We start from the raw sequence: 112,213 nt of genomic DNA on the forward strand, positions 1-112,213 counted from the left end.
GCTCTTGTCGGTGCCGATGAACACGGCGTCCGGCGTGAACTTGTCCCAGTAGTCGGGGCGGGTGTTGGCTGCGTCGTCGTGCCAGCTGTCGACGAAGGCGTTGACCTGCTGGCGGAATTCGCTGTCCGGGTCGACGGCCAGAGCGCTGTGCATCATGAGGACGGTGGCGGCGGCGATCAGCAAGCGTTTCATTCGGTTGTCTCCCGGGTCAATGTTGGCGAAATAGTATAATCGTTGGATTGTGCACAGCATCCAGTAAAGAAAATGGCCTCACCCAACGAAAACGCCAGCATGGCACTGTTCTGCGACTTCGAAAACGTCGCACTGGGCGTCCGCGACGCCAACTACGAGAAATTCGACATCAAGCCGGTGCTGGAACGCCTGCTGCTGAAGGGCAGCATCGTGGTCAAGAAGGCTTACTGCGACTGGGACCGCTACAAGGGCTTCAAGGGCCCGATGCATGAGGCGAATTTCGAACTGATTGAAATCCCGCACGTGCGCCTGTCCGGCAAGAATTCGGCCGACATCCGCATGGTGGTCGATGCGCTGGACCTGTGCTACACCAAGGCCCACGTCAACACCTTCGTCATCATTTCGGGCGACTCCGACTTTTCGCCGCTGGTGTCCAAGCTGCGCGAGAACGCCAAGCGCGTGATCGGCGTGGGCGTGAAGGATTCCACCTCGGACCTGCTGGTGGCCAACTGCGACGAGTTCATTTTCTACGACGACCTGGTGCGCGAATCGCGCCGCCAGCGCCAGGCGAGCCGCGATGCGAGCGAGCAAAAGCCGAAGCGCACGCCGGAAGAAGAGAAGCGCCGCCGCGAAGAGATGGACAAGCGCCGCAACCAGTGCGTGGAAATCGCCTACACCACGTTCGATGCGCTGGCTGCCGAACGTGGCGAAGGCAAGATCTGGGCTTCCGTGCTGAAGGAGGCGATCAAGCGCCGCAAGCCGGATTTCAGCGAGTCGTATTACGGTTTCCGCACCTTCGGCAACCTGCTGGAAGAAATGAAGGCGCGCGGCCTGCTGGAATTCGGCCGCGACGAGAAGTCCGGCGCCTACGTGTACCGTAGCAGCCAGCCGGTCGTGCTGCCGGTTGAAGCGCAGGTCGAGCAGGACGCTGGAATTGTGGCGGACGCCGTTGCAGCGGAGGCGCAGGAACTCCATGAGGAAGCTTCTGCTGCCCCCGGCGAGCCGGCAGGCGACGCGCGCCGCGAACGCGAAGGCCGCGACGGCCGCCGCAACCGCGGTAACCGTGGTGGTCGCGGCCGTCGCGGCGAGGGCGATGCGGCTGCAGGAACTGCGGCCGCCCCGGTCGAGGTTCCAGCCGATGCCGAAGTCGCTGCCGTGGCTGCGCTGGAGGAGGTGGCTCCAGTGGTGGAAGTGGCGACCGAAGCCCCGGCGGAAGCGCCTGCTGAAACCCCGGCCAAGCGCACCCGCGCTGCTGCCAAGAAGCCGGCGGCCAAGAAGGCCAGCTCGCGCGGCAGCAAGGTAGCGCAGGCGGCTGCCGATGCGGCGGAAGCGGTGCAGCAGGCCGAGGCAGTGTTGGCTGCGGTTGCGGCTGATGCGGTGGTAGCCGAAGCAGCGGCACTGGAAGCGCCGCCAGCGGAAGCCGCGGCGGAAGCCAAGCAGACGGCGCAGAAGCGCGTCAGGAAGCCCGGCACGCACAAGCCGTCCGCGCGCAGCAAGCTGCCGAAGAAGCCGAAAACAGAAGCTTAACGTTCACGATTCGCCGCGCACCGCGCGGCGAAGTTTTTTCTGCCATACTCGCAAGCACTATGCCCTTCATCTCCGAACTGACCCTTTACCCGATCAAGTCCTGCGCGGGCCTGTCGTTGAAGCACGCGACCCTGACCCGCGCCGGCCTGATGACCGAGCAGATCTACGATCGCGAGTGGATGCTGGTCGACGCCGGCGGCGTGGCGCTGACCCAGCGCGACCATCCGCGCATGGCGCTGATCGTGCCGCGCCTGAAAGCTGAAGCCATGGAGTTGCGCGCGCCCGGCATGCTGCAGCTGGAAATCCCGCTTGGCCTGCCCGACCCGGACCGCGCGCCGACGCTGCAGGTACAAGTCTGGGACGACAGCGTGCTGGCCTACGATTGCGATGAAACGACCGCCACCTGGTTCAGCAAGTTCCTCGGCATCGAATGCCGCCTGGCGCGCTTCCACGCCAACGCAAAGCGCCTGACCAGCGGCAAATGGACTAACGGCGACCAGCACCCGACCCTGTTCTCCGACGGCTACCCGATCCTGGTGATCGGCACCGGTTCCCTGCAGGACCTCAATGAAAAACTGCAGCAGCAAGGCCGCCAGCCCTTGCCGATGAACCGCTTCCGTCCCAACCTGGTGGTGGGAGACCTGGACGCCTTCGAAGAAGACTACACCGAGGAATTCCGCATCGGTGAGGCCGTCCTGAAGCCGGTCAAGCCCTGCGCGCGCTGCCCGATGCCGTCGGTCGACCAGGCCACCGGCGAATTCGGCCCGGACCCGCTGGACATCCTGCAAAGCTACCGCGCCAAGCCGGAAGTCGATGGCGGCATCTGCTTCGGCATGAATGCAATCGTAGCAACAGGTGATGGCATAAAACTATCGGTTGGCGACCCAATCGAGGTTACACTGTCGTTTTAGTAGTGAATATCGGCAGGGCGATGGAGATCACGCAGAAAATCACGGGCAAGCAGCCCACATTGGCGGAACTGGCGGCAGAAAACCAGTCTCTGCGCGCCCGTCTTGCCTACCTGATCGAGCAGGCCGAACGCAATCACTCGATCATGACGCGCCACCAGGCATTCGACCTGGAGATTGTCGGCGCGGCCAGCTTCCCCGAGCTGATTGGCACCATTTTCCGCACCCTGCCGGTGATTTCCGACCTCGATGCTGTGACCCTGTCGCTGGTCGACGTGGATGACGATATCCGCACCGTGATGGAAAAGCTGGGCGTCGATTTCGCCGACTTTCCCAACCTGGTGTTCGTGCCGGACACGGAGAGCCTGACCTTCGAGATCGAACCGGGCCAGGCGCCCAAGCCCTGCCTTGGCATGTTCGACGCACGGAAGCACGGGCCGCAGTTCCCGCAGCCTGGCATGCGCCTGCAAAGCGTGGGCGTGGTACCGCTGCTGCGCAACAAGCGGCTGATTGGCTCGCTGAACCTGGGCAGCGCCGACCCGACGCGTTTCTCGCCCAGCCTGGGCACCGATTTCATCGAGCATATGGCCTCCATCATCGCCATCTGCCTGGAGAACGTGATCTCCAACGAAATGCTGAAGTACATGGGGCTGACCGATGCGCTGACCGGCGTGTTCAACCGCCGCTACGTCGATCGCCGCCTGCTCGAAGAAATTGCGCGCGCACGCCGGCAGTCCTATCCGGTGTCGTTCATGTACATCGACATCGACCATTTCAAGCGCGTCAACGATACAGTCGGCCACGGCGGCGGCGATGAAGTGCTGCGCGAAGTGGCCAACCGCATCAAGGCGGAGCTGCGGCTGTCGGACGCGCTGGCGCGCTTTGGCGGCGAGGAATTCGTGGTGCTGCTGATCGATGCTGACCTGGAGAGCGCGACCTATGTGGGCGAACGCATCCGCGCCGGCATCGCGGCCAGCATGATCGAGCTGTCGCACGGCGTGAAGGTGTCGATCACGGCTTCGGTCGGCGTGTCCAGCCTGGCGCAGGTGCCTGATGACGTGTCGCCGGAAGAGCAGGCGACGCAACTGATCGAACAGGCCGACGAAGCCCTGTACCAGGCCAAGGAAGGCGGCCGCAACCGAGTGATCCGCTACGCTGCGTAGAACCGGCAACCCGGTGTCTGACCCGCAGGGTCAGACACTGACTTACCGGTTTTCAAGCCAGCAGGTCGTTTTCCGCACGCGCCACTTCCTCGGCCGTGCCGCGCAGTACCACCACGTCGCCGGCTTCCAGCGTGGTGCCAGCATCTGCATCCAGCCGCACTGTTCCGCGACGGATGGCGGAAATTTCGGCGCCGGTGCCATCCAGCCCCAGGTCCTTCACGCATTTGCCGATGCAGGAAGCCTGCTCGCCCAGCGGCACCGAGTGCAGGCGCACCATTTCCGACTCTTCGCCGCTGTCGCTGGCGCCGTGGAAATAGCCGCGCAGCGAGGCGTAGCGCTCTTCGCGGGCGCGCTGCACGCGGTGCACCACGCGCCGCAGCGGCACGCCCAGCATCACCAGCGCGTGCGATGCCAGCATCAGCGAGCCTTCCATCAGTTCCGGCACCACTTCGGCGGCGCCAGCTTCCTTCAGGCGGTCCAGGTCCGAATCGTCGTGCGAGCGCACGATCACCGGCAGCTCCGGCGCCAGTTCGTGCACCAGGTGCAGCACCCGCAGCGCCGAAGGCGTCGAGGCGTAAGTGATCACCACCGCCGAAGCGCGCTTGATGCCGGCTGCCACCAGCGACTCGCGCCGCGCCGCGTCGCCGTAGGACACGTTGGCGCCGGCGGCTTGCGCCTCCTGCACCCGCAGCGGGTCCAGGTCCAGCGCCTGGTAAGGAATCTTCTCTTCGGTCAGCAAGGTCGCCAGCGACTGGCCCGAGCGGCCGAAGCCGGCCACGATCACGTGCTTCTGCGCCGACATCGTGCGCGCTGCGATATTGGTCAGGTTCAGCGACTGCATCATCCACTCGTTGGCGGAGAACTTCAGCACGATCTTGTCCGACTGCGCGATCAGGAAAGGCGCCAGCAGCATCGACAGCACCATCGAGGCCAGCACCACCTGCACCACGAAGGGGTCGACCAGCTTCATGCCGCCCACGACGTTGAGCAGGACGAAGCCGAATTCGCCCGCCTGCGCCAGCGCCAGGCCGGTACGCATGGCAGTCGAGGTGGAGGCGCCGAACAGGCGCGCCAGGCCCGCGATCAGGGCAAACTTCAGCAGCACGGGCCCGGTGAGCAGCACCAGTACCAGCCACCAGTTTTCCAGCACCACGCGCGCGTTCAGCAGCATGCCGACGGTGATGAAGAACAGGCCCAGCAGCACGTCGCGGAAGGGCTTGATGTCTTCCTCCACCTGGTGCTTGTACTCGGTCTCGGAGATCAGCATGCCAGCCACGAAGGCGCCCAGCGCCATCGACAGGCCGGCCTGTTCCGTGATCCAGGCCGCGCCCAGCGTCACCAGCAGCAGGTTGAGCATGAACAGCTCCTGCGAGCGGCGCAGCACGACAATGGTGAACCACTTGCGCATCACTTTCTGGCCGACAAACAGCAGCAGGAGCAGCACCACGGCCGCCTTCAGCCCGGCCAGGCCCAGGGTCTTGGGCAAGTCGGCCGGATTCTGCGCCAGGGCCGGGATCAGGATCAGCAGCGGCACCACCGCCAGGTCCTGGAACAGCAGGATGCCGATGATCTTGCGTCCGTGCTCGCTCTCCAGCTCCAGGCGTTCCGTGAGCAATTTGACTACAATGGCGGTCGACGACATCGCCAGCGCGCCGCCCAGTGCGAACGAAGCTTGCCAGCCCAGCTGGATCGAGGGCGGCAGCAGGAAGTGGATGAGCCAGCCGAACAGCATGGTGGCGGCAATGGTGAGGCCGACCTGCGCCATGCCCAGCCCGAACACGATCGAGCGCATGGCCATCAGCTTGGGCAGGGAAAACTCGAGCCCGATCGAGAACATCAGGAACACCACCCCGAACTCGCCCAGCAACTCCGTCGCGTGGCTTTGCTCGGCCAGCCCCATGGCATGGGGGCCCAGCAGGATGCCGACAGCCAGGTAGCCCAGCATCGGCGGCAGGTGCATCATGCGGAAGGCAACCACGCCAAGGACGGCGCTGCCGAGGAGGAGGAGGGTCAGTTCAAGGGGGGAGAACATCCGTTGTTTGTTTTGTCTGGCAAGTTTTTTGCTTATCTAATTCGGCTATACTTCGGGCATGAGTTTAACCCATGAAAAAACAATGCTGAAATCTTTTGATGCCAAGACCGCAACACGTGCCCTGGAACTGGCGCGCGAGGCCCTGCAGATCGAAACGGACGCACTGGCAGCGCTGAATGCGCGCCTGGCCACCGACGAAACTGTGGGCCGGGCGGTGTCCTTGTTGCTTCAATGCAAAGGGCGCGTCGTGGTGTCCGGCATCGGCAAGTCCGGCCACATCGGCCGCAAGATTGCGGCGACGCTGGCCTCGACCGGCACCCCGGCCTTGTTCGTGCACCCGGCCGAAGCGGCGCACGGCGACCTGGGCATGGTGACGCCGGAAGACGTGGTGATCGCCATTTCGTATTCCGGCGAAGCAGCCGAACTGATGGCCATCCTGCCCGTGGTCAAGCGCATGGGCGGCCACGTGATCGCCATGACCGGCAAGCCGGCGTCGAGCCTGGCCAGGCTGGCCGACGTGCACCTGGACGTATCGGTGGCCAAGGAGGCATGCCCGATGAACCTGGCGCCGACCGCTTCCACCACCGTCACGCTGGCGCTGGGCGATGCGATCGCGGTGGCGCTGCTGGACCTGCGCGGCTTCAAGGAAGAGGATTTTGCCCGTTCCCACCCTGGCGGCGCCCTCGGCCGCCGCTTGCTGACGCATGTGCGCGACATCATGCGCAAGGATGGCGCCATCCCGGCCGTGGGCCTGGAAACGCGGCTGCCCGATGCTCTGCTGGAAATCACCCAGAAGGGCATGGGCATGACCGCCATCGTCGACGCGGCCAACAAGCCGGTCGGGGTCTTCACCGACGGCGACCTGCGCCGCATGATCGAAAAAGTCCAGGACTTCAGCAAGGTCGTCATCAAGGACGTGATGCACCTGAACCCGCGCACCATCGGCCCCGACCAGCTGGCGGTGGACGCCGTGGCGGTGATGGAAGAATTCCGCATCAACCAGATGCTGGTGGTGGATGCCGACGGCACGCTGGTTGGCGCTCTGCACATCCACGACCTGACCCGCGCCAAGGTGATCTGATGACGCTCGAACGCGAAGACCTGCTTGCCCGTGCAGCCAGGGTGCGCCTGTTCATCTTTGACGTGGACGGTGTGCTGACCGACGGCAGCCTGACGTATGGCGCCGACGGTGAAATGGTCAAGACTTTCAATGTGCACGACGGCCTGGGCATCAAGCTGCTGCAGGAAGCGGGCATCAAGACCGCGATCATCAGCGCCCGGCGCACGCCGATCGTGCTGGCACGCGCCAAGGACCTGGGCATCGATTACGTGCACCAGGGCGGCCACGACAAGCTGACCCCGTTCAAGGCCTTGCTGGCCGACCTGGGACTGGCGGAAGAGCAGGTTGCCTTCATCGGCGACGACGTGGTGGACCTGCCGCTGTTGAGCCGTGTGGGCTTTGCGGTCAGCGTGCCGAATGGCCGCAAGGAGGCGCACGATCGCTCCCACTACATTACCGAAGCTGCGGGCGGCCGCGGCGCGGTGCGCGAGGCCTGCGAATTCGTGCTGCGCGCCAGCGGCAGCTATGACCGCGTGATGGCCCAGTTCCTGGTGTAAGGGCAAGCGATGCGTAACCAGAGGACCGCCCACCGCTTCCGCCTGTCGATCGGCATGATCTTCGTGCTGCTGGCGGCGCTTGGCAGCTTCTACCTGCTCGAGCTGCTGAACCGCGCGGACGAACAGATGCAGGCCGACAAGCGCATGAACGAGCCGGATTACATCATCCATAACTTCTCCTTCGTGCGCATGACCAAGGATGGCAAGCCAAGCTATATCATTGCCGGCGACAAGCTGACCCACCGCCCGGTCGACGATTCGTCCGAGATCGACAATCCGCGCGTGCACAGCCTGGCCGGCGAGAAGCCGCCGATGGAGATCGTGGCGAATACGGCGCGCGTGGACGACACCAACAGCCGCGTCACCCTGAACGGCAGCGTGACGATCGACCGCGCGGCATCGCCGCAATCGCAACTGCTGCACCTGGAATCGGACAAGCTGGTGATCTTCCCGGACGAAGACCGCATGGAAACCGATCATCCGGTGAAACTGCGGCTGGGGGATACGACTGCTGCGGCCAACAGCATGCGCGCCAATAATGCGACGCGCGAAATGCACCTGGCCGGCAACGGCACGCTGCAGATTCCGCCCAAGGCCGCGGACCAATAACTGAGGAATGAACATGAAACGACTACTCTTGTCGGCAGCCTTGCTGCTGGGAGTCGCCGCTCCGGCGCTGGCCGAGAAAGCCGACTCCTACAAGCCGACCAACATCAGCTACGGCTCGATGGACATCGACGACGTCAAGCAGGTTACCATCCTGCTGGGCGGCGTCAAGCTGACCCGCGGCACCCTGACCATGACGGCCGAGCGCGCCTACGTCAAGCAGACGCCGGAGGGCTTCCAGCAAGTGACGCTGTTTGGCGACGGCAAGAAAGCCACCTTCCGCCAGAAGCGCGACGGCGCCGGCGACCAGTGGGTGGAAGGCGATGCCGACCGCATCGAATACGAGGAACAGGTTGAACTGGTGAAGATGTTCAACAAGGCCACCATCCGCCGCCTGGAAGGCGGCAAGCAGAACGACGAAGTGCAGGGTGAGTTCATTTCTTACGACAGCCGCAAGGAATTTTTCAGCGTGCGCAATTCGGCCAGCGGGGAGAGCAAGCCCGGCGGCGGTCGCGGCACCATGGTGATCCAGCCGACCCGTACCGAACCCCCAGCGACGCCGACGGAGAAGAAGTAAGCATGCAAGCAAATAACTGCGCCAGCACGCTGGTCGTGCGCGGCCTCCAGAAAACCTATGGCAAGCGACAGGTGGTGCACGACGTTTCGCTGCAAGTCGATTGCGGTGAAGTGGTCGGCCTGCTCGGTCCCAACGGTGCCGGCAAGACTACCTCTTTCTACATGATCGTCGGCCTGGTGGCTTCCGATGCAGGCACCATCGATATCGGCGGCACCGACGTGTCGAGCCTGCCGATCCACAAGCGCGCCACGCTGGGCCTGTCCTACCTGCCGCAGGAAGCTTCGGTGTTCCGCAAGCTGACGGTGGAAGAAAACATTCGTGCCGTACTGGAACTGCAGAAGGTGGACGGCAAGCCTCTGCCCAAGGCGGAAATCAAGCAGCGCCTGGAATCGCTGCTGGCCGACTTGCAAATCGAGAAGCTGCGCGAGAACCCGGCCCTGTCGCTGTCGGGTGGCGAGCGCCGCCGCGTGGAAATTGCGCGCGCCCTGGCCACCAACCCGCGCTTCGTGTTGCTCGACGAACCGTTTGCCGGCGTGGATCCGATCGCCGTGATCGAAATCCAACGTATTGTGCGTTTCCTGAAGGAGCGCAATATCGGTGTGCTGATCACCGACCATAATGTGCGTGAGACCCTCGGCATTTGCGACCGCGCCTACATCATCAACCAGGGCGCCGTGCTGGCCTCGGGCCGCCCGGACGACATCATTGCCAACGAATCCGTTCGCCGCGTCTACCTCGGCGAACACTTCCGCATGTAAACGAAGGCCATGAAACAAACACTGCAACTGCGAACCTCGCAACACCTGGCGCTGACGCCGCAGCTGCAACAATCCATCCGCCTGCTGCAGCTGTCCACGCTGGAGCTGCACCAGGAGTTGGAACAGCTGCTTGGCGACAATCCCATGCTGGAGCGCCTTGACGACCCGCTCGACCACTCGGTACGGCTGCTGGCCGATGGCGCCATCAGCCAGGGCAACGGCAATGGCACCGAAGCTCCCGCCACGCCTTCGGCTGAAGGCCCGCAAGGCGAGGGCGGCGAAGCCCCGGCCGCTGCCGGCGAAAGCGATACCTATGAAGGCGGCGACCATGAAGCCGGCAACGGCAGCGACGACGCCGACTGGAGCGCCAGCGCCGGCAGCAAATCCGCCGACGACGAAGACAGCCGCCCGCAACTGGAAGCTTCCGGCTGCACGCTGCGCGAACACCTGCTCGAGCAGATGCGCGTCACCGTGCAGGAGCCGCGCGACCGCGCGCTGATGGAACTGATCATCGATGCGCTGGACGAGAACGGCTACCTGGAAGAGCCGCTGGAAGAAATCCACGAGCGCCTGCCGCCCGAGCTGGAAATCGAACTGGACGACCTGCGCTGCAGCCTGGTGCTGCTGCAAAGCTTCGATCCGCCCGGCGTCGCCGCACGCAATGCCTCCGAATGCCTGGCGCTGCAGATCAGGCGCATGCCCGGCGTGCCGCTGGTGACGCGCCGCATGGCGCTGACCATCGTCGAGAAGCACCTGACCTGGTTCGCCCAGCGCGAGTTCACCAAGCTGAAGAAAGCGCTCGACTGCGACGATGAAGACTTGCGCGAAGCACAGTGCGTGATCCGCCAGTGCAACCCGCATCCGGGCGCCGAATTTGCGTCAGGCGAGTCAGACTACGTGGTGCCGGACGTGATCGTGAAAAAGGGCCGCGGCGGCTGGATCGTCACCCTGAACAACGACGTGGTGCCGCGCCTGCGCGTGAACGCGCTGTATGCCAACCTGCTCAAGCAAGGCAAGAGCGAGTCGCAGATGAATGGCCAGCTGCAGGAGGCCAAGTGGTTGATCAAGAATATGCGCCAGCGCTTCGACACGATCCTGCGCGTCGCGGAAGCGATAGTAGAAAGACAAAAGAACTTTTTCAGTCATGGCGCAGTGGCCATGAGACCCCTTGTGTTGCGTGAAATTGCTGATACACTGGGACTACACGAGAGCACTATTTCTCGCGTAACAACTCAAAAATATATGCTCACCCCGCATGGCATGTTTGAGTTGAAATATTTCTTTGGTAGCCACGTCGCGACCGAAGCCGGGGGGGAGGCTTCCTCGACTGCGATACGGGCACTGATCGTGCAATTGACAGGAGCAGAAGACCCGAAAAATCCTTTATCCGACAGTAAGATTGCGGACATGCTGGGTGAACAAGGCATGGTGATTGCGCGACGGACTGTTGCCAAATATCGAGAAGCGTTGAAGATCCCTCCAGTTAGCCTCCGCAAATCGTTGTAGTGCAGTGCATGGGTTCCTCTGTGCGTTTCGGCGTGCACGAACTCGAGAGCGACATCATCTTTAGGAGTGTGTATGAATCTCACCATCAGTGGACATCATGTCGAAGTGACCCCAGCCATTCGCGAGTACGTGCAGAACAAGCTGGAACGAGTCAAGCGCCATTTCGATCAAGTAATCGATATTGCTGTCATCCTGACTGTAGATAACCTCACCGAGAAAGAGAAACGCCAGAAAGCCGAAATCAACCTGCGCATGTCTGGCAAAACTGTTTACGTCGAAAGCCTGTCGCAAGACCTTTACGCCGCCATCGATACCCTGATTGATAAACTGGATCGCCAGGTCATGAAATACAAGGACCGTGTGCAGAACCACAGTCATGCGGCCATCAAGCATTTCCCGGATACGTATGAGGCACCACCCACCGCCATGTAAAGGACTGGCCGTGCAGCACACCAAAGGGCGCAATTGGCGCCCTTTTTTGCGACCAGTGTGCGTTAGAATATTTGCATGAGCGAACACGTACACACCCAACTCTCCAACGGTACCGGCTTCATCACGCTGGACCGCCCCAAGACCCTCAATTCACTGTCCCTCGACATGGTGCGCGCGATGACGCAGGCGCTGCTGGCATGGCGCGACGATGCGTCGGTGGCGGCGGTCGTGGTGCGCAGCAGCAGCGAACGCGCGCTGTGCGCAGGCGGCGATATCCGCTTCTTCCACGACGTCGGCCGCGGCAATACGCAAGGCGGCAGCGCGCTGCTGGAGGACTTCTTCACCGAAGAATATGCGCTGAACCATTTAATCCATTTCTACCCCAAGCCTTATGTGGCGCTGATGGATGGCGTGGTGATGGGCGGCGGCATGGGCATCGCGCAGGGCGGGCCGGAGTGCGGCGTGCGCATCGTCACGGGCCGTACCAGGATGGCGATGCCCGAGGTGAACATCGGCCTGTTTCCCGACGTGGGCGGCAGTCACTTCCTGTCGCATGCGCCGGGCCAGCTTGGCATGTGGCTCGGCCTCACCGGGCTGACGGTCGGCGCCGCGGATGCGCTCTACCTCGACCTGGCTGACTACTTCGTGCCGGAAACTGAACTGGCCGGACTGGCCAAGCTGTTCGAGTCGACGCCCGGCAAATCGTTGCGCGATGCTGTCGCGGTCTTTGCCGGCCCGCACAACGCCTTCGCCGGCGACAGCGAACTGGAAGCGCAGCGTGCCCTGATCGATCAGCATTTCTCGGCGGGCTCGGTACCCGCCATCATGGATTCGCTGCGAGGCGACAGCACGCCTTTCGCGCAGAAATCGCTGAAGGCAATGGAATTGCGCTCGCCGCTGATGATGAGCGTGACCCACGAGCTGCTGAAGCGCGGCGCGTCGCTGGGCGTGTCCGACTGCTTGCGCATGGAGCGCAACCTGGTGCGCCGCAACTTCGAACACGGCGAGATTTTCGAGGGCGTACGCGCCCTGGTGATCGACAAGGACAACCAGCCGCAGTGGAATCCCGCAACGCTGGCCGAAGTGACGCCCGCCATGGTGGAGCGCTTCTTCGAACCATGCTGGCCGGCCTGGGCGCACCCCTTGCGCCACCTCGCATGAGGGATCTGGACCGGATCGACCGGGGCATCCTGAATATCCTGCAAGAAGATGCCAGCACGCCGTTGCGCGAGATCGCGGAGCGCTTGCATTCGTCGGTCGCGACCTGCCAGCGCCGCATCGAAAGGCTGCGCAACGACGGCGTGCTGGTCAAGGCTGTCGCGCTGGTTGACCGCGCGCTTGCCGGGCGGCCCCTGACGGTATTCGTGTCGGTCGAACTGGAGAAGCAGAATACCGACATCCTCAAGCAGTTCGAGCACCGCATGCGTTCCGAGCCCGAGGTGATGTCCTGCTACGAAGTGGCCGGCGAGTTCGACTTCCACCTGATCGTCACGGTGGAGTCGATGGAAGAGTACAGCGCCTTCACACGGCGCGTTTTCACCTCGCACCACAACGTCATCAACGTCAAGAGCCTGTTCGCGATGAACTGCTCCAAGTTCGAGACCAAGCTGACGCTGTAGTCACGGCTCGCAGCTGTAGCGCAAGCTGTCGTCCAGCGCGAGCGGCAGCACCAGCGTATGGAACTTGCGGGCGTTGGCATCGGCGCACAGCTTGGCGCGCGCTGCGGGATCGCTGCTGTATGGCGCAGCATACTCCGCATTGAATACCGGCTTGCCGCTGGCGATGAAAGCCTGGTAGCCCTCGCATTCGGCGAACTCATGGCATTGTTCGTTGACGGCGAAATCGAAATCGCCTACCAGGTCCTTCAACTGATCCGTATCGTTTTTCAATGCAATGGACATTCCCCGGTGGTGCGCTTCGCTTGCCAGGAATCGGTTGTAATCGAGCTGCGTGGCGGCGGTAAGGGCGAAGCCGCTGTTGTTCGCATAGCCGTCCACGTTGTCTGCTTCAACGCCATTGCATCCCTTGGAGACTGCCAGGTCCAACCGCGCAAGCATGATCTTCCGCACAGTTGCCGAGCGCGTGTCGAGCCATCGCTCCCCTGCCCAACCTTGCAGGTCCTTGCCCATGTCGGCTGGCGCAAAGCCGGAAAAGTCGGGACGCCAGTTTTCGGAGCTGCCGGCTGAAAAATAGCAGACCACTTTCTTGCCGCTCGCCTTCAATGCCTGGACGGTAGCAGGCGCTGTATCGAACAGATCGATGTCGTACACGGTTGCCGGATAGGCGGTATTGACCGTCCCTTTCAACTGCCACTGCCAGGTATCGCCCAACGCAGGTTTCCAGTAGGCGGCTGGTGCGCTTGCAGGCGGCGGCGTATCCGAACTGCTTCCGCCGCCGCATCCGCTCATCGTCGCCAGCGCCAGGCAGAAGATACTGATCGGAAGCAGCCGCCGGGTGTGTTGTCGCATCAATTCATCCTTGAAAATATTGGCCGGCAATAGTTTCACGGACGGCTTACGGCATGCTTACTCCCTGGCGCTCATGTGCTTAGGTCAGTGTCGTCCCAGTCATCTCCTGGCGCCAATGCCCAGGTGAACGAATGGCGGCGCTCATGAACGGCTCCGCCGTGCGCTATCGGATCGAAGTCTTTGGGCACGGTCATGCTCCCCATTTGCGCGCTCCTGACAGCGTTATGCGCGCAGTAGAATTTGTATTCCATGAAAATGACCTCGCCGGCCGCGCGTAATGAAGCGCTCGCCGCGAAGTCGGCGATATTGCCATCCCAGTCGGGCAGGAAATCAAATAACATCGCCTCGATGACTTCGTCGGATATTTGACTGGCGTCCAGCGTCGGCACCTGTGCAAAACCCAAGATCCAGGCCAGCGCCCACATATTCTCCAGCCTCCAGCCGACAGTTTGGCCATGTACTGCTTGGGATTCGTGGCGCGGCAGATCGATCAAAGCAAGTTCGCTCTCCGTCATTGCGGCACGCAGGTCGTTTCGCTCGATATAGCCCTGCAGTTGGGCGGTTTCGGCCAAGCGTACAGGCATTGCCGCCCAGGCAAATACGGCTTGCAGTGCCATCAAGCGCCTGCATAGCGTTTGCGCATCACGCAAAGTGATGTCCAGGTCGGGAAGTGGCAAGGAATTCGCGGGCTGAAAGCCGAGCGCCATCAGTTCGCTGAAAACGCGTTGCTTCAGTTTCAGTGCGATGCTGTTACCTGCACCGGACGGCGCCGTGATGGGAGTGTATTTCGGCCATTTGGCCTGAGGATCCAATGCAGACAAATCCTCACCATACAGCACCCTTCCGTTTGAATCCCGCATGGACGAGGGAGTGAACCAGACTGCATCGAGCGCTTCTGCGATCACCGACAGGATCTCGTATCTTTCGTCATCGGCTTCTGCGTCGGGCTCGCAGCTTGTGCCAAGCGCGAAACCGAATTTCTCGGTCAGGGCGAGTACCCTTGCCTGTGCAGGAGCGTGCGGGAAGCGTGCGAAATAGCCGCGCATTCCGCCCATCTGGTCCTGCCACGCTTGTCCGCTGTAATAATCCGGATCGTGGGTGATACTCAGGCGTTTCTTCTTCAGCCATCCGCCGGTCGTCACTTCGATTTCGCTCCACGCGTCGTCGGTGCCCGTGACTTTGAACTTTGCATTCAATTTCTTCAGGACTTCGATTACTAGCCCAGGGTTTATTTCCTGAGCGAATAGCGAAACAGGTTCAGTTGCCATCGTTTGAGTTTCCTTTGTGTCGCCGACCTTTACTCCAGTCGGTCGCGAGCGATGTTGTTGCGTATGGCATAGGCGGCCGCCATCGTGGAAAGGCAGGGCAGCCAAACCCATAGGAGTTCAGATTTAATTACAGTCAAGCCGGCGGGGCCCAGGAAGCGCCCCATGGTCAATGGCGATACGCGGATAAACTGGACCGGGAAGAAATGCCGCTGATCGGAGAATGGCCACCAGATGGCTGCACCGAGGCCGCCGGTTGTCAGCATGTCGAGCAAGGGATGCGAAACGCAGGCAACCGACACGAACGCCATCGTCACCCATCGTTTCGCGTGCAGCCACGGTGCGGCCAGTGCAGCCAGCATTCCCAATGCAAGTGCAAACGCGATCGAATGCGATGCCCCGCGGTGGCCAAGCTGGTTCGCGTATTCGATGCCGAGCTTGAAAGCGATGACGTCCATGTCAGGCACGATTGCCGCAACCATGCCTGCGAACAGCAGCCGGCGTGAAATGCGGTCCGGGCCAAGTACGACACCGAGTGCCAGCGGAATCGCTGGGTGGGTAAGGATGGTGGGCATGGTGCAGAGGAAATTAAAGCGGCACCTGGCAGAACAGGTTCACCAAAAACGAAACGTCGAGGTATTTGCGGCCAGTCTTCTGGACTAGTGTCGGGATTCGCTCTCTGACTGCCAAATAGAAGGAGGCATCCATTACTCTTTGGGACAGTCGACCGGAGGCAACGGGCCGAATACGACCTCGGAGTCAGCCGGGCCGGAAGTCTGCAGGATGTAGACGACGTTGGCTGCGCTGTCCACATACATCATGTGGGCGCGACCGCCTGGCAGCATGCCAGGTGAATTCAGCGTCATGTGTCGCGTGTCGCGCAACTTCTCCGGCAGCTTCGGTACCGTAGGCCACTTTTCGCGGGTGCCGGAAGGCGACACGAAGCCGGCGTAGTGCGCAGCCGTGCAGCGCCAGATTGGTTCCGGCTCGGGAGGTGCAGCGCCCAGCGCCGCTGCAAGCAGTAATGAGATCGCCATATGCAAATGATAGATCAAAAAGCAGGCGTTGATTTGTTTTTAATTGTTACCGGCGGCTGAGCTGCGGCCGGGCGGGAGGCGCGCCGCTTTCCATGCGGATGCGCAGTTCTCCGTCTTCCTTGACCAGGAGAACTGCGTATGAATGGGACGTGGTCTCGAGGCCAGCCTGGTCGCTCCGCGCGACACCGCCGGTGACCATTACCGACTGGTCACCGAGTTTTTCGAATGCCAGGCCTTGCCAACGGAACGTGACAGGCGGCTTCCAGCTTTTCGCGTATTCGTTGGAAAGCTTGTCAAAGCCAATTTCTTCTTTCCATTCTCCGCCAATGAAAATGGTGCCGCGCCGGGAATAGCGGTTGGCCAGCGCCTTGCGATCGCCGGCGGTGAGGTCTTCTGCATAGGTGTCCATGAAGAAGTGCGCGAGATCGAGGATATCGGTTGCCGCAGGATCCGCGCAGGCGATCTTTGGCAGTGGGCCGAAGATCACGATGGAATCCAGCGTGCCCGCGGACTGCTCGACGTAAGCGCTGCCGGCTTTGACATCAACGTACATGACATGCGACTTGCCGCCCGCATAGGCGCCCGCTGTGTTGAGCAGCATGGACCTCTTCTTACGCAAGCGCTCCGGCAAGGCCTTCAGCACCGGCCATTTGGCCGCGGTTCCGGATGGCGAAACGAAGGCGCCATAGTGCTGCGCCGTGCAGCGCCAGGCCGGATCGGGATCGACGGGCGCAGAACCGGCAGCCGCTGCGGCCAGCAAGACGAGCAAGCTCATTTTTCCTTCAATTCCCTCATGCGTTGCGGGATCAGATCCATCTTGCCTTCAACGTTGAACTCATCGCAGCTGTCCGCGACTCTTTGCTCTTGGTCACCCTCTTTGGTGAAGTAAAGCTTCTCGCAATCGCAACGCAGGCGAGCCTTGAGCTGCTTGCCCTGCTTGAGTTCCGCAGTCCAGCACGAGTCGGCACAGCCGCAGGATTGGTAGGTCAGGACTTCGCCTGCACGTGGCCAGTCCAGATTGTATTTGTGATGCTGTCCAGCTGCCTGCACTGCAGGAGTCAGGGCCAGCATCGCAAGCAGGATGAGGATAGGAGTTGATTTCTTCATATCGGCGAATGTTAGCATATCGCCAAGTGAGAAAATTTCTCACCGCTATAGAGGTAATCGGGAAATCGTTTCGCCTGGACTGCCTATGATGATCGCTCGTTGTTTGAAAGGAGAGCATCATGATTGACCACGTATCCATTGCCACCCGCGACCTGCCACGTGCAGTGGAATTCTACAAAGCCTGCCTGGAGCCGCTTGGCTACAGCGTGCAGCACGAAGACGAAGGCCAGGCCATCTTCGGCGCCGACGGCCACTGGGCCTTTGCAATCTACCCGGCGCAAGGCGATGCGCCGCTGGTGGGCCAGCGCGGGCACATTGCCATCAAAGCGCCGTCGCAGCTGGCAACGCACGCCTTCCATGCCAACGCCATGGCGCAAGGCGCCGCTTCTTTGCGCAAGCCGGGCCTGCGTCCCGACGTCAACGAGCGCTATTTTGGGACGATGATCACCGATCCTGACCAGCATACGATCGAAGTGGTGCACTGGCTGGATTAATTTGGTGCACGCGGCCGGCCGGCGGCTGGCCCGCATCTTGCTGTAACGCTTGGGTCATCAAACTTCACCCAAGCGCTCATGACCAACATACGCTCAGCCCACCCGGCCGATGCTGCTGCCATCGCTGCAATCTACAACCACTACGTTTCATCCACCACCATTACTTTCGAAGAGGCCGAAGTCGGTGTCGACGACATGGCCGGCCGAATCACGAAAGTGATTTCATCGAAGCTGCCCTGGCTGGTGCTGGAGCAGGACGGCAAGATCCTGGGCTACGCCTACGCCAGCAAATGGAAGGAGCGCTCCGCTTATCGCTTCTCGGTCGAAAGCTCCATCTACCTGCACCAGGAAGTGCGTGGCAAAGGCTTTGCGCGCAAGTTGTACCAGCATTTGTTCAACCTGCTGCGCCAGAGCGGCGTGCATCTCGTGATCGGCGGCGTGGCGCTGCCGAATGAAGCCAGCGTTGGCCTGCATGAAAAGATGGGCTTCCAGCCTTCGGCGCGTTCAAGGAAGTCGGCCGCAAGTTTGGCCGGTGGATCGACGTCAGCTACTGGCAGCTACGCCTGGAGTGATCAGGATTGCTCGCGGTGGCGCAGCACAACGGTTTCAGTCGGCGCGAAGTGACGCGCCAGGCGTTCGGCCATATAGACTGAGCGGTGCTGGCCGCCGGTGCAGCCGACGGCTACCGTCAGGTAGGAGCGGTTGTCGCGCTTGAAGTGCGGCAGCCATTTGGTAACGAAGCCCTTGATGTCCAGGAACATCTCCTCCGCGCTCTCCTGCGCATCGAGGAAGGCGATCACCGGTGCGTCGCGGCCGTTCAACGGACGCAAGGTGAGGTCGTAATACGGGTTGGGAATCGCGCGCACGTCGAACACGAAATCGGCGTCGAGCGGCACGCCGAGCTTGAAGGCGAACGATTCAAAGAACAGCGTCAATGGCGCGTTCTCGCTGTGCACCAGGTCCTTGACCCAGGCGCGCAGTTTGTTGGCACTCATTTCCGACGTATCGATCACGTGGCCAAGCTGCTGGATCGCGGACAGGCGTTCGCGTTCTTCGGCGATGCATTCGATCAGCGTGCGGCGTGCTGCAGGATTTTCGCCAGGGGCCAGCTCGTGCGACAGCGGGTGGCTGCGGCGCGTTTCGGAGAAGCGCGCCACCAGCGAGTGGGTATTCGCGGTGAGGAAGATCACCTTGACCTCGTGGCCGTCTTCTTTCAGCTTGCGGTATTCGCCGGGCAGGCTGGCAAGGCTGGAAGCGCTGCGTGCGTCGACCGCGACGGCCAAAGCATCCGTTCCCTCGATTGCGAGGCGATTGATCAGGTCCGGCAGCAGGGCAGGCGGCAGGTTGTCGACGCAGTAGTAGCCGATGTCTTCAAGAACATTCAGCGCAACGGATTTGCCGGAGCCGGAGATGCCGGTGAGTAGGATGATTCGCATGTGACCGATAGTACCATTAGTCCGAATCAGTCGCCGGACATGGCCTGTCGTTGGTGAAGCAGGGGTTTCGCCGAGCGGGCTCGGCGCCTGCGGAACGGGCCCGCTATGCATAGCGGGCTTCCTTAGCAACATGAGTCATGGGTGGGGCTAGTCCCCACTCATGGCCTGGCGTTGCCGCTCCATGAATTCCTGCAGCGTGTCGATGCCGCGCAGTTGCAGGATGGTGTTGCGAACCGCAGCCTCCAGCAGCACCGCGATGTTGCGGCCGGCTGCAACGGGAATCACGACCTTGCGGATCGGAAGTCCCAGCACGTCTTCGGTCGGGAACTGGAACGGCAGGCGTTCCACCTCTTCTTCCAGCGCCGAACGGCGCACCAGGTGCACGATCAGCTTCAGACGCATCTTGCGGCGCACGGCAGTCTCGCCGAAGATCGCCTTGATATCCAGCAGGCCCAGGCCGCGCACTTCCAGCAGGTTTTGCAGCAGCGGCGGGCAGCGGCCTTCGATCATGTTGGGAGCGATGCGCGCGAATTCCACCGCATCGTCGGCCACCAGGCCGTGCGAACGTGAAATCAATTCAAGTCCCAGCTCGGATTTGCCGAGGCCGGAGTCGCCGGTAATCAGCACGCCCACGCCCAGCACGTCCATGAACACGCCGTGCATGATGATGCGCTGCGCCAGCTTTTTCGACAGGTAGACGCGCAGAAAGTCAATCACCTGCGCTGCAGGCAGCGGCGTGGAGAACAGCGGGATATTCTTTTCGTCGCAGATCGCCAGGATGTCAGGCGGGGTCTCGAGCCCTTGCGCGATGATCAGCGCCGGCGGGCCGCCTGCGATCAGTTCACCGATCACATGGGCGCGCGTCAGCGATTTGAGGCGCTGGTAGTAATTGATTTCCTGGTGGCCGAACACCTGGATGCGTCCAGGGTGAATCGTATTCAAGTGGCCAACCTGGTCGGCCGCCGAAGCGACGTCGCCGGAGATCAGGCGCTCGCCGCCTGGAAAGCCGGCGAACCAGCCCAGTTGCAGGGTTTCGCGATTGTCGTCGTACAGTCTCTGGATCGTCAGCGGCGTTTGCAGCATGTTCAACCTGCCGCTTGCAGGCTAGGCTGCCAGTTGACGATGCGGCTGTAGACCGATTTCGGGTCCGGGTCTTCCGTCAGTGCCTGGCGGAAGGCGTCGTCCGAGAACATTTCTGCGATCTCGGAGAGGATTTCGAGGTGCTGCTGCGTCACGTGGTCGGGGATGAGCAGGAAGAACAGCAGGTTCACAGGTTTGCCGTCCGGCGATTCAAAAGGAATCGGTTCGGCCAGGCGGACAAAGGCGGCCAATGGCGCCTTCAGGCTCTTGGAACCCTTGATGCGCCCGTGTGGGACAGCGACGCCGTGGCCGAGGCCGGTGGAGCCCAGGCGCTCGCGCGCGAACAGGTTGTCCGATACGGTGGAGCGAGCGATGCCGCAGTTGTTCTCGAAGATCAGGCCGGCTTGCTCGAAAGCGCGCTTTTTGCTGGAGACTTCCAGGTCGAGCTGGACGTTCTCTAGCGAAAGGATTTTGCTCAGGTTATTCATGACGCGACATTGATGTGCTTTGCGAGCGCATTATAGGCCTCTTTCTCAGCCGTGTAACTCGAATTTCACGCAATGTTTCTGCGTGGAAAAATCCCTTACTGGCGGGCGTTGCGCAAATTGGACGGCCGCTGTGCACTACTAAAGTTGGTGCGCCATGGGTTGATATCAAGGCCGCCTCGGCGGGTATACCGTGCATACACCGTCAAGTGTTGCGGCTTGCACTGGCGCAGGATGTCCGTGAAGATGCGCTCGACGCACTGCTCGTGGAACTCATTATGCTCGCGGAAGCCGATCAGGTATTTGAGCAAGCTTTCCTGGTCGATCTGCGGCCCGTAGTAGCTGATCTGCACGCTGCCCCAGTCGGGCTGGCCGGTGACCAGGCAATTTGACTTCAGCAAATGCGAGACGAGGGTCTCCTCTACTGGCAGCTCGTCGAAGTTGGCTTTCAAAGTTTCCGGCTGAGGGGAGTAGTTGTCGACGTCGATGTCGAGGCGGTCCAGCAACTGGCCTTCCAGCTCGCCCATTTCCAGTTTTTGGAAGTCCTCTTGCATGGTCAGGGTGACATGCACGCTGCCGCCGGCGGCGGCGGAAAGGTCTTGCTGCAGCAGCATTTTCAGCGCGTCGGGGCCGGCCAGCCTGGTCTGGTTGAAGGAATTGAGGTAAAGCTTGAAAGATTTAGATTCGATCAAGTTTGGCGAATCGGCAGGGATGGTGAAGCGGGCCACCGCCACTTGCGGCTTGCCGCGCATGTTCAGCCAGGACAGCTCGTAGCCGTTCCAGATGTCCACTCCGAAGAAGGGCAGGGTGCCTGTCAGGCCCAACTCGTCGCGCTTGCCCTGGCGCGGGATGGGGAACAGCAGTTCCGGCGCGTAGTCGGTGCGGTAGGCGGAGGTTTTGCCGAGGGGGGAGTGTTCTGGGAGGTTGGACATGGCGGACTTTTCTTGAAACGGTCTGCCAGTTTACCAAAAACCGGTAAATCCGGGTCTGACCCGCAGGGTCAGACCCCGTACGGTCTCGAAGTCGCGGGGTGGGTTCGAGGTCTTTGACTTTCGACGACGATCAACGGCGCACAACCAACACCAACAGCGGTAGCGCAGACAGGGTCTGACCCTGCGGGTCAGACCCTGGTTTACCGGTTTCAGAGGAACAGCTTGTACACCGGATTCTGCGACTCATCCCAATAGCGATACCCCAAGGTAGCCAGGAACTGCGCAAACTTGTCCATATCCTGCGGCGGCACCTGCAAGCCAATCAGAATCCGCCCCACGTCGCCGCCCTGCGAGCGGTAATGGCACAAGGAGATATTCCATTCCGGCGCCATCGAATCGAGGAAGCGCATCAGCGCCCCCGGCCGCTCAGGGAATTCAAAGCGATACAGCAGTTCATCCTTGGCCAGCACGCTCTTGCCGCCGACCAGGTGGCGCAGGTGCGACTTGGCCAGTTCGTCATGGGTCAAATCCAGCGTCTTGAAGTTGTTCTCTTCAAAGCGCCGCGCAATCGACGACGACTCGCTGCGATCGGCAATCTGCACGCCGACGAACACGTGCGCCTGCTCCTGGTCGCTTATCCGGTAATTGAACTCCGTCACATTGCGCGGGCCCACCAGGCTGCAGAAGCGCTTGAACGAGCCGCGCTGCTCCGGCATGGTGACGGCAAACACGGCTTCGCGCGACTCACCGAGTTCGGCGCGTTCCGCCACGAAACGCAAGCGGTCGAAGTTCATGTTGGCGCCGCTACAGATGGTCACCAGCGTCTCGCCCTGCACCGGATACTTGCCCATTTCCGAGCGCTCGACATAAGCCTTGGCGCCGGCTACGGCCAGCGCGCCGGAAGGCTCCAGGATCGAGCGCGTATCGGTGAACACGTCCTTGATCGCCGCGCAGATCGCATCGGTATCGACCACGATCACTTCGTCGACAAACTGCTGCGCGAGGCGGAAGGTTTCCTCGCCCACCAAGCGCACGGCGGTGCCGTCGGCGAACAGGCCAACGTCGGACAAGGTGATGCGCTCGCCGGCCTTGATGGAGCGGCCCATCGCATCCGAATCCATGGTTTGCACGCCGATGACCTTGATATCCGGGCGCAGCTGCTTCACATAGGCGGCTACACCGGCAATCAGGCCGCCGCCGCCGATCGGCACGAAGATCGCGTGGATAGGGCCGGAATGCTGGCGCAGGATTTCCATGGCAATGGTGCCCTGGCCGGCGATCACTTCCGGATCGTCGAATGGGTGCACGAAGGTCAGCTTCTGCTCTTTCTCGAGTTGCAGGGCGTGGTTGTAGGCATCCGTATAGGACTCGCCATGCAGCACCACTTCCACGCTGGCGCCGCCGCGGCGGCGCACGGATTCGACTTTCAGCAGCGGGGTGGTGGCAGGCATGACGATGAGGGCGCGGCAACCGAGTTTGGCTGCGGACAGGGCGACGCCCTGCGCGTGATTGCCGGCGGAGGCGCAAATGACGCCGCGCTTCAATTGCGCGTCGCTTAGATTCGCCATCTTGTTGTAAGCGCCGCGTACCTTGAAGCTAAAGACGTCCTGCATGTCCTCGCGCTTGAAGTAAATCTGGTTGCCAATTCGTTGCGAGAGAATCGGAGCCAGTTCGAGCGGGGTTTCATGGGCCACGTCGTAGACGCGGGAGGTCAGGATTTTCTTCAGGTAGTCGATAGTCATAATTTGCAAAGGATTTGAGTGGTGCAAGGACTGTCAACGGCGGGTAACCGAAGGGGTGGCACGCCTGCCATGCGGGTATGCAATGGCGCGGGCTGTCTGGTGTGCCGGGTGTTCTGGTCGGTTCATTATAATGGAAGCCTATGATCGAATCTGCAATCCAATGGCTGCTGGGTGTGTTGGCGGCGCCCGAAGTGGGACTGACCTCGGTCTTCATCATCAGTTTTGTCTCTGCCACGCTGGTGCCGCTGGGGTCCGAACCCGCTGTCTTTGCCGTCTGCAAAGCCAATCCCGACATGTTCTGGCCAGCCATTGCGGTCGCGACCGTGGGCAATACCCTGGGCGGCGTGGTCGACTACTGGATCGGTTATTACGCCAAGAAAGCCTTTACCAAGGAACGTTCCAGCCGCTGGTTCGGCTGGCTGGCGCACTACGGAGCCAAGACCATGCTGCTGTCCTGGGTGCCCGGCATCGGTGATCCGCTGTGCACGCTGGGCGGCTGGCTGAAGCTGCCGTTCTGGCCCGCGACCATGTATATGGCGATCGGCAAGCTGGCGCGCTACATCACGATGACTTCGCTGCTGTTGTATGTGCCGGACGGTGCCTGGCGCTCGATCGCGCATGCATTAGGCGGTTGACCTCAATCCGATCCCAGGCCGCGCAGCAGCAGCAGCAGGGCGGCGGCCAGCTCGCTCTCGTACTCATACCGTAACGGTTCCAGTTCTGGAGCGGCCAGCACTTCGCACAAGGCCGGCGCCGGGTGGCTGAGTGGCCAGAGCCCGATCATGAGTGGGATGGCCAGGCGCATGAAGGTGATATAAGCAGCGGCTGGCAACGCCGGTGCCCTCGCGTTCAACAGGTCCGCTACCGCAGCCGTCATGGCGATGGTGCGCAGCTTGAATTCCTTCAGCCTTTCTTGCGATACATTGCGCTCGATGATCGAAGGCAGAATGCTGAGCAGGCGGCACATCAGAGGATAAGCGGCGCTGGCGGCGGCGAACGCCTGTGCAAGCTGCTGTCCGGTTGCGGGCTGCACGGCGGCGAGCCGCTCATCCAATTCCTGCTGCCAGCGTCCAGTCTCCTCTTCCAGTAATGCCAGCAGCAAGGCTTCGCGATTCTCGAAATACCGGTAGACATTCGATTTGGTCATTTCGGCGCGCCGCGCCAGCTCATTCAAGCCAAGCTCGCTGACTTCCATGCCGTTGCGCAGGGCAGCCTTGGCGGTTTCCAGCAAATGGAGGCGGCGCTCCTCTTTCTGTTCGGGGCGGCGGGCGCGCTGAAATGTCTCTGGTGCTGTCATAAATTAATCAGACGTTCTGGTGAGTGGCGCAACTTTATCATCGCAAAGCTGCTTGACAAGAGACCAGTGGTCTTCTAAATTGGAGGCCAGTGGTTTCTTATGTCGAATGTCTCACACGGAGTACAAGATGGCTACCCCTTTAATGGTTCGTTCGGAAATTCTCGGGCAGGATCTGAGCGGCAAGACTTAGGTTGTCACCGGCGCCAATTCCGGCATCGGCCTGGTGACCACCCAGCAATTGGCCAAGCAAGGCGTGACCGTCGTCATGAGCGTACGCCGGGTCGAGGAAGGGAAGCGTGTCGCTGCTGAAATCCGGCAAGCGCTGCCTTCGGCAAAGCTGGCCGTGTACCGGCTGGCGCTGGACGATCTTGCTTCCTTGCGCGCCTTTGCGGTCGAGGTCAACCGCGAGCATCCAAAGCTGCAGGGACTGGTCAACAATGCGGGGGTCATGAAAACGCCATTCGGCCGCACCAACGACGGTTTTGAAACGCAATTTGGCGTCAACCACCTGGGCCATTTCCTGCTTACCGAGCTGCTGCTAAATGCGTTGAAGGCCGGCGCGCCTTCGCGAGTGGTCAACCTGTCGAGCTATTTCCATGAGTTTGCCATGGGGCGCAAGGGCGAAATCCACTTCGAGGACCTGAACTACGAGCAGCGGCCATTCGATACCTGGGAAGCGTACGCGCATCGAAGCTTGCCAACTTGCTGCACGCCCGCGAGCTCAGCCGCCGGCTGGCCGGCAGCGGCGTGGTTGCCGCCAGCGTCAATCCCGGTTTTGTGCGTACCAACCTGCTCAAGGTTCCGCTGCCGATGTAGCTGCAGCGCCTGCTGGTGATCCCGGTGCTGAGGCTGGCTGGAATGATCGAGCCTTGGGAAGGCGCGCAAACTACCCTGCACGCCTTGCTCGCGCCTGAAGTGGAAGGCCAATCGGGCGCATACTACAGCCAGATCGCTGGCTATCAGGACAAGGCGTCGCGTAAGGGTGGCTGGCCGCTGCGCTCGCCCAATCCGGTGGCACATGACGACGACGTGGCCCAGCGCTTATGGGACGTCAGCGAAGCACTGGTGCAGGCAAAGTAAGCGCTGGCCTGCCGCGCGAGCGGGATCGTAAGATTCCGCATAGCAGCAGTGTTGCGAAATTCCAGACTGATGGGCGGGCATCGCGGAAAATTAAGGGTGGAATTTTTGTTGAAATGCGAAATTATATTTTGATAATTGACGTTAACGGAACCCTTCGGCCTTCTAAGGCTGTTCCCATCTTGTGCGCCGCAATAAGATAGAATGGCCTGTCCCAGCGTCAGCCCCCCGTCCACGCAATATGAACGCACCAGCACAAATCCAGGCACTGCTCGCCGAATCGCCAGATGGTCACGCCCACACCCGCTTGCGGGAAATTCCGTACAACTACACCTCGTTCTCTGATCGCGAAATTGTGATCCGCCTGCTGGGCGAAGAGTCCTGGGCGTTGCTGGACGAACTGAGGGCCTCTCGCCAGACCGGCCGTTCCGCGCGCATGCTGTACGAAGTGCTGGGCGATATCTGGGTCGTACGCCGCAACCCTTACCTGCAGGACGACCTGCTGGATAACCCGAAGCGCCGCCAGGCCCTGATCGACGCGCTGCATCACCGCCTGTCGGAAGTGGACAAGCGCCGCAACACCGTCGATGCGGCTGCCGATGCCGATTCGCAGAAGCGCAGCGGCAACGTGGAAAAGCTGCTGCGTGCCGCCAGCAAGGCAGTCGCCGATTTCGGCGAAGAGTTCCGCCAGATGTACGACCTGCGCAAGCGCACGCTGAAGGTGCTGGGCAAGTACACCGAGAAGCACAACATCTGCTTCGACGGCATGAAGCGCATCAGCCACGTGACCGACGCCACCGACTGGCGCGTCGAATACCCGTTCGTGGTGCTGACCCCGGACAGCGAAGATGAAATGGCCGGCCTGGTGAAAGGCTGTATCGAACTTGGCCTGACCATCATCCCGCGCGGCGGCGGCACCGGCTACACCGGCGGCGCCATTCCGCTGACGCCGCTGTCGGCCGTGATCAACACCGAAAAACTGCTCAAGCTGGGCGCCGTTGAAATGAAGGTGCTGCCGGGCCTGGACCGCGAATACGCGACCGTGCACTCGGAAGCGGGCGTCATCACCAACAAGGTCAGCGAAGCGGCCGAGAAGGCGGGCTTCGTGTTCGCCGTCGATCCGACTTCGGCCCACGCCTCCTGCATCGGTGGCAATATTGCGATGAATGCGGGCGGCAAGAAGGCCGTGCTGTGGGGTACCGCGCTGGATAACCTGGCATCGTGGCGCATGGTCGATCCGAACGGCGACTGGCTGGAAGTCACGCGTCTGGACCACAACCTGTCCAAGATCCACGACACGCCGCTCGCGCGCTTCAAGCTGGAATGGACGCATCCGAATTCGCGCGGCGAAGCCAAGGGCGAACCGTTCAAGACCGAGATCCTGGAGATCGAAGGCCGCAAGTTCCGCAAGGAAGGCCTGGGCAAGGACGTCACCGACAAGTTCCTGGCCGGCCTGCCGGGCGTGCAGAAAGAGGGTACGGATGGCCTGATCACGTCTGCGCGCTGGATCCTGCACAAGATGCCGAAGTTCACGCGCACGGTTTGCCTGGAGTTCTTCGGCCAGGCGCGCGATGCGATTCCTTCGATCGTGGAGATCAAGGATTACCTGGACGGCCTGCCGGCGCAGGGAGAACAGTTCAAGACCATCCGCCTCGCCGGCCTGGAGCACCTGGACGAGCGTTACCTGCGCGCCGTCGGCTACGCGACCAAGTCCAAGCGCGGCGTGTTGCCGAAAATGGCCCTGTTCGGCGACATCGTCGGCGACGATGAAGACGCCGTGGCGCTGGCCGCATCCGAAGTGGTACGCCTGGCGAACACCCGCGTCGGCGAAGGCTTCGTGGCAGTGAGCCCTGAAGCACGCAAGAAATTCTGGCTGGACCGCGCCCGCACTGCGGCTATTGCGAAGCACACCAACGCCTTCAAGATCAATGAAGACGTGGTGATCCCGCTGAACCGCATGGGCGAGTACACCGACGGCATCGAGCGCATCAACATCGAACTGTCGATCAAGAACAAGCTGCAACTGGCGGAAGAGCTGCGCGAATACCTCGCTGCCGACAAGCTCCCGATCGGCAAGAGCGACGACGCCACCGACGACAAGGTCGGCTACGCGGAAATGCTGGGCGACCGCCAGGCGCAGGCGCTGGCCCTGGTGGACCAGGTGCATGCACGCTGGACCTTCATCCTGGCCAACCTGGACAAGCCGCTGGCCGAAGTGCGCGGCGACCTGCTGGCGCTGGGCCTGGAGCACCTGGCCGGCGCGCTGGACGACCGCCTGCAGCACCAGCCGCAAGCGACCCTGTTCGACGTAGCGCAGGACCGCACCGTGCGCATCAGCTGGAAGCAGGAGATTCGCGCGCAACTGCGCCAGATCTTCAACGGCGGCGCGTATAAGCAGATCCTCGACGAAGCCCAGGCGATCCACAAGCGCGTGCTGCATGGCCGCGTCTTCGTGGCGCTGCACATGCACGCTGGCGACGGCAACGTGCACACCAACCTGCCGGTCAACTCGGACCATTACGAAATGCTGCAGGACGCGCACAAGGCCGTGGCGCGCATCATGAAGCTGGCCCGTTCGCTGAATGGCGTGATCTCGGGCGAGCACGGCATCGGCATCACCAAGCTGGAATTCCTGACCGACGATGAAATCGGCGAATTCCGCGAGTACAAGAAACGCGTCGACCCGGAAGGCCGCTTCAACAAGGGCAAGCTGCTCAACCTGCCGGGCATGGAAGCCACGCTGGAAAACGCCTACACGCCGTCGTTCGGCCTGATGGGCCACGAATCGCTGATCATGCAGCAAAGCGATATCGGCGACATCGCCAACAGCGTGAAGGACTGCCTGCGCTGCGGCAAGTGCAAGCCGGTGTGCTCGACCCACGTGCCGCGCGCCAACCTGCTGTATTCGCCGCGCGACAAGATCCTCGCCACCTCGTCGCTGATCGAAGCTTTCCTGTACGAAGAACAGACCCGCCGCGGCATTTCGATCCGCCATTGGGAAGAATTCGAAGACGTCAGCGACCACTGCACCGTGTGCCACAAGTGCGCCACGCCGTGCCCGGTGAATATAGACTTCGGCGACGTGTCGATGAATATGCGTAACCTGCTGCGCAAGATGAACAAGCGATCGTTCAATCCGGGCAAGAAAGCGACCATGTTCTTCCTGAACGCGACCGATCCGGCGACCATCAACGCCACCCGCCAGACCATGATCGGCTGGGGCTACAAGGCGCAGCGCCTGGGCCACGAAGTGTTCAAGGCCGTGGCGCGCAAGCAGACCAAGGCACCGCCGCCAACCGTCGGCAAGCCGGCCGTGCGCGAGCAGGTGATCCACTTCGTGAACAAGAAGATGCCGGGCAACCTGCCGAAAAAGACGGCGCGTGCGCTGCTCGACATCGAAGACAACAAGATGATCCCGATCATCCGCGATCCGAAGAAGACCAATGCCAACACGGAAGCGGTGTTCTACTTCCCGGGTTGCGGCTCGGAGCGGCTGTTCTCGCAGGTGGGCCTGGCAACGCAGGCCATGTTGTGGGAGGTGGGCGTGCAGACCGTGCTGCCACCGGGATACCTGTGCTGCGGCTATCCGCAGCGCGGCGCGGGCGATTTCGACAAGGCCGAAAAGATGATGACGGATAACCGCGTCCTCTTCCACCGCATGGCGAATACGCTGAACTACCTGGACATCAAGACGGTGGTGGTGTCTTGCGGCACCTGCTATGACCAGCTGGCGACCTATGAGTTCGAGAAGATTTTCCCGGGCTGCCGCATCATGGACATCCACGAATTCCTGCTGGAGAAGGGCGTCAAGCTGGAAGGCGTGGAGGGTACCCGCTACATGTACCACGATCCTTGCCACACGCCGATGAAGCAGCAGGACCCGATCAAGACCGTGAATGCGCTGGTGTCGACCATCGACAACGTGAAGATCGAGAAGAACGACCGCTGCTGCGGTGAGTCCGGCTCGCTGGCGAATGCGCGTCCGGATATTTCGACCCAGGTCCGCTTCCGCAAGGAGCAGGAAATGGTGTCGGGCGCAGACAAGCTGCGTGCCGACGGCTTCCAGGGCGACGTCAAGATCCTCACTTCCTGCCCATCGTGCATGCAGGGCCTGAGCCGCTATAACGACGATTCGGGCACCACCGCAGATTACATCGTGATCGAAATCGCCAAGCACAAGCTGGGCGACAACTGGCTGGTGGATTACGTGGCGCGCGCCAATGACGGCGGCATCGAGAGGGTGCTGGTATGACGACGACTGCGAACTGCGACCTGTGCAAGCTGTTGGCCGGCTTCGATGCGGCGCCCGCCGGCGCGGCGAGCCCGCTGGTCTGGCGCGACGAGCGCCTGGCTGTGGTGCTGGTCGACGAGCCGGGCTATCCCGGCTACACCCGCGTGGTGTGGCACGACCATGTGCGCGAGATGACCGACCTGTCGCCGGAAGACCGCGACCACGTCATGTGGGCCGTGTGGGCGGTAGAGCAGGCGCAACGCACGACCATGGCGCCGCACAAGGTCAATGTGGCCAGCTTCGGCAATATGACGCCGCACGTGCACTGGCACGTGATCCCGCGCTACACTGACGATGCGCACTTCCCGAACCCGACCTGGGGCGCGAAGCAGCGCGAAGCCGATCCGGCCGCCGTGGCAGCGCGTGCGGCCTTGCTGCCGGCCCTGCGTGCGGCGATTATCCTGAACCTGAAATGAGCAATCCTACCGGCCTGACTGTCCACAGCAAATCGCGCTATCTTGAAGTCTCCTTCGACGATGGCGCAAGCTTCAATATTCCTTTTGAACTGCTGCGCGTGTATTCACCGTCGGCGGAAGTGAAGGGGCACGGGCCGGGCCAGGAAGTGCTGCAAGTCGGCAAGCGGGAGGTCGCCATGACCAACCTCGAGCCGGTCGGCAATTACGCCGTCAAGCCGACCTTTGACGACGGCCACAATTCCGGCTTGTATACCTGGGATTACCTGTACGACCTCGGCGCCCGCATGGAGCACCACTGGACTGACTACCTGAAGCGCCTGGAGGCGGCCGGCTTCCCCGGCGACTCCGGCCGCGAGCCCGGCACAGTTCTCCCCGGCGCTGCCGCAAAAGCCCACGGTTGCGGCCATCATCACTGAGTCAGTCGCAGTCCAGCTCCGGGTGCTGGCGCATGAACTCCTCATACTCCTTCACGTGGTTCAGCCAAACATATTTGTACATGGCGCGGTTTTTCGCTGGCAATGAACGCAGGAATTTTGGGGAAAATGACGTCACTTCAGGAATGTCATCTGGGTGGCCCGGGCAACACCTGAGCATTTCTGCGTGCATCCTGTCCATTTCCTCTTTGGTCGCTTGGTCCAGTTCAGGGAAGTCTACGTCAGCGGGAAGTCTGTATCGTTTCATAGTTGAGCTCCAAGAGTTGTAGCGGAGTGACGAAATCGATTTGTGCAAAACCTGCCTCGCCGAGCATCATGTGCAGATGTGGCAGGCGTTCTGCTTCCAGGCGCTGCCATTGCCATGTCATAAACAAGCTGGAACCGAATTGAGATGCACACGCGATTTGAGCGCCAAGCTTCGCCTCATTGGAACTTAGGCCGCCGCCGGCTATCAAAAGTTCCGCTTTTTCGCGAAATATTTTGTTGTCCGGTAGGACGAGCACGGATTCGGCTTTCGTCAGGCGGGCGGAGGCCAGTTCGGGTGGGCCAGCAATGATTGCCTGGAGGGCGATCTCGGATGTGCAGAGATTCCGGGTGTGCGGCAGGGCGCGGAACCAGCGCCGCGTCAGGGACTGGCAGGTGCGTGCATAGGCGCTGCGGGCTGGCGGGTCGGCCAGGGCGCAGAGGACGGAAGTGTCGAGGTAGATCTTGCTGGGCATTGGGCCAGCTTACGCTTGGCCCGAATGCCTGCTTTCGGATACATCAAGGAATGGCGGCATGTTGCCGCCATTGAAAGTGTGCTTAGTTGACCATCATTTTGCGACGCTGGAACTCTTCATAGCGCTGCTGCTCGCGTTCCCAGATGTAGCGGAATGCGGCGCGGGCTTCTGGAGTCAGGCGGCGAATTGCCTCGACGTTGAAGGTCATTGGATGCGGCTCAGCGGACGCCAGGGCGCGCGACTGGGCGCGGGTGGCATCGATGAACTGCTTGGTGGCTTCGTCGATATCCGGGAAAAAAATGTCCGCGGGCAATTTTTGCTGAAGCTCCATCTGAAAATCTCCTAGTAAGACAAATCGTCTGAGCCATAAAACGACTCGTTGAGCATTCTGGTTGACAAGCCTCATCAAAATCTGTGCGTCACCCCACAAATGTATAATGCGGCAATTACAAGGCACCCTCAAAATGACCAACACCACCCATTTCGGTTATAAAACCGTCAACGAAGACGACAAAGTCAAGGAAGTCGCCAAGGTCTTCCACTCCGTCGCCGCCAAGTACGACATCATGAATGACCTTCTGTCCGGCGGCTTGCACCGCATCTGGAAGGCTTTCACTATTGCTAACGCGGCCGTGCGCCCGGGCATGAAGGTGCTCGATATCGCGGGCGGTACCGGCGACCTGGCCAAGGCGTTTGCCAAGGCGGCTGGTTCGACCGGCGAGGTGTGGCTGACGGATATCAACGAATCGATGCTGCGTGTCGGCCGTGATCGTCTCTTGAATAAGGGCCTGGTTACCCCCACCTTGATTTGCGATGCGGAGAAGTTGCCGTTCCCGGATAACTACTTCGACCGTGTCAGCGTGGCGTTCGGCCTGCGCAATATGACGCACAAGGATGTTGCACTTTCTGAAATGCGTCGCGTGTTGAAGCCGGGCGGCAAATTGCTGGTGCTGGAATTCTCGAAAGTGGATCCGCTCTTGCAAAAACCGTATGACTTTTATTCCTTCACGGTGTTGCCGTGGATGGGCCAGAAAGTGGCCAACGATTCGGAGAGCTATCGCTACCTGGCCGAATCCATCCGCATGCACCCGGACCAGGAAACGCTGAAGACCATGATGCAGGCTGCGGGTCTGGAGCGCGTGCAGTACTACAACCTGACGGCGGGTGTGGCCGCTTTACACACTGGCATCAAAATGTGAGACATTCAACGATGAAAATGAAGAAATTCCTGGCCGGCGCGATGATTGCGCTGTCCGCTGTGAGCATGATGAGCGAATTGTCTGCCCGCCCGATGGGCGGCGGCAAGTCCTTCGGCCGCCAGTCGTCGAGCGTGAGCAGCATGCCGAAGCAGACCACTACTGCACCGGCGCCCACCGCTCCGACTGCGGCGCCGACTGCCACCCGTCCGGCTGCAGCGCCTGCGCCTGCAGCACCGGCTCCGGCGCCGAAACCTAGCATGTGGAAGGGCATCCTCGGCGGTGCACTGCTCGGCCTTGGCTTGGGCGCACTGCTGTCGCACTTCGGCCTGGGCGGCGCCATGGCGTCGGCCATCAGCTCGATCCTGATGATCGCCCTGATCGGCGTTGTGATCTTCTTCATCGTCCGCATGCTGCGTCGCAAGTCGCAGCCGGCGGCCCAGCCAGCGTTCAGCGGAGGCTATAACGGCGGCAACGTGCACCAGATGCAGCCAGCGGCTTTCGAGCCGGTGATGCCTGCTGCCGGCGCGGCATTGGCGGCGCCTGCTGCGGCAGAAGCTGCGGCGCATGCCCCATGGGGCGTGCCGGCCGACTTCGACACCGCCGGCTTCCTGCGTGCGGCCAAGTCCAACTACATCCGCCTGCAAGCGGCATGGGACAAGGCGGACGTGGAAGATATCCGTACTTTCACCACGCCCGAGGTTTTTGCCGAGCTGCGCATGCAGATCCAGGAGCGCGGCGCGCAAGCCGAGTACACCGATGTGGTGGCGATTGAGGCCGAGTTGCTGGGCATCGAGAACGACGGCAATGATTCCCTGGCCAGCGTGAAGTTCTGGGGCAAGATGAAACCCGCCGCCGATGCGCTGCCGGAACCGTTCCAGGAAGTCTGGAACCTGAGCAAACCGCATAACGGCAAAACTGGCTGGATGCTGGCAGGTATCCAGCAGCTTGCGTGAGTTGGCGCAGTAACTGGTAAGATCGAGACCGCCCTGGTTTTCCGGGGCGGTTTTGTTTTATTTGGACCCACTTGAATATGTTTCCATTCCCTCCCAGGCTGCCTGGCCTGAGCATGCCGGCAGCTGCCACCGTCAATCACCTGCTGGCGCAGGAGCCATGGGCGCGCACCGAGCTCAAGCTACATGCCGGCAAGGTCGCCGTGATCGATGCCAACCCCGCTGTGCTGCGCCTGCGCGTGGCGCCCGACGGCATGGTGGAAGCGGCAGGCAACGAGGCCGGGGCAGCGGTGACGATCCGCCTGAAGCTGAGCGACCTGCCCCTGATCGCGCAAAACCGCGAGCGTGCTTTCTCCTACGTGCAGATCGAAGGCGACGCCGAATTCGCCAACGCCATTTCACGCCTGTCGCAATCGCTGCGCTGGGAAGCCGAGTACGACCTGGAAAAACTGGTGGGCCCGATTGCAGCCGTGCGCCTGGTGCAGGGCGCCAAGGCGGTAGTGCAGGGTGCGCGCAACGGCCAGCGCAAAGTGGCCGAGAATGTCGCGGAATATTTCCTCGACGAGAACCCGCTGTTGATCCGCCCTGTGGTGGCGGAAAGCTTTGCGGCCGATGTGACCCGCTTCCGCGACGACGTGGAACGCGCCAGCAAGCGGCTGGAAAAACTCGAACAAAAACTGGCTAAATGATTCGCAAATTCCTCAGGCTGTTCAAGATTGTCCGCGTCTCCGTCCGGTACGGGCTGGATGAAATCGCCATTTCCGGCTTCGACAAGCCACGCATCAGCAAGTTTCTCGATACCGTCTTTTTCTGGCGCGACCTGTCGACGCCGCGCGCCGTGCGCCTGCGCCGCGCGCTGGAGGAGCTGGGTCCGATCTTCGTCAAATTCGGCCAGGTGCTGTCGACCCGCAGCGACCTGTTCCCGCTCGATATCGTGGCCGAGCTGTCCAAGCTGCAGGACCGCGTACCGCCCTTCGATTCCGACCTGGCGATCAGGATGATCGAGGAGTCGCTGGGCGCCCATCCTGACGAACTGTTTGCGCGCTTCGAGCGCGTGCCGGTGGCGTCGGCATCCATCGCCCAGGTGCACTTTGCTGCGCTGAAGGATGGCACCCAGGTGGCAGTGAAAGTCCTGCGCCCTGGCATGAAGAAACTGATCGATGAAGACGTAGCGCTGATGCATATCGCGGCCAACTTCATCAACCGCGTGTGGGCCGATTCAAAGCGCCTGAAAATCCAGGAGGTGGTGCAGGAGTTCGACAAGTACCTGCACGATGAACTGGACCTGATGCGCGAGGCCGCCAACGCCAGCCAGTTGCGCCGCAACTTTGCCGAGTCGAAGCTGCTGCTGGTGCCGGAGATGTACTGGGATTATTGCTCCAGCAATGTGATCGTGATGGAGCGCATGCACGGCATTCCGGTGTCGCAGATCGATCGCCTGATCGAGGCCGGCGTGGACTTGAAAAAGCTCTCGTCCGATGGCGTGGAGATCTTCTTCACGCAGGTGTTCCGCGACGGCTTCTTCCACGCCGACATGCACCCGGGGAATATCCTGGTGTCGATCGAGCCTGAGTCGTTTGGCCGCTATATCGCACTGGACTTCGGCATCGTCGGCACGCTGAACGATTACGACAAGGATTACCTGTCGCAGAACTTCCTGGCCTTCTTCCGCCGCGATTACAAGCGCGTGGCGGAGGCGCATATCGAATCAGGCTGGGCGCCGAAAGAGACCCGCGTCGATGAGCTGGAAGCTGCAGTGCGGGCGTGCTGCGAGCCGATCTTCGACCGTCCGCTGAAGGATATTTCGTTCGGCCAGGTGCTGCTGCGCCTGTTCCAGACTTCGCGCCGCTTCAATGTGGAAGTGCAGCCGCAGCTGGTGCTGCTGCAAAAGACGCTGCTGAATATTGAAGGCCTGGGCCGCCAGCTCGATCCTGACCTGGACCTGTGGAAGACGGCCAAGCCTTACCTGGAGCGCTGGATGGCGGAGCAGGTGGGCTGGCGCGGCCTGGTGGAACGCCTGAAGGCGGAAGCGCCGCGCTATTCGCATATCTTCCCGCAGTTGCCGCGGCTGGCGCACCAGGCGCTCACAGTCGCTGCGGAGCGCGACGTGGAGACCAAGGCTTTGCTGGCCCACTTGGTCGAAGAGCAACGGCATACCAATCGCTTGCTGTCGTTCTTTGCATTCCTGGTCGGGTCGTTTGTGTTGGGCGCTGTGGCGTACGTGGCTTATGCCCGACTTCACTAACCGCGATCCGCGCACGCCGGAGTTCTGGGACCAGCGGTTCGAGGCTGAATTCACTCCTTGGGATCGGGGTGGGGTGCCGGCGCAACTGGCGCGCTGGCTTAAAACCGGTAACCCGGGGTCAGACCCACAGGGTCAGACCCCCAGGTACGCGGCAGCCGCTGGACAGGTGTCTGACCCTGCGGGTCAGACATCGGGTGGCCGGTTTTCCGTGCTCATCCCCGGCTGCGGCAGTGCCTACGAACTGCAAGCGTTCTGCGAAGCCGGCTGGAACGCCACCGCCATCGACTTCTCCCCGTCCGCCGTTGTTGCGGCGCAACAAGCTGTCGGCCCCTGGCGTGAGCACGTGATCGAAGCCGATTTCTTCGAATACACACCGCAACTGCCGTTGGACCTGGTCTACGAACGCGCCTTCCTGTGCGCCATGCCGCGCGAGATGTGGCCGCGCGTAGTGCAGCGCTGGGTGCAACTGCTGCCGGAAGGCGGCCTGCTCCTGGGCTACTTCTTCTTCGACAGCAACCCGAAAGGCCCGCCGTTCGGTGCCGACCAGGAGCTGCTGAGCCGGTTATTGAGCGCTTACTTCGACCTCGAGCGAGACACGCCGGTCGAAGACTCCATCCCGGTATTCGAGGGCAAGGAGCGCTGGATGGCCTGGCGCCGGAAAAAAGCTTTATAATTCAGGGTTTTGATGTTTTTTGCGGAGTAATCGATGCCTATCTACGCTTACCGCTGCGAGGAATGTGGCTTTGCCAAGGACGTGCTGCAAAAGATCTCCGATCCGCAGCTCACCGATTGCCCTTCCTGCGGCAAGTCCACCTTTAAGAAGCAACTGACCGCAGCCGGCTTCCAACTGAAAGGCACCGGCTGGTACGTAACCGATTTCCGTGGCGGCAGCGCCCCGGCAACCGGCGTTGCCAGCACGGCCAAGACCGAAGCCCCGGCGGCAGCCGCGCCGGCACCTGCACCGGCGAAGTCCACCAGCGAGGCTTGATTTTCCCCGCACAAGGAACACGATGCGCAAATATTTCATAACCGGCTTGCTGGTCCTGGTACCGCTGGCCATTACGGCATGGGTGCTGAACCTGGTGATCTCCACCATGGACCAGTCGCTGCTGCTGATCCCGGAGAAGTGGCTGCCCAAGGACCGACGAATTTCGGGCCTGGGCACCATCCTGACCGTGCTGATCGTGTTCCTGACCGGCCTGCTGACCAATAACCTGGTTGGCAATTTCCTGATCCGCCAGTGGGAAAAGCTGTTGCACCGCATTCCAGTGGTCAGCTCGCTGTACGGCAGCGTGAAGCAGGTATCGGACACGCTGTTCTCCGATTCCGGCAACGCCTTCCGCAAGGCGGTGCTGGTGCCTTATCCGCATGCGGGCTCGCGCACGATCGCCTTCCTGACCGGCGCGCCGGCCACCGAAGTGCAGAAGCACATGGACGATGAATTCATCAGCGTCTACGTGCCAACCACGCCGAACCCGACTTCCGGCTTCTTCCTGATGTTCCCGAAAAAAGATGTAATCGAGCTCGATATGAGCGTCGATGCCGCACTGAAGTACATCGTTTCGATGGGCGTTGTCGTCCCTGAATAAAACTTAACCTGAAACTGAGAATCAATATGTCCATGCGTACTGAATACTGCGGCCTCGTAACCGAAGCCCTCGTAGGCCAAACCGTCAGCCTGTGCGGCTGGGTGCATCGTCGTCGCGACCACGGCGGCGTGATCTTCATCGACCTGCGCGACCGCGAAGGCCTGGTGCAGGTGGTCTGCAACCCGGACCAGGCGGAAGTGTTCTCCGTCGCCGAATCCGTGCGTAACGAGTACTGCCTGCGCATCACCGGCACCGTGAAAGACCGCCTGGCCGGCACCGTCAACAACAACCTGAAGTCGGGCAAGATCGAAGTCGTTGCCTCCAAAGTGGAAGTGCTGAACGCCTCCGTGCCAGTTCCATTCCAGCTGGACGACGACAACCTGTCCGAAACCACCCGCCTGACCCACCGCGTGCTGGACCTGCGCCGCCCGCAGATGCAGAACAACCTGCGCCTGCGTTACAAGGTGACCATGGAAGTGCGCAAGTACCTGGACGACCTTGGCTTTATCGATATCGAAACCCCGGTGCTGACCAAGTCCACTCCGGAAGGCGCGCGCGACTACCTGGTGCCGTCCCGCGTGAACGCGCACGAATTCTTTGCGCTGCCGCAGTCGCCTCAGCTGTTCAAGCAGCTGCTGATGGTCGCCAACTTCGACCGCTACTACCAGATCACCAAGTGCTTCCGCGACGAAGACCTGCGTGCCGACCGCCAGCCTGAATTCACCCAGATCGACTGCGAAACCTCGTTCCTGACCGAACAGGAAATCCGCGACCTGTTCGAAACCATGATCCGCAAAGTGTTCAAGAACACCATGGACGTGGATCTGCCAAACCCGTTCCCGGTCATGGACTTCGCCGAAGCCATGGGCAAGTACGGTTCGGACAAGCCTGACATGCGCGTCAAGCTGGAATTCACCGACCTGACCGACGTGATGAAGGATGTGGAGTTCAAAGTCTTCTCCGGCGCCGCCAACATGAAGAACGGCCGCGTAGTCGGCATGCGCGTGCCGAAGGGCGCCGACATGCCGCGTTCTGAAATCGACGCGTACACCCAGTTCGTCGCCATTTATGGCGCCAAGGGCCTGGCCTACATCAAGGTCAACGAGAAGGCCAAGGGCCGTGACGGCCTGCAGTCGCCGATCGTGAAGAATATCCACGACGAAGCCCTGAACAAGATCCTGGAACTGACCGGCGCGCAAGACGGCGACCTGATCTTCTTCGGCGCCGACAAGGCCAAGGTTGTGAACGACGCGATCGGCGCGCTGCGCGTGAAGATCGGCCACTCCGAGTTCGGCAAGGCCAATGGCCTGTTCAACGACGTGTGGGCGCCGCTGTGGGTGATCGACTTCCCGATGTTCGAATACGACGAAGAAGAAGACCGCTGGACCGCAACCCACCACCCGTTCACCTCGCCAAAAGACGGCCACGAAGACATGCTGGAAACCAATCCAGGCGCATGTATCGCCAAGGCCTACGACATGGTGCTGAACGGCTGGGAACTGGGCGGCGGCTCGATCCGTATCCACCGCGAAGAAGTGCAGTCCAAAGTGTTCCGCGCGCTGAAGATCGGTGCTGAAGAGGCTCGCGAGAAGTTCGGCTTCCTGCTGGACGCGCTGCAGTACGGCGCGCCTCCGCACGGCGGCCTGGCCTTCGGCCTGGATCGTATCGTGACCCTGATGACCAAGTCCGATTCGATCCGCGACGTGATCGCCTTCCCGAAAACCCAGCGTGCGCAGTGCCTGCTGACCCAGGCTCCATCGCCGGTGGACGAGAAGCAGCTGCGTGAACTGCATATCCGCCTGCGTTCGGCTGAGCCTAAGGTGGCTGGCTAAAACCGGCAAACCAGTGTCAGACCCGCAGGGTCTGACACTGGGCCCGCGACTGCCGCCGCACTTGCAGTGAAGGACGGGGGCTGGACCTAGGGCCAGTTCCCGCAGGTTCACCGGTTTAAAAAGTGAAGCCCTACAAAATCCCCGAATCCGTCCTGGTGGTCATCCACACCGCCGAGCTGGAAGTGCTCCTGATCGAGCGCGCCGGCAACCCCGGCTACTGGCAATCCGTCACCGGCTCGAAAGACGCCCTCGACGAACCCCTGCTCACCACCGCCACCCGCGAACTGTTCGAAGAAACCGGCATCGTCGCCGACGGCAAGCACATCGTACTGCGCGACTGGGGCCTGCAGAACATCTACGAAATCTATCCCATCTGGCGCCACCGCTACGAACCCGGCGTCACCCACAACCTCGAACACATCTTCAGCGTGCAGGTGCCGCGCAACGTGCCCGTCATGCTGAGCCCGCGCGAACATACCGCCCACGTCTGGCTGCCGTATCTGGAAGCGGCTGACCGCTGCTTTTCCCCCTCCAACGCCGAGGCAATCCTCCAGTTACCGCAATATATGTAACTTGCAGCTTGCTTGTAAATCGCACTCCGCGCGTTTGGCTATAATCGGACATCGACTGTCACGCTGGGGGCACATGCCATGCCGGAGACTCAGGATATTCTTCTGGAGCAGTTGCAGGTAGGCTTGTACGTCCACCTCGATCTGAAGTGGTTTGAGCATCCTTTTGCATTCAGCCATTTCAAGATCAAGTCGCAGGAGCAGATCCACCAGTTGCGCAGCCTCGGCTTGCACAAGATCCGCATCGATCCTGCCTTGAGCGACGTGCAGCCGGCCGCGCTGTCGGCCGAAGCGCAGGAAATTGCCGCCGCCGCGCCGCCGCCGCCGCCTGCGCCTGAATCCCCAGAGCTTGCAGCCAAGCGCGCCATGATGGAACGCATGCGCCAGCAGCGCGAGAACGCGGCCCGCATCGAACATGCGTTTGTCGATACGGCGCGCGCCATGAAAGACATGGAAAAGAACATCTTCGCGCGCCCGGCCGAGAACCTGCAGAAGGCCAGCGAGATGATCGGCAAGATCGCCGACTCCATCCTGAGTGCGCCGGAACTGGCGATCCACGTCATGGGCGACCGCACCGGCGGCGAGGAAATCTACCTGCATTCGCTCAACGTCACCATGCTGTCGATGATGATTGCGCGCGACATCAAGCTGCCGCGCGAGGTGGCGGGAGCGATGGGCGTCGGCGCCATGTTCCATGACCTTGGCGTGCGCAATATCCCGGACAAGGTGCTGACCAAGACCGAGCCATGGACGCACTCCGAGCAGCACCTTTACGAAACCCATTGCGCGGTGGGGACGGAAATGGGGCAGCAGCTCAAGTTCCCGGCCGCCGCCGTTGCCATCGTGCGCGACCACCACGAAATGTTCGATGGCAGCGGCTACCCGCGGCAATTGAAAGGCGAGGAGATCGGCGTGCTGGCGCGCATCGTGGCGATCGCCAACTACTACGACCGCCTGTGCAACCCGGTCAACGGCACGCCTGGCCTGACCCCGCATGAAGCCCTATCGCTGATGTTCGCCAAGAACCGGGGCAAGTTCGATCCCAAGCTGCTGCAGGTGTTCATCCGCTGCCTTGGCGTCTACCCGCCGGGCACCATCGTGCAGTTGTCGAACGGCGCCACCGGCATGGTCGCCACCATCAATACCGAAAAGCCGAACAAGCCGGAACTCGTCGTGTATGAACCGGGCGTGTCGCGCGAAGATGCGATCATGGTGGACATGGCGCTGGAAAGCGACCTGAATATCGTACGGGCCATCAAGCCTGCGCAGGTGCCGAAGGAAATCTACGCTTACCTCAGCCCGCGCAAGCGGGTCAGCTACTACTTCGACGCCACCAAGCCGGGCCAGGGAGCGACCGGGTGATTTCCGCACTGCGCCAGCTGATGCTCGACCACAGTCCGCATATGATGCTGCTGGTCGATCCCACCGACCTGCACATCATCGTTGCCAACCGGGTGGCCGAGCAAGTGCTTGGCTATTCGGGAGCGCAACTGGTCGAAATGCAGATCACCGACATCGAGAGCTCGCTGCAGGACGTGTTTTACTGGGAGGACGTGCGCGGCGGCCACTTCCAGGATATCGATGCGCAGGAAGGCGAATACCAGCGCGCCGACGGCACGCAAATCATGGTCATGAAATCGCTGCGCGTGCTGCGCCATGAAGACCGCTGGCTGATCCTGATTCTGGCCCGCGATGCACGCCAGGAGCGCAAGGTGGAGGACGTGCTGGAGCAGACCCTGTCGCAGCTGCGCACCACGCTGGAAGCAACCGGCAACGGCATCCTGGTGATCGACTGGCACAACAAGATCGCCAGCATGAACCGTCAGTTCAGCGAAATGTGGCACATCCCGGAAGCCTTCCTCAAGAACGGCAACGACGCAGCCATCCTCGAATTCCTGACTGCCAATGTGGTCGAGCAGGATTTATGCCGCGAACGGCTGCAGCAAGTGAGCGATCCGCACGAGACGCTGGACCAGTTCCACCTGCACGATGGCCGCGTGTTCGAATGCAGTTCGCGCCCGCAATTCCTCGGCGAGCGCATTATCGGCCGGGTGTACGGCTTCCTCGACAACACGGAGCGCGTGCATGCGGAGCAGGCCCTGCGCGAATCGCGCGACCAGCTGGAGAGCCGCGTGCACGAACGCACGCTGGCGCTGCAGATGGCGAACATCACGCTGGAGAGCGAGAAGACGCGCCAGGCCGACCTGATCCGCAAGCTGGGGGAAGCACAGAACCAGCTCCTGCAATCGGAAAAGATGGCTTCCATCGGCGTGCTGGCAGCCGGCGTGGCGCACGAGATCAACAACCCGGTCGGCTTCGTCAATTCCAACCTGAGCAGCCTGCAGCGCTATATGCAGTCGCTGATGCGGCTGCTGGACGCCTATGAGGCGCGCGAAGAACACCTGCCGGAAAGCGACCGCGGCGAGCTGAATGCCCTGCGCAAGGAGATCGACGCCGATTACCTGCGCGAGGACCTGGGCAGCCTGCTGTCCGAATCGATGGATGGCCTGGACCGCATCAAGCGCATCGTGCAGGACATGAAGGACTTCTCGCACGCCGGGGGCGGCGACGTGCTGGTGGCCAACCTGGAAACAGGCCTGGACAGCACCCTGAACGTGGTCTGGAACGAGCTGAAATACAAGGCGGAGGTCGTGAAGGAATATGGCGGCGTGCCGGAAATCGAATGCATCCCGTCGCAATTGAACCAGGTGTTCATGAACCTGCTGGTCAATGCCGCCCACGCCATCGAGAACCGCGGACGCATCACGGTGCGCACCAGTTACGAGAACGAAATGGTGACGGTGTCGGTGAGCGATACCGGCAGCGGCATCGCGGCGGAGAACCTGGGCCGCATCTTCGAACCGTTCTTCACCACCAAGCCGGTCGGGAAGGGCACTGGGCTGGGCCTGTCGCTGTCCTACAGCATCGTGCAAAAGCACGGTGGGCGTATCGAGGTCGACAGCGAAATCGGCAGAGGTACTACCTTCCGCGTGATCCTGCCGCGGCAGATGTCGCCTGCCGCCGAGGAAAATGACGTCGTAAATTGACCTGGATGCGGGTGGCTTAGCGGCTGCAGGGCACGGCAAAGTCGACGTGGTAATGCTCGTCATGCCGTACCCACGGCTTGCCCGTCATGAACTTGAGCCGCTTCAGTTCGGCGCCGCGCGGCGTGGCGAACAGGCGCGGCAGGTAGGCGGTGTCGAAGATCACCAGCGCGAGACCACGTCCGCGCGCACGGGCCGCCTGGTCCAACTGGAGCAGGTGTTCGGCCATCGCGCCAAAGTCGATGCTGTAGTCGCCATGGCGAGCGCCGCGGTCGAATTCGATGTCGTAGCCGAAACGCTGGGTGGCCGGTGTCGGCAGGCGCGCCGGCCGGCCACCCTGGTCCCGCACCGGCACGAGGAAATCGACCGACAGGCCATTCTGGTGCGTGCGATGAGGGCGGAAGCGGCCGCCGAACTCGTTGCCGGATTCGCCGTACACATATTGCACTCCCGGCGCGGCGCGCTCGAGCTTACGGTAGGCGTCGAGGATGATGGCCGACACTTCGCTGTGCACGTGGTTGCGGCCCATGCCGATGGCCAGTTTGCTGTAGGCCGTGAAATTGGCGCCTTCGGACGGGAGCTGGACGCTGCCTTCGATGCTGCCGCGATTGACGGTGCCGTGGCAACGGCTGCCGTCTGCGCCGGCCGAGGATGCGCAAAACGCCAGGAGGGCAGCAGCAGTGGCGCGGGCCGCTTTCAACGGCCAGGCCCCGAAAGGACGCGGCGCAGCATATAGCAAGCGGGGAAGGCTGGCAGCAGCAAGAGGACTAAGAAGCCCGAGTTGCTTTCCGCAGCACCGGCTCCGGCATTTGCGGCCATCAGCATGACCGAGGTGTTGACGGCCGCGTGCATGGCAATGCCCGGAATCAGCGAGCGCGTCCGCTCATAAAGCCAGCCAGCGACGATACCGAACAGGCTGGCGCCGACAAGCTGGTAAATGTTCATGTGGTAGAAGCCGAACACGACCGCTGATCCCAGGATGGCGTAGCGACGCTCATACTGCTGCAGGAAGCTGCGCAGGATAATGCCACGGAACAGCATTTCTTCCACCACGGGCGCGATGACGCAAATCAGCAATATCTGCGGCAGCCCGGCCGACAGCCAGCTACTGATCTCGTTCTCCATCCCGGCGCGCATGGGAAATTCGGCAAGCAGCAGGCGGTTCACCAAGCCCATGAGCAGGAACAGGCATGGCGTGGCCAGCAGGACCAGGGGCACGATGACAACCATGGTGGCGGCGGTTGCCGCGCGCGAGGAATGGAACAGGTCGCGGTAGTCAAGGTTCTTCCAATGCAGCAGCGCGGTGAAAACGATGCCGTTGGCCAGCAGCCGGGAGAGCGTGACCAGGCTGTAGGGATCGTCAAGGCCCAGCAAGCCGTGCGCGTCGTACAGCACGCAGGTCATCAGGTAATCGACGGCCCAAAGGCATAAAACAAGGAAGAAAGCTTCTGGTGCGGAAGGGAAAGTGGTGTGTCGTTCATTCATGCGCATGACTATAAAGCAATTCCCGACACTTTTGACGGGGAGCAAGCCGGGCAGTTGGGGTTAGAATGGTTCCATGAAGATCCGCGTTGCCACATACAACATCCACAAAGGCATGTCATACCGTAGCCACCCACGGGTGCATGCCTTGCGCCATGCGATAGAGGCCTTCCATGCCGACCTGGTCTTCCTGCAGGAAGTGCAGGGCCAGCACGACCGGATCGAGGCCCGTTACGGCGAAGAAAGCGCGGGCCACCGGCACTGGCCGAAAAAGGCCCAGCATGAATTCTTCGCGGGCGAGTCGCACCAGTCCGTGTACGGCCTGAATGCGCAATACGATCATGGCCACCACGGCAATGCGCTGCTCAGCAGATATCCGATTGCGCGCTGGACCAATACCGATATTTCCGATCACGCCTACGAATCGCGCGGCATCCTGCATTCGGTGGTGGAAACGGAAGGGCAACTGGTGCACTGCTACGTGATCCACCTCGGCCTGTTCGAGCGCAGCCGCGTGCGGCAGGCGGACATGCTGATCGAAGCGGTGCGCAGTTCGGCGCCCGATGGCGAGCCCGTCATCATCGCCGGCGACTTCAACGACTGGCGCAATACGCTGACGGACAAGCTGCAAAGCGCGCTTGGCGTACGCGAAGTCTTCGACGAGATCAAGCACGGCCATTCGGTCGGCGACCTGGTGCGCACCCTGGCGCGGCGCAAGGCCGCCCAGCGCCCGGCCCGCACCTTCCCGGCCGCCTTGCCATTTTTCAGGTTGGACCGCATCTATGTGCGGGGCTTCAAGGTAGAATCCGCGGAAGTCCTGCATGGCCCGCTGTGGGCCAAGCTGTCGGATCACGCGCCCATCGTGGCGAACCTGAAACTGGTTTCCTGACACATGCGTCACGTTGATTTTCTAGCCGATAACGAAGTCAAACTCCTGCACTGCGGTACCGATTATTTTCCGGCACTGGTCGAGGCGATCGAGGCCGCGCAGTTTGAGATCTATTTCGAAACCTATATCTTTGCCGAGGATGAGACCGGCAAGCGTGTCATGGCCGCGCTGAAAGCTGCCGCCCAGCGCGGCGTGACGGTGCGCATGATTACCGACTGGTTCGGCACCGGCCACAAGCCCGCCTACCGTCTGCATGCCGAGGTGACGGCCGCCGGCGTCGAGCATCGCATCTTCAACCCCTGGTTCCGGCGCGGGGTGACGCGCACCCACCGCAAGATCTGCGTGGTGGACGCCCAGGTGGCATTTGTCGGCGGCATCAATATCAACGACGATATGTTCACCGACTACGACCACAACAAAGCGCTGGCAGCCCCGCGCTGGGATTTTGCGGTGGCGGTGCGCGGGCCGCTGGTCGAATCGATTCACAGCGAGGCGGAAACGCAATGGACGCGCCTGGGGCATATGAATATCGTCAAACGCCTGACCCTGTTCAACGAAGTGCGCAAGCTGAACAAGATCGCGCGCCAGAGCGCCATGCAGGCCGGCTTCGTGGTGCGCGACAACCTGCGCAATCGCCGCACCATCCAGCGCGCCTACTTGCAAGCGCTGGGACGGGCCAGGAAAAGCGTGCTGCTGGCCAATCCTTACTTCGCGCCGGGCCGCAAATTCCGCCGTGCGCTGGCTGCAACCGCACAGCGTGGGGTGGAAGTGGTGCTGCTGATCGGCGTGGGAGAATTCTGGCTGCAGGATGCGGTGGCACACTCCTTCTACCCGAAGCTGCTGGAAGCGGGCGTCAAGGTGGTGGAGTATCGCAAGACGCAACTGCACGCCAAGGTGGCGGTCATCGACGATGACTGGGCGACCGTTGGCTCCTCCAATGTGGATGGGCTGAGCCTGTTCCTCAACCAGGAAGCCAACGTGGTGATCAAGGACGCGGAATTCACGCGTTCCCTGCGCGGAAAGATCGAGGATGCCATCGCCGATGGCGTGGTGATCCACCCGCAGGATTTCGAACATGTCGGGCGCTTCCGGCGGGTCGGATACGAAGTGGCGTACTTCTTCTACCGCACGCTGATGCGCATTTTTGCAGTCGGAAAGTACACATGAGTGACGTAAGGATAGACAAATGGCTGTGGGCGGCGCGCTTTTTCAAGACGCGCCAGCTGGCCATCGACGCCATCGACAAGGGCAAGGTGAAACTGTCGAGCGGCGAACGCATCAAGCCCTCACGCAACGCGAAGCTGGGCGAGCGCCTGCATATCGATAACGGCGCGGACGAATGGGACGTGCTAGTGGTGGGCATTTCCGGCAAGCGCGAAGGCGCGCCGATAGCACGCCTGCTCTATGAAGAGAGCGAAGAATCGCTGGGCCGCCGCGCCGCCCTGATCGAGCGCAAGAAACTGTTCCCCGAGCCCTTCGCCGACAACAAAGGCCGCCCAACCAAGCGCGACCGCCGCACCTGGGAAAAGGCCACGGAAAGCTGAAAAAGGGGACGTAACCCTCTTTTCTACGGCTTTTTTCGCCTCCGGCGAATTTAAAAGGGGTACGTCCCCTTTTTAATTTTGTTGCAACGCAACAATAGAGGTGCACTTCTAGTGGTGCCGTTTGACTTTCGCCACACGCTGGATAATAGTACGAACGTTCGCAAAACTTTTCACCAGCGGCCGATCTGTTAGAGCGAGAATAAGGCTTTTCCTTCTATCTGGATGGGTTCAAAAGTGAGTGGAATTCTTGTCAATACACCAACGAAATTCATGCGCAAAGGCGAAATGACCCGTGCGGCCATCCTGGATGTGGCCCTCGACCTGGCAAGCCGTGACGGCCTCGAAGGCCTCACTATCGGCTTGCTCGCCGACAAGATGAACATGAGTAAGTCCGGTGTATTCGCGCACTTTGGTTCGCGGGAAGATTTGCAGATTGAAGTCCTGAAGCTGTATCACCATCGCTTCGAGCAGGAAGTGTTTTACCCGGCGATGAAGGAGGCCCGTGGCCTGCCTCGCCTGCGCGCCATGTTTGCCAACTGGATCAAACGTGTGAGCGTGGAAATCGCCTCGGGCTGCATCTATATCAGCGGCGCCGTCGAGTATGACGACCGCCCTGGCCCGATCCGTGAAGAACTGCTGGCCATGGTCGGCGCGTGGCAGGCAGCCTTGCTGCGTTGCGTGCGCCAGGCCATCGACAACGGCGACCTGCGGTCCGATACCGATGCGAGCCAGCTTGTGTATGAAATGTACGGCCTGATATTGGCCCTGCACCATGAGGCGCGTTTCATGCGCACTCCTGGCAGCGTGGACCGGGCAGGCGTGGGCTTCAACCGACTGATCGAAAACTATCAACCATCCTAAGGCTGCGTTTCGCAGCAGCCGAGCAAACATAACCTTTTAGCTTTCTGGAGAAAAAAATGGGTCAATACGTCGCGCCAATCCGTGATATGCAGTTCGTCCTGCACGAGCTGCTGAAGGTGGAAGAGAAGCTGAAAGAGCTGCCTCCTCACGCCGAAACCGACGCGGACATCATCAACCAGGTGCTGGAAGAAGGCGCCAAGTTCACCTCCGAAGTGCTGTTCCCGCTGAACCACTCGGGCGACCGCGAAGGCTGCCATCACGATGCAGCTGCCAAGACCGTGACCACTCCAAAAGGCTTCAAGGAAGCCTACGCACAGTACGTTGAAGGCGGCTGGGCTGCGCTGGCTTGCGATCCGGAATATGGCGGCCAGGGCCTGCCTATCGTCCTGAACAACTCTTTCTACGAGATGCTGAACTCCGCCAACCAGGCATGGACCATGTACCCAGGCCTGTCGCACGGCGCCTACGAGTGCCTGCTGGCCCACGGCACCCCGGAACAGAAATCGACCTACCTGCCTAAGCTGGTTTCCGGCGAATGGACCGGCACCATGTGCCTGACCGAGCCGCACTGCGGCACCGATCTGGGCATGCTGCGCTCGAAAGCCATCCCTAACGCCGACGGTTCCTGGAACATCACCGGCGCCAAGATCTTCATCTCGGCCGGCGAACACGACATGTCCGAAAACATCCTGCACCTGGTGCTGGCTCGTGTTCCGGACGCTCCAGAAGGTTCGAAAGGCATCTCCCTGTTCCTGGTGCCTAAGTTCATCCCTAACGCCGACGGTTCGATCGGCGAGCGCAACCCGATCTTCTGCGGCGCGATTGAAGAGAAGATGGGCATCCACGGCAACTCGACCTGCCAGATGAACCTGGACGGCGCCAAGGGCTGGATCATCGGCCAGCCGAACAAGGGCCTGAACGCGATGTTCGTGTTCATGAACGCCGCCCGCCTGGGCGTGGGCGTGCAGTCCCTGGGCCTGACCGAAGTGGCTTACCAGAACGCGCTGGTGTACGCAAAAGACCGCCTGCAAATGCGCTCGCTGTCCGGCGTGAAGAATCCTGAAGGTCCAGCCGACCCGATCATCGTGCACCCTGACGTGCGCCGCATGCTGCTGACCGGCAAAGCCTACGCTGAAGGCGCGCGCGCTTTCGCTTCCTACGTGGCGCTGCAGATCGACCGTGAACTGCACCACCCTGACGAAGAAGTGCGCAAGGAAGCCGGCGACGAAGTTGCCCTGCTGACCCCGATCATCAAGGCCTTCATCACCGACAACGCATGGATCGCCACCTCCGACGCAATGCAGGTGTACGGCGGTCACGGCTACATCTCCGAGTGGGGCATGGAGCAGTACGTGCGCGACGCGCGTATCAACCTGATTTACGAAGGCACCAACACCGTGCAGTCGCTGGACCTGCTGGGCCGTAAGATCCTGATGGACAACGGCGCCAAGCTGCGCAAGTTCGGCGAGAAAGTGCGCGCCTTCGTGGAAGAAAACGGCACCGACGAAGCGATGTCCGAGTTCGTCACCCCGCTGGGCGACCTGGGCGAGAAGCTGACCAAGCTGACCATGGAAATCGGCATGAAGGCCTTCCAGAACCAGGACGAAGTGGGCGCCGCTGCAGTTCCTTACCTGCGCGTGGCCGGCCACCTGGTGTACTCGTACTTCTTCGCACAGATGGCGAAGATCGCCCTGGAAAAAGAAGCGTCGGGCGACAAGTTCTACACCTCGAAGCTGGCAACCATCCGCTTCTACTTCGGCCGCCTGTACCCAGAAACCGCAACCCTGATCCGCCAGGCTCGTTCCGGCGCCGCCAACCTGATGGCCCTGGACGCTGACCTGTTCTGAAGTTGATGGCGCTGGCTGATCGCGCGCCAAACCGGTAGTGCGGTGTCAGACCCAATGGGTCTGACACCGGTTTGCCGGTTTTGCTGTAGAAAGCCAGCCCCCATGGCATAGCAACGGAAATACCAACCAAAGGATATATATGAGCAACTTCAACGTGAAAAAAGTAGCGGTGCTGGGCGCCGGCGTGATGGGCGCGCAGATCGCTGCCCACTGCGTCAACGCTAAAGTACCAGTCGTCCTGTTCGACCTGCCAGCCAAGGAAGGCAACAAGAACGGTATCGGCATCAAGGCCATCGAAGGCCTGAAGAAGCTGTCCCCGGCTCCTTTCGGCGACAAGGCCGACGCAGAACTGGTGCAGATCGCCAACTACGAAGACAACCTGGACCTGCTGGCCGGCTGCGACCTGATCATCGAAGCGATCGCCGAGCGCATGGACTGGAAGCATGACCTGTACAAGAAAGTTGCTCCGCACATTTCGCAAAACGCAATCTTCGCATCCAACACCTCCGGCCTGTCGATCAACAAGCTGGCCGAAGGCTTCGACGCTGACCTGAAGGCGCGCTTCTGCGGCGTGCACTTCTTCAACCCACCGCGCTACATGCACCTGGTGGAACTGATCCCGACCACCGACACCAAGCCGGAAATCCTGGACCAGCTGGAAACCTTCATGACTTCCGTGCTGGGCAAGGGCGTGGTCCGCGCCAAGGACACCCCGAACTTCATCGCTAACCGCGTTGGCGTGTTCGGCATCCTGGCCATCATCCACGAAGCCGAGAAGTTCGGCCTGTCCGTCGACGTGGTCGACGACCTGACCGGCGCCAAGCTGGGCCGCGCCAAGTCCGGTACCTTCCGTACCGCCGACGTGGTTGGCCTGGACACCATGGGCCACGTGATCAAGACCATGGAAGACAACTTGCCGAACGATCCGTTCGCAGCGCTGTACAAGACACCTGCCGTGCTGTCCGGCCTGGTCGCCAAGGGCGCCCTGGGCCAGAAATCCGGCGCCGGCTTCTACAAGAAGGTCGGCAAGGACATCATGCGCCTGGACGCAGCAACTGGTGAATACGTCGCCGGCGGCAAGAAGGCAGACGACATCATCGCCCGCATCCTGAAAGAAAAGGATCCGGTCAAGAAGATGAAGGCACTGCGCGAATCGACCAACCCGCAAGGCCAGTTCCTGTGGGCGATCTTCCGCGACGCTTTCCACTACATCGCGATCCACCTGGAATCGATCGCCGACAACGCACGCGACATCGACTTCGCCATGCGCTGGGGCTTCGGCTGGAACGTTGGTCCGTTCGAAACCTGGCAAGCAGCCGGCTGGGGCCAGGTTGCACAGTGGGTCAAGGAAGACATCGAAGCCGGCAAGGCGCTGTGCAATGCACCGCTGCCAGCGTGGGTCTTCGAAGGCAAAGTGGGCGAACAGGGCGTGCATACCCCTGAAGGCTCGTTCTCGCCAGCGACCAAGTCCTACACCCCGCGTTCCGAACTGGCTGTGTACAAGCGCCAGGAATTCCGCGCTCCAGTCGTGGGCGGCGGCGGTGCAGATCCCAAGACTGCCGGCGTGACCGTGCACGAAGACGAATCCGTGCGGCTGTGGCACACCGGCGACGACGTCCTGATCCTGTCGCTGAAGACCAAGATGCACGTGATCGGCAAAGGCGTGATCGGCGGCATCCAGCGCGGCCTGGCCGAAGCTGAGAAGAACTTCAAGGGCCTGGTGATCTGGAACACCGACGCAGCCGAAGGCGGCGCCTTCTCGGCCGGCGCCGACCTGCAGGAAGCCCTGCCAGCCTTCATGGCCGGCGGCGCGAAAGCGGTCGACCCGATCATCAAGGAGCTGCAAGACACCTTCATGAAGATGAAGTATTCCAACGTGCCAGTGGTGGCGGCTGTTGCCGGTATCGCCCTGGGCGGCGGCTGCGAAATGATGCTGCACGCATCGAAGCGCGTGGCTGCACTGGAATCGTACATCGGCCTGGTGGAAGTGGGCGTTGGCCTGATCCCTGGCGGCGGCGGCCTGAAGGAAGCGGCAGTACGCGCTGCCCGCGAAGCCAAAGGCAACGACATCCTGCAATTCCTGAAGACCGGCTTCACCAACGCTGCAACCGCGAACGTATCCAAGTCCGCGCTGGAAGCGAAGGCCATGGGCTACCTGAAGGAAGACGACATCATCGTGTTCAACGCCTACGAGCTGCTGCACGTGGCGAAGACCACTGCCCGTGCGATGGCTGACGCAGGCTACCGCGCTCCGATCCAGCGCCCAGTGCCGGTGACCGGCCGTTACGGCTGGGGCACCATCCGCGGCCAGTTGGTCAATATGCGCGATGGCGGCTTCATCTCCGCACACGACTACAAGCTGGGCGACATGATCGCCGAGATCGTGTCCGGTGGCGACATCGACCAAGGCAGCGTAGTGAGCGAGCAGTGGCTGCTGGATATGGAACGCAAGGCCTTCCTGGAATTGCTGAACCATCCTAAGTCGCAAGAGCGCATCATGGGCATGCTGCAGACCGGTAAGCCGGTTCGCAACTAAGAGCAAATGTCCATCCTGTCGCTGGCCTTCAAAATCCTGTTGCGAGTGAAACCAAGCATGGTCTATGAGCAAATCAAGAAGCACATGACGGAGTCGCTGCCGTTCGTGCGCCTGCTCGGCATCCGTATCGACAGCATCGGCCCGGGAACGGCCGAAGTGTCGATGCCGGACGACGGCAAGCTGCACAACCACCTCGGCACGCCGCATGCAGGCGCGTTGTTTACGCTGGCCGAAACGGCGTCCGGCGCGGCCATGGCAGGCGGCTTCGCCGACCTGATCATGGACATGCGCCCGGTCGCCAAGGAGTCGCGCATCCAGTACCAGAAAGTTGCCAAGGGCGCGACGCGCGCCTCCGGCAAGGTACCGGGCGACCTGGCCGCGATCCGCGCCCAGCTCAAGGATGAAGGAAAAGTAGCGTTCCCGGTCAACGTCGACATCTTCGACGAACACGGCACGCTGGCAGCACAAGTACAGGTGGACTGGTACCTCTCCGCCAAACGCTAACGAACACAGATACTGGAAAGCTTAAAATGAGCAAACAACTGCAAGACGCATACATCGTCGCCGCAACCCGCACCCCGATCGGTAAAGCACCGCGCGGCATGTTCAGCAAGACCCGCCCGGACGACCTGCTGGTCGCCGCCATCAAGGGCGCCATGGCTGCCGTGCCTAACCTGGACCCGGCCCTGATCGTCGACGCGATCGTCGGCTGCTCCTTCCCGGAAGCAGAGCAGGGTTTCAACATCGCCCGTAACTCCGTGGTGCTGGCAGGCCTGCCGAACACCGTGGGCGGCGTGACCATCAACCGTTACTGCGCTTCGGGCATCACCGCCCTGGCCATGGCTGCCGACCGCATCCGCGTTGGCGAAGCCGACGTGATGATCGCCGGCGGCGTGGAATCGATGTCCATGGTGCCGATGATGGGCCACCACCCATCGATCAACATGGACACCTTCAAGGACGAGAACGTGGGCCTGGCCTACGGCATGGGCCTGACCGCCGAGAAAGTGGCGCAGCAGTGGAAGATCTCCCGCGAAGACCAGGACGCCTTCGGCCTGGAATCGCACCGCAAGGCGATCGCCGCACAACAGGCTGGCCTGTTCAAGGACGAGACCACCCCGGTCGAAATCATCACCCGCACCCCTGACCTGCGCACCGGCGAGATCAAGGTTGGCAAGCGCACCGTGGACACCGACGAAGGCGCGCGCGCCGACGCCTCCATGGAAGGCATGGCCAAGCTGAAGCCAGTGTTCGCCGCCAAGGGCACCGTGACCGCCGCGACCTCCTCGCAGATGTCCGACGGCGCCGGCGCGCTGATCGTGGTCTCCGAGAAGATCCTGAAAGAACACAACCTGACCCCGCTGGCCAAGTTCTCCTCGTTCGCTGTTCGCGGCGTGCCACCGGAAATCATGGGCATCGGTCCTAAGGTCGCCATCCCAGCCGCTTGCGCAGCTGCCGGTATCACCCAGGACCAGCTGGACTGGATCGAACTGAACGAAGCGTTCGCCGCCCAGGCCCTGGCCGTGATCCGCGACCTGAACCTGGACACCAGCAAAGTGAACCCGATGGGCGGCGCAATCGCCCTGGGCCACCCGCTGGGCGCAACCGGCGCGATCCGCGCCGCGACCGTGGTGCACGCACTGCGCCGCAACTCGCTGAAGTACGGCATGGTCACGATGTGCGTGGGCGCCGGCATGGGCGCAGCAGGCATCATCGAGCGCGTATAATCCGCGCAAGCAAGCGATAAGCAACAGGGCGCTTCGGGAAACCAAGCGCCCTTTTTCACATCCACAATCCGGCGAGAAGACAGTGTCTGACCCCTGCGGGTCAGACACAGGTTTACCGGTTTAAAAGGAGACAAACGACAATGGCCATCCAGACCAGCAAAGCCAACGGCATCCTGACCATCGAATTCGACCGCGTGGACCGCAAGAACGCGATCACCTCCGCCATGTACCAGACCATGGCCGACACCATCAACGCCGCCGAGGGTGACGCTGAAGTACGCGCCATCCTGATCACCGGTAAGCCGGAGATCTTCACCGCCGGCAACGACCTGGTCGACTTCGCCATGACCACCACCGCCAACGACGGCGTGGCATTCACCGACCGTCCCGTGATCCAGTTCATGAAAGCCCTGTTCAACAGCACCAAGCCGGTCGTAGCGGCCGTGAATGGCGCAGCCATCGGCATCGGCACCACGATGCTGATGCACTGCGACCTGGTGTACGCCGCCGACAACGCCAAGTTCTCGGTGCCGTTCGCAGCACTGGGCCTATGCCCTGAATTCGGCTCCAGCATGCTGCTGCCGGCCAACGGCGGCCACGCCCGCGCGGCGGAAAAGCTGATGTTGGGCGAACCGTTCAGCGCCCAGGAAGCCTACGACATGGGCCTGATCTCCAAGCTGCTGCCAGCAGACCAGGTGCTGGCCCACGCTCAAGCGCAAGCCGCCAAGCTGGTCGCGCTGCCAGCCGAATCGATCCGCCAGACCAAGCGCCTGATGAAGGCCGGCCGCGAAGCGCTGAAAGCCCACATCGACGTGGAAAGCGCCCAGTTCGGCGCCATGCTGACCGGCGCCGAAGCCAAGGAAGCCTTCACTGCCTTCTTCGAAAAGCGCAAACCGGACTTCTCGAAGTTCGCCTGATCGGAGCCACAATTGATTTCCGCGCCTGCCTGGCTGCCATTCGGCTTGCTGGGCCTTTCGATTGCAAGCACCGGCCTCGCGGTCACGCATAGCGAGCGGCCGGCTTTCTTGCGCAATCTCTGGCTGGTTTTGCTCGCACTGGCGACCGGCGCCGGCCTGGCGGCGGGCGTGTTGCGCCCCATCGCCCTGGCCAGCATCGCCGCTTTGCTGGCTTTCGCCTGGCTGGCAACCCGCCATGGCAAGTCCGCTGTGCGGGCGCTGTTGACGATATTGACGCTGGTGCTGGCACTTGCGCTTGCAATGCACGCCGTTCCCGGCTACGACAATCCGCTGCTCCTGAAAGATGTCCGGCTGTCGGCGCACTCGGCGCCTTACACCTTGTATGCGAACTTCGACAAAGGCGTGGTCGGGCTGGTGCTGCTCGCGTTGTTCTGCCGCCGCGCCAGTTCCTGGCGGGATTTTGCCGTCGCATCGAAGTCGCAAGTACCGGTGGTTGCGGGGCTGTTGTGCGGAGTGCTAAGCATAGGCTGGGCGATTGGATTCGTGCATCCGGATTTCAAGCTGTCGCCATTCCTGCCGCTGTTCGCCGCCATCAACCTGCTGTTTGTCTGCGTGGCGGAGGAGGCATTCTTCCGTGGCGTCATCCAGGAACAGCTCGCACGCTACGGCGATGCCATTGCCGTCGTCGTTTCCGGCCTGGTGTTCGGCGCTGCGCACCTGGGCGGCGGCTGGCAGTTTGGTGTGCTCGCCAGCCTGGCCGGACTGGGTTACGCGGTGCTGTATTCAAGGACAAAGCGCATCGAGATTCCGATTGCGGCCCACTTCGTGTTAAACCTGGTGCATTTCGTAGCATTCACGTATCCGCGCGCTGGCTGAGAAAAGTCTCAGGAGAAGCGCCTGACGGCAAGCACTTGATCTAATTCGCGATGAATGGCCGTTGGCAGTCGGAAGCCAAAGGTTCCTGGACCGCGATCTCGCGCGCGCCTTACCTTTTAATATTCTTCCACCAAGGTTGCGCGCGTACCGCAGTTTTCAAAGCCATGGAACAGCGGTAGCAGGCTTTTGTGGCACACGACGCCGGGCGAGAAGCAACCATCAATGACGAAGAGCAGGCGCTCGTTGATTGGCGTACTTGCCATCAACTGCGTGTTGAAGCGGAAGGTCGTGACGTCGGGCGGGCTGGAGCCTAATCCCCTGTCAACCTCGTCGTCCCCACTCATGATCTCCGACAGTTCCCAGTCCAGGCAAGCGAACTTCGCCGTGAATCCTACGTACCAGTAATCGTGCAGCGTTTTGTCGTCGTGGACATACTGCGCAGGGTGCGTGAAGATCCGGCTGACGCCTTGTCCCAGCAATGCATCCCGTACCGGCTTGCGCACCAGCAGGTTATCGAATTCGAACATCACATCGGGTGGCACCGCCAGCGATGGATGGCCCAACCGGCGAGCCCACTGCTTTGAAATATTGTAGAAGGCAAGCGGGGGAGAGCCGGGCGGCAAGGGCTTGGTTTCGTATTCGAGTTCTTCCGTTTCGTGGAAGGGGCGCGGCGTTGGCAGGGAATCGCTGTGGCCGCGCTTGATGAAGTAATACTCTTTTTCGAAGTTGCTCATTGTGTGCTCGTTATTCGTAATCGACAGTACCGACTTGGGGACCTGACGTCCTGTGGTCCAGGCTTCCGCAGCGGCGGCATGATTTGTCTTTGTGGATTGCTGCTTTCAGCGTCGCCAGGTTGGAGCGCGACGTGGGCGGCAACTCCAGGTCATCTTCCCGTCCCTCGGTGCGAAGGGCGCCGATCTTGTGCACTTCATCTGCAGCACGCGTGAACTGGATCAGCGACTCGGCGAAGACTTCAGGCGCCCAGTCAAATGCCAGGCCGTCGTGCCCGCCGGTCAGCGACGCTTCAAGGCGTTCTCCGATTTCGAAGATGATGTTGTCGACCACCCGCCCAGTGGAAAGCAGCAGGAGGGGCAGCAACAGCCGCAGTTCCAGCATCAGCGTGCCGCCTCCAGCGCCCGCGATATAGGCGTACATGGCGGGTGGAATAGCGTCGAACATGATCTCCATATGGGCCAGCCAAATGAGCATGCTCTCGTGCTCCTCGAGCAGGTCGTCGACCAGTTGCCTGTCTTGCGACGCGCGGATTGCTTCAGCCACTTCAGGCCAGATCGCCGGCAGCACGCGCGCGAGAAAGTCTTCGATACCGGCCTTGTCGCCGTTGGCGATCAGCGTGGGAAGGGACAAGACAGCGCCGCAATGTTCGCGCAGGGCGGCGGCAAACGCTTCCCCGTTGCCTGTGGTCCCGTGGGTGAAGTCATGCGAAGCCGCGCGACGCTCGCGGCCGGGTCGCAGCTTGAGACCACTGGTGACGGGCAGGCCTTGCATCGATTCCTTCCACCAGACCCATTCGTCCGCTTGGTCGGACTGCGCCGCTTCGCCTGGAATGGCATGCAGGCGCAAACTGTCGGAAAAGTCGTTCCACAGCCCCGCGTCAAACACGATGGGCCGTGAACGGAGCCACTTGGCAGGCGGCGGATTCCAGCCCACTTCCGCTGCCGCCTGGTAGGTAATGGCGGCCGCTTCCTCCCAGTGTTCACGATAGGTCTCCAGTGCTTCCACCATGTACAGGAAGGCGCTGTGCAAGCGCATGGCAATCATCCTGCGCTGTCCCCTGATTTCATGCGCAAGCTCTTTCGTGAGAAGGTCTATAGCGACTGGCGATACAAGTTTCGACATGGCTCTACAAATTGCAAAAAAAGCAAACAAGTATTGTAACAACAGGTCCAAAGTCGTGTCGTACAGCCATGCGGTGCCGCGTATAATGCAAGCGACTTTTCAACCGGAGACCTGTCAATGTCCATGCAAGTCCTGCGCCGCGCCGCTGTCCTGTCCGTTCTGGCCGCCGCCATCGCCATCCCTGCCTACGCCGGCAGTTCCGCTTCGTCCGCATCGAGTGCCGGTTCCGAGTCCTCGGGCAGCGTGTCCGATTCGATCGGCGGCTCCAGCAAGAGCTCCAGCGGGGACGACAGGAAAGTGGCCGCTGGCCAGTACCGCGTCATCGACGTTGCAGAAGCGCCGGGCAAGCCGGGTGCCACGCGCCTGAAGCTGCAAGGCCAGGGCAATGAATTCTTCCTGACCGTGCCGAAAGCCGCCCTGGCAGAACGCGCACTGCCAGCCGGCGCACTGGTGCAGGTCAACGAGCGTCCATACGGCTACGAATTCGCATATGCCGATACGCAGCAGGCCTTCTTCCTTGCCCTGGACGAAGCATGGCAACGCGAACTGCGCTCGCACGCCATCTGATCGCTGCCTGCCTGGCGCTCGGCTGGAATGCCGCAGCGCAGGCGGGCGGAATGATGTTCTGCGACCGTCCCGCGAAAGTCACGGCGACGGCGCAGGACCACGTGCTGCGTTTTGCAGCCGTGGTGAAGGATGAACTGGAACGCTCGGGCGCCACGGCCGCCGTCGTTTCGCGCGCCGGCCTTGACCTGGCGCGCCTCGGCCTGCGTTACTCGCACGCCGGCCTGGCGTTGAAAGACAATCCGAACAGCCCCTGGTCGGTGCGCCAGCTTTACTATGCCTGCGACGAAAAGCGCCCACGCATCTTCGACCAGGGCATGGCCGGCTTCGTGCTCGGCGCGGAAGAACCGGCGTACGGCCACCTGTCGCTGGTGCTTCTGCCGGACGAGCAGGCCAGGACGCTGCAGGCGGCGGCACTGGATGCGCAAACGCCGCTGTCGCTGCTGGCAGGGGAGTACAGCGCCAATGCGTATGCCTACAGCACGCGCTATCAAAACTGCAACCAGTGGCTCGTAGAGCTGATGGCAAGCGCCTGGGGCGCAGCCGCTCCCCGGCGCGAAGACGCGCAAAGCTGGCTGCGCGAACGCGGTTACCAGGCGGAGCCGGTCGCCGTAGGCCGCACGCTGGTGATTGCCGCACATTTCGTGCCGCTGGTGCATGTGCAGGACCATCCCGACGAAGACCTGCGCGCGCAGACCATGCGCGTCAGCATGCCTTCGTCGATTGAACATTTTGTTCATCGCGAGTCGCCGCAAGCGCGCCGCCTCGAGCTTTGCTATAACCCGAACCATATCGTGATCCGGCGTGGTTGGGAACCAATGGGCGCAGGCTGCGAAGCGCAGCCTGGCGACGAGGTAATCGCTTTTGAAAACAGTCACTGACAAGGTCATATGAATACGATTGCTTCGCTTTACCTGATCTCCGCAGGGGCGCTGGCAATGTCGGCATTCCAGTCGGCCCTGGTGGCGCGCAACAGCTCCTACGGGCGCGCGTGCTGGGCGTTTGCGGCCATCTGCCTGTCCTTTGCCTGTTTCCAGTACGCGAACGTGCAGCAGCAGCTTGCTCCGGGATTGGCGGAAGCCATCGCGGCGCACAAATGGGTCAACTTCTTTTCGATCCTGCTGGCGCCGCAGTTCTGCTACCTGGTCGCCTCGCTCGACCCAAGCCGGAACGCATTCCGCCTTACCTACGGCATTGCCTTCATCTCGGCCATACTGGCGGTGGACAATTTCATGGTGCCTTATGGCTACCGCTTTTCTGCGCTGGAGACCGAAGCGCCCATCGAGCTGGTGTGGGGCGGACATGCATTCCTGCTGTTCGGTGAAACAACGGCTGCCTATACGGTCAGCCGCTTGCTGTCGCTGGGGGCGACGGCGTTCGCAGTCGTCTACTGCATCCGCGTGCAACGCCAGAAGGCGCGTTTTTCAAACCGGCTGGTGTGGAGTTCCGCCGCGCTGGTGGTGGTGACGACGGCGCTGGGAGGTGCGACCGACACCGGCATGCTGCGAATGCCGTATTTGAGCGGTTTCGGATTCCTGTTCCTGGCTGCCTCCTACCTGCTGCTGGTCAGGCGTGAAGCGACCCAGCGCCTGACCGAGAAGATCCGCATCAGTGCCGCGCTGGAGCGCGAATTGGAGAACCACAAGCTTTCCAGCAGGCGCATCGAGCGCGCCCTGACCAATGATGAACTGACACGGTTGCCGAATCGCGAGGGCGCGCTGGAAAAGCTGCGCGCCATGTTCGTCTGGAGCGAATCCAGCCTGACCAGGACGGCTGTGCTGCTGCTTGACCTGGACCGGTTGGCGATCATCAACGGTACGCGCGGCTACGAGATAGGCAACCAGGTGTTGATCGAGGTGGCGCAGCGGCTGCGCGAACATTGTGGCAAGCGCAGGCTGGTGGCAAGGCTGGGCAGCGCGCGCTTCGCGGTTGGCATTGCGGGCCACAAGACCCTGGCAGGGATCGAGCGCGAAGTGGAGGGCATCATGGCAGCGATCAAGCCGCCATTCACCGTGGCGGACACCGTACTGAACATGACGTTCAGTGCCGGCGTGGCGATCTATCCGGATCATGCCAATTCGGCGGAAGACTTGCTGGCGTCGGCAGGCCTGGCGCTGCACGAGGCACGCGACCTGGGGCCGGGCAATCTGCGCGTGTTCCACCCTTCGCTGCAGCAGTCGCTGAGTGAGCGCATCGGCCTTGAAAATGAGCTGAAGGAAGCACTCGAGAACGGCGAGCTTTTCCTGCACTACCAGCCGCAGGTCTGCGCCGTTACTGAACGGGTGCTGGGCATGGAAGCGCTGATCCGCTGGCAGCACCCGGAGCTGGGCCTGGTCATGCCGGACAAGTTCATTCCACTGGCCGAGGCGACGGGTACGATTGCGGCGATTGGCGCGTGGGTGATTGAAAGCGCCTGCCAGCAATTGCAGAATTGGCGGGCGCTGGGCTTCGGCGACGTGCGGATGGCGGTCAACCTGTCGGCACAGCAGCTGCTGCTAAGCGATCTTGGCGACAACGTGCAGGCAGCCTTACGGCGCGCGGGGCTGATGGGTGAAGACCTTGAACTCGAAATCACCGAGTCGGTGCTGATGCAGGACCCGCAGCGCTCCATCGAAAAACTGGAGTCCCTGCGCAGGCTGGGTGTGCGGCTGTCAATCGACGACTTCGGCACCGGCTATTCCTCGCTCGGCTACCTGAAGATGCTGCCGGTGCACTCCTTCAAGCTTGATCGCAGTTTCGTGCGCGATATCGGCACCAGCGAAAAGGATCTCGAGATCTGCGCCACGGCTGTCGGCCTGGCGCGCAACCTCGGCCTGGAAATCGTTGCCGAAGGCGTGGAAGATGCGGTGCAGGCCGACCAGCTTCGCCAACTGGGCTGCAACCTGCTGCAGGGCTATTACTTTGCGCGCCCGCTCGCGGCGCATGCGGCGACCAATTACCTGATGGACCGGATGGAAGCTGCTGCATAAGCTGGCAAATCGAAAAGTAACTTGTTCAATTTGCTTTCGTTTAAAATAACGTGCATTGCAAAGAAGAAATGAACGAGGATCGATATGGACGCACCCATTGCTTCGCTCTACCTGATATCCGTGGGAGCGCTAGCAATGTGTTCATTCCAGGCGGCTTTGCTGGCGCGCAGCAGTTCCTACGTGCGGGCTTGCTGGGTCTTCGCCGTGATTTGCTTCACGTTTGCCTTGTTCCAGTATGCGAATCTGCGGCAGCAGCTGGCGTCCGACCTGGCGGCGGCGATTGCCGCCCACAAGTGGGTCAACCTGTTTTCGCTATTGCTGGTGCCGCAGATCTGGTACCTGATTGCCGCACTCGACGACCGCAAGCGGGCCTTCTTCCTTAGTTATTTTGTCGCGGGCGTGACGCTGCTCCTGGTGGCGGACAATTTCATCTCGCCATTTGGCTACCGCTTCGCTTCCCTTGCTGCCGAGGCGCCCTGCAAACTGCCCTGGGGTGAACAGGCATTTCTCCTCGCCGGTGAGACGACTCCGGCTTATACCGTCAACCGGCTGTTGTCGCTGGGAGCCGCCCTGTATGCCGCGGCCTTCTGCATCCGCGCCCGGCGCGAGCGCGCGCGCTTCTCCAATCGCGTGGTATGGCTTTCCGTGGCGCTGATCGTAGTGACGACCGCCATGGGCGGCGCAACCGACGCGGGCAAGCTGCAACTGCCTTACCTGAGCGGCTTCGGCTTCCTGTTCCTCGCTGCTTCGTACTTGCTGCTGGTGCGGTGGGAGGCCGCGCGGAGCATGACCGAGAAGATTCGTATCAGCGCCGCGCTGGAACGCGAAGTCGAAAGCCATAAGCTTTCCAGCCTGCGCTTCGAGCATGCGCTGACCAACGATGCGCTGACGCGTCTGCCGAATCGCGCGGGTGCGCTGGAAAAGCTGCGCGCCATGTTCATCCAGAGTGAATCGAACCTGACCAGGATGGCGGTGCTGCTGCTTGACCTGGACCGGCTGGCGATCATCAACGGCACCCGCGGATACGAGGCCGGCAATCAATTGCTGGTCGAAGTGGCGCAGCGCCTGCGCCAGGACTGCAGCAAAGGCGGGCTGGTGGCGCGCCTGGGAAGCGCGCGCTTTGTCGTCGGCATTGCGGGCCACAAGACTGTGGCTGGCATCGAGCGCGAAGTGGAAGAAATACTGGCCGCAGTCAAGCCGCCATTCAGCATTCCCGGCACGGTACTGAACATGACCTTCAGCGCCGGCGTGGCTGTCTATCCCGACCATGCTTCGTCGGCGGAGGATCTCCTGGCTTCGGCCGCGCTGGCCTTGCACCAGGCGCGCGACGCCGGGCCGGGCAACCTGCGCGTGTTCCACCCTTCGCTGCAGCAGACGCTGAGCGAGCGCATCGGCCTGGAAAACGAATTGAAGGACGCGCTTGAAAAGGAGCAGTTCGTCCTGCATTACCAGCCGCAGATATGTGCCGCCTCCGGGCGCGTGGTGTGCATGGAAGCGCTGATCCGCTGGCATCATCCTTCGCTCGGGCTGGTCATGCCGGACAAGTTCATCCCGCTGGCCGAAGCGACCGGCGCGATTGCCGCCATTGGGTCGTGGGTGATCGATGCCGCCTGCCGGCAATTGGCGAGCTGGCGTGAAAACGGTTTCATCGATATTCGCGTGGCGGTCAACCTGTCGGCGCAGCAGTTGCTGCTGTCCGATCTTGGCGATACCGTGCAGGCGGCCTTGCAGCGCGCCGGCCTGTGGGGCGCCGATCTGGAACTCGAAATCACGGAGTCCGTGCTGATGCAGGACCCGCAACGCTCGATTGAACGGCTGGAGGCTTTGCGCAGGCTGGGCGTGCGCCTGTCGATTGACGATTTCGGCACAGGCTATTCCTCGCTCGGCTACCTGAAGCTGCTGCCGGTGCATGCCTTCAAGCTTGACCGCAGCTTTGTGCGCGATATCGGCAAGTCGGCCAAGGACCTGGAGATCTGCGCCACCGCGGTCGGCCTGGCGCGCAACCTTGGCCTTGAGATCGTGGCCGAAGGGGTGGAAGATGCGAGCCAGGCGACGCAGTTGCGCAAGCTCGGCTGCCATCTCCTGCAGGGCTATTACTTCGCCCGTCCATTGGCCGTCTACGCCGCAACGGACTTCCTGGCAACCGAAAGGAGGGTCGCATGAGGCCCGGCTGGAAACCGACCCGGCGCAATCGCAACGCCGGCACCAAGGCGAATGGCCTTGGACGCGGAGGCCCAAGGGCGGCTGCAGCGCTTTGGGCCGATCGTCGACCCTGAGCGCATGGCAAAGGAAGGCCTGCAGCCGGCCTGGTTCACCTTCTAATCATTCCCAGTGCCAGGACTGGCCCCAGCTTTCCTGGTAGTCCCACAGGTGCAGGTCCTGGCCATCGAATGAAACCCACCAGGCGTCTTTGACGTCGATTGCCTTGCCAGGGGCGTGGCCAGGGCGCAGGGTCTGGCCGGACCAGGAGAAACGCTGGTTGGCCTTGTCGTTGCAGTCCCAGACGACCAGCCTGGCCCCGTTGCCGGTACCGAAGGCGTAGACGTCGACGCATTTGTCGGGGTTGTTCTTGCTGCGCAGCAGGCCATCCGGGTCCTCGTACCACAGTTGCGTGACCTGGCCCTGGCAGCTCCAGTGGTGGACCGGCGTGCCGTTGACCATGTTGTTGCCCTCGATGTCCATGCACTTGCCACGGCCGTCGACCAGCTTGCGGAACACATAGGCGCCGCCAGGCTTGACGCTGGCAATCACGCCCACCCCAGTGACGGAACCATCCGACACCAGGCGGATGCGCGCGCTGCCGCCGTTGACCATGAAGCTGGTGGCGATGGCGCCGGACAGCGATTTCACCAGCTCTCCATTGCGGTCATATACGTGGATGAAGTCCCGGTTCGCATCGGTGCCGCCGTTGACGTAGACTTTCAGCGCGGCTGCGCCGGGGATAGTCAGCCACTGGGAGCGGTCTTCGTTATTGCCGTAGGCGCCGCTGCTCCAGCTTGTGGCAAGCGCTTCGATGCTGACGCTTGCTCCGCTGGACGTGCCGGCGCCGTCGGAGACCAGTTGCGCGATGACGCCGTTGTCGGCGACAACCAGCGATTGGGCAAGCGTTCCGCTGAAGCTTTGCAGCAGGCGGCGGTTGCTGTCGTAAATGCGCAGCACATCGCCGGCGCCCAGCAGGCCGCTGACGTTGACGCGCACTGCGCCGGCACCGGGCAGGCGCAAGGTTTGCGCGAGGTCGGCGTTATTCCCGTAGGCGCCGGTGTCCCAGCGCGTTGGCGCATCGTCATATTTTTCCCATTTGCCTTCCTCCGCCTGGTCCGAGTAATTGAGCCAGACCGGATTGGCGCCGGCCGCCAGGCGCAGGCGTTCATTCATGTACGCGTTGGCGGGAACGGAAAACGCGAAGCCGCTGCCGAAAGCCGCGACGCAAGCCTGCTTGCCGCCCTGCCAGGGACCGGCCGCAGGCGTAACGCGCCAGTCGTCCGGCAGGGCCTTGCTCTGGCAGGCGAAGCGCAGCGCCGCGGTGCAAGCGGCATCGTTCCAGCGCCCGTCGCCGCGCATTTGCGCGCAGTCTTCATTGTTATAGTCGTTCGGTTCGCCATCGGCCCAGGACCAGATGGCGGAGGCGATCATGCCTTCGTCCCAGCGGTCCGCATCGACGTTGTCCACGCCGCAGCGCATCAGGGCGGGGATGTTGGAAGCGTCGATGGTGCCGGTTTCGTCGACCCAGGAATCGGGCAATACGTCTTTGCCCAGCTTGGAGTCGGAGACCGCGTAGATCTTGTCTTGCTCGACCGGCAAGCCGTCCACTGTGCAGTTGGCGGTGTTGACGTACTTGACTTGCCGGCTGTTCCAGCCGCCCGCAGCGCCGGTGGCGAACAATGGGCCTTGCCAGACCACGGCGCCATCGTAGGTATTGTTGGCAGACTTGACGATCACCCGCTTGCCGCGGGCGATCATTTCGCGCGGCGTTTCCCAGCGGTTGGCCGGCTTGTCGGAGGGCTTGTACAGCAGGTTTCCGAAGACTGCTGTCAAGGGACCCACCACGCCGGCCTGGTTGTTGGCACGATCCTCCAGGTCGACAAAGACGATTGCCTTCGGATTCGCGTCAAGCCAGTTGCGAATCTTCCACAACTCATTGGGATAATTGTCCGGAGCGCCGTAGATCGCCGCACAGTCCTGGTGGCACAGCTGAACCTCGCCATTATTCATGTGCAGGTCCAGGTCGACGTTGCGGATGCCCGAATTGAGCAACTGGTTCATCGGCCAGCGCTGGTTGGCCCAGGTGGCGCCGCTGTCGTTCCACGCATTATGCGCGCCCAGTACCTGGATGCGATTGAGCGGGGTGTCCATGGCTACGTCGTATTGCGTGCGGATGCCCAGGCCAAGGTCCGCAGCGTGCAACGCCTGCATCCCGAGCAGGAGAGAAACGATGACGCCTGCCAGCTTCATTCTGCCTCCGAAAAGTGAGTGCCCTGAACCGGAAAACATACCCCAGGAAGGGTGTGCGCACGATGGAGGGCAGCCTCTAGGATTTTGGCTCGTGCGGTCATTTACTTGTAGCAGAGTCCTGCTAGTTTGGCCGGCACACCCATTCATAGGAGGAACAGATGCTGAAAACCGTTAGCTGCGCGGTCGTGGCCGCGTGCGCCTTTTCCGTCTTGCCGGCCTTGGCGGCTTGCCCTGACTACGTGACGGCGGCCAATCCGCCTGCACTGTCGGGCCCTGCGCGCAAGGGCTTTGCCAACTTCGGCAACACCATCCTGGCCGGCCTGTACAAGCCCTGGCATATGGCGCACGACGTCATTGTGAAGGCGGGGCAGCCCGCGACCATCACCGGCAAGTTCGATTACGATGCGGTCCTGCACAAGGACCTGGAAGGCGAACGGGTGCATGCCTACCTGTATGGCACCGGCATGCAGCAGTGGCAGTATCTCGGCAGCTTTATTACCGACAGCGACGGCAAGGCCAGCGTGCCCCTTGGCGTGCGCCCGGTCGGCGACTATGTGGTGCGCTTCGTGGTGGAGGGAGACCTGAGCAGCACCAACGGCTACCTGAGCGTGGTCGATCCAAGCCGTGACGCGGTGCTGTTCGACATCGACGGCACCCTGACCATCAACGATTTCGAAGCCTATGCCGATTACGTCGGCGTCAAGACTGCAACGGCGTATTCCTACGCGCCGCAGGTCGTGAATGCCTACCGCCAGAAAGGCTACCAGGTCATTTTCCTGACCGGACGGCCTTACTGGGTAACGAAGGATGGCCTGGAATGGCTGAAGATCCAGAACATGGGGCAATGGCACTACCACTCAAATCCCTACGGCGACGGCCCCATTCCTCCGGACACGCAACAGTTCAAGACCGAGTATGTGCGATACCTGCGCAACACCGTTGGCCTGAATATCGTGCGCGCCTACGGCAACGCCACGACCGATATTGCGGCCTATGCCGACGGCGGCATACCGAAGGCGCAGACCTATATCATCGGCCCGAATGCAGGCGCGTCCGGCACGCAGCCGATCCAGGGCGATTACACCGCCCATTACAGCTTCGTGGTGGAACCTACGCCGGTGGCGAGCTGCCGCCTGTAACGTGGTAGATTCCCACTTTGAACACTGAGAAGGAGGTTTGAAGTGGGAATCCTTGACGGCATGCTGGGTAACGCGTCCAAGATCGACATCGCGGACTTGCGGGAAGACTTTGCGAAAGTCCTTGCACCGAATGAGCGAGTGGAGCATGCTTACCAACTGATACGCGACTATTTCGTGTTTACCGACAAGCGCCTGGTGGTAGTGAACATCCAGGGTGTCACGGGCAGCAAGAAGGAGTATCACTCGATCCCTTACAAGAGCGTGACGCATTTCAGCATCGAGACCGGCGGCACGCTGGACCTCGACGCCGACCTGAAGATCTGGATCTCCAGCATTGCGGAACCGTTCACGCAAAAATTCAACAAGCGCCTGAGCATTTACGAAGTGCAGGCAGTCCTGGCGAGCTATGTGCTGAAATGAAGCGAATTGTCTTCGTGCTGGTGTTGGCTGCAGCCGCCTTCTATATCTGGGGCGATCCTGCGGGGCTGCTGCACCGCGTCAGCATGTGGACTTGCGACTGGCTGCGCGTCTTCAAGGTTTGCTGACGCATCCATTGTTCGCCGGCGGACGAATTGTTACGGCGAGGCGCTCGCTAGCATGATGGCTTTGAAGGGAGCCAGCCATGCCAGCCTACGAAGTCATCGACATCCCCAGCCACCAGCCAGCCCTGGTGGCGCGCGTGCGGCACACCGCCCCCGACCGTGCCAATGGCGCTCTGCCCGTACTGTTCGTGCACGGGGCTTCGTTCCCCTCGGGATTGTCTTTCGATTTCCGCATGGATGGCCAGTCGTGGATGGACTGGATGGCTGCCCGCGGCTACGACGTGTATGCGCTCGACTTTCCCGGCTACGGGCTGTCGGATCGCTATGCCGGCGCTGCTGCATCGCCGCCTGGCCGGGCGCGCGAGGTGGCGCAGGATGTGGGCAGCGCGGTGGACGCCATCCTGCGCAGGACGGGCAAGCCGCAAGTCCTGCTGGTCGGGCATTCCTGGGGCGGCTCGGTGGTGGCGCGCTACGCCCTGGACCACGCGGCCAAGGTGGCGAAGCTGGTGCTGTTCGCGGCCATCACGCCGCGCGCTGCAGCCGGCCCGGCGCCGGCGGCTGCACCTGCCAAGCCGGTCGATGCCTACGAGGCATTGACGCCCGCCCAGCGCATCGCTGCCATGGACGGCTTGCGCCCGCCGCAGGAACCGCCACTGTTGCACGCCGATGTCTTCGCTCGCTGGGGTGCGCAATGGCTGGCGTCGGATGGGCGCCGCGATGGCGCAGTAAGCTTCCCTGCCGGTCCCAGTGCCGACCTTGCGGACTTGCAGCAGGGCAGCAGCTATTACGATCCCGCGCGGCTGCAAATGCCCGTGCTGCTGGTGCGCGGCGAATGGGACGCCTGGCCCGGCGACGCGGACTACCGCATCTTGCAGGCCGCGATCAAGGGCGCACGCTACGTAACCATCGCGCGCGGCACCCACGTGATGCACCTGGAAGCGGCACGCGTGCAGCTCTATGAAACGGTGCGCGGATTCCTGGACTAATTGATGCCGTAGCGCGCACGGATGGCAGCCAGCGCGCCGTTCTGCTCGAGCTGGGCGATCGCCTGGTTGATGCGCGCGAGTTGCGCTTGCGTGGTGCTGGCGGCATTCAGCATCAAATGCACCGGCGCGCGGTAGGGCATGTAGGGCAACTGCACGATCCGGACCTTTTGCAGGCGCGCGATGTGGCGCAGGGCGTGGGCATCGCCCATGATCAGGTCGCCGCGTCCGGCCTCGAGCATCTTGATGCCCTGTTCGAAAGTGCCGAAGGTGCTGCGCCGTCCTTCCGCGTTCAGCAGCGGCAGGGCGCGTTCGTAGTCGTCGCCGTAAAAGCCAAGGCGCGGCGCCAGCAGGCTGGCATGCTGGGTGGCGATGTCCTGGAAACTGTCGATGCGGCGCAGTTTGTCCAGCTTTTCGGGCAGCGTGAACAGGCCCACCGTCTCCTGCCGGTAGGGCAGGCTGAAACGGGCGTAGCCGCGCCGCTCCTCAGTGGCGGATGCGGCCATCAGCAGATCCAGTTTGCCTTGCTGGAACAGCACGTTGCGCCGCGCCGGCGGCATTTCCTTTTCCAGTTGCAGGGCGCAGCCGGCATGCTTGAGTATGGCCTGCAGCAATTCGAAATCGACGCCACCCAGCACTTCCTTATCATTGTGATAAAAGTAGGGCGGCCACTCTTCCGGCGCCAGGCGCAAGGTGCACGCCTCGGCCGGGCAGGCGAGCTGAATCAGGAGTGCAGCGAGCAACATCCTCATGACCGAGGGCATCCGAAAATATCCACGAGGACAGTGTTTCAGATGGCAGCGTCGCTGTAAAGAAAAAAGCTGGTGAATGTGGTGCCGGTATATTTCCCGACCGCCGGCCCCGGTAGTGGCGCCGCAGCGCCAGGTGCACGCATTTTGCTGGCCGAATGTGACCGCCGTTTGACGCCCGTTTGACGCCCGTGTGACGGCTTGGTGTAATAGCGGCCATGAAAGAAATACATGCACTGCTGCAACAAGCCGTCGCCCTGCACCAGAAGGGCGAACTGGCGCGCGCGCAAGCCATCTACGACGAGGTGCTGCGCGTCCAGCCGCTCAATTTCGATGCGCTGCACCTGAGCGGGGCACTGGCGCGCCAGCAGGGCGAGCCGCAGCGCGCGCTGGACTTGATCGATGGCGCGTTGGCCATCGATGCCCGCCGCGCCATCGCCCATTGCAACCGCGGCGTCGCCTTGCAGGACCTGGGCCGCTATGAAGAAGCCCTGGCCAGCTTCGAACGCGCGCTGGCCTTGCAGCCGGACTACGCCATCGCCCTGAGCAACCGCGGCAACGCCCTGCGCCACCTCGGGCATCTCGATCGCGCGCTGGAAAGCTACGAGGCGGCGCTGCGCCTCGCGCCCGGCTATGCCGACGCCCTGTGCAACCGTGCGCTGGCGCTGCAGGCGCTGGCACGCCACGAGGCTGCGCTGGACAGCTTCGGCGCGGCGCTGAGGGTGCGGCAGGAATATCCGGAGGCCCTGCATGGCGCCGCCGTTTCGCTGCTGGCCCTGGGCAAGCCGGCCGATGCGCTGGAAGGCTTCGAGCGGGCACTGCACCTGCAGCCGGAGTACGCGGAAGCATGGTGTTCGCGCGGCGCCTTGCTGCTGCGCGCGCAGGATCATGAGGAAGCGCTGGCAAGTTTCCAGGATGCGCTGGCGGTGCGCCCGCGCTACGCCCGCGCCCAGCTTGGGCTGGCGAACACCCTGCGCGCCATGGGCCGCCGCGATGAAGCGGTAAAAGCCTACCAGGCAGCGCTGGCCTTTGGCGCCGATGCCGACACCGTCGGCTACATGCTGGCCATCATGGGCGCCGAGCAGGCGCCGGGCGCCTCGCCGGCCGCTTATGTGAAGGCGCTCTTCGACCAGTATGCCGGCAATTTCGACCGCCACCTGGTCGACGTGCTGCGTTACCGCACGCCGTCGCTGCTGGTGGAAGCCTTGCGCCGCCACTTGCGGCCGGGCGAGCTCGATGTGCTGGACGCCGGCTGCGGCACCGGCCTGTGCGGGCCGCTGCTGCGGCCACTGGCCTGCCTGCTGGAAGGCGTCGACCTGTCGCCGCACATGCTGGACCGCGCCCGCGATACCGGCCTGTACAACGGCTTGTACTGCGGCGAGATGGTGGGCTATTTGCGGACCCGCCCGGCCAGCGTCGACGTCATCGTCGCGGCCGACGTGTTTGTCTACCTGGGTGAGCTGAAACCGGTGTTTTCCGTGGCGCGGCTGGCGCTGCGCAGTGGCGGCCGCCTGGCCTTCTCGGTGGAGGCGCACGAAGGCGCCGAGGACTTCGTATTGCGTTCCTCCGGCCGCTATGCGCATTCGCGCCAGGGCATCGAAACGCTTGCGCGCAGCCACGGCTTTGCCATCAATGAAATCACCCCAAGCACCCTGCGCCAGGAAAGCGGCGAAGACATGCGCGGTTTGCTGGTCATATTATCGAGAGGCTGAATACATCCCATGCGCATGATCATGGCAGAGCCGCTTGAAATCGCCGCAAATGCGATCATGGCAGTCTCGATCGTCCTGGCGGGACGCAACAATGTCCATTCCTGGTGGACCGGCATTGTTGGCTGCTCGCTGTTTTCCGTGCTGTTCTACGACTCCCAACTGTATGCCGACGTGGCGCTGCAGCTGTTCTTCATCGTCACCTGCATTATCGGCTGGCGCCAGTGGCTGCGCGGCGACCATGGCCATGCGCTGCATATCCGTACCACGCGGCCTGCCGTCCTGCTGATGATGGCGCTGGCGGGCGTCGCCGCCACCGCCGCCTACGGCCTGATGCTGAAGCACTACACCAACGCTTTCGCGCCTTTTGTCGATTCGACCGTGCTGATGTTCTCTGTCATCGCGCAAGTGCTGCTGATGGGGCGCCGCATCGAGAACTGGCCGGTGTGGCTGCTGGTGAACACCATCTCGGTGCCGCTATACGCCAGCCGCGGCCTGTACCTGACGGCCGTGCTGTATGCGGCCTACTGGATCAATGCCCTGGTGGCGTGGCGGCATTGGCGCCGCGAGCGCCGGGCAGGACACTAGGCAGTCTCAGAACTGGCGCTCGTAGCTGGCGCGGATCCAGGCCGGATTGTCGATGGACTGCACATTCTCCTTGCGGCCGTTGGCATCCGCATACACGCTCCCGGCAAGAGACGGCTGGCGCAGGATGCTGCCGGCGGTGATGCGCCATTGGCTGCCGGGTGCGAGGCGGTAGTTGAGGTAAGCTTCCAGGTTGCGTTCAACGCCGTTATAAGCAGATTGCCATCGCGTGATCCGGACCCGGCCCGTGGCGGTGTACGACAGGTTGGCGCCGCCACCCCATGGCCCGGACCGGTAATCGGCGCCGGCGTTCGCGGTCCAGCGTGGTTGCCGGGCCAGGCGGTTATCCGGGCCCGGCACGCTGTCCACACGCGACCAATGGCGCCCGGCGGTGAGGGAGAAGCGCAGCGGCGTTGCCGGAAGCGGGCCTTTCCATTCCAGCTCCATGCTGCTGGTGCGTGCGCTGCCGAAGTTATCGGGCGAGGAAACCCAGCGCCCATTCATCTCGGAGACTGCGTTGAAGATCACGTCGCTGATGTGCCGCGTACCGGCGGACAGGGAGAACAAGGCGCCATCCTTGCCGTAAGCTTCGAATGCGACATCCAGGCCGCGCGCCAGCTCGGGCCTGAGCTGCGGGTTGCCGCTGGCATCGGGCGCCAGTTCCGTATTGACCAGGCTAAGAAGACGGCGCGGCATTAACTGGTTGGTGGTGGGGGCCTTGTAAGTACGGGCCAGGGCAAAGCGTAGCTGGCGGCGCTGCTCGCCGGGCAGCTTCCATAGCGCTTGCAGGATCGGGCTGGTGACGCCGGCGCGCACCGTCACCGCGGCAAAATCGTTGCCGCTGCTGCGCGTCTCGCTGGTCTCGCGCCGCAGGCCGCCATACAGCGACCAGCCGGAACCGAGTTCCCATTCGTCCTGCACATACGCCGCTGCATTCCGCAGGCGGGTGCGCGAGGTACGATCGAAATCGACGACGCCGGCGCCGCCTGCCGACGTCTCGTCCTGCTGCTCGCGTTCGCGCTGGTCGCTGGATGACAGGTCCCAACCGAGGCTGATGGCATGGCCGCGTGCGGCTGGCAGCGACAGCTTGCCGGTCCAGCCTCCGCGCCGGCTGCTGGCGTCGACGTCGTAGCGACGGTCCAGGGTACGCTCGCCAGCGGTGCGCTCAAAGCCCGAGTTGCGCTCGCGTTGCACCTGGTCGCCGCTGATGCTCAGCGTGGATTCGATGCGGCCGCCTTCACCCCATGGGCGCGACCAGTTGCCTTCCGTGCGCAGTGCCGCCGTTTCATCCTTGCGCCCATAGTCGGTGTGCACGTAGGGCAGCACGCTGCCGCCGGTCAGTTGCACTTCGCGCGCGCGGTCGGCATGAAAGCGCACCACATTGGCGAAGGTTTGCCATCCCAGCGTTTCCGTTGCAGACAGCTTCCAGTTGAAGCGGCTGTTTGCGTTGAAGAACAGGAAGCGGTTGCGGCTGCGCTCTTCTTCCTCGCGCCGGCTGGTGAGCGCGCCGGACGGAGTGGTCTCCAGCACGCCGGTATGTTCCGGCCGATGGTTGTTGCCTTGCGTGACGCTGGCATTGAAGGTATGGCTGCCTGTGTCATCCTTGTCCGCCAGACCGAAGCCGGCGCTGCGCGATGGCAGGTGCGCCGGCAGGGTGGCGGCAGCGCGCCATTCCCGCGTTGGCTTGCTGGCGCTCCTGCGCAGCACGATATTGATGGTGCCTGCTACCGCCTGCGTGCTGTGCTCTGCCGTGGCGGAGCGTATCACTTCGATCTTGTCGATCATTTCCGGCGCCAGGTTGTCCAGTGAAAAGCCGGGGGGAGGGCGGTCGCCGTTGAGCAGGACCTGGGTGTAGCCGGCTCCGAGGCCGCGCATGCGCGGGCCGCCGTCGCTGACGGACACCCCCGGTAGCCGCTTCAGCACCTCAAGGGCATTGGCGTCGCCGAACTTGAGGATTTCCTCGCGGGTGATGATGGTGCGCGAGGCAGTGTCGCGCTCGCGCTGCATGTCGGCGCTGGCTCTTACCTGCACGACGGGCGGCGTTTCCTGGGCGTAGGCGCGTGCGAAGGCCATCGCCGCGCAGGCGATCAGTCGAATTTTCATGGCTTGTGGCTTACTTCAGGACGAAGATGGCATTCACGGTTTGTGAATAGGGGATTGAATCCGGCACGCTGTATTTGCCGGTTTGCGGCGCGGTGCCGCGCGTTTCGCGGCCGGCCTGCAGTTCCATGAACGGTGCGCCGACCTGGGCAAGCGGGCCGCGTGCGATGGCGACCACGGGGCCAAGCTTGCGGCCGAAGGCTTTGGCCAGCGAGTTGCCCTTGTTGCGCGCGTCGCCGGCGGCGGCTGCCATCAGCTGGGTGTTGATATCGTCGCTATCGGTGCGGTCGAAGGTCGAACTGATGCCGGTGACGTGGGCCAACTCGACCAGCTTGGCGACCAGGTCCGGCCATTGCGCCAGGTCGCGCACGCGGGCGTGGAACAGGCGGCCCATCGAATAGGCTGGCGCCTGTTGCTCGTTGACCGGGACGGTTTTCTTTTCGATCTCGTAGGATTCGATGTCGGCTTGCTGCACGCCGTGATCGGCCAGCAGCTGCATCACGCTGGCGCTCAATTCCTGCAACTGGGCGGCGGTGGCTTCCGCGCTCGCATCCTGGGCCCCGGCTTCGAACTTCACTTCGCCGATGTCGGGCCGCATCCACAGTTGCGCCTTGCCGGTGGTGCTGACGAACGGATGCGAAGGGAGGGGGGAGGCGGATGCCTGCGCGCTGCAGGCGGCGGAAACCAGGCCCAGAACCAGTGCCGCGATGCTGGTACTCAATCTCATCAGCTGTGTTCCTTATTCGAGGGTCCAGACGTACTGCATCTGCTGCCAGGTGGCGACGGGTTTGCCGCGCACCCTGGCGGGTTTGAAATGGCATTTGCCGATGCCGGTTCGCGCTGCCGTGTCCAGGCCCGGGTGGCCGCTGGACCTGACCACGCGCGAGCCGGCGACGTTGCCGCGTTCGTCGATGTTGAACGACAGCGTCACGGTGCCGGTATGCTCGGCTTGCAGGTCCTCGCTGGGCCACAGCGGCTTGGCGCAGGACTTGAAGTCGACCACGGCCGGCGTGCGCGCTGCCGGGACGGTGGCGGCGTCGACGCGGGCATTCGCGTAGCCGGCCAGGCAGGCGGCGGCGACGCCCAGCGCAGCCACAGCGGCCTTCCAGTTGCTGCGCTGCTCTTGCGGCACCATCAGGTGGCGGATGCGCTGCATCAGGTCGCCCCCATCGGCGGCCAGCGCCACGCGCTGCGAGGCGAACTGCATTTTCTCCAGCTCGGACAAGGCGAGTGCCAGGCGGCGCGGTTCGCCAGTCAACCGTGCGGCGATGCTGTCGGCCACCAGTTCGCGTTCATGGCGGATGCGGCGCGACAGCCACCATACGGCAGGGTGGTAGAACAGCAGGGTCTCGACCACGTTCTGCATCAGGTTGACCAGGAAGTCATGGCGTCGCACATGGGCCAACTCGTGCGCCAGCAAGGCTTCCAGCAATTCCGGCGGCATGCGCGCCAGCAGCGCGGCCGGGACCAGCACGACCGGACGCCACCAGCCCGCGGTGATCGGGCTGGCCAGCGTTTCAACGATGCGCAGGCCGACCTGGCGGCGAATGCCAAGGCGGGCTGCGAGACTCGAAAGGCGCTGCTGCCAATGGCCGTTGCGGCCGCCGGTGCGGCGGGCGCGGGCTATCCAGGCCAGGCCGAAGGCGCTGCGCAGCGCCAGGGCGCCGACGCAGGCCAGCCAGGCGGCGACCAGCATCGGCAAGTGCCTGTCGATGCTGGCCAGCAGTTCGCTTTGCCCGAGCGTGGCCGCGCTGCCAGACAGTACCAGGGCTTGCAGGGAGCGCGGCGTGGCCTGCAGCGCACTGGCGAATTCGCCGGCCGGCCACAGCAGGCAGGCCAGCATGGCCATGCAGGCGACCGCGTAGCGCGGGCCGGGGCGGGCGCCGCGCATCAGCCAGAGCAGGGCGGCCGCAGCGAGGCCGACCAGTGCACCTTGCCAGACAAAGTGGAGCAGGGCCCAGCCGGCCGCGTGGATGATGTCATTCATTCGGCTTGTCCTCCTGCTTCAGCAGCGCTTCGATTTCCTCGCGTTCCTTCTTCGAGATACCGCTGCGCAGAGCCGCCAGCACCAGCGCCTTGGCGGAACCGGCGAAGGCGCGCTGCAGCAGGTCCTGCAGCATATTGCCCTGCATCGCCTCGCGCGCCACGGCGGCGGCATAGATATGGGAGCGCTGGCTCTCGTCGCGGATCAACAGGCCCTTGCCATGCATGATCTGCATCAGGCGCAGCACGGCGCCGTAGGCCAGGTCAGGCTTCTCGCCCAGCATGGCTTCGTGCACCTGCTTGGCGGTGGCGGGGCCCAGCGGCCAGATCGCCTGCAGCAATTCCAGCTCGGCGGGAGTGGGTTTCGGAATGGTAGCCATGTTTATTTCCTTCTAAGGTTTTGGCTAGAATAGCCTGTCTAGACAGAGTTGTATACTTTGCCGTTTTCCTTGTGGCGAAATGTAGACAATGCTGTCTATATATTCAAATTGCATATAAGTCTGAGATTTAATTAGTTTCAGAAATGAAGGGTCGACGTTATAGTTGCCGCGTGAATACGCAAGCTGTCCTCCGCCGCCACACCATCTACATGCTCTGCATGGCGCAGTGCATGTGCCGCTGCTAAGCACCCCATCCCCCTAGTTTTGCCCGACCTGCCAATCCGGCCGGCGCGGGCCTCGTACACCCAAAAGGAAGACCATGATCAAGCCACTGAGCATTACGCTGGCCATTGCCGCCGCATTCCCGCAACTCGCTTACGCCGAGGAAGAACTGGCGCGCGTCGTCGTGACAGGTTCGAATATCCGCACCTCGCAAAAGGAAGGCGCCAGCGCCGTGCAGGTGCTGACCGCCAAGGAGCTTGCCGCCACCGGCAAGGCCACCGTGGCCGATATCCTGCGTACCATTTCCGCCAACAGCGGCAACAGCTATAACGAGCAGTACACCGGCAGTTTTTCGGCCGGCACGGCGGGCCTGTCGCTGCGCGGCCTGGGCCAGAAGAACACCCTGATCCTGGTGAACGGCAAGCGGGTGTCGTCCTACGCCACGGCGCAAGACCTGCAGGAAGTCTTCGTCGACCTGAATTCGCTGCCGATGGCCGCCGTGCAGCGCATCGAAGTGCTGAAGGATGGCGCCTCGTCCGTCTACGGTTCGGATGCGGTGGCGGGCGTGGTCAACATCATCCTGTACAAGGAATTCAAGGGCACGGAGGTGAGCGCGCAAGTGGGTTCGTCCACCGAGGGCACCGGCCAGCTTGAACGCAGCGCGTCGCTGCAGACCGGCTTTGGCAGCCTCGATGAAAAAGGCTGGAGCGTGGTGTTCTCGCTCGATGCGCTGAAGCGCGACAAGCTGCAGCAAACCGACGTGTCCTACCTGCGCGGCAGCGACTTCCGCGGTTATGCCAACGGCACGCTGGCCTGGACCCCGACCAATTACTACGGTACTTCCGACGCGACCAAACAGCTTGGCGGCGTGCAGGGGCCGCTGCAGGTGCAGAACTACGGCGACATCACGCCGGGCAAGAGCGGCCGGGTGCTGGCGTATAACCCGGCCGAATTCCGCACCCTGATCCCGGGCGTGGAGCGCGTGCACACCTCCTTGCGCGGCACCTTGAAACTGAATGACGACACCGAAGCTTATGCAGAAGGACTGTACGGCTACTCGTGGGCGGAGCAGACCTTTGGCGCACCGCTGACCGTGGGCAGCGGCCTGCGCGCCTGGAACAATGCCAGGCAGGCGTTGGACAACATCACGGTGGCGCTGCCGGCCGGCCATCCGAACAACCCTGGCACGACCGCGTTGCCATTCACTGCCACGCTGTTCGACCTGGGGCCGCGCATGAAGCAGGACAAGGTGGACTTCTACCGCGCCCTGACCGGCATCAAGGGCAACTGGAACGGCTGGGAATACGACGCTTCCATCGCCCGCTCGGGCAGCAAGCTGAAGGAAACCGTACAGAATTTCGTCAACCGCTACGAGTTCGAAAAAGTGCTGGCGGACGGCAGCTACAACTTCGCCGACCAGTCGAAGAACAGCGAAGAGCTGCGCAATCGCTTGCGCCTGTCGACCCTGCGTCCCGCCGAATCGACGCTGACCGTGGCCGACTTCAACGCATCGAAGGAACTGCTGGAGCTGCCGGCCGGCGCGCTGGGCTTTGCTTTCGGCGGCCAGTGGCGCCAGGAAGAGATGAACTCCAATACCTCGACCGCCGTGCTGTCGGGTACGGAACTGCGCCCTGCGATCAACATCATCCAGGGCAAGCGCCAGGTGACTGCGGCCTTCGCCGAATTCAACGTGCCCGTGCTGAAAGACCTGACTGTCAACCTGGCCGGCCGTGCCGACAAATACAGCGACTTCGGCTCCGCCTTCTCGCCGAAAGCCAGCGTGCGTTACCAGGCCGCCCCCTGGCTGCTGCTGCGCGGCACCGTGTCGCGCGGCTTCCGCGCACCTTCGCTGCCGGAGATTACCAGTTCGACTTCGGTCAGCTACGGCTCCGTGATCGACAAGGGGGACCCGATTACCCCAAGCCAGGCGCGCGGCATCACCAACATCACGGTCGCCAATACCGAACTGTCGCCTGAGCGCTCGAAGAACCTGAACCTGGGCTTTGTTGTTTCGCCATCGGCCAATAGCAGCGTGGGCGTGGACTTCTACCATATCCGTACCAAGGGCGTGATCGACACCGAAAGTACCGAGACCATCCTGGCCAACGAAAGCACCCATCCTGAGAAAGTGGTGCGCGATGCCCAGGGCCGCATCCTGACCCTGTACCGCCAGTATGCCAACCAGGGTGAACGCGTGGTGAGCGGCATCGACGTCGACCTGCGCTACAAGCTGCCAAAAACCGCCTACGGCAACGTGACCCTGAATGCGCAATTGAGCCGGGTGTTCAAGTATGAACAGCCGCTGTCGAACGGCGAGCCGCTGACCAACGGCGCCGGCACCAACTTCTTCGGTTCCATCCCGAAATGGCGCGGCACCACCAGCGCAGCCTGGGAACTGGCCCAGTGGACTGCCAACGCGGCATGGAATTACGTCGACGGCTACGAGCAGACCACCCGCCCCGGCGAGCGTGTCAAGCCATTCGCCACCGTGGATCTGAGCCTGGGCTACAGGATCAGTGCGGCCACCAGCGTGAACCTGTTGCTGGCGAATGCCTTTGACCGCAAACCTTCGTGGGACAGCTCGTTCAACTTCTTCGACTACACGCAAGGCGACCCGCGCGGCCGCTTCGCCTCAGTCAAGCTCAATCACAAGTTTTGATGATCGAGGCGCGGTAGCTGCTGGGAGTGGTGCCCATCCGCTCGCGGAAGGCGGTTGCGAAATTGCCGGCATTGGCAAACCCGAGCAGCAGCGCAATGTCCTGCACGTCCATGTCGGTATCGCGCAGCAGGTGCATGCCGCGCTGGATGCGCGCTTCGCGGATGTAGGCGAACACGGTCATGCCGGTGTGGGTGCGAAACAGCTGGTTCAGTTTTTCGCGGTAGGTGCCCACGCTGGCGGCGATTTCCGCCAGGCCGGGCAGGGCTGCCAGGTTGTCGTAGATCAGGCGCTTGGCGGCGTTGACGATCACCGAGTCGGTGTCGATCGGCCCTGCTTCGCTGGCCTCGACCGGGGGCCGTTTCATCAGGTTCAGGTGCACATGGATGCGCGCCGCCAGTTCACCGGGCGTAAACGGCTTGCTGACAAAGTCCACCCCGCCAAGCTGAAGGCCCATGATGCGGTCTTCCACCGCCTCGGTGCCGCTCAGGAAAATGATCGGGATATCGCGCGTGGCCGAGTTGGCCTTTAACAGTCGGCAACAGGTGTAGCCGTCCATATTCGGCATCCGCACGTCCAGCAGGATCAGGTCGGGCCTGCCGGACAGGGCCAGCTGGTAGCCCTGCTCGCCATTGAAGGCCACCGACACCCGGTAGGGCATTTCGCTTAACAAGTCGACGAGCATGCGTTGTTCGAACGCGGAATCATCCACGATCAAAATATTTCGCACTTGTGCATCGCTGGTCAGGTACATGGTCGCTCAGGGTGGGGCCGTGTTGCTTATTATGCCCATGTTTGAAAAAATGTTGCGCATTTCACATTGAGCAAAGGCATTCTCTCCTCTGGCAAAAGTAAAGTGCGCCGCAACAACGCCGAATGGAAAGAAGATAGCTACGTTCCTTGCAAGAGTGATTTTTGGTGAGTCTTTTAGGGGTGTTTTCGCGGTTCAATTGAGTCTGAAGCATTCAACTGGTTAAATTAAACCAACTGACTAGGAGGCAACATGAAACATACCGACTTTGGCCAAATGCCCTGCCCGATCGCGCGTAGCCTCGGCAAGGTAGGCGAGTGGTGGAGCATCTTGATTCTGCGCGATGCGTTTTACGGCCTGACCCGCTTCGATGAATTCGAGAAGAGCCTGAAGATTGCGCCGAACATGCTGACCCGTCGCCTGGCCGGCCTGGTCGAGGGCGGCCTGATGGAGCGCCGCCAGTACAGCACCCGCCCGCCGCGCTATGAGTACATCCTGACCAAGGCAGGCCGCGACTTCAAGCCTGTGCTGCTGGCCTTCATCGCCTGGGGTAACGAGCACCTGTCGCCGGAAGGCGCCAGCTTGCTGGTGGTGAGCCGCGAAACCGGCAAGCCGGCCGACCAGGTGCTGGTCGATGCCAACAGCGGCCTGGCCATCAATGACGAGGACTACATGTTCGCGCCAGGGCCTGCGGCGCCGGAAGTGATGCGTAACCGTATCACCGAAGCCGGCCGCCGCATGCCTAATTAGGCTGCAGCTGTTCGTAGACCGCGTTCGCGACCTGCGACAGCTCTTTCTTCCCGACGGCAGCCGACAGCGCATAGCCGAAGCTGCCGTCGATCCAGTAAAACACTCCCACGTTGCCTTCCTGCGCGAACCGGAATCCCGTGTCGCGGTTTTGCTGTTGGCCGGAACTGACGTAGAGCGTGAGGCGCTGGCCGCCGGCATCGGCGTACATGAATTGGGCAACCGGGCCCGTGCCGCCGGGCAGCAGCCTTCCTCCCACCAGCTCATAACCCTGTTGCGCCAGTTGCGGCGGACGCAGTTGCTTGCCCAGGCGTTTCGACAGCCAGGCCACCAGGTGCTGCTGCTGGTCGGCGCCGACTTCGACCGGGTGTTTTACTTCCGGCGTGTAGACGGCGTGCGCGATGGCGGCTTCGCGCGGCAGGGAGGCCAGGGACGGGACCGGGCTGCCGGTTGCAAGTCCGCTGCTGCCATCCATTCCCGCGCCGCGCAGCGTCCACCCGGCCGCGCCGCCGATCACCCCCGCGCCGGCGGCCAGCGCCAGCATGGCGGCCATGCGGCGCCAGGCTGGCATGGCCCATGCGCTGCGGCGAGGCGGCGCCGGGTGCAGCGCCTGCGGAACCTCGGCGTCCAGCATGTCGTCGAACAGCGCGTGCAGGGCGGCATTCTGTTCGCGGTAGGCTTGCAGCCGCAAGGTTTCGGCGGGATGGTCGGCCAGGTAGCGATCGACCGCCGCTTGCCGATCCGGCGGCAGACGGCCATCGACCCAGGCTTGCAATTCGGCTTCGTTCATTTCACAACCTTCAAATTGACGGCCGGCGGCTGCCCCGTCATCAGCCGGCGCAGGTTCTCGCGCGCGCGGCTCAGGCGCGACATCACCGTGCCAAGCGGGATATCGAGCGTGGCGGCCACTTCTTCATAACGCATTTCTTCCAGCGCTACCAGCAGCAGGACCTCGCGCTGGGCAGGCGGCAGCTGCTGCAAGGCGCGCTCCAGGTCGCGCAAGTCGAGTCCCGCCGTGGGCGGCGCGGCCGGCAGGTCCGCGTCATCAAGCTCCACGGCCGGCGGCGGCGAGCGCCGCACCTGGTCCACGTGCAGGTTGTGCATGATGCCGAACAACCAGGCGCGCAAGTCACCATCCGGGCGCCACTGGGCGATGCGCTCCCAGCCGCGTTCCACGGTGTCCTGCACCAAGTCGTCCGCGCGGGCGCTATCGCCGGTCAGCGCCCGCGCATAGCGGCGCAGGCGCGGCAGGCAGGCCAGCAAGCGTTCATGCATTTCCTGCATGCGCTCAATCCTTGACGACGTGCCAGATATCCTTGACGTTGTCGCCTGCGCGGTCGCCGGCTTTCTTGTCGCCGGCGAACAGGTAAAGCGGCTTGCCCTTGTAGGCCAGCTGCTTGCTGCCGTCGTCGCGGGTGATGGCCGACCACGGCGCAGACAGTTCGCCGCTGGCGGCCACGGCAGGCCAGTTTTTCAGGCAGCCATCGACGCAGGCGCTCTTGCCGCTGCCGGCAACGTCCTTGTCGAAGGTGTAGACGGTCATGCCGGCGGCATCGACGTACACGCCGTCAGCTTTTTTCAGCGGTTCGGCGGCAACAGCGGCAGTGCTCAGCAGGGCAGCCAGGGTCAGTACGATAGCTTTCATTTTGTCCTCCGTGAGTGATGAGTATTGCGTATACGTAGCGTGTGGCCAGCTTATTCCATCCTGCCTAAAATATTTTCCTGCCTATTCAGTCACGGAGGATGCGATGAACAATTTCATGCGTGTAGCTGTGTTGTCGGCCCTGCTTGGCGTCGGAAGCGCCTGGGCGGAAGGCCTGGCCAAAGCGGACCAGAAGATGCTGACCGACCTGGCCCTGGCCAATATGGCGGAAATCGAGACAGCCAAGCTGGCCTTGCAAAAGACCCAGAGCGACCGCGTCAAGAGCTTCGCCCAGCAAATGGTCGACGACCATACCAAGGGGCTGGAAGAAGTGCGCAAAGTGGCGGCTGCGCGCAGCCTGACCTTGCCGACCGAGCTCGATGCCAAGCATAAGGCCATGGCCGCCAAGCTGGAAAAACTCTCCGGCGACAAGTTCGACCGCAGTTATATGGAGCAGGCCGGCGTGCAGGCCCACAAGGAAGCACACCAGCTGGTGAGCAAGGCGGAATCGACAGCCCAGGACAGCGAACTGAAATCGCTGGCCACGCGCTTGCAGCCAACCATCCACCAGCACCTGAACAATGCCGAGCAGCTGAATGCCGCGATCAAGGGCGGCAGCGCGACGGTGGGCAGCAGCGGCACCGAGGGCAGCAGCGGCGCGGGCACCATGCCGCAAACGGAAGCCGGTGGCCACGACCATGGCAGCACAGGCGGCAACAAGCCGGATTCCAGCACCCGCAGTACCAAGCCGGAACGGCGCTGACAGCCAGCCGCGGGCAGCCGCGGCGTCGTCAGCCTGGCAGTGCTTAAGCTACTTGAACACCAAAAAGTCCGGTCGTGCGGTATGATTCCATGCTGCAACACCTATTTCAAGGATATCAAGTAGTGGATTTGTTCGCGCTCGACGAAGAGCTGGCCCTGTGGGAAGCAGAATTGCCTTTTGCTGAGGGCGAACGCCGCCTGAAATTGCTATCCCGGCTGGCCTGGCACCTGCGACAGCGCGATGGTGTGCGTTCGGCGCAACTTGTCGCCGAAGCAACTCCGCTTGCCCATCTTTTGCCGGCGGCGGAAAGGCGTGTGCTGGCAGCGCGCTGGGAACTGCTGAAGGCTGAAAACTGTTGGCTCGCGGGCGAGCTGGACGCCGCCATCGCCATTGCCGAACGCGCCATGCTGGAATTTGCCCGCCACAATGACCGGCTGGGTGCTGCAGACACCCACAGCCTGCTGGCCTGGGTCGCCGTCGACCGCGGCGACTCGGCCGGCTGCGACAACGAGCTGGCGCTGGCCATTGCAGATGCCCGCGCCTCCGGCGACGCCATGCGCATCGATGTTTTCGAGAGCCTGGCAGCGCTGTTCAGCGTGTTCCGCAATGCGCCGGCCGCCAACGAGCGCTGGAGCAAGCGCTTTGCGATCGACCTGGCGGGCCGCCATCCGGTGGTCGCGGGATCGATTTCGGATTATCTCGGCACGGCGGCATTCCAGGCGGCGGAGTTCGGCCGCGCCATCAGGCACCTGATCGCGGCGTTTGAAGCGGCCCTGGTCTCCGGCCAGGTGCGCCGCGCCGTGATCCTCGCCACCAATATCGGCAACGCCTTCACGCGCCTGAATGCGCACGACGCCGCGCTGGAATGGATGCAGCGCGCGCTGGAGCTGGCGCGGCCGACCGGCTGGCCAATGTGTATCGGCCTGAGCCAGATGCAATCGGCTGAAACGCTGCGCCACCTCGGCCAGCGGCCGGCGGCAAAAGCGCTGCTGCGCGATGCGCTGCAGATGCTGGCTCCCTTGTCCGGTTCGCGCGCCTTCGTCATGGCGCTGGAATACCAGGGCGACCTGGCGCTGGACCTTGGCGACAATGAGGCGGCGCTGGCCAGCTTCCGCGAACTGGAACTGCGTGGCCATGCCCTGGCGCAGAGCGATTTCCATAGTTGCGCGCGGCGCGGCCAGGCGCATGCGCTGGCGGGGCTGGGGAGAATGGAGGAGGCGCAGGCCGCCGCCATGTCGGCGCTGGCGCTGGCGCGCGAGCTGAACGACCCGTTCAGCCAGATCGCGGCCTTGCGCGTCCTGGCCGATATCCACGCCGGCAACGCGATGTCCGTGCTGCAGTACCTGCGCGAGGCCTTGATGATTGCCGCCACCATCGACGGCTATATCGTTCCCGGCGAACTGCTCGATGCCGTGGCGCGCGAATATGCCGCCGTTGGCGACTTCGCGCGCGCTTATGAGTTTTCGCTGCAGGCCAATGCGGCGCGCGACCGCAGCAACAGCCAGGAAGCGACCAACCGCGCGATTGCAATGCAGGTCCAGCACCAGACCGAGCGCGATCGGCAGCTTGCCGCCGCCGAGGCGCAGCGCGCGGAGGTGCTGGCCCAGACCAGCGCCACGCTGAGCCACCTGTCCGCGATTGGCCAGGAAATTACTGCGCAACTCGATGCCTCGGCTGTGTTCCGCGCGCTGGACCGGCACGTGCACGGCCTGCTTGATTCGACTCACTTCTCGATCTTCCTGCTGGAGACGGACGGCGATTTCCTGCATTGCGCATTTGGCGTGGAAATGGGCTTGCCGCTGCCGCCGACGCGCATCGCGCTGTCCGATCCGCACTTCAACACGGCGCGCTGCGTGCGCGAGCGCGATGAAATCCTGATTGAAATCGAAGACAAGTCCGACACGCCCAACCTGATCCCCGGCACCTTGCCTACCCTCACGCTCCTGTTTGCGCCGCTGATGATCGGCGAGCGCGTGCTGGGCGTGATGACCGTGCAATCGATGCTGCCGCGCGCTTACGGTGAGCGGGAGCGCCTGATCTTCCGCACCCTGTGCGCCTACGGCGCCATCGCGCTGGACAACGCCGCCGCGCAGGCGCAACTGCTGGAAAAGAATCTCGAACTGGAGCGGGCCTACAAGGCGCTGGAAGAGGTGAGCCTGACCGACCAGTTGACCGGCTTGCGCAATCGCCGCTTCTTCCTGCAGCACGTGGAGTCGGACGTGGCACTCAGCCTGCGAGGCTACGACGGGCCGGCCTCGGAAGCCGATGCCGTGGCCGACCGCGACCTGGTGTTCTACATGGTGGACCTGGACCACTTCAAGGAGGTCAACGACCGTCACGGCCACGCTGCCGGCGACTCGGTGCTGGTGCAGATGAAGGACCGCCTGCGCGAGGTGTTCCGCGAGTCGGACTACCTGGTGCGCTGGGGCGGCGAAGAATTCCTGGTGCTGGCGCGCGCCACCGGCCGGAGCGGCGCGCATGTGGTGGCGGAGCGCATCCGCCAGGCAGTGTCGTCGCGTGAATTCGTCCTGCCGGATGGCACGCGGCTGGCGCGCACCTGCTCGATCGGCTTTGCCTGCTATCCCTTCCTGCCGTCGCACCCGCGCCTGATGTCCTGGTCGCAGGTGGTGGAGCTGGCAGACCTGGGTCTGTACATTTCCAAGCATTCCGGGCGCGACGCCTGGACTGCCGTGCATGCCACCGAAGCGACGCAGCCGGAAGAACTGTTCCCCCGCCTGGTGCACCAGCTTGGCCAATGCATCGAGCGCGGCGAAGCGCGCATCGTGACCAGCCTTGGCGAGCGCACTATAATCACCCAATGAGCACACATCGCTGTTCCTGGGCCAATCCAAACAATCCACGTTATATCGCCTACCACGACCAGGAGTGGGGCGTCCCATGCCGCGACGAACTGCGCCTGTTCGAGATGCTGAATCTCGAAGGCGCGCAGGCGGGCCTCAGCTGGGAGACCATCCTCAACAAGCGCGACAACTATCGCGCGGCGTTCGATGGCTGGGACGCGCGCAAGATTGCCGCCTATGACGAGGCGAAGGTCGCGCAGCTGCTGTCCGATCCCGGGATCGTGCGCAACCGGCTCAAGGTGAACGCTGCCATCACCAATGCGCGCGCCTACCTGCGCCTGCTGGAAGAGGGCGGCAGCCTGTCTTCGCTGCTATGGGGCTATGTCGACGGCAAGCCGATCGTGAATCGCATCACAGCGCAGGGCGAGCGCCCGGCGCGCACCGAACTGTCCGACAGGATCTCCAAGGACCTCGCCAGGCGCGGTTTCAAGTTTGTCGGGTCGACGATCATTTATGCCTACATGCAGGGGATCGGGATGGTGAACGACCATGACCTCGCATGCTTCCGATACAAGGAGTGCCAGCACGGTGGCTGATTCGCGCCACGTCGTCCTCGACACCGCGTTTGGCAGCGGCGCCCAGTTCCTCGCAACCCTCGCCCGCCACCGCTCCGCGGCTGGCGGCGCCGGCGCTAGCCATCTGCATTATCTCGCGATCATGCCCTCCGTTCCCGGCTTGTCCACGCTTGCCGCGCTGGCGCAGGCCGTGCCCGCCCTGGCGGCGCAGTGGCCGGTCGACGTCCCCGGCCTGCACCGCCTGCACCTGCCTGCGGAACGCCTGACGCTCGACCTGCTCGCCGGTCCTGCCGAAGCCTGGCTGCCCGAAATCGTGGCCCGTGTCGACGAGTTCATTATCGACCGGCCGCTGGAGCACATCCGCGCCCTGCAACGCCTCGCAGCGCCCGCATCCACGCTGCGCATCCGCCGGCCCGATGAACATGCGCTGCGCTCCCTGCGCGCCGCCGGCTTCACCGTCACCGGCGAACCTGAAGGCGAGTGGCAACATGCCGCCTACACCAGCCGCAAGCCCCAGCCGCCGCGCGCGCCCTCGCCCGAGCGCCGCGCCATCGTCATCGGTGCAGGCGTGGCAGGCAGCGCCGCCTGCGAACGCCTGGCAGCCCGCGGCTGGCAGCTTACCCTGATCGAACGCCACGGCGCCCCTGCGCAGGAAGCTTCCGGCAACCGCGCCGGCATCTTCATGCCTCTGCTGTCGAAAGACGACAATATTCCGACCCGCCTGGCGCGCGCGGCGTACCTGTACGCGCAGCGCGCCTGGCAGCACCTGGGCGGTCTCGATCCGCACGCACCCGGTCCCGATGCGGAAGCCGGCGCAATCCGCGGCAACCGGTGCGGCGTGCTGCAACTGGCACGCGATGCCGAGCACGCCCGGTTGCAAAAGGACGTCGTCGACACCTGGCGCTACCCCGAGCGGTACGTGCGCTGGCTCGACGCCGTCCAGGCCAGCGCCATGCTGGGCGCGCCGACTCCTTACGGCGCCTGGCACTTCCCCGAAGGCGGCTGGGCCACGCCCGCTACCGCCTGCCGCGCCATGCTGCAAGCCTGCGGCGACAAGCTGCGCCGCGTCTTCCATAGCGAAGCCCTGCACATCGAGCGCGTGCAAGATGAATGGCGCGTATGCGACGCCTGGGGCCGACTGCTCGCCGCGGCCCCGACGGTCGTGCTGGCAAACGGCGCCGGCGCGACTGCGCTCGAGCAGGCCCGCGCGCTGCCGCTCTACACCATGCGCGGCCAGGTCACCCACCTGGAAGAAGGCAGCTTTCCCAGCCTCAAGCTGGTGGTCTGCCGCGAAGCCTATATGACGCCGCCGGTGGACGGCATCGTTTGCGTCGGCGCCACCTACGACAAGTCCAGCGAGCGCCAGCTGTGGCAATCCAGCCAGGATGAAAACCTGCTGCGCGCGGAAGAAATCCTCGGCAGCCCGCACGGTGCAGGCGCCCCGCTGCAAGGCCGGGTAGGATTCCGCACCATGGCCCCGGACCGCCTGCCGCTGGTGGGCCCGCTGCCCGACAGCGCCGGCGAGGCCCGCACCGAACGCCTGCGCGACCTGCCGCGCCACGCGGGCCTCCATGCCTTGCTCGGCTACGCCAGCCGGGGCTTGATCTGGGCCCCGCTTGCAGCGGAAATCCTGGCCTGTCAACTGGAAGACGAACCCCTTCCCATCGAAGCAACACTGGCCGCCGCACTGGACCCCGGACGCTTCCTGCTCAAGCAGCGCCGCAAGCTATAATGGCCTCCTATCCAATGGCTGGAGAATCCATGGAAGACCGCGCCGGCTCGCCAGAGCTGTTCATGTTCCTCGCCTCCACGGTGCACGACATGAAGAATTCCATCAGCGTGCTGACCGGCACGCTGGAGAACCTGCTTGTGCAGGCAGGGGATTCCGCGCAAGACAATCCAGCCTATCCGCAGATGGCGCAAATGCTGTACCAATCCAAGCGCCTGAACGACCACCTGATCCAGCTACTAGCGCTCTACAAGGAAGTCGGCCGCCCCAATTATCCTTTCGATCCGGCCCCGGTGCAGGTCAGTGAGCTGGTCGACCAGCTGGTGGCCCAGCAGCGCGTGCTGCTGCAATCGAAGGGCATCCAGCTCGACACCGAATCCCCGCCCGGCCTGATCTGGACCCTGGACGAAGACCTGGTGCTAGGCCTGCTGGCGCACGCAATCAACAACGCCGTGCGCTATACGCGCGACCGCATCGCCCTCACCATCCGCGAAGACGATGGCTTCATGGAGGTGCGGGTGGAAGACAACGGCGCCGGCTTCCCGCCCACTATGCTGGAAGCGGGCCAGGTGACAGGGCAGGGCATCAACTTCCTGGCCAACAGCAGCGGCCTTGGCCTCTATTTCGCCAGCGAAGTAGCGAAGTCCCACAAACACCGCCTGCGCCAGGGCAGCATCGCGCTGGAAAACGGCGGCGCGCTGGGCGGCGGCTGTTTCATCCTGCGCTTGCCATGAACGCCCCAGCCGTCACCACGCCCGTCGCAACGGCGCCGGAAAAAGAACCGGGCGTCAACTGGGCCGACAAGCGCTACCTGATCGTGGACGACTTTGTCGGCGTGCGCCAGTTGCTGCGCGAAGCCTTGCGCAGCCTGGGTGCGCGCCACATCGACCAGGCCTCGAGCGGCGGCGAGGCGATCGGGCTGCTGGCGCGCATCCAGTACGACGTCATCCTGTGCGATTTCAACCTCGGCGAAGGCAAGAGCGGCCAGCACGTGCTGGAAGAAGCCCGCATCCGCGGCATGCTGATGCCAAGCTGCGTGTGGCTGATGGTCTCCGCCGAGAAGAGCGTGGAGGCCGTGATGGGCGCCGCCGAGCACCAGCCGGATGCCTACCTGATCAAGCCGATCACCGAAGGCGTGCTGCTCACCCGCCTGAACCGCGCCTGGCAGAAGAAGCAGATATTCCAGGACATCGACCAGGCCTACCTGGAAAAAGACTACCTGCGCGCGGCCCGCTTGTGCGCCGAAGCGGCCGGCCGCAACAAGCTGCATGAGGTAGACCTGATGCGCATGCGCGCCACCTTGCTGCTGAAGGCCGGCGAGACCGAGCAGGCGCGCCTGGTCTACGAAAAGGTGCTGCAGGAACGCGACTTCAACTGGGCCCGCACCGGCGTCGGCAAGATCCGCATGGCCAATGGCGAGAACGAGGCCGCGCGCCAGATGTTCCAGGGCGTGATCGCCGAGAACCGTTTTTACCTGGATGCATACGACCAGCTGGCCAAGTCGCTGCAGAACATGGGCCGCATCGAGGAAAGCTGCGACGTGCTGGAGCGCGCAGCCAGGATGTCGCCCAATTCGGTGCCGCGCCAGCGCGCGCTGGGCACGACAGCGCTCAAGCTGGGGAATATCGCGCTGGCCGAGCGGGCTTTCCGCAAGTGCCTGCAGATCGGCGAATACTCCATCATGAAGACCGTGGATGCCTACTTCGGCCTGGCGCGCGTGCTGGGACAGAAGAACGACGCCAAGGAAGCCTTGCTGCTGCTGGCCGCGGCCCAGCGCGACTTCTCCGGCGGCATGGTGGAGCTGCGCTCCAAGATCACGGAGGGCCTGGTGTACCACGAGAGCGGCGATTACCGGCGCGCGCGCAAGTCCGGCGACGAACTGGAAACCATGCTGAAGGAAGACAGCGAGCGGCCCGACACCGCAACCTGCCTGGAAATGGCGACCTTGCTGTTTGCCGTCGGCGTGAAGGATGCGCCGGTGGAGTTGCTGTGCTACGTGGTGCGCAACAACGACGAAAACACCGTGATCCACGATGAAGTGCAGCGCATCTTCGACAAGGCCCGCATGGGTGAAGAAGGCGCAGCCCTGATCAGCACGGCGCGCAAGGAAGCAGCGGAGATGATGAACAAGGGCGTGCTGCTATGGAAGACCAACAAGCTCGATGACGCAGTCGAATGGATGCGCGAAGCGCGCCGCAGCCTGCCGGACAATATGCGGATCCTGTTCAACTCCGCCCAGATCCTGATCTCCCACATGCAGGCCAGGGGCTATAACGACGCCCTGATGGCCGAAGCGAATGATGTCTTGATGCACGTTGACCGGATTGCGCCGGGCCAGCAGCGCTTTGCGCAGCTGATCGAGCAGTTGCAGAAGTTGATCCCCGGCCGGATGTCGGCGGAAGAAATCGAAGCCGAGCTGACGGCCGCCATGAAAGATGACCACGACAAGGAGTGATCCATGCGCGATATCGCCAAAGAGGTCTATAACAAGATGAAGGTGGGGGCTGCCGCCTGGATTCGTCCAGTCAGCGCCAAGGGCGACACCATCGAATCCTTCCAGTCCGCGCATGACGCGGCCAAGGCCCTGGAAGACGAAGGCTTGATCAATATCATGAAGGTCCAGCGCGATGACGATGGCCTGATCGAGGCCATCCGCATCCAGAAGCTGAATTAAGGCTTGGCGGCCTTCGTGGCGCGCTTGCTTGCCGGCTTGCGCGCTGCCGGTTTGGCGACAGGCTTGCTGGCGTCATGTGCGGCGCCGTTCTTTGCGTCGGCCGGCTTGCCGGCCGGGTCGGGGGCCATCGCCGTGCTGACGGCTTGCGCAAACTGCTCTTGCAGCAGGTTCCACCAGGCGGCAGGGTTGGCCATCTGGTTGGCGGCGGCGCTGGCAGTGTCGTGCGCGGCAGGCTTGGCATCGGCCGGTTTTTCGGCCGGCTTGGCGGCGTCGCCGGCAGGCTTGTCCGCTGGCCTGGCGGCCGCAGCGGCTGCCGGCTTGGCAAACGGATCGTTGTGCGGCGCCTGCTGCACGGCGGCGGCCAGCGATTGACCCATCGACTTCAACGCCGCGATGGTGCCGCGCTGGACTTCCAGCGCCTGGATGCTCGAGCGCAGCATGGTGGCGTTCAGGTTGAGCCAGGACTCGACGGCTTTCAGCTCGCTGATTTTCTTGTCCAGGTCATCCACCGACAGCGTCGGGGCGGCGATGCCGGGAATGCTGATGCCTGGCACACCCATGCTTCCCCACAGGGATTTTACGAAGTCCAGCGTATCCGTCATCACTGCAGCGCCGGGAATGTGGGGCATTTGTGGATTGCTCATATCGGGTCTCCGAGGGTAGGTTGTTTAGCGTAGCACACAGCTCTCCCAGACAGCAACGAGCAGCAGCACGGCGACGCAAGCGCCGGTGGCCAGCAGCGGGGAAAGGTGCAGCACGATCGACAGAACGCCCAGCACCAGCAGCAGCGCGATGCCGAGCAAATGGGACAGCGGCGGCCAGGCGCGCGTGTGCGCCAGCCATTTGAACACGGCGGTGCCGCACAGGAAGAGCAGCGGGCCGCCGATGATGGCGGCCAGCGCTGCCGGGCTGCCATGCTGGGGATGGCTCAGCACCAGCTCGTCGCCGACGGCGCCGACGATGATGCCGGCCACGATGGGAATGTGCAGGTAGGTGTAGTTGTTGCGTGCATGGCGGCCCGGCGTTTGCGAATGCACGATGCGGTGGTGGCCCTGTTCCAGCCCGTGGTCGAAATACAGCCACCACATCAGGATCGAGCCCACGACCGCCAGCAGGAAGGCCAAGACGGTAAGCGGATCGAAGGCCAGGTCGGCAAACGTGGCGCCGGTCACCAGCAGCGATTCGCCGAGCGCGATGATGACGAACAGGGCGCAGCGTTCGGCCATGTGGCTGCCGTCCACGTTCCAGTCGGCCAGGGTGGAGCGGCCCAGTCCAGGGACGAAATAGAACATGACCGGCCCCAGCATGTCGACCGCCAGTGCGCCGAGCCACCATGCCATGCGCGAAGCCGGCTCCGCCAGGCCGCCGGCAAGCCATAGCGCGCCGCTGGCGCCAAGCCACAAGGCAATGCGCACGAAATTGCAGCGCAGCGCGGCATCTTCGCCGCGGCTGGCCGCCAGCATCGCCAGCGTGCGGCCCACCTGCTGCACCAGGATCGAGGCGCCGAACAGCCAGCCCATGTCGGTGAAGGCGCGCGGGATGGAGACCGACATCAGCAGACCGGCTACCAGCAGCGCAAACAGGGCGGCGCGCACGGACTTCTTTTCCGGGTCAAACCAGTTGGTGGCCCAGACCGTGTAGATCCACACCCACCACGTCGCCATGAACAGCAGACCGACCTGCAGCGCGCCTTGCGCATCGAGCTTTTTCAGCAGGGTGTGGGATAGCTGGGTGACGGCAAACACGAACACAAGATCGAAGAACAGCTCGACCATGCCGACCTTGCCGGAATCGGCCTGGCCGCGCTGGCGCAAAAGGGACATCGGGACTCCTTGTCAGAATATCCAGCAAATTATGCCATTGAGCGTGCTGTCAGCGGAATCGGGGGCCGGCACGTTAAACTAGCGACCATGACGATCGTTTCTTTTCCACGCCACCCACGCCGCATCATTGCCATTTGCGCAGCCACCGTGGCACTGCATTTCATGACGATCAACTGGGTCAGCGGACGCATTGGCGCGGCGGAGCGCGAACGCGATGCTGAAAAAAACGTCATCAGCGCGGAGTTGCGCCTGGCGCCACCGCCGCCTGAACCGGTCGCTCCGGAGCCGGTCGAAGCGCCGCCGCCACCGAAGCCCAAGCCGAAACCGAAGCCACCCAAGCCTGCGCCGCCGCCCGAAGAAGCGGCACCGATTGCCGACAGCGCGCCGGCCGACGCAGGACCAGCCGTGCCTGCGGAGCCGGAAGCGGCTGCGCCGGAGGGCCAATCGGGCGCTGCGCCCGCCACGCCTGCCGTAGAATCCGCGCAGCCGCAGCCTGAAGCCGCGCCGAAAGCCGAGCCGCCAGCCAGCGTCCAGCGCTGGAAAGTTGCGCTGCCGCCGTCGGCCCGGTTCGAACTGGACGTCAGGCGCAAGGACGCGGACGGCACCAACTGGAGCGGCTCGGCCAATATTGGCTGGGAGACCGATGGCGCCACGTATAAGGCGACGCAGGAAGTCGGCATCAGCCTGCTGATTGCGCGCGTCAAGCTGCTGGAGGTGAGCAGCGAAGGCACGATCAACGACACGGGCATCGCCCCGGCGAAATTCACCGAGAAGCGCCGCAACCGATCGGCCACCGCTACCCACTTCAACCAGCAGGATCAAAAGATCACCTTCTCCGCCAGCGAGCGCAGCGTGCCACTGGCGGCGGGAGCGCAGGACCGCGCCACGGTGCTGTTCCAGCTGGCCGGCATCGGCCGCGCGGACGTCAACCAGTTCGGCAAGCCGATGGACATCCTGGTCGGCGAAGACCGCAATGCCCAGGTCTACAGCTTCCTGCTGGTCGGCGAAGATGAACTGGAAACCCGGATGGGCAAGCTGATCACCTGGCACCTGGCGCGCCCGCCCAAGCCCGGCAGCTACAGCGCCAGGCTCGATATCTGGCTGGCGCCCAGCCTTGACTGGTACCCGGTGCAGATCCGCAATACGGAAAGCAACGGCGCCGTCACCACCCAAACCGTCACCCGCATCATCAAGTAAGGAAGCAACCATGCGCAGTACCCTGATTACCCTGGCATTGGCCCTCGCAGCCACCACCGCCAGCGCCGCCAAATCCGATTACCCGGTCGCCAGGCGCGCCACCAGCCTGCCGCCGTCGGCTGACCTGAGCTACGTGGTCAAGGGCAGCAACCATGGCTTCCCCTTGGTGGGCGCCGGCACCATCGCCTGGCGCCAGGGCGACGGCAGCTATTCCCTGCATACGGAAGCGCGTTCCAGCCTGTTCGGCAAAGTGCTCGAGCAGCGCAGCGAAGGCACGCTGGACGGCTACGGTCTGGCGCCCGCCAGCTTTTACGAGAAGCGCTTCCGCAAGGACCCCACCACCACCCGCTTCGACCGCGACACGCGCCGTATCGAATTCGAAGACGGCAAGGTGAGTTACGCCATCCGCGGCGGCGAGCAGGATCGCAGCAGCGTGACCTTCCAGCTGGCGATCCTGGCCCGCGCCACCCCGGAGAAATTCACGCCGGGCAGCGAATGGACCTTCTTCGTGGCCGGCCGCCGCGACGGCGAACCCTGGACTTTCCGCGTGGTCGGCACGGAAACCATGGAAATCGCCACCCTCGGCGAACAGAAGGTGCTGCACTTCAGCCGCAAGCAGGTCGGCGGCCACGAGCAGCAGGCCGACCTGTGGCTGGCCCCCGACCTCGACTGGTACCCGGCGCGCATCCTGTTGAAGGAAGAAGACGGCGATTCCTTCGAGCAAGTCCTAGAGAAAGTCAACCGAAAATAGCCACACCCGGCCTGTTATACTTGCAGCCTCAAAGTCGGGGTCAGGTCTGGCAATCCGCCATTCTTTTCGCATAGCGAAATTTGTGGCGGATTGCCAGACCTGACCCCGGTTTTAATTACTGGAGCGCAATGATTGATTTGATGTCAAGTGCGGCCCTGGCCGACACCAACCCGACTGAGCAAGAGCAGCAGGACGCCCTGCAGGCCCACTTCCAGCCCCACATTTCCGCCGACGAGATCGAGCAGGTCTACCACCTGAAGCGCGCCCAGCCGCTGCTGCAGGTGTTTACCGCTTTGTTCCACGGCGGCTTCGAGGGGGTGCTGGTGCGCCTGCTCGTCCTGCGTGAACTTGCTAATGAGACAACTTCGTCCGCGTTTTCGCGGGCCGATATCAATACGCGCCTGGCCTACCTGCTGCCGGAAAGCCTGGAAACTGTGCTGAACCGCCTGCGCTCCAACGGCCTGCTGGCCTGGGATGCGCAGCAATCCGTTTACCGCGTGACGCCGATGGCGCGCAATGTGCTTGCCTCGATCGATAGCCTGCTGGCCCTGGCCGCTCCGGAAGACGACGATGCCGAAATGGGCTTCCTGCTGTCGCAGGTGGCCGGCGCCCAGGCCGTGGGCGGGGTCACCACCGAGCAGCTGCAGCACCTGCTGGGCCGCCTGGTCGACCTGACCGAAGAATTCCGCGACGCCATCGCGTCCGGTTCCGAATTCCGCCTGCGCGAGTCGCAGGCCAAGTGGCACCAGGCTTGCGACTGGGTCGAGAAGGGCTCCCAGATCCTGCGTGCCATCACCACTGACGAAAATGCGGACAGCGCGACCCACCGCGCCGCGCAAGCCATCGGCCGTGCCCAGTCGCAGCTGCTGAACATGCAAGGCATGTTCTCGCGCGCGCTGAACCAGATCGAGCGCCAGCGCGTCCACCTGGGCCAGTCCGGCCTTTCCACTACCGACATCAAACGCTGGCTGCTGGCCCATGAGGACCTGTCTTCGCTGGCGAATGATGCGATCGACCAACCGGTGAAACCGCTGTTCATCACGCCTGCCGAGATGATCGACGTCGCCGAGACAGAATTAATGACAGAACGTGCCAATAACAATGGGCTGAACGGCCTGCCTGCCGGCCAGGATGCGCCGACCACGATCAACGACAGCCCTGCGATGCAGAAGGAACTGGATGACTGGCTGGCCCGCCTGTCCGACTTCGCGCAGCTGAACAATTTCCCTTCGGTGGCCGAGGAGTCGCCGCGCGAAGTGAAGGTGCACGAGGCGCTGCTGCCGGCATCCTTCGCCCTGGCGTCCTACCGCGCCTCGATGCTGCCGCTCTTGGGCGACGAGGCCGAGGCGTCGATGCAGGGCACCACTGCCGACCTGGCGCGCCTGCCTGTGCGCTTCTCGCCGCAGGACGAAATGGTGCAGCTGCCCGACCTGGAGGTCGCCGCCATGTCCCTGGCCGCGCTGACCCTCGAATTAGACAAAGAAAGTCCGAAGTCCGATGAGTGACGATACCCAAATCCTGATCGCGCGCCTGGTGGCGCACCAGACCCTGCGCCGCGACGACAAGATGGTCAAGCGCGCGCTGTCGGACGAGTTGTTCCGCGCCGAAGTCGATGCGCGCCTGGCCGCCTGCGGCATGAAGCTGCTGGATAACGTCTACGCCGACCACGTCACGCTGGCCCTGCACCGCAATATCGAGCCGAAGGTCTTCGGCGCGCGCGACACCTGGCAGAACAACAATTTCGGCCTGGCGCGCGACGGCGTGGCCTTGCTGGTGGTGCTGTGGGCGCTGATCATCCTGCCCAAGCGCGAACGCCAGGAAACCCACCAGGCGGCGGACGACGACCAGAACGATATGTTCGGCACCGAGAAGCCGGTGCCGCGCGCGGAAGATACCTCGATCGGCATCCCGTACAAGGCGCTGCTGGCCGACTTCGGCGACAAGCTGGGCAAGAAGACCCGCATGGACATGAACCTCGGCATCCTGGGCAAGCTCGGTTTCATCGAGCGCCGCGGCGAGATCATCGTCGAAGGCCCGCTGCTGGACCTGCTGATGGATACCGACCTGCTGAAAGAGCGCATCATCAACGGCGCCCTGGCTGACGTGTTCAAGCGCGCGCCGGCGCAGATCGTGCACATCCCGCGCGAAGTGCTGGCCGCCGCCAACGACGCCGAGCCGCAGCAAGCGGCCAACGAAGAAACCCCGACGGAAGAATAAGCGATGTTCCAAATCAAATCCCTTGAGCTGGTCCACTGGGACTACTGGCAGCGCATCAAGAACATTCCGCTGGATGCCAAGATCATCACCATCGCGGGCCAGAACGGCTCCGGCAAGACCACCTTGCTGGACGCGCTGCGCACGCTGTTCGGCCTCGATTGCTCGATGGGGCGCACCTACAAGCACTATGCCCGCCACAGCGGCCAGCAGACCGCCTGGCTGCGCGCCGTGGTCGACAACAAGCCGCAGGGCAAGCAGCTGTCCAACCGTCCGTTCCGCAGCAGCGGCTTCTTCGCCGAAGACGAGGTGACCCTGTTCTGCCAGGTGCAGAAAAACGGCGGCGACTGGAAGCGCCAGTACCTGATGCGTCCCGGTAACGTGGACATCGAAGAAGTCACCGAAGCCAACGACTGGCTGGGCGTGGAGAACTACCGCAAGCGCCTGGCCAACGCCGGCCTGTCGCAAGCCATGTCGAAAGTGCTGGCGCTGGAGCAGGGCGAAACCGACAAGCTGTGCGAGTACGCGCCGCGCCAGTTGCTGGACCTGGTGTTCCAGGTGTTCGGCGACAAGGAAGTGCTGGATGCCTACGACGAAGCGAAACGCCACCAGCGCGATACCGAAGAAGAGCTGAAGCGCTTCGAGGCCGAACTGGAAGGCTCCAAGACCAACCTGGAGGGCTTGCGCCTGCGCGTGGCCAACTACCACCAGTGGGAAACGCTGCACAAGGAACGCCGCAACCTGCAGGAAGAAGTGCTGCCATCGCTGGAATACCACGAGGCGCGCGAGAAGGCCGCCAACGTCAGCCGCCAGCTGCGCGAAGCGCGCAAGCCGCTGGCGCAGGCCGACCAGCTGCTGGCCGACAAGCGCGGCGAGGTGGCCAAGCAGGCCAAGGCCCTGCAGGACGCGCAGCAGCAGGAAACCCTGCTGGAACAGGAGCAAACCGCGCTGACTTCGCGCCTGAATCTCATCAACGGCAAACTGAAGCCGCTGGAATCGCTGGCGGAGCAGAAGTCCCGCCTGCAAAAACTGGCCGCCGAATCGGGCGCCGACGTGGCCGATGCGGCCGCGCAGCTCGAAGCCAAGGAAACCGAGCTGCTGAAGCTGCGCTCGCAGCGCGATGCCGTGTCCAACCGCATCGCGCAGGACAAGGCCACCATCAACGCACTGTCTGGCAAGACCGCCATGCCGGAGCCGGACAATGTGCGCGCCATGCGCCGCGCGCTGAACGATGCGGGCATCCCGCACGCCATGCTGTCGGACATCGTCGAAGTGACCGATCCGAAATGGCAGGGTGCCGTCGAGGGCGTGCTGGGCGGCTACGCCTCCGTGGTGCTGCTGGAGCGCTCCTCCGATGCCTCCTCGGCCTACCGCCTGGCGGAAAAGGAACGCTATCGCCACTTCATCGTGCCCGATTGCGTGAAGGCGCACGAGCCGAAGAACCAGAGCCTGCTGTCGGTGGTGAAGTTCAGCGGCCTGGCGCCGGAATGGCTGATCGACCAGCTGTCGCGAATCACGCGCGTGGAGTCGGTGGAAGAAGGCGCAAAGCTGGGCAATATCGAAGAATGGATCACGCCTGAGGCCTACCACAAGGAACGCCGCGGCGGCCGCTCGCTGTTCGTGGAAGCTGCGCGCTATCGCTTCGGTTCCGCCGGCAAGACTTCGCGCATGGATGCGATCCAGAAGAACCTGCCGAACCTGGAAGCCGAGGAAGACAAGTACACGCTGCAGATTTCCAAGCTGGCGTCGGAAACCTCAGCGCTGAAAGCCCGCCTGGCGGGAGTGGATGCGGTGAAGGAGCTGTCCGCCCGTACCGAGGAATTCGACGAAGCCGCCCGCTCCGCCGTGCCGCTGCGCGCCGAGCGCCTGGAAGTGGGCTCGCGCCTGGGCGAACTGCAGGGCTTGATGAAGAACGCCACCGTGGCGCGCACCAAGGCCGACACTGCATGGCAAAGCGCCCGCATGTCGCTGTCCGAGGCGGAAGCGGGCCTGCGCCTGAACTTCAAGCGCCAGATGGAACAGCGCTCCGACCACGCCCGTGCCATGCTGGCGCTGCGCCGCCAGTGGCGCCACTTGCCGGGGGCCTGGCGCCGTCCTGCGCGCCGCCAGGCGCTGGTGCAGCAGCACCAGAATGCGCACCAGGTCGACCTGCGTATCGCCAGCCTGCAATCCTCGCTGGCGCGCGATGACTGGGAACTCGATGCGACCGTGATCGACCAGTATGCGCGCCTGAACGAGCAGCTGTCGAACCGCAAGACGGAAACCGAAGAACGCCGCTACCAGAACAACCGCGCGATCGAAGCGACTGCCAATGCGCGCGGCGCCTACATCGAGCGCCTGCGCTACACGATCAAGACCTATTCGTCGAACATCAAGGAATTGGGCGCGCTGGCCAATATCGACGTGCACGTCGAGCCGGTCAAGCTGGAGAACGACGACCTGCTGCTGTCGCAGGCCGGCCTGCAGGTACGCTTCAAGTTCGACGGTAAGGGCCCGATTGGCCTGAACGACGGCGAAGCGTCGGGCGGCCAGCAGGTGATGAAATCGCTGGTGCTGCTGATCGGCTTGCTGAAGTCGGAAGATGGCTCCGGCGGCTTCGTGTTCATCGACGAACCGTTCGCCCACCTGGATATCCGCAACATTCAGCTGGTCGGCGAGTTCCTGAAGAACACCGACGCGCAGTACCTGATGACGACGCCGCTGACCCACAACACGGACGTCTACGATCCTTCCGACCTCACGCTCATCACGAGCAAGAAAAAGAAGGACACCCAGTGGGCGCAGCCGATCTTCGTGCTGCAGCGCCGCCAGGCGGCAGCGGCTTGATCGCCGCTGGCCGTCATTCCGACGGCACGAAGCAGGGGCAGAGCCTGATCGTGCCGGGAGTGACCTGAATCAGATTCAGGCGGCTTCCTTGGAACAGGCGCCCAGGATGGCGTCCAGTTCCTTTTTCAGGGCCAGCATGACGGGCCGGCCGCGGATGCGGTTCACCATTTCGAAGAAGGTGATGCGCATCGCTTTCAAATCCTCCAGCGTGGCGGCGGCTTCCAGCTTGGCTTGCATGACCTGGCCGCGTGCACCCAAGGTCGGTTCGATGGTGCGTGCATAGAAGGCGCGCGCCTGCGCATACTGCGCTGCAAGTTCCTCCTCGGTCGGCGGGATCGGCATGATCGTGATTGGCGGAGCCTCACCTTCTTCGATGAAACCTTGTGCCAGCAGTTCTTGCACGGCGCCGGCATCGAGCCCCAGCCCCGTTACTTTCGGCAGCAACTCTTCCATTGGATGGCGGCCGTCAATCATCACCAGCAGGGTGCGCATACGGGACGGCAAGCCATAGGTGCGTGCCGAAATTTCCTCTCGTCCCTTTGCGGTCTTATTGTAAGTCGTCATAGGAATGTTTCCTCATGGCAATCATTTTCGTGTGATTTTAGAATACACGACCTTTAAGGAATTGACATCGTCTGAAATATCGTCTTTAATTTCTGTAACGACAGAAAAAAATGAAAAATAACATAATTCAACAAATATTCATTCTGGAATCGGTGGAAATCCGTGACTTTCAGGATGTTAAGCGTGTTTCGGATGAATTTCACGTTTGTAGTTTTTATGTCACAAATGGAGTGAGCCAATGGCCGCACTGACCCTGTTTTTCGATAATGCCTGCCCGTTTTGCCGGAGCGAGATGTCCCGCCTGCGGCGCTGGGACCGCGCCGGCCGCCTGGCCTTCGTCGATATCGCTGCACCCGGCTTCGATCCCGCTCCGCTGGGCGCCAGCCTCGCTGCCATGAACACGGAGTTGCACGGACTGCGTGCCGACGGCGCCATGCTGGTCGGCACCGATGCCATCCTGGCGGCCTACACGCTGGCGGGACGCGCCTGGCTGGTATGGCCGCTGCGGGTAGCAGCGCTGCGGCCGATGCTGGCCTCGGCCTACCGCAGTTTCGCCCGCAACCGCTACCGCATTTCGCGCTGGCTCCGGATCGACGGCGCGCGCCCTGCCTGCGACGGCGAGCGTTGCCAGGCCTACTTCGGAGGCAAGGATGGAGCGTAAATGGCTGGTGCGCTGGATGTACGCCAGCGCAGTTGGACATTTGCTGGTCGGCCTGGTGCTGCCCTGGATCGCCGGCGCCGCAGCCCTTGACTGGTATCTCGCCTGGCTTGGCCCGGCATCGACGCGCCCGCAGCACGCCTGGTGGATGGCGCTGTTCGGGCCCACCATCCAGTGCGTCGGGCTGTGGATGCTGGCCTTGGTGTGGTTCGGCGACCAGCGTCGCGAGCCGGCGGCCTGGCTGTGGGTGGCGGCAGGACTGCTGTTGTGGGGGCCGCAGGACATCATGGTATCGCTGCGCGCTGGCGTATGGCCGAATGCGTGGCTCGACATCGCCACGCTGGCGCTGTTGCTGCCTGCCGCCTGGCGCCTGTACCGGATCGACGCTGCCGCGCGTGACGCCGCCGAGGCGGCGCCGCTGGTCGGCGAGGGAGAGCTGTTCCGAAAAGTCCTCGGCAGCGAGTGGAGCAAGCTGCACCCCGACATCCAGCAACGCTTCGCCAAGAACCCGGCACCCGGCAAACCCTTGCTGTACTACGGCACCCTGGCGGAGTTGCGCGCTTCGCGATTCGGCAAGCTGCTCGGCTTCGCCAGCAAACCCTTCATCCAGGGCGCACTGATACCCTACGACGACAGCGGCTTTCCGGTCGACATCCAGGTCTACGGCAAACCGGGCTCGCAGAACATCTACAAGCAGCGCATCTACATGCTGAATGGCCGCAAGCCGGTCAAGTTCACCTCCTACATGGCGGAGAGCGAGCGCGGCGAAGTGCTCGAATACGTGGGACTGGGCCTCGGCATGAAGCTCAAGCTGCACGTGGCCGATGGCAACCTGCATTTCACCAGCGACGGCTATTTCTGGGACCTGCTGGGCTGGCGCATCCCCCTGCCTGGCGTGCTCACGCCGGGCAAGACCTACCTGCGCCACTGCAACGAGGCGCCCAACCGATTCAACATCCGCATCGAAATCCGCCACGCCCTGTTTGGCACGACCTTCGTGCAAGCCGGCGTCTTCCACGAGAGGCGTGCAGCGGAGAGGGAGGCAGCATGAACACGCATCTGCTCGCATTGCAGCTCATGGCCGCACAAGGCTGCCTGGGCGCCTTCGACACCATCTACCACCATGAGCTGACGGAAGCCTTGCCGCAGCGCGTCACGGCAAGGCGCGAGCTTGCCATTCACGCAGTGCGTGCCACGATCTACGGCGTGCTGTTCGTGGGGTTGTCGGCCTGGGTGTGGCAGGGCGCCTGGGCCTGGGTGCTGCTGGCGCTGTTCGGCATCGAGATTGTCCTCACGCTGTGGGACTTCGTGGTGGAGGACCAGACCCGCCTGCTGCCTGCCACCGAGCGCGTAACGCACACCGTGCTGGCGATTAACGGCGGCGCCTTCATTACCCTGCTGATGCTGGGAATGCCGGCAGCCATCGATGCGCCGACAGGATTCGCTTATGCGCCGCAGGGCTGGCTCAGCATCTTCCTCGCCTTGTGCGGCGTGGGCGTGTTCGTGTCCGGCGTCCGGGACGCCTTCGCCTCGCGTGCCGTGCCTGGCGCTGCCTCGCAAAGCGTACGCTTCGACGGCCCGCCGCAAACGGTGCTGGTCACCGGCGCGACCGGATTTGTCGGGCATTCGCTCGTGCCAGCCTTGCTTGCCGGCGGCCACCGGGTCATCGTGCTGTCGCGCGAGCCGCGCAAGGCGGCATGGGAATATGGCGGCGCCGTGCGCGCAGTTGCCGGCATGGGCGACTTGTCGCCGGCCGAACCGGTCGACGTCGTCATCAACCTCGCCGGCGCCCGCATTCTTGGCTGGCGCTGGAGCGAGCGGCGCAAGGCCGTGCTGCGCGGCAGCCGCGCCGGGCTGACGCAAGGCGTGGTGGACTGGATTGCGCGGGCCGTGCACAAGCCGCGCCTGGTGATCAATGCATCCGCGGTCGGCTACTACGGCATCCAGCCGCAGGGCAGTGGCCAGGTATTGAACGAAGCCAGCCCGCCGCAGGCAATCTTCATGTCGCAGCTATGCCAGGAATGGGAGGCCGCCGCCAGCCGTGCACGCGAGTATGGCGTACCGGTTGCGCTGGCGCGCTTCGGGGTGGTCTACGGCCATGGCGGCGCGCTGCAGCCTATGCTGCTGCCGATCAGACTGGGCTTCGGCGGCCGCATGGGAACAGGACGCCAGCGCAACTCCTGGATCCACATTGCCGATTTGCTGGGGGCGATGGCCCACGTCTGGCGCCTCGGCGCCAACGCTGACGGCGCCTGGAATTTCACGGCTCCGGAGCAGCCGACGCAACTGGAGTTCACCCGGGCCGCCGCCGCCGAGCTGCATCGCCCGAGCGCGATTCCTACGCCGGCCTGGCCGGTGCGCTTGCTGCTCGGCGAGCAAGCGGGCCTGCTTCTGGAAGGCGCCGCCGTAGCGCCGACCCGCCTGCTCGCCAGCGGTTTCAGCTTCCGCTTCCCGACAGTCCGGCAAGCGCTGGCCGACCTGGTTTAGTCGAGCTTCTTCTGCGCCATGCTCCAGCGCAGCAGGCCGATGGAGTAGGCGGCAAGGTAGCCCAGCATCAGGCCGAAGGGAATGACGGTCAGCGGATGTTGCAGGACTTCGGCCTGGTTGATCACGCGCGGGTGTTCGGACTGGCGGTTGACGTAGAACTCGACGCCGATCTGCAGCACCCGGGCGGCGAACAGCATGCAGATCAGGATCGCGGTGCGGCTCGGCGGGGTGAAATACAGCTTGCTGCCGGTGTTTTCGAAGCGGGTCTTCTTGAGCGCGAAGAAGGCCATCCAGGCGCCGGCTATCACGGCGGCAGCCATCATCGCCAGCGCCGGCGGGTTGCGCAGCATGGACTGGGCGGCTGCCAGCAGCAGGACCGGCAAGCCGGCCGCGCCGACCCAGTGCCGCCACGCCACCGATTCCTGGCGGCGGAACACCAGCTTCAGGCGCGAATAGATGCGCCAGATCAGCGTCGGAACGAGGATGAGCAGGACTACGGTGGTGACAGTCAGTTGCATTGGGCGCCGGATTCGGGAAAAAAAGAAGAATTTTAACCGCAGGCGTAAAATACCCCTTCGTGATCTCGCTTTCGGGAGTTCCAGCCATGGAAAAACACCGTATCCACGCCCACCGCGCACCGGATTTGCCGGTGCCAGTCGACGAGTCGCAGCCGCACCCCGAGCCGGTGCATCCGCACAGCCCGCACAACCCTGTCCCGCAAGACGAGCCGGTGCCCAACCATAATCCCGAGCTGCGTCCGCCCGGTCAGTCGAAAGCCCAGTTGTAAAGCACGTCCAGTGCGTTGTTGGTGCCCGTCTGCACCTGCAGCGTCACGCGGTTGTTGACCTTGTAGCGCAGCTTGACCAGGCTGGTCGCGGTGCCCGCGCCCTGCTCGAAGCTGATGTAGGCGCGCGAAGACAGCTTTTTGCCGACCGTGACGACCGTGCTTTCCAGCCCCTTGGCCTGGCTGACGCCCAGCTCATCGAGACCGACCCGGTTGGCCAGGCTCGGCCCGCCGCTGCCGCCCAGCAGGGCGCCGGCTGCGGTGCCGAGCAGGCTCATTTCATTGCCGGCCATGTCGGCGGTGCCGTGGCCGAGCACCATCCAGGCCAGTTTTTCGCTGTCCGGCACGGAAGGCGTGGAAACCAGCTTGGCCGATGGCGCCAGCGCGGTGCCGCGCACTTCGACGCCGGCTTCCACATTGGTCTCGCTCAGCTCATCGCCTTCGGGGCGCTTGCGCACGGCGCGGATGTTCAGGCCCGGGTTGTCGTAGGCGCCGGTGAAATTCAGCACGCCGCGTTCGATCGCCAGGCGCTGGCCGTAGGCGGCGTACGTGCCGCTGACGACGCGGATGCTGCCGTTGACGCGCGGGGCGCGGCGATCGGCCATGCGCACGCGCACGGTGCCGGCCAGCTGCGCGTCCAGGCCCTTGCCGCGCAAGGTGAAATCGTCGCCCAGGTCGGCCTCCAGGTCGATATTCAGGGGCAGCCCGCTGCTGGCGGCAGCCTTCGGTTTTTCACGGCCCAGGATCACCACGTCTTCGCTGATGGTGGGCGTGTCGAGCGAAGGCAGTTCGATGACGGCGCGGTTGGCCCTGAACTTGCCGTCGAACTCGAAGCGCTTGGCGTCGCGCACCAGGGTGCTGCTGCCGCTCAGCACCAGGGTGCGGTCCGGGCGGTTGAATACTTCGAGCTTGTTGGCGGCCAGCTTGAGGTCCATCGACATGTCGCCGCCTGCCAGCCGCAACCAGCCGTCAGCCTGTACATTGCCGTCGGTTCCATCGAAGCGCAGGCGTTGCAGCTGCAGCTGGTCGCCGCTCACTTTGGCCTGCAGGGCGCCGTTGCGCAGGCGGATGCCTTGCTCGGCCCAGTTGATCACCAGCTGTTCGCCCACCACCTCGCCATCCAGCAGGGGATTGGCGATGGTGCCGTGGCCGCTGGCATGGGCGCGCAGGGCGCCGCCCAGTTCCATTCCTTGCACGCCAAGCAGCGGGGACAGCCAGGCAATGGAAGGCAGGCTGGCGCTGGCGCCGAAAGTCAGGGGGCTGTCGGATGGAATGCGGCCGTCGCGCAACTGGGCGCTGGCTTCCAGGCGCGCATTGCCGGCGCGGTCGCCGGCCAGTTCGGCCTGGGCGCGCAGCTGGTCGCCGGCGACCGTGACGCGCGCGTCCAGCACCTTCAGCTCGAGCGGGATCGGGCGTTCGCCGCCGGTGATCGTTACGTCGCCTTTTTCGCGGAATACGTGCAGGTAGCCGTCCAGCGCGGGCGCGGCGCCTTTCGCGGCGGGCGCTGCCAGTTCCAGCGACCAGTCGCCGCCCAGGGTCATGGTGCTGGCCACGTTGCTGCGCCAGGTGTCGGACAGTTGGGCGAGGTAGCTGGCGTTGACGCCGCTGGCGCTGCCTTTGCTGCGCCAGCGCAGGCCGTTCTTCTCCAGCGTGTCGATGCGCAGGCTGCCTTCCGGCATGGCGATGGTGGCGCTGCTTAACTCGAGCTGCTCCGGCTGCGCCAGGCCGGCAACGCCATCGCCTTTGCGGCCGCTAATGCGCAGCGTGGCCGGCGCCTGCAGGGTGAGGGCGAAGCGGCCTTTGTTCTGCAGGGCGTCGATGCTGCCGTTCCAGCTATCCGGGGCGAAGCTGCCGTGGACTTTTGTGCTGGCGTCGAAGTCGGGATTGGTGGCGGCTAGCTGCACCGAGTGGTTGCCTGCGGTGCCGCTGGCCTGCAGGCGCAGGCGGTCAAGCAGCAGGCCGGGCATGTTCAGGCCCGTGACCACCAGGTCGGCCTGCAGCGGATCGTCAGGTGCGAAAGAGGTGCCGATGGTGGCGCTGCCCTTGATCGAAGAGATCTCACGCTGCCCCGGCAGGCGCAGGTGGGCGCCATCCAGCGTGGCGCTGAGCGTTGGCATGGTGTTGGGGCCGCGGCCAGCGACGTTGCCGCCACTGGCGTAGCCGCTGCCGCGCAGGTTGCCGGACCAGCCGCTGCCCAGAACCGCCAGTTGTGGTGCGTCGAGCTTCCAGTCGATGCGGTCTTGCGGCTTGCCGAACGAGCCTTTGGCCTGCAGCAGGTTGGGGCCGAGGTGCAGGTCGACGTCGCTGTCCTGCACGCGGCCGGGGGCGGCGGCGAACTTTGCATGGCCGCTCAGTGCCGCGTTGCCAAGCGTGGACGCCGGCTGCAGGCGGATATCGGCATTGGCCAGCCAGTCCGCCGAGGCGCGCAGCGTGGCGTCGAAATCGGCGTTGACGTTGCCCGCGACCGAAGCGCCAAAGCTGGCCGGGTTGAGGCGCATTGCGCTGCCGGACAGCTTGACGTCCATTGCGCCGAAGAGCGCCGCTTCGCCGCTGGCACGGATCACGCTGTCGGCGCGGGCCGGCGCCGGCGTGGCCGCGGCCGGGCGCTGGCCGCCTGGCGGCTGGTAGCCCAGGCCGCGCGCCTCCGCGCTGAAACTGGTGCGCGGCGCCTTGTAGCCGCCGCCCAGGGTGCCGCTGGCAGTCGCGCTGCCTTGCAGTTGCGGGTCGAGTACGGAAAGCTGAGGGGCGTCGAGCTGCCATTCCAGCTTGTCGCCGGCAGCGCCGAATGCGCCGCGCGCGGTGGCGGTATTGCGGGCGTAAGCGAGGCGGGCGTCGATGCTGGCGATGTGCTGCGCATCGGCGGCCAGCTTGACGCTGCCCGAGAGCGGCTGCCCCATCAACTTGCTGGGCTGCAGGACGATGTCGGCGTTGGCGCGCCAGTCCGGCGCCAGCTTTCCGCTGGCCTGCAGTTCCGCGTTCAGGTCGGCTGAAGGGAAGGCGCCCAGCGCGGCCGGATCGAAGCGCTTGACCGCCGCGTTGGCCTTGAAGGTTTTGTCATCCTTCAGGCTGGCCTGGGCGGTGGCGGAGACGCTGCCCTGGCCGGCGCTGATGCGCGCCTGGTGCACGGTCAGCAGCAGGTCTTGCAGTGTGGCGTGGGCGTCCAGGCGCAGCTTGCCTTCGCCCAGCGCGGCGCGCAAGGTGTGCTGCTTGCCCTTGGTTTCGGCGCTGATGTCGCCGGCAATCGCCGTGCTGATGGCGGCGCCGTGCAGGCCGCGCAGGTCGAGGCGGTCGGTGTGCAGGCGCACGCTGGCGGTGTCGATGCTGCCGTCTTTCGGCAGGCGGCGCAGCTTGCCGCTGCCGGTGAACTTGCCGGCGGCGCCCAGGTCGATCAGCAGGCCGCTGAGGCTTGCATTGTCCAGCGTGCCGCCCAGTTGTGCGGCGGCGCTGTGCAGGGGCAGCTTTTGCTGGTCGAGCGGGCCGGGGGCGCTGCGGTTGGTAGCGGCCAGCTTGCCGGACAGCTTGTCGCCATTGATGGCGGCGTCCAGCGCCAGGTCGATTGCCGCCTTTGGCCAGGCCGGGTCGAAGCGGGCCGGGTCGACGTCGCGCGCCTGCAGGCGGATGCTGCGCAGGGGCAGGGCGTCGAACGGCGCCAGCACCAGGGTGCCGTCGCCGTTGGCGTAGTTCGATTTGCCTTTGACGTCCAGCTTCAGTTGCGCAAGGTCGCCGCTGGCGTACAGCTCCAGCCGCGTGGCGCTGCGCTCGACCATGCCGGGGTCGGGCGGCGTTGCCGCCGCAGCGCCGGGTGGTGTAACGGGATTGCCGGCAGGCCGGGCCGCGGGAGTCGACGGCGGCAGCGGCGCCAGGGCGACGGTGGCGCTCAGTTTGTACGGGCGCGTGGTCGAAATTTCCGCGCTGGCGGCAAGGGCGCCAATGGGTGTCTCGGCGCTGGCGTCCTTCAGTTGCCAATGCTGGCCGTCGCCCTGGAGCTGCAGCTTGATGGCGCGCAGCTCGGTGCGGCTGCCGTCTTCGCTGACCAGGGCCAGCGTGCTGACGCGGCCGTCCGCAATGCTCAGGCGGAACGGCGGCGTGATCGATGCCGGCATCACGGCTGGTTTGGATGGCCCGGTGCTGCGCGATTCGGCGCGCGCCACATGCAACTCGCTGATCGCCACGCCCTCGCTGAAGTATTGCAGCGGCGACCAGTTGATGTCGATGTTATCGAGCGTCAGGACGCTCGACTCGTCGCGGTAGATGATGCGGCCGATATGCATGCGGCCATACAGCGAACCGCTGACGCCGGTGACCACGATCTGGCCGCCGCTGGCGCGCGCAACCTGCGCCACGATCTGCTGCAGCGTGGTTTCGCGTCCCAGCAGCCACGCCGCGCCGCCCAGCACGGCCAGCGTCACGCCGCCGCCGATCAGCGTGCGGCGCAGCCACTTGCGGCGAGGCGCTGCCAGCGGCGCCTCAGGCGGCGCTGGAGGATGGGGGAGATGGCGCGGCGTATCCATCAGAACGTGAACCCCAGCGAGAAGTGCAGCCGGGCCTTTTTAGTGGCATGGCCATATGCGACGTCGACATTGATCGGCCCGACCGGGCTCTTGTAGCGCGCACCGACGCCGTAGCCGGACTTGGGACGCAAGCCGCCCAGCGAATTAGACGCATTGCCGGCGTCATAGAACACCGCCGCGCCCCAGGTCGGCTTGAACCAGTACTGGTATTCGGCGCTGCCGGTGACCAGGTAGCGGCCGCCGACCGTCGCTTCGCCCTGCTGCACGCCCAGCTCCTGGTAGGCATAGCCGCGCACCGAGTTGTCGCCGCCGGCGCGGAACAGGTAGGTGGTCGGCACGCCTTCCTGGTGCGCCGAGCCGAGGGCGCCGAATTCGGCGCGCAGGATGACGGTGGATTTCGGGCTCAGGGGCCGGTAAGTGATGCCGCGCGCCGTGGCGCGGATGAATTTTTCATCCGTCAGCACCGGCAGCAGCGCCCCGCCCAGCGTGGCATTCAGCACATAGCCCTTGGTCGGGAACACCAGGTTATCCACCTTGCGCCAGGTGGCGGCATAGGTGATCGGCAAGGACTGGCTGTGCGACGACAGCACCCGGTTCACGGTCTTGCTCTCGTTCAGGTACTCGATGGAGATGCTGCGCTCGAGCAGCGGCGTGCCCCAGGCCCGCTTGGCCGCGACGGAAGCGGTGCGCGTGATCTCGCCTTCGATATCCTTGCGTTCCAGCGCCGCGCCGAAGCTGTCGTTGTAGCCGTCCGCCGTGGTGGGAAAATAGAAATCGCTGCGCGCCTGCTGGCGCTTGGTTTCCAGCGTCAGCGCGCTCTTCATCTTCAGGCCGAACACGTTCAGGTCATCGTAGGTGCCCGAGGTGCGGTAGCCGGTATTGGTGCTGAAGCCGATACCCACGCTGGCATTCTTGCGCTTGTTCTCCACCACGCGCACCAGCAGCGGCAGCGGCGCCATCGTCGCCGGCTGCGGCACGCCTTCGGCTTTGCCCTCGGCCGCCTCGATCTGCTCGCCCAGCAGGGACGACAGGTCGGCGCTCACCTCGACGTTGGAGAAATAGCCGGTCTCCTGCAGCTTGCCCTGGTAAGCCTGCAGCGCCGCTTCGCTGTAGACGTCGCCCGGCTTGATAGGGTTCAGGTTGCGCACCGCCGATTCGGGATAGCGCCGCAAACCCTCGATTTTCAGCTCGCCGAAGCGCATTTCCGGCCCGCTGTCGAGCGCCACGTGCAGCAGTGCGCGCCGGGTCTCCGGATCGACCACCGCTTCGCTGGAAATCATTTGCGCGCGCGGGTAGCGCGTCTGCACCACGGCGCGCAGCAGATCGCGCTTGGCCTTTTCCCATTCGTCCTGGCGGAACACGGCGCCCCGCGGCAGGGCCCAGCCGGCCTTCAGCGCCTCCTGGTCGAACGGCGCGCCCGACGCCGACTGGAAACCTTCCAGCACGATCTCCACCTCGCCCACCAGCACCGGCTCGCCCGGCTGCACGTCGACCGTGACGGTCGGCGTGCCGCTTTCGTCCAGGCGGATATTCACCGCCGGCGTGTAGTAACCGGCAGTCGCAACCAGCGTCCTGATCTGCTCCGGCGCGGCGCGCAGCATGCGCTGCAGCTGGTCGCGGTCCATGCGCTCGTTCGTGCGGTAGCGCACCAGGTCGAGGTTATCTTCGAGAAGCGACTCCAGCGCGCGCGGGGCGTTGATGCGGACCTGGTAAGTCCAGCCCTGGGCAGCCGCCAGCAAGGGCAGCAGCAGGGCAGCGCAGCCCAGTACAAGGCCCCTCAATACTTTTATGCCGGTTTGTGCCAAAATTCGTGGTCTGTGATCTGGAAGTCGAAACCGAATGTTACCGGATCAGCCGCAATCTTGTCGGCCACTTAATGATTGATTACAAATAGACCTCTAAGAAAGACTGCGATGCTGACAAACGACGCCGCACTGGTCCTGTTCAGCGGTGGACAGGACTCGACAACCTGCCTGGCCTGGGCCCTGGAGCGCTATCCGCGCGTCGAAACCATCGGCTTCGACTACGGCCAGCGCCATGCGATTGAGCTGACCGTGCGCCCGCGCGTGCTGCAGCAGATGCGCAGCGTGAAGCCGGAATGGGCGGAACGCCTGGGCGAAGACCACATGGTCGACCTGGGCCTGATCTCGCAACTGTCGAAGACGGCCATGACCGAGGACATCGAGATCGTGATGCAGGAAAACGGCCTGCCGAACACCTTCGTCCCCGGCCGCAACCTGCTGTTCATGACCGTGGCCGCCACCCTGGCGTATCGCCGCGGCCTCACCGTGCTGGTCGGCGGCATGTGCGAAACCGACTTCTCCGGCTATCCGGACTGCCGCGACGACACCATGAAGGCGCTGCAGGTGGCCCTGAACCTCGGCATGGACACCCGCAACAAGCTGGAAACCCCGCTGATGTGGCTGGACAAGGCGCAAACCTGGCAACTGGCCGAACGCCTCGGCGGCCAGGAACTGGTCGACCTGATCCGGGCCGACACCCATACCTGCTACAAGGGGGAACGCGGCGCGCTGCACGACTGGGGCTATGGCTGCGGCACCTGCCCGGCCTGCGAGTTGCGCGCGCGCGGCTACCGCCTGTACCAGGCCGCACTGCGTGGCAATCACGATAGTAGCGCCGATTGACTTTTTCTATAGGGCAATTGCTTTGCCCTAAACAAACTAAGATGCTGGTATGCCGAGGCCACCTGCCAGCCCGCCGCTCCAACGCCTGCTCCAACCCCGCCTGCTGGCTGGGCTGGTGGTTGCGCTTTGCCTGACGGCGACCGGCAGCGTCTGGTGGGGCGCCCACGTCGATGCCGAGCGCGACGCCCGCAGCGGCTTCGAATACCGCGCCCGCGAACTGGTCAACAATATGGCTGCGCGCATGCAGGCCTATGTGCAGGTGCTGTACGGCGTGCAGGGCTTGTTCGCCAGTTCCGACTACGTCGACCGGCAGGAATTCCACACCTATATCGAGCGCCTGGAACTGGGACAGAACTTTCCCGGCATGCAGGGCATCGGCTTCATGCGCCTGGTGCCGGGTGCGCAGCTTGAGTCGCACGTCGCCATCGTCAAGGCCGAGGGCTTTCCCGACTACGCGGTGACGCCGCCCGGCCAGCGCAGCCAGTACGGCCCGGTGGTCTATCTGGAACCGTTCTCCGGCGCCAATATGCAGGCTTTCGGCTATGACGGGCTGTCCGAGCCAGTGCGCCGTGCCGCTTTCGAGCAGGCGCGCGATTCCGGCCTGCCGACCATGACGGGCAAGCTGCTCCTCAAGCAGGAAACCGCCGACCCGGTGCAGTCCGGCTTCATCATCGCGCTGCCGATCTACCAGAACGGCGTGGGCCGCTACACCCTGATCCAGCGCCGCAGTGCGCTGAAAGGCTGGGTCTACGCGCCGTTTCGCGTGGGCGACGTGATGGCGGCGCTGGGGCACGATGCCCTGCGCGGCCTGGACGTGGAGGTCTACGACGGCGACGCACCCAACGCCATGACGCGCATGTTCGACAGCGCGCCGGCGGCTGCCGCGGTGGAAGGGCGCCAGCACGCGCTCAAGCGCATCAGCCTGGCGGGCCGGCGCTGGACCCTGCATATCAGCGCGCTGCCCAAGGCCAACGGCGTGCTTTCGGATAAACCGCGCGCCATCGCCATCGGCGGCCTGTTGATCAGCGCCTTGCTGGCGCTGCTGGCCTACGTGCTGGCGGAAAGCCGGCAGCGCCTGCGCCTGGCGCTCGACCAGAGCAGCCGCATGGGCGATGAATTGCGCGAGGGGCAGGAAACCCTGCTGGCCATGGCCGAACATGCCCAGGGCAGCCAGGCGGTGTTGCGCTGCATCCTCGATTCCACGGTGGACGGCATCCTGGTCGACAACTACAGCGGTGCCGTGCTGAACTCCAATCGCCGCTTCCGCCAGTTGTGGAATGTGCCGGAGCAGCTCGATTGGGAAAACGACGGCGCCATCCTGCTGGCCCATATGGCCAGCCAGCTGGAACAGCCCGATGCCTTCCTGCAGGCCTGCGCCCGGCCCGAGCCGGACGACGAGGACAGCCACAGCCAGCTGCAGATGCGCGATGGCCGCGTGCTGGAAGTGACCACGCGCCCGCTGCGCCTGGGCAGCGA

At 63.3% G+C, this 112,213-nt stretch carries 107 protein-coding genes and 1 pseudogene (2 of these 108 only partly in view); 71 read left to right on the plus strand and 37 right to left on the minus strand.

Translation table 11 applies throughout. The annotated features are described in order from the left end of the window. On the minus strand, positions 1–192 hold the beginning of the coding sequence (locus ACN9MU_RS04755; RefSeq protein WP_426167877.1) for a nuclear transport factor 2 family protein. The gene continues 294 nt to the left of window position 1, outside the view; only the first 192 of its 486 coding nucleotides appear in the window; its start codon is at positions 190–192; its stop codon lies beyond the left edge, outside the window. Positions 193–264: 72 nt separating this feature from the next. Here ACN9MU_RS04755 and ACN9MU_RS04760 point away from each other — a divergent pair, with 72 nt between their 5' ends. Genes ACN9MU_RS04760 through ACN9MU_RS04770 form a run of 3 tightly spaced genes read left to right on the plus strand, consistent with a single transcriptional unit; the run spans position 265 to position 3,790 of the window. Then, a complete protein-coding gene (locus ACN9MU_RS04760; protein WP_426320773.1) occupies positions 265–1,719 on the plus strand; it encodes an NYN domain-containing protein in 1,455 nt (484 codons plus the stop codon). Between the two features lie 59 nt (positions 1,720–1,778). Next, positions 1,779–2,630 carry an MOSC domain-containing protein gene (locus tag ACN9MU_RS04765; protein WP_426320775.1) on the plus strand — a complete coding sequence of 284 codons (852 nt, stop codon included), beginning with the start codon at positions 1,779–1,781 and terminating at the stop codon, positions 2,628–2,630. A 20-nt stretch (positions 2,631–2,650) separates the two neighbouring features. Beyond that, entirely contained in the window at positions 2,651–3,790 is a 1,140-nt protein-coding gene (locus ACN9MU_RS04770; RefSeq protein ID WP_426344870.1) for a DUF484 family protein, read from the plus strand. Positions 3,791–3,842: 52 nt separating this feature from the next. Here the strand turns inward: ACN9MU_RS04770 and ACN9MU_RS04775 are convergent, their stop codons facing one another. Beyond that, on the minus strand, positions 3,843–5,822 hold the full coding sequence (locus ACN9MU_RS04775; protein ID WP_426320777.1) for a cation:proton antiporter: 1,980 nt from the start codon (positions 5,820–5,822) through the stop codon (positions 3,843–3,845). A gap of 82 nt (positions 5,823–5,904) precedes the next feature. Between ACN9MU_RS04775 and ACN9MU_RS04780 the strand changes: the two genes are divergently transcribed. The 9 genes from ACN9MU_RS04780 (at position 5,905) to ACN9MU_RS04820 (ending at position 12,937) form a co-directional block, all read left to right on the plus strand. After that, complete coding sequence (locus ACN9MU_RS04780; protein ID WP_426167887.1) at positions 5,905–6,903, plus strand: KpsF/GutQ family sugar-phosphate isomerase; 999 nt, start codon at positions 5,905–5,907, stop codon at positions 6,901–6,903. Beyond that, positions 6,903–7,439 (plus strand): KdsC family phosphatase, encoded by a 537-nt coding sequence (locus tag ACN9MU_RS04785; RefSeq protein WP_426167889.1) that lies wholly within the window; start codon positions 6,903–6,905, stop codon positions 7,437–7,439. The genes ACN9MU_RS04780 and ACN9MU_RS04785 overlap by 1 nt, the downstream gene beginning before the upstream one ends. A gap of 9 nt (positions 7,440–7,448) precedes the next feature. Further along, positions 7,449–8,048, plus strand: coding sequence for an LPS export ABC transporter periplasmic protein LptC (gene lptC / locus ACN9MU_RS04790; RefSeq protein WP_426336882.1), 600 nt, complete (start codon positions 7,449–7,451; stop codon positions 8,046–8,048). 13 nt (positions 8,049–8,061) lie between these two features. Then, a complete protein-coding gene (gene lptA, locus ACN9MU_RS04795) occupies positions 8,062–8,622 on the plus strand; it encodes a lipopolysaccharide transport periplasmic protein LptA (RefSeq protein WP_426167893.1) in 561 nt (186 codons plus the stop codon). A 2-nt stretch (positions 8,623–8,624) separates the two neighbouring features. After that, positions 8,625–9,380: an LPS export ABC transporter ATP-binding protein gene (lptB, locus tag ACN9MU_RS04800; protein WP_426167895.1), complete on the plus strand. Its 756-nt coding sequence runs from the start codon at positions 8,625–8,627 to the stop codon at positions 9,378–9,380. Positions 9,381–9,389: 9 nt separating this feature from the next. Continuing rightward, the gene (locus tag ACN9MU_RS04805) at positions 9,390–10,886 is read left to right on the plus strand and encodes an RNA polymerase factor sigma-54 (protein ID WP_426167897.1); all 1,497 of its coding nucleotides are present in this window, start codon (positions 9,390–9,392) and stop codon (positions 10,884–10,886) included. Between the two features lie 72 nt (positions 10,887–10,958). Next, positions 10,959–11,318 (plus strand): ribosome hibernation-promoting factor, HPF/YfiA family, encoded by a 360-nt coding sequence (gene hpf / locus ACN9MU_RS04810; protein WP_426167899.1) that lies wholly within the window; start codon positions 10,959–10,961, stop codon positions 11,316–11,318. Positions 11,319–11,393: 75 nt separating this feature from the next. Beyond that, positions 11,394–12,479: an enoyl-CoA hydratase/isomerase family protein gene (locus tag ACN9MU_RS04815; RefSeq protein ID WP_426336883.1), complete on the plus strand. Its 1,086-nt coding sequence runs from the start codon at positions 11,394–11,396 to the stop codon at positions 12,477–12,479. Next, the gene (locus ACN9MU_RS04820; protein WP_426336884.1) at positions 12,476–12,937 is read left to right on the plus strand and encodes an Lrp/AsnC family transcriptional regulator; all 462 of its coding nucleotides are present in this window, start codon (positions 12,476–12,478) and stop codon (positions 12,935–12,937) included. The genes ACN9MU_RS04815 and ACN9MU_RS04820 overlap by 4 nt, the downstream gene beginning before the upstream one ends. On the opposite strand, the gene ACN9MU_RS04825 is transcribed toward ACN9MU_RS04820, so the two are convergent. The 6 genes from ACN9MU_RS04825 to ACN9MU_RS04850 all read right to left on the minus strand — a co-directional run bounded on the left by ACN9MU_RS04825 (position 12,938) and on the right by ACN9MU_RS04850 (position 17,195). Continuing rightward, positions 12,938–13,786: an endo alpha-1,4 polygalactosaminidase gene (locus ACN9MU_RS04825; protein WP_426344254.1), complete on the minus strand. Its 849-nt coding sequence runs from the start codon at positions 13,784–13,786 to the stop codon at positions 12,938–12,940. A gap of 71 nt (positions 13,787–13,857) precedes the next feature. Continuing rightward, on the minus strand, positions 13,858–15,054 hold the full coding sequence (locus ACN9MU_RS04830) for a DUF4272 domain-containing protein (RefSeq protein WP_426344255.1): 1,197 nt from the start codon (positions 15,052–15,054) through the stop codon (positions 13,858–13,860). Positions 15,055–15,083: 29 nt separating this feature from the next. After that, complete coding sequence (locus tag ACN9MU_RS04835; protein ID WP_426167908.1) at positions 15,084–15,626, minus strand: metal-dependent hydrolase; 543 nt, start codon at positions 15,624–15,626, stop codon at positions 15,084–15,086. 132 nt (positions 15,627–15,758) lie between these two features. After that, on the minus strand, positions 15,759–16,088 hold the full coding sequence (locus ACN9MU_RS04840) for a hypothetical protein (protein WP_426167910.1): 330 nt from the start codon (positions 16,086–16,088) through the stop codon (positions 15,759–15,761). Between the two features lie 46 nt (positions 16,089–16,134). After that, entirely contained in the window at positions 16,135–16,857 is a 723-nt protein-coding gene (locus tag ACN9MU_RS04845; RefSeq protein ID WP_426344256.1) for a hypothetical protein, read from the minus strand. Positions 16,858–16,859: 2 nt separating this feature from the next. Then, entirely contained in the window at positions 16,860–17,195 is a 336-nt protein-coding gene (locus tag ACN9MU_RS04850; RefSeq protein WP_426344257.1) for a hypothetical protein, read from the minus strand. Between the two features lie 119 nt (positions 17,196–17,314). Between ACN9MU_RS04850 and ACN9MU_RS04855 the strand changes: the two genes are divergently transcribed. Further along, positions 17,315–17,689, plus strand: coding sequence for a VOC family protein (locus ACN9MU_RS04855; protein ID WP_426167916.1), 375 nt, complete (start codon positions 17,315–17,317; stop codon positions 17,687–17,689). A 78-nt stretch (positions 17,690–17,767) separates the two neighbouring features. Next, positions 17,768–18,313 (plus strand): GNAT family N-acetyltransferase, encoded by a 546-nt coding sequence (locus ACN9MU_RS04860; RefSeq protein WP_426344258.1) that lies wholly within the window; start codon positions 17,768–17,770, stop codon positions 18,311–18,313. Here the strand turns inward: ACN9MU_RS04860 and rapZ are convergent. The 5 genes from rapZ to ilvA form a co-directional block, all read right to left on the minus strand. After that, complete coding sequence (rapZ, locus tag ACN9MU_RS04865; protein WP_426167920.1) at positions 18,262–19,125, minus strand: RNase adapter RapZ; 864 nt, start codon at positions 19,123–19,125, stop codon at positions 18,262–18,264. The two genes, ACN9MU_RS04860 and rapZ, sit on opposite strands and share 52 nt — an antisense overlap. 147 nt (positions 19,126–19,272) lie before the next feature. After that, positions 19,273–20,208, minus strand: coding sequence for an HPr(Ser) kinase/phosphatase (gene hprK / locus ACN9MU_RS04870; RefSeq protein ID WP_028101576.1), 936 nt, complete (start codon positions 20,206–20,208; stop codon positions 19,273–19,275). Positions 20,209–20,210: 2 nt separating this feature from the next. After that, on the minus strand, positions 20,211–20,693 hold the full coding sequence (locus ACN9MU_RS04875) for a PTS sugar transporter subunit IIA (RefSeq protein ID WP_028101575.1): 483 nt from the start codon (positions 20,691–20,693) through the stop codon (positions 20,211–20,213). 95 nt (positions 20,694–20,788) lie between these two features. Beyond that, positions 20,789–21,622, minus strand: coding sequence for an NADPH-dependent 7-cyano-7-deazaguanine reductase QueF (gene queF / locus ACN9MU_RS04880; RefSeq protein ID WP_426320801.1), 834 nt, complete (start codon positions 21,620–21,622; stop codon positions 20,789–20,791). A gap of 209 nt (positions 21,623–21,831) precedes the next feature. Further along, the gene (gene ilvA / locus ACN9MU_RS04885; protein WP_426336887.1) at positions 21,832–23,364 is read right to left on the minus strand and encodes a threonine ammonia-lyase, biosynthetic; all 1,533 of its coding nucleotides are present in this window, start codon (positions 23,362–23,364) and stop codon (positions 21,832–21,834) included. Positions 23,365–23,504: 140 nt separating this feature from the next. On the opposite strand from ilvA, the gene ACN9MU_RS04890 reads away from it, so the two are divergent. Then, positions 23,505–23,999, plus strand: a complete 495-nt coding sequence (locus ACN9MU_RS04890) for a YqaA family protein (RefSeq protein ID WP_426167927.1) — start codon at positions 23,505–23,507, stop codon at positions 23,997–23,999. A 2-nt stretch (positions 24,000–24,001) separates the two neighbouring features. Here the strand turns inward: ACN9MU_RS04890 and ACN9MU_RS04895 are convergent, their stop codons facing one another. Continuing rightward, a complete protein-coding gene (locus ACN9MU_RS04895) occupies positions 24,002–24,661 on the minus strand; it encodes a TetR family transcriptional regulator (protein WP_426320805.1) in 660 nt (219 codons plus the stop codon). Positions 24,662–24,863: 202 nt separating this feature from the next. Here ACN9MU_RS04895 and ACN9MU_RS04900 point away from each other — a divergent pair. The 5 genes and pseudogenes from ACN9MU_RS04900 to ACN9MU_RS04920 all read left to right on the plus strand — a co-directional run. After that, a pseudogene (locus ACN9MU_RS04900) lies at positions 24,864–25,496 on the plus strand (SDR family NAD(P)-dependent oxidoreductase); the annotation flags it as partial. Positions 25,497–25,519: 23 nt separating this feature from the next. After that, complete coding sequence (locus ACN9MU_RS04905) at positions 25,520–25,741, plus strand: hypothetical protein (RefSeq protein WP_426344259.1); 222 nt, start codon at positions 25,520–25,522, stop codon at positions 25,739–25,741. A gap of 238 nt (positions 25,742–25,979) precedes the next feature. After that, positions 25,980–29,990 carry a DUF3683 domain-containing protein gene (locus ACN9MU_RS04910; protein WP_426320807.1) on the plus strand — a complete coding sequence of 1,337 codons (4,011 nt, stop codon included), beginning with the start codon at positions 25,980–25,982 and terminating at the stop codon, positions 29,988–29,990. Continuing rightward, complete coding sequence (locus tag ACN9MU_RS04915; RefSeq protein ID WP_426167934.1) at positions 29,987–30,445, plus strand: HIT family protein; 459 nt, start codon at positions 29,987–29,989, stop codon at positions 30,443–30,445. Before ACN9MU_RS04910 ends, ACN9MU_RS04915 begins: the two co-directional genes overlap by 4 nt. Beyond that, positions 30,442–30,861: a gamma-butyrobetaine hydroxylase-like domain-containing protein gene (locus tag ACN9MU_RS04920; protein WP_426167936.1), complete on the plus strand. Its 420-nt coding sequence runs from the start codon at positions 30,442–30,444 to the stop codon at positions 30,859–30,861. The genes ACN9MU_RS04915 and ACN9MU_RS04920 overlap by 4 nt, the downstream gene beginning before the upstream one ends. A gap of 1 nt (position 30,862) precedes the next feature. Here the strand turns inward: ACN9MU_RS04920 and ACN9MU_RS04925 are convergent, their stop codons facing one another. The 3 genes from ACN9MU_RS04925 to ACN9MU_RS04935 form a co-directional block, all read right to left on the minus strand. Then, positions 30,863–31,126, minus strand: coding sequence for a hypothetical protein (locus ACN9MU_RS04925; protein ID WP_426320810.1), 264 nt, complete (start codon positions 31,124–31,126; stop codon positions 30,863–30,865). Further along, positions 31,101–31,598 carry a hypothetical protein gene (locus ACN9MU_RS04930; protein WP_426336888.1) on the minus strand — a complete coding sequence of 166 codons (498 nt, stop codon included), beginning with the start codon at positions 31,596–31,598 and terminating at the stop codon, positions 31,101–31,103. Before ACN9MU_RS04930 ends, ACN9MU_RS04925 begins: the two co-directional genes overlap by 26 nt. An 82-nt stretch (positions 31,599–31,680) precedes the next feature. Further along, positions 31,681–31,929, minus strand: a complete 249-nt coding sequence (locus ACN9MU_RS04935; RefSeq protein ID WP_028101568.1) for a hypothetical protein — start codon at positions 31,927–31,929, stop codon at positions 31,681–31,683. Positions 31,930–32,062: 133 nt separating this feature from the next. Between ACN9MU_RS04935 and ubiE the strand changes: the two genes are divergently transcribed. The 11 genes from ubiE (at position 32,063) to ACN9MU_RS04990 (ending at position 43,029) form a co-directional block, all read left to right on the plus strand. After that, entirely contained in the window at positions 32,063–32,797 is a 735-nt protein-coding gene (gene ubiE / locus ACN9MU_RS04940) for a bifunctional demethylmenaquinone methyltransferase/2-methoxy-6-polyprenyl-1,4-benzoquinol methylase UbiE (RefSeq protein ID WP_426167943.1), read from the plus strand. 11 nt (positions 32,798–32,808) lie between these two features. Beyond that, positions 32,809–33,750: a Tim44 domain-containing protein gene (locus tag ACN9MU_RS04945; RefSeq protein WP_426336889.1), complete on the plus strand. Its 942-nt coding sequence runs from the start codon at positions 32,809–32,811 to the stop codon at positions 33,748–33,750. Positions 33,751–33,827: 77 nt separating this feature from the next. Continuing rightward, positions 33,828–34,436 (plus strand): ubiquinone biosynthesis accessory factor UbiJ, encoded by a 609-nt coding sequence (locus ACN9MU_RS04950; protein WP_426336890.1) that lies wholly within the window; start codon positions 33,828–33,830, stop codon positions 34,434–34,436. After that, on the plus strand, positions 34,433–35,992 hold the full coding sequence (gene ubiB / locus ACN9MU_RS04955; protein WP_426320817.1) for a ubiquinone biosynthesis regulatory protein kinase UbiB: 1,560 nt from the start codon (positions 34,433–34,435) through the stop codon (positions 35,990–35,992). Before ACN9MU_RS04950 ends, ubiB begins: the two co-directional genes overlap by 4 nt. A gap of 208 nt (positions 35,993–36,200) precedes the next feature. After that, positions 36,201–36,665, plus strand: a complete 465-nt coding sequence (locus tag ACN9MU_RS04960; RefSeq protein ID WP_426167951.1) for a methyltransferase — start codon at positions 36,201–36,203, stop codon at positions 36,663–36,665. Positions 36,666–36,698: 33 nt separating this feature from the next. After that, on the plus strand, positions 36,699–36,980 hold the full coding sequence (locus tag ACN9MU_RS04965) for an FmdB family zinc ribbon protein (protein WP_426167953.1): 282 nt from the start codon (positions 36,699–36,701) through the stop codon (positions 36,978–36,980). Between the two features lie 22 nt (positions 36,981–37,002). Further along, complete coding sequence (locus tag ACN9MU_RS04970) at positions 37,003–37,581, plus strand: DUF502 domain-containing protein (protein ID WP_426167955.1); 579 nt, start codon at positions 37,003–37,005, stop codon at positions 37,579–37,581. 26 nt (positions 37,582–37,607) lie between these two features. After that, positions 37,608–39,413 (plus strand): aspartate--tRNA ligase, encoded by a 1,806-nt coding sequence (gene aspS, locus ACN9MU_RS04975; protein ID WP_426336891.1) that lies wholly within the window; start codon positions 37,608–37,610, stop codon positions 39,411–39,413. Positions 39,414–39,535: 122 nt separating this feature from the next. Beyond that, on the plus strand, positions 39,536–39,985 hold the full coding sequence (gene nudB, locus ACN9MU_RS04980; protein WP_426167959.1) for a dihydroneopterin triphosphate diphosphatase: 450 nt from the start codon (positions 39,536–39,538) through the stop codon (positions 39,983–39,985). Between the two features lie 78 nt (positions 39,986–40,063). Continuing rightward, positions 40,064–41,344, plus strand: coding sequence for an HD-GYP domain-containing protein (locus ACN9MU_RS04985; protein ID WP_426167961.1), 1,281 nt, complete (start codon positions 40,064–40,066; stop codon positions 41,342–41,344). Beyond that, positions 41,341–43,029 (plus strand): ATP-binding protein, encoded by a 1,689-nt coding sequence (locus ACN9MU_RS04990; RefSeq protein WP_426344260.1) that lies wholly within the window; start codon positions 41,341–41,343, stop codon positions 43,027–43,029. Before ACN9MU_RS04985 ends, ACN9MU_RS04990 begins: the two co-directional genes overlap by 4 nt. 16 nt (positions 43,030–43,045) lie before the next feature. On the opposite strand, the gene ACN9MU_RS04995 is transcribed toward ACN9MU_RS04990, so the two are convergent. Together ACN9MU_RS04995 and ACN9MU_RS05000 are read right to left on the minus strand one after the other, a co-directional pair. Next, a complete protein-coding gene (locus ACN9MU_RS04995; protein WP_426344261.1) occupies positions 43,046–43,726 on the minus strand; it encodes a penicillin-insensitive murein endopeptidase in 681 nt (226 codons plus the stop codon). After that, on the minus strand, positions 43,723–44,511 hold the full coding sequence (locus ACN9MU_RS05000) for a CPBP family intramembrane glutamic endopeptidase (RefSeq protein WP_426167967.1): 789 nt from the start codon (positions 44,509–44,511) through the stop codon (positions 43,723–43,725). Before ACN9MU_RS05000 ends, ACN9MU_RS04995 begins: the two co-directional genes overlap by 4 nt. A gap of 73 nt (positions 44,512–44,584) precedes the next feature. On the opposite strand from ACN9MU_RS05000, the gene ACN9MU_RS05005 reads away from it, so the two are divergent. The 10 genes from ACN9MU_RS05005 (at position 44,585) to ACN9MU_RS05050 (ending at position 55,705) form a co-directional block, all read left to right on the plus strand. Beyond that, positions 44,585–45,397, plus strand: a complete 813-nt coding sequence (locus tag ACN9MU_RS05005) for an endonuclease/exonuclease/phosphatase family protein (RefSeq protein ID WP_426167969.1) — start codon at positions 44,585–44,587, stop codon at positions 45,395–45,397. 3 nt (positions 45,398–45,400) lie between these two features. Next, positions 45,401–46,564 carry a cardiolipin synthase ClsB gene (clsB, locus tag ACN9MU_RS05010; protein ID WP_426167971.1) on the plus strand — a complete coding sequence of 388 codons (1,164 nt, stop codon included), beginning with the start codon at positions 45,401–45,403 and terminating at the stop codon, positions 46,562–46,564. Then, a complete protein-coding gene (locus tag ACN9MU_RS05015; RefSeq protein WP_426167973.1) occupies positions 46,561–46,941 on the plus strand; it encodes an RNA-binding S4 domain-containing protein in 381 nt (126 codons plus the stop codon). Before clsB ends, ACN9MU_RS05015 begins: the two co-directional genes overlap by 4 nt. Positions 46,942–47,211: 270 nt before the next feature. Further along, positions 47,212–47,802 carry a TetR/AcrR family transcriptional regulator gene (locus tag ACN9MU_RS05020; protein ID WP_426167975.1) on the plus strand — a complete coding sequence of 197 codons (591 nt, stop codon included), beginning with the start codon at positions 47,212–47,214 and terminating at the stop codon, positions 47,800–47,802. A 56-nt stretch (positions 47,803–47,858) separates the two neighbouring features. Continuing rightward, complete coding sequence (locus ACN9MU_RS05025) at positions 47,859–49,649, plus strand: acyl-CoA dehydrogenase C-terminal domain-containing protein (protein ID WP_426167977.1); 1,791 nt, start codon at positions 47,859–47,861, stop codon at positions 49,647–49,649. A 139-nt stretch (positions 49,650–49,788) separates the two neighbouring features. Then, positions 49,789–52,185, plus strand: coding sequence for a 3-hydroxyacyl-CoA dehydrogenase/enoyl-CoA hydratase family protein (locus ACN9MU_RS05030; protein WP_426167979.1), 2,397 nt, complete (start codon positions 49,789–49,791; stop codon positions 52,183–52,185). A 6-nt stretch (positions 52,186–52,191) separates the two neighbouring features. After that, a complete protein-coding gene (locus tag ACN9MU_RS05035; RefSeq protein WP_426167981.1) occupies positions 52,192–52,689 on the plus strand; it encodes a PaaI family thioesterase in 498 nt (165 codons plus the stop codon). Between the two features lie 26 nt (positions 52,690–52,715). Continuing rightward, positions 52,716–53,912, plus strand: a complete 1,197-nt coding sequence (locus ACN9MU_RS05040; protein WP_426167983.1) for an acetyl-CoA C-acyltransferase — start codon at positions 52,716–52,718, stop codon at positions 53,910–53,912. 140 nt (positions 53,913–54,052) lie between these two features. Beyond that, positions 54,053–54,829 carry an enoyl-CoA hydratase gene (locus ACN9MU_RS05045; RefSeq protein WP_426167985.1) on the plus strand — a complete coding sequence of 259 codons (777 nt, stop codon included), beginning with the start codon at positions 54,053–54,055 and terminating at the stop codon, positions 54,827–54,829. Positions 54,830–54,841: 12 nt separating this feature from the next. After that, positions 54,842–55,705 (plus strand): CPBP family intramembrane glutamic endopeptidase, encoded by an 864-nt coding sequence (locus ACN9MU_RS05050; protein ID WP_426336892.1) that lies wholly within the window; start codon positions 54,842–54,844, stop codon positions 55,703–55,705. Between the two features lie 116 nt (positions 55,706–55,821). Here ACN9MU_RS05050 and ACN9MU_RS05055 read toward each other — a convergent pair whose 3' ends face one another. Together ACN9MU_RS05055 and ACN9MU_RS05060 are read right to left on the minus strand one after the other, a co-directional pair. Continuing rightward, the gene (locus ACN9MU_RS05055; RefSeq protein WP_426336893.1) at positions 55,822–56,439 is read right to left on the minus strand and encodes a hypothetical protein; all 618 of its coding nucleotides are present in this window, start codon (positions 56,437–56,439) and stop codon (positions 55,822–55,824) included. 10 nt (positions 56,440–56,449) lie between these two features. Beyond that, on the minus strand, positions 56,450–57,475 hold the full coding sequence (locus ACN9MU_RS05060; RefSeq protein WP_426344262.1) for a hypothetical protein: 1,026 nt from the start codon (positions 57,473–57,475) through the stop codon (positions 56,450–56,452). A gap of 204 nt (positions 57,476–57,679) precedes the next feature. Here ACN9MU_RS05060 and ACN9MU_RS05065 point away from each other — a divergent pair, with 204 nt between their 5' ends. From ACN9MU_RS05065 to ACN9MU_RS05080, 4 genes are all read left to right on the plus strand, one after another. Continuing rightward, complete coding sequence (locus ACN9MU_RS05065) at positions 57,680–58,129, plus strand: hypothetical protein (protein WP_426336894.1); 450 nt, start codon at positions 57,680–57,682, stop codon at positions 58,127–58,129. Continuing rightward, positions 58,096–59,007, plus strand: coding sequence for a DUF2145 domain-containing protein (locus ACN9MU_RS05070; RefSeq protein ID WP_426336895.1), 912 nt, complete (start codon positions 58,096–58,098; stop codon positions 59,005–59,007). Before ACN9MU_RS05065 ends, ACN9MU_RS05070 begins: the two co-directional genes overlap by 34 nt. A gap of 9 nt (positions 59,008–59,016) precedes the next feature. Then, positions 59,017–61,095, plus strand: a complete 2,079-nt coding sequence (locus ACN9MU_RS05075) for a putative bifunctional diguanylate cyclase/phosphodiesterase (protein WP_426167997.1) — start codon at positions 59,017–59,019, stop codon at positions 61,093–61,095. Between the two features lie 84 nt (positions 61,096–61,179). Beyond that, positions 61,180–63,258 (plus strand): putative bifunctional diguanylate cyclase/phosphodiesterase, encoded by a 2,079-nt coding sequence (locus ACN9MU_RS05080; RefSeq protein ID WP_426344263.1) that lies wholly within the window; start codon positions 61,180–61,182, stop codon positions 63,256–63,258. A gap of 159 nt (positions 63,259–63,417) precedes the next feature. On the opposite strand, the gene ACN9MU_RS05085 is transcribed toward ACN9MU_RS05080, so the two are convergent. Next, the gene (locus ACN9MU_RS05085) at positions 63,418–65,547 is read right to left on the minus strand and encodes a ricin-type beta-trefoil lectin domain protein (RefSeq protein ID WP_426344264.1); all 2,130 of its coding nucleotides are present in this window, start codon (positions 65,545–65,547) and stop codon (positions 63,418–63,420) included. A gap of 158 nt (positions 65,548–65,705) precedes the next feature. Between ACN9MU_RS05085 and ACN9MU_RS05090 the strand changes: the two genes are divergently transcribed. The 4 genes from ACN9MU_RS05090 (at position 65,706) to ACN9MU_RS05105 (ending at position 68,214) form a co-directional block, all read left to right on the plus strand. After that, a complete protein-coding gene (locus ACN9MU_RS05090; RefSeq protein WP_426344265.1) occupies positions 65,706–66,686 on the plus strand; it encodes a lipin/Ned1/Smp2 family protein in 981 nt (326 codons plus the stop codon). A gap of 42 nt (positions 66,687–66,728) precedes the next feature. Beyond that, complete coding sequence (locus ACN9MU_RS05095; protein WP_426320847.1) at positions 66,729–67,106, plus strand: PH domain-containing protein; 378 nt, start codon at positions 66,729–66,731, stop codon at positions 67,104–67,106. Then, positions 67,103–67,231 carry a hypothetical protein gene (locus ACN9MU_RS05100; RefSeq protein WP_426168007.1) on the plus strand — a complete coding sequence of 43 codons (129 nt, stop codon included), beginning with the start codon at positions 67,103–67,105 and terminating at the stop codon, positions 67,229–67,231. Before ACN9MU_RS05095 ends, ACN9MU_RS05100 begins: the two co-directional genes overlap by 4 nt. A gap of 77 nt (positions 67,232–67,308) precedes the next feature. Then, on the plus strand, positions 67,309–68,214 hold the full coding sequence (locus ACN9MU_RS05105) for an alpha/beta hydrolase (RefSeq protein ID WP_426320849.1): 906 nt from the start codon (positions 67,309–67,311) through the stop codon (positions 68,212–68,214). Here the strand turns inward: ACN9MU_RS05105 and ACN9MU_RS05110 are convergent. Continuing rightward, positions 68,211–68,963 (minus strand): substrate-binding periplasmic protein, encoded by a 753-nt coding sequence (locus ACN9MU_RS05110; RefSeq protein ID WP_426320851.1) that lies wholly within the window; start codon positions 68,961–68,963, stop codon positions 68,211–68,213. The genes ACN9MU_RS05105 and ACN9MU_RS05110 overlap by 4 nt on opposite strands. A 215-nt stretch (positions 68,964–69,178) precedes the next feature. On the opposite strand from ACN9MU_RS05110, the gene ACN9MU_RS05115 reads away from it, so the two are divergent. Together ACN9MU_RS05115 and pnuC are read left to right on the plus strand one after the other, a co-directional pair. Next, positions 69,179–70,672: a tetratricopeptide repeat protein gene (locus tag ACN9MU_RS05115; RefSeq protein WP_426320853.1), complete on the plus strand. Its 1,494-nt coding sequence runs from the start codon at positions 69,179–69,181 to the stop codon at positions 70,670–70,672. A 9-nt stretch (positions 70,673–70,681) separates the two neighbouring features. Further along, entirely contained in the window at positions 70,682–71,257 is a 576-nt protein-coding gene (gene pnuC / locus ACN9MU_RS05120; RefSeq protein WP_426320855.1) for a nicotinamide riboside transporter PnuC, read from the plus strand. Between the two features lie 6 nt (positions 71,258–71,263). Here pnuC and ACN9MU_RS05125 read toward each other — a convergent pair whose 3' ends face one another. From ACN9MU_RS05125 to ACN9MU_RS05140, 4 genes are read right to left on the minus strand one after another with little or no spacing between them, the layout of a single operon-like run. Further along, positions 71,264–73,357: a TonB-dependent receptor plug domain-containing protein gene (locus ACN9MU_RS05125; RefSeq protein WP_426320857.1), complete on the minus strand. Its 2,094-nt coding sequence runs from the start codon at positions 73,355–73,357 to the stop codon at positions 71,264–71,266. Positions 73,358–73,367: 10 nt separating this feature from the next. After that, positions 73,368–74,081 carry an SIMPL domain-containing protein gene (locus ACN9MU_RS05130; protein WP_426320859.1) on the minus strand — a complete coding sequence of 238 codons (714 nt, stop codon included), beginning with the start codon at positions 74,079–74,081 and terminating at the stop codon, positions 73,368–73,370. 12 nt (positions 74,082–74,093) lie between these two features. Continuing rightward, complete coding sequence (locus ACN9MU_RS05135; protein ID WP_426344266.1) at positions 74,094–75,341, minus strand: M56 family metallopeptidase; 1,248 nt, start codon at positions 75,339–75,341, stop codon at positions 74,094–74,096. Continuing rightward, entirely contained in the window at positions 75,334–75,717 is a 384-nt protein-coding gene (locus ACN9MU_RS05140) for a BlaI/MecI/CopY family transcriptional regulator (protein ID WP_426168023.1), read from the minus strand. Before ACN9MU_RS05140 ends, ACN9MU_RS05135 begins: the two co-directional genes overlap by 8 nt. Positions 75,718–76,036: 319 nt before the next feature. Between ACN9MU_RS05140 and ACN9MU_RS05145 the strand changes: the two genes are divergently transcribed. Beyond that, positions 76,037–78,598, plus strand: a complete 2,562-nt coding sequence (locus ACN9MU_RS05145; protein WP_426344267.1) for a TonB-dependent receptor plug domain-containing protein — start codon at positions 76,037–76,039, stop codon at positions 78,596–78,598. Here the strand turns inward: ACN9MU_RS05145 and ACN9MU_RS05150 are convergent. After that, on the minus strand, positions 78,582–79,349 hold the full coding sequence (locus ACN9MU_RS05150; RefSeq protein ID WP_426344268.1) for a response regulator transcription factor: 768 nt from the start codon (positions 79,347–79,349) through the stop codon (positions 78,582–78,584). The genes ACN9MU_RS05145 and ACN9MU_RS05150 overlap by 17 nt on opposite strands. 249 nt (positions 79,350–79,598) lie before the next feature. Here ACN9MU_RS05150 and ACN9MU_RS05155 point away from each other — a divergent pair, with 249 nt between their 5' ends. Beyond that, a complete protein-coding gene (locus tag ACN9MU_RS05155; RefSeq protein ID WP_057264480.1) occupies positions 79,599–80,096 on the plus strand; it encodes a winged helix-turn-helix transcriptional regulator in 498 nt (165 codons plus the stop codon). Here the strand turns inward: ACN9MU_RS05155 and ACN9MU_RS05160 are convergent. Genes ACN9MU_RS05160 through ACN9MU_RS05170 form a run of 3 tightly spaced genes read right to left on the minus strand, consistent with a single transcriptional unit; the run spans position 80,089 to position 81,738 of the window. Then, positions 80,089–80,883 (minus strand): anti-sigma factor family protein, encoded by a 795-nt coding sequence (locus tag ACN9MU_RS05160; RefSeq protein WP_426344269.1) that lies wholly within the window; start codon positions 80,881–80,883, stop codon positions 80,089–80,091. The genes ACN9MU_RS05155 and ACN9MU_RS05160 overlap by 8 nt on opposite strands. After that, positions 80,880–81,377: an RNA polymerase sigma factor gene (locus ACN9MU_RS05165; RefSeq protein ID WP_426168032.1), complete on the minus strand. Its 498-nt coding sequence runs from the start codon at positions 81,375–81,377 to the stop codon at positions 80,880–80,882. Before ACN9MU_RS05165 ends, ACN9MU_RS05160 begins: the two co-directional genes overlap by 4 nt. Before the next feature lie 4 nt (positions 81,378–81,381). Further along, positions 81,382–81,738 carry a COG4315 family predicted lipoprotein gene (locus tag ACN9MU_RS05170; RefSeq protein WP_426168034.1) on the minus strand — a complete coding sequence of 119 codons (357 nt, stop codon included), beginning with the start codon at positions 81,736–81,738 and terminating at the stop codon, positions 81,382–81,384. 103 nt (positions 81,739–81,841) lie between these two features. Here ACN9MU_RS05170 and ACN9MU_RS05175 point away from each other — a divergent pair, with 103 nt between their 5' ends. From ACN9MU_RS05175 to ACN9MU_RS05205, 7 genes are all read left to right on the plus strand, one after another. Continuing rightward, positions 81,842–82,498, plus strand: coding sequence for a DUF4142 domain-containing protein (locus ACN9MU_RS05175; protein ID WP_426344270.1), 657 nt, complete (start codon positions 81,842–81,844; stop codon positions 82,496–82,498). Between the two features lie 122 nt (positions 82,499–82,620). Then, positions 82,621–85,320, plus strand: a complete 2,700-nt coding sequence (locus ACN9MU_RS05180; RefSeq protein WP_426344271.1) for a diguanylate cyclase — start codon at positions 82,621–82,623, stop codon at positions 85,318–85,320. Then, a complete protein-coding gene (locus tag ACN9MU_RS05185) occupies positions 85,317–85,895 on the plus strand; it encodes a DNA-3-methyladenine glycosylase I (protein WP_426320874.1) in 579 nt (192 codons plus the stop codon). The genes ACN9MU_RS05180 and ACN9MU_RS05185 overlap by 4 nt, the downstream gene beginning before the upstream one ends. Next, positions 85,849–87,606, plus strand: coding sequence for an FAD-dependent 5-carboxymethylaminomethyl-2-thiouridine(34) oxidoreductase MnmC (mnmC, locus tag ACN9MU_RS05190; protein WP_426320879.1), 1,758 nt, complete (start codon positions 85,849–85,851; stop codon positions 87,604–87,606). Before ACN9MU_RS05185 ends, mnmC begins: the two co-directional genes overlap by 47 nt. A gap of 29 nt (positions 87,607–87,635) precedes the next feature. Continuing rightward, the gene (locus tag ACN9MU_RS05195) at positions 87,636–88,337 is read left to right on the plus strand and encodes a sensor histidine kinase (RefSeq protein WP_426320881.1); all 702 of its coding nucleotides are present in this window, start codon (positions 87,636–87,638) and stop codon (positions 88,335–88,337) included. Next, complete coding sequence (locus ACN9MU_RS05200; protein WP_426320883.1) at positions 88,334–90,058, plus strand: response regulator; 1,725 nt, start codon at positions 88,334–88,336, stop codon at positions 90,056–90,058. Before ACN9MU_RS05195 ends, ACN9MU_RS05200 begins: the two co-directional genes overlap by 4 nt. A gap of 3 nt (positions 90,059–90,061) precedes the next feature. Beyond that, positions 90,062–90,277 (plus strand): hypothetical protein, encoded by a 216-nt coding sequence (locus ACN9MU_RS05205; protein ID WP_426168048.1) that lies wholly within the window; start codon positions 90,062–90,064, stop codon positions 90,275–90,277. On the opposite strand, the gene ACN9MU_RS05210 is transcribed toward ACN9MU_RS05205, so the two are convergent. Then, positions 90,274–90,921: a PhaM family polyhydroxyalkanoate granule multifunctional regulatory protein gene (locus ACN9MU_RS05210; protein ID WP_426320885.1), complete on the minus strand. Its 648-nt coding sequence runs from the start codon at positions 90,919–90,921 to the stop codon at positions 90,274–90,276. The genes ACN9MU_RS05205 and ACN9MU_RS05210 overlap by 4 nt on opposite strands. 24 nt (positions 90,922–90,945) lie before the next feature. Then, the gene (locus ACN9MU_RS05215) at positions 90,946–92,100 is read right to left on the minus strand and encodes a low temperature requirement protein A (RefSeq protein ID WP_426320887.1); all 1,155 of its coding nucleotides are present in this window, start codon (positions 92,098–92,100) and stop codon (positions 90,946–90,948) included. 87 nt (positions 92,101–92,187) lie between these two features. Between ACN9MU_RS05215 and ACN9MU_RS05220 the strand changes: the two genes are divergently transcribed. The 5 genes from ACN9MU_RS05220 to ACN9MU_RS05240 all read left to right on the plus strand — a co-directional run bounded on the left by ACN9MU_RS05220 (position 92,188) and on the right by ACN9MU_RS05240 (position 99,088). Continuing rightward, positions 92,188–93,297, plus strand: a complete 1,110-nt coding sequence (locus ACN9MU_RS05220) for a DUF3108 domain-containing protein (RefSeq protein WP_426320889.1) — start codon at positions 92,188–92,190, stop codon at positions 93,295–93,297. A gap of 10 nt (positions 93,298–93,307) precedes the next feature. Continuing rightward, entirely contained in the window at positions 93,308–94,048 is a 741-nt protein-coding gene (locus ACN9MU_RS05225) for a DUF3108 domain-containing protein (RefSeq protein WP_426320891.1), read from the plus strand. A gap of 128 nt (positions 94,049–94,176) precedes the next feature. Continuing rightward, positions 94,177–95,553, plus strand: a complete 1,377-nt coding sequence (locus ACN9MU_RS05230) for a hypothetical protein (protein ID WP_426320893.1) — start codon at positions 94,177–94,179, stop codon at positions 95,551–95,553. Further along, on the plus strand, positions 95,546–96,265 hold the full coding sequence (locus tag ACN9MU_RS05235; protein ID WP_426168060.1) for a hypothetical protein: 720 nt from the start codon (positions 95,546–95,548) through the stop codon (positions 96,263–96,265). Before ACN9MU_RS05230 ends, ACN9MU_RS05235 begins: the two co-directional genes overlap by 8 nt. Positions 96,266–96,268: 3 nt before the next feature. Beyond that, complete coding sequence (locus ACN9MU_RS05240; RefSeq protein ID WP_426320895.1) at positions 96,269–99,088, plus strand: ATP-binding protein; 2,820 nt, start codon at positions 96,269–96,271, stop codon at positions 99,086–99,088. A gap of 75 nt (positions 99,089–99,163) precedes the next feature. Here the strand turns inward: ACN9MU_RS05240 and ACN9MU_RS05245 are convergent, their stop codons facing one another. After that, a complete protein-coding gene (locus ACN9MU_RS05245) occupies positions 99,164–99,652 on the minus strand; it encodes a hypothetical protein (RefSeq protein WP_426320897.1) in 489 nt (162 codons plus the stop codon). Positions 99,653–99,890: 238 nt separating this feature from the next. Here ACN9MU_RS05245 and ACN9MU_RS05250 point away from each other — a divergent pair, with 238 nt between their 5' ends. Genes ACN9MU_RS05250 through ACN9MU_RS05260 form a run of 3 tightly spaced genes read left to right on the plus strand, consistent with a single transcriptional unit; the run spans position 99,891 to position 102,797 of the window. Next, a complete protein-coding gene (locus tag ACN9MU_RS05250) occupies positions 99,891–100,313 on the plus strand; it encodes a thiol-disulfide oxidoreductase DCC family protein (protein ID WP_426320899.1) in 423 nt (140 codons plus the stop codon). Next, complete coding sequence (locus ACN9MU_RS05255) at positions 100,303–101,361, plus strand: DUF4166 domain-containing protein (protein ID WP_426168070.1); 1,059 nt, start codon at positions 100,303–100,305, stop codon at positions 101,359–101,361. The genes ACN9MU_RS05250 and ACN9MU_RS05255 overlap by 11 nt, the downstream gene beginning before the upstream one ends. Beyond that, the gene (locus ACN9MU_RS05260; protein WP_426320901.1) at positions 101,358–102,797 is read left to right on the plus strand and encodes a TIGR01777 family oxidoreductase; all 1,440 of its coding nucleotides are present in this window, start codon (positions 101,358–101,360) and stop codon (positions 102,795–102,797) included. The genes ACN9MU_RS05255 and ACN9MU_RS05260 overlap by 4 nt, the downstream gene beginning before the upstream one ends. Here the strand turns inward: ACN9MU_RS05260 and ACN9MU_RS05265 are convergent. Next, complete coding sequence (locus tag ACN9MU_RS05265) at positions 102,794–103,315, minus strand: hypothetical protein (RefSeq protein ID WP_426168074.1); 522 nt, start codon at positions 103,313–103,315, stop codon at positions 102,794–102,796. The two genes, ACN9MU_RS05260 and ACN9MU_RS05265, sit on opposite strands and share 4 nt — an antisense overlap. Before the next feature lie 86 nt (positions 103,316–103,401). Between ACN9MU_RS05265 and ACN9MU_RS05270 the strand changes: the two genes are divergently transcribed. Beyond that, positions 103,402–103,584, plus strand: coding sequence for a hypothetical protein (locus ACN9MU_RS05270; protein WP_426168076.1), 183 nt, complete (start codon positions 103,402–103,404; stop codon positions 103,582–103,584). Here ACN9MU_RS05270 and ACN9MU_RS05275 read toward each other — a convergent pair. Beyond that, positions 103,563–108,092: a translocation/assembly module TamB domain-containing protein gene (locus ACN9MU_RS05275; RefSeq protein ID WP_426320904.1), complete on the minus strand. Its 4,530-nt coding sequence runs from the start codon at positions 108,090–108,092 to the stop codon at positions 103,563–103,565. The two genes, ACN9MU_RS05270 and ACN9MU_RS05275, sit on opposite strands and share 22 nt — an antisense overlap. Further along, positions 108,092–109,873: an autotransporter assembly complex protein TamA gene (locus ACN9MU_RS05280; protein ID WP_426168080.1), complete on the minus strand. Its 1,782-nt coding sequence runs from the start codon at positions 109,871–109,873 to the stop codon at positions 108,092–108,094. The genes ACN9MU_RS05275 and ACN9MU_RS05280 overlap by 1 nt, the downstream gene beginning before the upstream one ends. A 132-nt stretch (positions 109,874–110,005) precedes the next feature. Between ACN9MU_RS05280 and queC the strand changes: the two genes are divergently transcribed. Together queC and ACN9MU_RS05290 are read left to right on the plus strand one after the other, a co-directional pair. Next, a complete protein-coding gene (queC, locus tag ACN9MU_RS05285) occupies positions 110,006–110,737 on the plus strand; it encodes a 7-cyano-7-deazaguanine synthase QueC (RefSeq protein WP_426168082.1) in 732 nt (243 codons plus the stop codon). 49 nt (positions 110,738–110,786) lie between these two features. Further along, a protein-coding gene (locus ACN9MU_RS05290) for a CHASE domain-containing protein (RefSeq protein ID WP_426320907.1) crosses the window boundary here: on the plus strand, positions 110,787–112,213 show its 5' portion. The gene runs 1,543 nt beyond the window's last position; the window shows 1,427 of its 2,970 coding nt (coding positions 1–1,427); the start codon lies at positions 110,787–110,789; its stop codon lies off the right edge, out of view.

The organism is Pseudoduganella sp. R-32 (genome assembly GCF_049913245.1).
Taxonomy (GTDB): Bacteria; Pseudomonadota; Gammaproteobacteria; order Burkholderiales; family Burkholderiaceae_D; genus Rugamonas.

Bases quoted from the DNA above. Each gene is read 5' to 3' on its own strand.
- ACN9MU_RS04890 (WP_426167927.1), top strand. From the start codon at position 23,505: ATGATCGAATCTGCAATCCAATGGCTGCTGGGTGTGTTGGCGGCGCCC.
- ubiB (WP_426320817.1), top strand. From the start codon at position 34,433: ATGATTCGCAAATTCCTCAGGCTGTTCAAGATTGTCCGCGTCTCCGTC.
- ACN9MU_RS04915 (WP_426167934.1), top strand. From the start codon at position 29,987: ATGACGACGACTGCGAACTGCGACCTGTGCAAGCTGTTGGCCGGCTTC.
- ACN9MU_RS04905 (WP_426344259.1), top strand. From the start codon at position 25,520: ATGATCGAGCCTTGGGAAGGCGCGCAAACTACCCTGCACGCCTTGCTC.
- ACN9MU_RS05175 (WP_426344270.1), top strand. From the start codon at position 81,842: ATGAACAATTTCATGCGTGTAGCTGTGTTGTCGGCCCTGCTTGGCGTC.
- ACN9MU_RS04785 (WP_426167889.1), top strand. From the start codon at position 6,903: ATGACGCTCGAACGCGAAGACCTGCTTGCCCGTGCAGCCAGGGTGCGC.
- ACN9MU_RS05225 (WP_426320891.1), top strand. From the start codon at position 93,308: ATGCGCAGTACCCTGATTACCCTGGCATTGGCCCTCGCAGCCACCACC.
- ACN9MU_RS05145 (WP_426344267.1), top strand. From the start codon at position 76,037: ATGATCAAGCCACTGAGCATTACGCTGGCCATTGCCGCCGCATTCCCG.
- ACN9MU_RS04910 (WP_426320807.1), top strand. From the start codon at position 25,980: ATGAACGCACCAGCACAAATCCAGGCACTGCTCGCCGAATCGCCAGAT.
- ACN9MU_RS04820 (WP_426336884.1), top strand. From the start codon at position 12,476: ATGAGGGATCTGGACCGGATCGACCGGGGCATCCTGAATATCCTGCAA.
- ACN9MU_RS05065 (WP_426336894.1), top strand. From the start codon at position 57,680: ATGTCCATGCAAGTCCTGCGCCGCGCCGCTGTCCTGTCCGTTCTGGCC.
- mnmC (WP_426320879.1), top strand. From the start codon at position 85,849: ATGACCTCGCATGCTTCCGATACAAGGAGTGCCAGCACGGTGGCTGAT.
- hprK (WP_028101576.1), bottom strand. From the start codon at position 20,208: ATGCTGCAAACGCCGCTGACGATCCAGAGACTGTACGACGACAATCGC.
- ACN9MU_RS05125 (WP_426320857.1), bottom strand. From the start codon at position 73,357: ATGAAAATTCGACTGATCGCCTGCGCGGCGATGGCCTTCGCACGCGCC.
- ACN9MU_RS05130 (WP_426320859.1), bottom strand. From the start codon at position 74,081: ATGAGATTGAGTACCAGCATCGCGGCACTGGTTCTGGGCCTGGTTTCC.
- ACN9MU_RS05115 (WP_426320853.1), top strand. From the start codon at position 69,179: ATGAAAGAAATACATGCACTGCTGCAACAAGCCGTCGCCCTGCACCAG.
- ACN9MU_RS04850 (WP_426344257.1), bottom strand. From the start codon at position 17,195: ATGAAGAAATCAACTCCTATCCTCATCCTGCTTGCGATGCTGGCCCTG.
- ACN9MU_RS04965 (WP_426167953.1), top strand. From the start codon at position 36,699: ATGCCTATCTACGCTTACCGCTGCGAGGAATGTGGCTTTGCCAAGGAC.
- queC (WP_426168082.1), top strand. From the start codon at position 110,006: ATGCTGACAAACGACGCCGCACTGGTCCTGTTCAGCGGTGGACAGGAC.
- ACN9MU_RS05230 (WP_426320893.1), top strand. From the start codon at position 94,177: ATGATTGATTTGATGTCAAGTGCGGCCCTGGCCGACACCAACCCGACT.
- ACN9MU_RS04815 (WP_426336883.1), top strand. From the start codon at position 11,394: ATGAGCGAACACGTACACACCCAACTCTCCAACGGTACCGGCTTCATC.
- ilvA (WP_426336887.1), bottom strand. From the start codon at position 23,364: ATGACTATCGACTACCTGAAGAAAATCCTGACCTCCCGCGTCTACGAC.
- ACN9MU_RS04855 (WP_426167916.1), top strand. From the start codon at position 17,315: ATGATTGACCACGTATCCATTGCCACCCGCGACCTGCCACGTGCAGTG.
- ACN9MU_RS05085 (WP_426344264.1), bottom strand. From the start codon at position 65,547: ATGAAGCTGGCAGGCGTCATCGTTTCTCTCCTGCTCGGGATGCAGGCG.
- ACN9MU_RS04840 (WP_426167910.1), bottom strand. From the start codon at position 16,088: ATGGCGATCTCATTACTGCTTGCAGCGGCGCTGGGCGCTGCACCTCCC.
- ubiE (WP_426167943.1), top strand. From the start codon at position 32,063: ATGACCAACACCACCCATTTCGGTTATAAAACCGTCAACGAAGACGAC.
- ACN9MU_RS05185 (WP_426320874.1), top strand. From the start codon at position 85,317: ATGAGCACACATCGCTGTTCCTGGGCCAATCCAAACAATCCACGTTAT.
- lptC (WP_426336882.1), top strand. From the start codon at position 7,449: ATGCGTAACCAGAGGACCGCCCACCGCTTCCGCCTGTCGATCGGCATG.
- ACN9MU_RS05075 (WP_426167997.1), top strand. From the start codon at position 59,017: ATGAATACGATTGCTTCGCTTTACCTGATCTCCGCAGGGGCGCTGGCA.
- ACN9MU_RS05015 (WP_426167973.1), top strand. From the start codon at position 46,561: ATGAGTGACGTAAGGATAGACAAATGGCTGTGGGCGGCGCGCTTTTTC.
- ACN9MU_RS04920 (WP_426167936.1), top strand. From the start codon at position 30,442: ATGAGCAATCCTACCGGCCTGACTGTCCACAGCAAATCGCGCTATCTT.
- ACN9MU_RS04775 (WP_426320777.1), bottom strand. From the start codon at position 5,822: ATGTTCTCCCCCCTTGAACTGACCCTCCTCCTCCTCGGCAGCGCCGTC.
- ACN9MU_RS05270 (WP_426168076.1), top strand. From the start codon at position 103,402: ATGGAAAAACACCGTATCCACGCCCACCGCGCACCGGATTTGCCGGTG.
- ACN9MU_RS05265 (WP_426168074.1), bottom strand. From the start codon at position 103,315: ATGCAACTGACTGTCACCACCGTAGTCCTGCTCATCCTCGTTCCGACG.
- ACN9MU_RS05210 (WP_426320885.1), bottom strand. From the start codon at position 90,921: ATGAGCAATCCACAAATGCCCCACATTCCCGGCGCTGCAGTGATGACG.
- ACN9MU_RS04895 (WP_426320805.1), bottom strand. From the start codon at position 24,661: ATGACAGCACCAGAGACATTTCAGCGCGCCCGCCGCCCCGAACAGAAA.
- ACN9MU_RS05030 (WP_426167979.1), top strand. From the start codon at position 49,789: ATGAGCAACTTCAACGTGAAAAAAGTAGCGGTGCTGGGCGCCGGCGTG.
- ACN9MU_RS04835 (WP_426167908.1), bottom strand. From the start codon at position 15,626: ATGCCCACCATCCTTACCCACCCAGCGATTCCGCTGGCACTCGGTGTC.
- ACN9MU_RS05170 (WP_426168034.1), bottom strand. From the start codon at position 81,738: ATGAAAGCTATCGTACTGACCCTGGCTGCCCTGCTGAGCACTGCCGCT.
- ACN9MU_RS05215 (WP_426320887.1), bottom strand. From the start codon at position 92,100: ATGTCCCTTTTGCGCCAGCGCGGCCAGGCCGATTCCGGCAAGGTCGGC.
- ACN9MU_RS04780 (WP_426167887.1), top strand. From the start codon at position 5,905: ATGCTGAAATCTTTTGATGCCAAGACCGCAACACGTGCCCTGGAACTG.
- ACN9MU_RS05200 (WP_426320883.1), top strand. From the start codon at position 88,334: ATGAACGCCCCAGCCGTCACCACGCCCGTCGCAACGGCGCCGGAAAAA.
- ACN9MU_RS05255 (WP_426168070.1), top strand. From the start codon at position 100,303: ATGGAGCGTAAATGGCTGGTGCGCTGGATGTACGCCAGCGCAGTTGGA.
- ACN9MU_RS04875 (WP_028101575.1), bottom strand. From the start codon at position 20,693: ATGAATAACCTGAGCAAAATCCTTTCGCTAGAGAACGTCCAGCTCGAC.
- lptA (WP_426167893.1), top strand. From the start codon at position 8,062: ATGAAACGACTACTCTTGTCGGCAGCCTTGCTGCTGGGAGTCGCCGCT.
- ACN9MU_RS05055 (WP_426336893.1), bottom strand. From the start codon at position 56,439: ATGAGCAACTTCGAAAAAGAGTATTACTTCATCAAGCGCGGCCACAGC.
- ACN9MU_RS05070 (WP_426336895.1), top strand. From the start codon at position 58,096: ATGGCAACGCGAACTGCGCTCGCACGCCATCTGATCGCTGCCTGCCTG.
- ACN9MU_RS05205 (WP_426168048.1), top strand. From the start codon at position 90,062: ATGCGCGATATCGCCAAAGAGGTCTATAACAAGATGAAGGTGGGGGCT.
- ACN9MU_RS05135 (WP_426344266.1), bottom strand. From the start codon at position 75,341: ATGAATGACATCATCCACGCGGCCGGCTGGGCCCTGCTCCACTTTGTC.
- ACN9MU_RS05045 (WP_426167985.1), top strand. From the start codon at position 54,053: ATGGCCATCCAGACCAGCAAAGCCAACGGCATCCTGACCATCGAATTC.
- lptB (WP_426167895.1), top strand. From the start codon at position 8,625: ATGCAAGCAAATAACTGCGCCAGCACGCTGGTCGTGCGCGGCCTCCAG.
- ACN9MU_RS05220 (WP_426320889.1), top strand. From the start codon at position 92,188: ATGACGATCGTTTCTTTTCCACGCCACCCACGCCGCATCATTGCCATT.
- ACN9MU_RS05025 (WP_426167977.1), top strand. From the start codon at position 47,859: ATGGGTCAATACGTCGCGCCAATCCGTGATATGCAGTTCGTCCTGCAC.
- ACN9MU_RS05140 (WP_426168023.1), bottom strand. From the start codon at position 75,717: ATGGCTACCATTCCGAAACCCACTCCCGCCGAGCTGGAATTGCTGCAG.
- ACN9MU_RS05105 (WP_426320849.1), top strand. From the start codon at position 67,309: ATGCCAGCCTACGAAGTCATCGACATCCCCAGCCACCAGCCAGCCCTG.
- ACN9MU_RS05035 (WP_426167981.1), top strand. From the start codon at position 52,192: ATGTCCATCCTGTCGCTGGCCTTCAAAATCCTGTTGCGAGTGAAACCA.
- ACN9MU_RS05250 (WP_426320899.1), top strand. From the start codon at position 99,891: ATGGCCGCACTGACCCTGTTTTTCGATAATGCCTGCCCGTTTTGCCGG.
- ACN9MU_RS04825 (WP_426344254.1), bottom strand. From the start codon at position 13,786: ATGCGACAACACACCCGGCGGCTGCTTCCGATCAGTATCTTCTGCCTG.
- ACN9MU_RS04830 (WP_426344255.1), bottom strand. From the start codon at position 15,054: ATGGCAACTGAACCTGTTTCGCTATTCGCTCAGGAAATAAACCCTGGG.
- ACN9MU_RS04970 (WP_426167955.1), top strand. From the start codon at position 37,003: ATGCGCAAATATTTCATAACCGGCTTGCTGGTCCTGGTACCGCTGGCC.
- ACN9MU_RS05020 (WP_426167975.1), top strand. From the start codon at position 47,212: ATGCGCAAAGGCGAAATGACCCGTGCGGCCATCCTGGATGTGGCCCTC.
- ACN9MU_RS05195 (WP_426320881.1), top strand. From the start codon at position 87,636: ATGGAAGACCGCGCCGGCTCGCCAGAGCTGTTCATGTTCCTCGCCTCC.
- ACN9MU_RS05150 (WP_426344268.1), bottom strand. From the start codon at position 79,349: ATGTACCTGACCAGCGATGCACAAGTGCGAAATATTTTGATCGTGGAT.
- aspS (WP_426336891.1), top strand. From the start codon at position 37,608: ATGTCCATGCGTACTGAATACTGCGGCCTCGTAACCGAAGCCCTCGTA.
- ACN9MU_RS05260 (WP_426320901.1), top strand. From the start codon at position 101,358: ATGAACACGCATCTGCTCGCATTGCAGCTCATGGCCGCACAAGGCTGC.
- clsB (WP_426167971.1), top strand. From the start codon at position 45,401: ATGCGTCACGTTGATTTTCTAGCCGATAACGAAGTCAAACTCCTGCAC.
- pnuC (WP_426320855.1), top strand. From the start codon at position 70,682: ATGCGCATGATCATGGCAGAGCCGCTTGAAATCGCCGCAAATGCGATC.
- ACN9MU_RS05110 (WP_426320851.1), bottom strand. From the start codon at position 68,963: ATGAGGATGTTGCTCGCTGCACTCCTGATTCAGCTCGCCTGCCCGGCC.
- ACN9MU_RS04805 (WP_426167897.1), top strand. From the start codon at position 9,390: ATGAAACAAACACTGCAACTGCGAACCTCGCAACACCTGGCGCTGACG.
- ACN9MU_RS05005 (WP_426167969.1), top strand. From the start codon at position 44,585: ATGAAGATCCGCGTTGCCACATACAACATCCACAAAGGCATGTCATAC.
- ACN9MU_RS05240 (WP_426320895.1), top strand. From the start codon at position 96,269: ATGTTCCAAATCAAATCCCTTGAGCTGGTCCACTGGGACTACTGGCAG.
- ACN9MU_RS05165 (WP_426168032.1), bottom strand. From the start codon at position 81,377: ATGCAGGAAATGCATGAACGCTTGCTGGCCTGCCTGCCGCGCCTGCGC.
- ACN9MU_RS05100 (WP_426168007.1), top strand. From the start codon at position 67,103: ATGAAGCGAATTGTCTTCGTGCTGGTGTTGGCTGCAGCCGCCTTCTAT.
- ACN9MU_RS04925 (WP_426320810.1), bottom strand. From the start codon at position 31,126: ATGAAACGATACAGACTTCCCGCTGACGTAGACTTCCCTGAACTGGAC.
- ACN9MU_RS05000 (WP_426167967.1), bottom strand. From the start codon at position 44,511: ATGAATGAACGACACACCACTTTCCCTTCCGCACCAGAAGCTTTCTTC.
- ACN9MU_RS04945 (WP_426336889.1), top strand. From the start codon at position 32,809: ATGAAAATGAAGAAATTCCTGGCCGGCGCGATGATTGCGCTGTCCGCT.
- ACN9MU_RS05245 (WP_426320897.1), bottom strand. From the start codon at position 99,652: ATGACGACTTACAATAAGACCGCAAAGGGACGAGAGGAAATTTCGGCA.
- ACN9MU_RS04760 (WP_426320773.1), top strand. From the start codon at position 265: ATGGCCTCACCCAACGAAAACGCCAGCATGGCACTGTTCTGCGACTTC.
- ACN9MU_RS04985 (WP_426167961.1), top strand. From the start codon at position 40,064: ATGCCGGAGACTCAGGATATTCTTCTGGAGCAGTTGCAGGTAGGCTTG.
- queF (WP_426320801.1), bottom strand. From the start codon at position 21,622: ATGTCCAACCTCCCAGAACACTCCCCCCTCGGCAAAACCTCCGCCTAC.
- ACN9MU_RS05090 (WP_426344265.1), top strand. From the start codon at position 65,706: ATGCTGAAAACCGTTAGCTGCGCGGTCGTGGCCGCGTGCGCCTTTTCC.
- ACN9MU_RS05080 (WP_426344263.1), top strand. From the start codon at position 61,180: ATGGACGCACCCATTGCTTCGCTCTACCTGATATCCGTGGGAGCGCTA.
- ACN9MU_RS04860 (WP_426344258.1), top strand. From the start codon at position 17,768: ATGACCAACATACGCTCAGCCCACCCGGCCGATGCTGCTGCCATCGCT.
- ACN9MU_RS05040 (WP_426167983.1), top strand. From the start codon at position 52,716: ATGAGCAAACAACTGCAAGACGCATACATCGTCGCCGCAACCCGCACC.
- ACN9MU_RS04930 (WP_426336888.1), bottom strand. From the start codon at position 31,598: ATGCCCAGCAAGATCTACCTCGACACTTCCGTCCTCTGCGCCCTGGCC.
- ACN9MU_RS04935 (WP_028101568.1), bottom strand. From the start codon at position 31,929: ATGGAGCTTCAGCAAAAATTGCCCGCGGACATTTTTTTCCCGGATATC.
- ACN9MU_RS04765 (WP_426320775.1), top strand. From the start codon at position 1,779: ATGCCCTTCATCTCCGAACTGACCCTTTACCCGATCAAGTCCTGCGCG.
- hpf (WP_426167899.1), top strand. From the start codon at position 10,959: ATGAATCTCACCATCAGTGGACATCATGTCGAAGTGACCCCAGCCATT.
- ACN9MU_RS05275 (WP_426320904.1), bottom strand. From the start codon at position 108,092: ATGGATACGCCGCGCCATCTCCCCCATCCTCCAGCGCCGCCTGAGGCG.
- ACN9MU_RS04950 (WP_426336890.1), top strand. From the start codon at position 33,828: ATGTTTCCATTCCCTCCCAGGCTGCCTGGCCTGAGCATGCCGGCAGCT.
- ACN9MU_RS05235 (WP_426168060.1), top strand. From the start codon at position 95,546: ATGAGTGACGATACCCAAATCCTGATCGCGCGCCTGGTGGCGCACCAG.
- ACN9MU_RS05060 (WP_426344262.1), bottom strand. From the start codon at position 57,475: ATGCGCTTGCACAGCGCCTTCCTGTACATGGTGGAAGCACTGGAGACC.
- ACN9MU_RS05155 (WP_057264480.1), top strand. From the start codon at position 79,599: ATGAAACATACCGACTTTGGCCAAATGCCCTGCCCGATCGCGCGTAGC.
- rapZ (WP_426167920.1), bottom strand. From the start codon at position 19,125: ATGCGAATCATCCTACTCACCGGCATCTCCGGCTCCGGCAAATCCGTT.
- ACN9MU_RS05160 (WP_426344269.1), bottom strand. From the start codon at position 80,883: ATGAACGAAGCCGAATTGCAAGCCTGGGTCGATGGCCGTCTGCCGCCG.
- ACN9MU_RS04770 (WP_426344870.1), top strand. From the start codon at position 2,651: ATGGAGATCACGCAGAAAATCACGGGCAAGCAGCCCACATTGGCGGAA.